This window comes from Arthrobacter sp. CAN_C5, assembly GCF_017875735.1.
In the GTDB taxonomy this organism is placed as follows: Bacteria; Actinomycetota; Actinomycetes; order Actinomycetales; family Micrococcaceae; genus Arthrobacter_D.
Genome location: NZ_JAGGMZ010000001.1, coordinates 2,288,929 through 2,404,271, shown reverse-complemented (window position 1 = coordinate 2,404,271; position 115,343 = coordinate 2,288,929). Strand labels below are relative to the sequence as shown.

General features: G+C 62.8%; 97 protein-coding genes, 1 tRNA gene, 11 pseudogenes and 2 riboswitches (2 of these 111 only partly in view). Of the genes and pseudogenes, 62 read left to right on the top strand and 47 right to left on the bottom strand.

The window, feature by feature from the left end; all coding sequences use genetic code 11:
- Nucleotides 1–1,197: the 5' portion of a DUF349 domain-containing protein gene (locus H4V95_RS11335; RefSeq protein WP_209730602.1), read on the bottom strand. It extends 399 nt beyond the left edge of the window; 1,197 of the gene's 1,596 nt are visible here — the first part of the coding sequence; the start codon lies at nt 1,195–1,197; its stop codon lies beyond the left edge, outside the window.
- Nucleotides 1,198–1,507: 310 nt separating this feature from the next.
- Here H4V95_RS11335 and hisS point away from each other — a divergent pair, with 310 nt between their 5' ends.
- A complete protein-coding gene (gene hisS / locus H4V95_RS11330) occupies nt 1,508–2,854 on the top strand; it encodes a histidine--tRNA ligase (protein ID WP_209730600.1) in 1,347 nt (448 codons plus the stop codon).
- A 30-nt stretch (nt 2,855–2,884) separates the two neighbouring features.
- Here the strand turns inward: hisS and H4V95_RS11325 are convergent, their stop codons facing one another.
- On the bottom strand, nt 2,885–4,129 hold the full coding sequence (locus H4V95_RS11325) for an APC family permease (RefSeq protein WP_395939838.1): 1,245 nt from the start codon (nt 4,127–4,129) through the stop codon (nt 2,885–2,887).
- A 121-nt stretch (nt 4,130–4,250) separates the two neighbouring features.
- Between H4V95_RS11325 and aspS the strand changes: the two genes are divergently transcribed.
- The 10 genes from aspS to hisF all read left to right on the top strand — a co-directional run bounded on the left by aspS (nt 4,251) and on the right by hisF (nt 12,839).
- The gene (gene aspS, locus H4V95_RS11320) at nt 4,251–6,017 is read left to right on the top strand and encodes an aspartate--tRNA ligase (RefSeq protein ID WP_209730596.1); all 1,767 of its coding nucleotides are present in this window, start codon (nt 4,251–4,253) and stop codon (nt 6,015–6,017) included.
- 139 nt (nt 6,018–6,156) lie between these two features.
- A riboswitch (FMN riboswitch) is annotated at nt 6,157–6,302 on the top strand.
- 101 nt (nt 6,303–6,403) lie between these two features.
- Nucleotides 6,404–7,084 carry a nicotinamide riboside transporter PnuC gene (pnuC, locus tag H4V95_RS11315; protein WP_196867425.1) on the top strand — a complete coding sequence of 227 codons (681 nt, stop codon included), beginning with the start codon at nt 6,404–6,406 and terminating at the stop codon, nt 7,082–7,084.
- Nucleotides 7,085–7,089: 5 nt separating this feature from the next.
- Complete coding sequence (gene ribD, locus H4V95_RS11310; protein ID WP_312884013.1) at nt 7,090–8,229, top strand: bifunctional diaminohydroxyphosphoribosylaminopyrimidine deaminase/5-amino-6-(5-phosphoribosylamino)uracil reductase RibD; 1,140 nt, start codon at nt 7,090–7,092, stop codon at nt 8,227–8,229.
- Nucleotides 8,214–8,924 (top strand): riboflavin synthase, encoded by a 711-nt coding sequence (locus H4V95_RS11305; RefSeq protein ID WP_209730594.1) that lies wholly within the window; start codon nt 8,214–8,216, stop codon nt 8,922–8,924. Before ribD ends, H4V95_RS11305 begins: the two co-directional genes overlap by 16 nt.
- A complete protein-coding gene (gene ribB / locus H4V95_RS11300; RefSeq protein ID WP_196867423.1) occupies nt 8,921–9,589 on the top strand; it encodes a 3,4-dihydroxy-2-butanone-4-phosphate synthase in 669 nt (222 codons plus the stop codon). The genes H4V95_RS11305 and ribB overlap by 4 nt, the downstream gene beginning before the upstream one ends.
- Complete coding sequence (locus H4V95_RS11295; protein ID WP_209730592.1) at nt 9,586–10,266, top strand: GTP cyclohydrolase II; 681 nt, start codon at nt 9,586–9,588, stop codon at nt 10,264–10,266. Before ribB ends, H4V95_RS11295 begins: the two co-directional genes overlap by 4 nt.
- Nucleotides 10,267–10,338: 72 nt before the next feature.
- Nucleotides 10,339–10,818 carry a 6,7-dimethyl-8-ribityllumazine synthase gene (ribH, locus tag H4V95_RS11290; RefSeq protein ID WP_209730590.1) on the top strand — a complete coding sequence of 160 codons (480 nt, stop codon included), beginning with the start codon at nt 10,339–10,341 and terminating at the stop codon, nt 10,816–10,818.
- Between the two features lie 63 nt (nt 10,819–10,881).
- The gene (locus H4V95_RS11285) at nt 10,882–11,145 is read left to right on the top strand and encodes a phosphoribosyl-ATP diphosphatase (protein ID WP_196867420.1); all 264 of its coding nucleotides are present in this window, start codon (nt 10,882–10,884) and stop codon (nt 11,143–11,145) included.
- Nucleotides 11,146–11,215: 70 nt separating this feature from the next.
- A complete protein-coding gene (gene hisG / locus H4V95_RS11280) occupies nt 11,216–12,058 on the top strand; it encodes an ATP phosphoribosyltransferase (RefSeq protein WP_196867419.1) in 843 nt (280 codons plus the stop codon).
- Nucleotides 12,059–12,068: 10 nt separating this feature from the next.
- On the top strand, nt 12,069–12,839 hold the full coding sequence (gene hisF / locus H4V95_RS11275) for an imidazole glycerol phosphate synthase subunit HisF (RefSeq protein ID WP_209730588.1): 771 nt from the start codon (nt 12,069–12,071) through the stop codon (nt 12,837–12,839).
- A 126-nt stretch (nt 12,840–12,965) separates the two neighbouring features.
- On the opposite strand, the gene H4V95_RS11270 is transcribed toward hisF, so the two are convergent.
- Nucleotides 12,966–13,613, bottom strand: a complete 648-nt coding sequence (locus tag H4V95_RS11270; protein ID WP_209730585.1) for a TIGR03085 family metal-binding protein — start codon at nt 13,611–13,613, stop codon at nt 12,966–12,968.
- Between the two features lie 108 nt (nt 13,614–13,721).
- Between H4V95_RS11270 and hisI the strand changes: the two genes are divergently transcribed.
- The 11 genes from hisI to pyk all read left to right on the top strand — a co-directional run bounded on the left by hisI (nt 13,722) and on the right by pyk (nt 28,909).
- Nucleotides 13,722–14,132, top strand: coding sequence for a phosphoribosyl-AMP cyclohydrolase (gene hisI, locus H4V95_RS11265; RefSeq protein WP_209730583.1), 411 nt, complete (start codon nt 13,722–13,724; stop codon nt 14,130–14,132).
- Between the two features lie 61 nt (nt 14,133–14,193).
- Nucleotides 14,194–15,768: an anthranilate synthase component I gene (locus H4V95_RS11260; protein WP_209730581.1), complete on the top strand. Its 1,575-nt coding sequence runs from the start codon at nt 14,194–14,196 to the stop codon at nt 15,766–15,768.
- Nucleotides 15,765–16,418 (top strand): Trp biosynthesis-associated membrane protein, encoded by a 654-nt coding sequence (locus H4V95_RS11255; protein ID WP_209730579.1) that lies wholly within the window; start codon nt 15,765–15,767, stop codon nt 16,416–16,418. The genes H4V95_RS11260 and H4V95_RS11255 overlap by 4 nt, the downstream gene beginning before the upstream one ends.
- A 158-nt stretch (nt 16,419–16,576) precedes the next feature.
- Nucleotides 16,577–16,825, top strand: coding sequence for an HGxxPAAW family protein (locus H4V95_RS11250; RefSeq protein ID WP_312884098.1), 249 nt, complete (start codon nt 16,577–16,579; stop codon nt 16,823–16,825).
- A complete protein-coding gene (trpC, locus tag H4V95_RS11245) occupies nt 16,826–17,656 on the top strand; it encodes an indole-3-glycerol phosphate synthase TrpC (protein WP_209730576.1) in 831 nt (276 codons plus the stop codon).
- A gap of 43 nt (nt 17,657–17,699) precedes the next feature.
- On the top strand, nt 17,700–19,034 hold the full coding sequence (gene trpB / locus H4V95_RS11240) for a tryptophan synthase subunit beta (protein WP_209730572.1): 1,335 nt from the start codon (nt 17,700–17,702) through the stop codon (nt 19,032–19,034).
- A complete protein-coding gene (trpA, locus tag H4V95_RS11235) occupies nt 19,031–19,831 on the top strand; it encodes a tryptophan synthase subunit alpha (RefSeq protein ID WP_209730569.1) in 801 nt (266 codons plus the stop codon). The genes trpB and trpA overlap by 4 nt, the downstream gene beginning before the upstream one ends.
- Nucleotides 19,832–19,834: 3 nt before the next feature.
- The gene (lgt, locus tag H4V95_RS11230; protein WP_209730566.1) at nt 19,835–20,887 is read left to right on the top strand and encodes a prolipoprotein diacylglyceryl transferase; all 1,053 of its coding nucleotides are present in this window, start codon (nt 19,835–19,837) and stop codon (nt 20,885–20,887) included.
- 274 nt (nt 20,888–21,161) lie between these two features.
- Complete coding sequence (gene gltB, locus H4V95_RS11225) at nt 21,162–25,895, top strand: glutamate synthase large subunit (protein WP_245345671.1); 4,734 nt, start codon at nt 21,162–21,164, stop codon at nt 25,893–25,895.
- Nucleotides 25,888–27,345 carry a glutamate synthase subunit beta gene (locus H4V95_RS11220; RefSeq protein ID WP_196867409.1) on the top strand — a complete coding sequence of 486 codons (1,458 nt, stop codon included), beginning with the start codon at nt 25,888–25,890 and terminating at the stop codon, nt 27,343–27,345. Before gltB ends, H4V95_RS11220 begins: the two co-directional genes overlap by 8 nt.
- Before the next feature lie 70 nt (nt 27,346–27,415).
- A complete protein-coding gene (gene pyk, locus H4V95_RS11215; RefSeq protein ID WP_209730564.1) occupies nt 27,416–28,909 on the top strand; it encodes a pyruvate kinase in 1,494 nt (497 codons plus the stop codon).
- Nucleotides 28,910–28,995: 86 nt separating this feature from the next.
- Here the strand turns inward: pyk and H4V95_RS11210 are convergent, their stop codons facing one another.
- Entirely contained in the window at nt 28,996–29,622 is a 627-nt protein-coding gene (locus H4V95_RS11210) for an ANTAR domain-containing response regulator (protein ID WP_209731351.1), read from the bottom strand.
- Nucleotides 29,623–29,779: 157 nt separating this feature from the next.
- Between H4V95_RS11210 and H4V95_RS11205 the strand changes: the two genes are divergently transcribed.
- Nucleotides 29,780–29,861, top strand: a tRNA-Leu gene (locus H4V95_RS11205).
- A 597-nt stretch (nt 29,862–30,458) separates the two neighbouring features.
- Here H4V95_RS11205 and H4V95_RS11200 read toward each other — a convergent pair.
- Complete coding sequence (locus H4V95_RS11200) at nt 30,459–31,766, bottom strand: ISL3 family transposase (protein ID WP_209730561.1); 1,308 nt, start codon at nt 31,764–31,766, stop codon at nt 30,459–30,461.
- A 929-nt stretch (nt 31,767–32,695) separates the two neighbouring features.
- Between H4V95_RS11200 and H4V95_RS11195 the strand changes: the two genes are divergently transcribed.
- The 4 genes from H4V95_RS11195 (at nt 32,696) to H4V95_RS11180 (ending at nt 36,187) form a co-directional block, all read left to right on the top strand.
- Nucleotides 32,696–33,694 (top strand): ABC transporter substrate-binding protein, encoded by a 999-nt coding sequence (locus H4V95_RS11195; RefSeq protein ID WP_209730559.1) that lies wholly within the window; start codon nt 32,696–32,698, stop codon nt 33,692–33,694.
- 83 nt (nt 33,695–33,777) lie between these two features.
- Complete coding sequence (locus H4V95_RS11190) at nt 33,778–34,560, top strand: ABC transporter ATP-binding protein (protein WP_209730556.1); 783 nt, start codon at nt 33,778–33,780, stop codon at nt 34,558–34,560.
- A complete protein-coding gene (locus tag H4V95_RS11185) occupies nt 34,557–35,393 on the top strand; it encodes an ABC transporter permease (protein WP_209730554.1) in 837 nt (278 codons plus the stop codon). Before H4V95_RS11190 ends, H4V95_RS11185 begins: the two co-directional genes overlap by 4 nt.
- Nucleotides 35,390–36,187, top strand: a complete 798-nt coding sequence (locus tag H4V95_RS11180) for an ABC transporter permease (RefSeq protein WP_209730551.1) — start codon at nt 35,390–35,392, stop codon at nt 36,185–36,187. The genes H4V95_RS11185 and H4V95_RS11180 overlap by 4 nt, the downstream gene beginning before the upstream one ends.
- Here H4V95_RS11180 and H4V95_RS11175 read toward each other — a convergent pair.
- The 4 genes from H4V95_RS11175 to H4V95_RS11160 are packed head-to-tail and all read right to left on the bottom strand — an operon-like array spanning nt 36,175 to nt 39,865.
- Nucleotides 36,175–37,044, bottom strand: a complete 870-nt coding sequence (locus H4V95_RS11175; protein WP_209730548.1) for a hypothetical protein — start codon at nt 37,042–37,044, stop codon at nt 36,175–36,177. The two genes, H4V95_RS11180 and H4V95_RS11175, sit on opposite strands and share 13 nt — an antisense overlap.
- Nucleotides 37,001–37,666: a GntR family transcriptional regulator gene (locus H4V95_RS11170; RefSeq protein ID WP_209730546.1), complete on the bottom strand. Its 666-nt coding sequence runs from the start codon at nt 37,664–37,666 to the stop codon at nt 37,001–37,003. Before H4V95_RS11170 ends, H4V95_RS11175 begins: the two co-directional genes overlap by 44 nt.
- Before the next feature lie 34 nt (nt 37,667–37,700).
- Complete coding sequence (locus tag H4V95_RS11165) at nt 37,701–38,651, bottom strand: hydroxymethylglutaryl-CoA lyase (RefSeq protein ID WP_209730543.1); 951 nt, start codon at nt 38,649–38,651, stop codon at nt 37,701–37,703.
- Nucleotides 38,648–39,865: a CaiB/BaiF CoA-transferase family protein gene (locus tag H4V95_RS11160; RefSeq protein WP_312884012.1), complete on the bottom strand. Its 1,218-nt coding sequence runs from the start codon at nt 39,863–39,865 to the stop codon at nt 38,648–38,650. Before H4V95_RS11160 ends, H4V95_RS11165 begins: the two co-directional genes overlap by 4 nt.
- Before the next feature lie 398 nt (nt 39,866–40,263).
- On the opposite strand from H4V95_RS11160, the gene H4V95_RS18985 reads away from it, so the two are divergent.
- Nucleotides 40,264–41,040, top strand: a complete 777-nt coding sequence (locus tag H4V95_RS18985) for a tyrosine-type recombinase/integrase (RefSeq protein ID WP_209730537.1) — start codon at nt 40,264–40,266, stop codon at nt 41,038–41,040.
- A gap of 213 nt (nt 41,041–41,253) precedes the next feature.
- On the opposite strand, the gene H4V95_RS11150 is transcribed toward H4V95_RS18985, so the two are convergent.
- On the bottom strand, nt 41,254–41,517 hold the full coding sequence (locus H4V95_RS11150) for a DUF4192 family protein (RefSeq protein WP_209730534.1): 264 nt from the start codon (nt 41,515–41,517) through the stop codon (nt 41,254–41,256).
- A gap of 408 nt (nt 41,518–41,925) precedes the next feature.
- Nucleotides 41,926–42,221, bottom strand: a pseudogene (locus H4V95_RS11145) (metal-sensitive transcriptional regulator).
- A gap of 382 nt (nt 42,222–42,603) precedes the next feature.
- Nucleotides 42,604–42,851: riboswitch (cyclic di-AMP (ydaO/yuaA leader) on the top strand.
- A gap of 2 nt (nt 42,852–42,853) precedes the next feature.
- On the opposite strand from H4V95_RS11145, the gene H4V95_RS11140 reads away from it, so the two are divergent.
- The 4 genes from H4V95_RS11140 (at nt 42,854) to H4V95_RS11125 (ending at nt 45,486) form a co-directional block, all read left to right on the top strand.
- Entirely contained in the window at nt 42,854–43,762 is a 909-nt protein-coding gene (locus tag H4V95_RS11140) for a LysM peptidoglycan-binding domain-containing protein (protein WP_209730531.1), read from the top strand.
- Between the two features lie 328 nt (nt 43,763–44,090).
- Nucleotides 44,091–44,456, top strand: coding sequence for a hypothetical protein (locus H4V95_RS11135; protein ID WP_209730529.1), 366 nt, complete (start codon nt 44,091–44,093; stop codon nt 44,454–44,456).
- A 174-nt stretch (nt 44,457–44,630) separates the two neighbouring features.
- Entirely contained in the window at nt 44,631–45,134 is a 504-nt protein-coding gene (locus tag H4V95_RS11130) for a hypothetical protein (protein ID WP_209730526.1), read from the top strand.
- A gap of 73 nt (nt 45,135–45,207) precedes the next feature.
- The gene (locus tag H4V95_RS11125; protein ID WP_209730523.1) at nt 45,208–45,486 is read left to right on the top strand and encodes a hypothetical protein; all 279 of its coding nucleotides are present in this window, start codon (nt 45,208–45,210) and stop codon (nt 45,484–45,486) included.
- Between the two features lie 95 nt (nt 45,487–45,581).
- On the opposite strand, the gene istB is transcribed toward H4V95_RS11125, so the two are convergent.
- The 3 genes from istB to H4V95_RS11110 form a co-directional block, all read right to left on the bottom strand.
- Nucleotides 45,582–46,400 carry an IS21-like element helper ATPase IstB gene (gene istB / locus H4V95_RS11120; RefSeq protein ID WP_209730520.1) on the bottom strand — a complete coding sequence of 273 codons (819 nt, stop codon included), beginning with the start codon at nt 46,398–46,400 and terminating at the stop codon, nt 45,582–45,584.
- The gene (gene istA, locus H4V95_RS11115; RefSeq protein WP_209730518.1) at nt 46,397–48,133 is read right to left on the bottom strand and encodes an IS21 family transposase; all 1,737 of its coding nucleotides are present in this window, start codon (nt 48,131–48,133) and stop codon (nt 46,397–46,399) included. Before istA ends, istB begins: the two co-directional genes overlap by 4 nt.
- 350 nt (nt 48,134–48,483) lie before the next feature.
- Nucleotides 48,484–49,443, bottom strand: a complete 960-nt coding sequence (locus H4V95_RS11110) for a DMT family transporter (RefSeq protein WP_209730514.1) — start codon at nt 49,441–49,443, stop codon at nt 48,484–48,486.
- On the opposite strand from H4V95_RS11110, the gene H4V95_RS11105 reads away from it, so the two are divergent.
- A complete protein-coding gene (locus tag H4V95_RS11105; RefSeq protein WP_209730512.1) occupies nt 49,442–50,863 on the top strand; it encodes a PLP-dependent aminotransferase family protein in 1,422 nt (473 codons plus the stop codon). The two genes, H4V95_RS11110 and H4V95_RS11105, sit on opposite strands and share 2 nt — an antisense overlap.
- A 1,164-nt stretch (nt 50,864–52,027) precedes the next feature.
- On the opposite strand, the gene H4V95_RS11100 is transcribed toward H4V95_RS11105, so the two are convergent.
- The 3 genes from H4V95_RS11100 to H4V95_RS11090 all read right to left on the bottom strand — a co-directional run bounded on the left by H4V95_RS11100 (nt 52,028) and on the right by H4V95_RS11090 (nt 53,808).
- The gene (locus H4V95_RS11100) at nt 52,028–52,660 is read right to left on the bottom strand and encodes a small multidrug efflux protein (RefSeq protein WP_209730509.1); all 633 of its coding nucleotides are present in this window, start codon (nt 52,658–52,660) and stop codon (nt 52,028–52,030) included.
- Nucleotides 52,661–52,769: 109 nt separating this feature from the next.
- On the bottom strand, nt 52,770–53,468 hold the full coding sequence (locus H4V95_RS11095) for a DUF2306 domain-containing protein (protein ID WP_209730506.1): 699 nt from the start codon (nt 53,466–53,468) through the stop codon (nt 52,770–52,772).
- A 22-nt stretch (nt 53,469–53,490) separates the two neighbouring features.
- Nucleotides 53,491–53,808: a hypothetical protein gene (locus tag H4V95_RS11090; RefSeq protein ID WP_209730504.1), complete on the bottom strand. Its 318-nt coding sequence runs from the start codon at nt 53,806–53,808 to the stop codon at nt 53,491–53,493.
- A 193-nt stretch (nt 53,809–54,001) separates the two neighbouring features.
- On the opposite strand from H4V95_RS11090, the gene H4V95_RS11085 reads away from it, so the two are divergent.
- Nucleotides 54,002–54,298: a transposase gene (locus H4V95_RS11085; protein ID WP_209730502.1), complete on the top strand. Its 297-nt coding sequence runs from the start codon at nt 54,002–54,004 to the stop codon at nt 54,296–54,298.
- Nucleotides 54,298–54,624, top strand: a complete 327-nt coding sequence (locus H4V95_RS11080; RefSeq protein WP_209730499.1) for an IS3 family transposase — start codon at nt 54,298–54,300, stop codon at nt 54,622–54,624. The genes H4V95_RS11085 and H4V95_RS11080 overlap by 1 nt, the downstream gene beginning before the upstream one ends.
- Nucleotides 54,625–54,639: 15 nt before the next feature.
- On the opposite strand, the gene H4V95_RS11075 is transcribed toward H4V95_RS11080, so the two are convergent.
- Together H4V95_RS11075 and H4V95_RS11070 are read right to left on the bottom strand one after the other, a co-directional pair.
- Nucleotides 54,640–55,647, bottom strand: a complete 1,008-nt coding sequence (locus H4V95_RS11075; protein WP_209730496.1) for a DDE-type integrase/transposase/recombinase — start codon at nt 55,645–55,647, stop codon at nt 54,640–54,642.
- Nucleotides 55,644–56,072 (bottom strand): hypothetical protein, encoded by a 429-nt coding sequence (locus tag H4V95_RS11070; RefSeq protein WP_209730493.1) that lies wholly within the window; start codon nt 56,070–56,072, stop codon nt 55,644–55,646. Before H4V95_RS11070 ends, H4V95_RS11075 begins: the two co-directional genes overlap by 4 nt.
- A gap of 81 nt (nt 56,073–56,153) precedes the next feature.
- Here H4V95_RS11070 and H4V95_RS11065 point away from each other — a divergent pair.
- The 6 genes and pseudogenes from H4V95_RS11065 to H4V95_RS11040 form a co-directional block, all read left to right on the top strand.
- Nucleotides 56,154–56,744: pseudogene (locus H4V95_RS11065) on the top strand (IS3 family transposase); the annotation flags it as partial.
- A 773-nt stretch (nt 56,745–57,517) separates the two neighbouring features.
- A pseudogene (locus tag H4V95_RS11060) lies at nt 57,518–58,204 on the top strand (ISAzo13 family transposase); the annotation flags it as partial.
- A 187-nt stretch (nt 58,205–58,391) separates the two neighbouring features.
- On the top strand, nt 58,392–60,959 hold the full coding sequence (locus tag H4V95_RS18400; RefSeq protein ID WP_245345670.1) for a LuxR C-terminal-related transcriptional regulator: 2,568 nt from the start codon (nt 58,392–58,394) through the stop codon (nt 60,957–60,959).
- 128 nt (nt 60,960–61,087) lie between these two features.
- Entirely contained in the window at nt 61,088–61,780 is a 693-nt protein-coding gene (locus H4V95_RS11050) for a hypothetical protein (RefSeq protein WP_209730491.1), read from the top strand.
- Between the two features lie 67 nt (nt 61,781–61,847).
- The gene (locus tag H4V95_RS11045) at nt 61,848–62,108 is read left to right on the top strand and encodes a hypothetical protein (RefSeq protein WP_209730488.1); all 261 of its coding nucleotides are present in this window, start codon (nt 61,848–61,850) and stop codon (nt 62,106–62,108) included.
- Nucleotides 62,109–62,196: 88 nt separating this feature from the next.
- Complete coding sequence (locus tag H4V95_RS11040; RefSeq protein ID WP_209730485.1) at nt 62,197–62,703, top strand: DoxX family membrane protein; 507 nt, start codon at nt 62,197–62,199, stop codon at nt 62,701–62,703.
- Nucleotides 62,704–62,788: 85 nt separating this feature from the next.
- Here H4V95_RS11040 and H4V95_RS11035 read toward each other — a convergent pair whose 3' ends face one another.
- From H4V95_RS11035 to H4V95_RS11020, 4 genes are all read right to left on the bottom strand, one after another.
- On the bottom strand, nt 62,789–63,025 hold the full coding sequence (locus H4V95_RS11035) for a dihydroxyacetone kinase subunit DhaK (RefSeq protein WP_209730482.1): 237 nt from the start codon (nt 63,023–63,025) through the stop codon (nt 62,789–62,791).
- Between the two features lie 354 nt (nt 63,026–63,379).
- Complete coding sequence (locus tag H4V95_RS11030) at nt 63,380–64,825, bottom strand: MFS transporter (protein ID WP_209730480.1); 1,446 nt, start codon at nt 64,823–64,825, stop codon at nt 63,380–63,382.
- A gap of 410 nt (nt 64,826–65,235) precedes the next feature.
- Nucleotides 65,236–65,880, bottom strand: coding sequence for a TraM recognition domain-containing protein (locus H4V95_RS11025; protein WP_312884011.1), 645 nt, complete (start codon nt 65,878–65,880; stop codon nt 65,236–65,238).
- A 154-nt stretch (nt 65,881–66,034) separates the two neighbouring features.
- Nucleotides 66,035–66,757 (bottom strand): TetR/AcrR family transcriptional regulator C-terminal domain-containing protein, encoded by a 723-nt coding sequence (locus H4V95_RS11020; protein ID WP_209730478.1) that lies wholly within the window; start codon nt 66,755–66,757, stop codon nt 66,035–66,037.
- Nucleotides 66,758–66,842: 85 nt separating this feature from the next.
- Here H4V95_RS11020 and H4V95_RS11015 point away from each other — a divergent pair, with 85 nt between their 5' ends.
- The 3 genes from H4V95_RS11015 to H4V95_RS11005 all read left to right on the top strand — a co-directional run bounded on the left by H4V95_RS11015 (nt 66,843) and on the right by H4V95_RS11005 (nt 69,658).
- Nucleotides 66,843–67,544: a DUF4386 domain-containing protein gene (locus tag H4V95_RS11015; protein WP_209730476.1), complete on the top strand. Its 702-nt coding sequence runs from the start codon at nt 66,843–66,845 to the stop codon at nt 67,542–67,544.
- A 388-nt stretch (nt 67,545–67,932) separates the two neighbouring features.
- Nucleotides 67,933–68,343, top strand: a complete 411-nt coding sequence (locus H4V95_RS11010) for a hypothetical protein (protein ID WP_209730473.1) — start codon at nt 67,933–67,935, stop codon at nt 68,341–68,343.
- A 601-nt stretch (nt 68,344–68,944) separates the two neighbouring features.
- Nucleotides 68,945–69,658 carry a TetR/AcrR family transcriptional regulator C-terminal domain-containing protein gene (locus H4V95_RS11005; protein WP_209730470.1) on the top strand — a complete coding sequence of 238 codons (714 nt, stop codon included), beginning with the start codon at nt 68,945–68,947 and terminating at the stop codon, nt 69,656–69,658.
- Nucleotides 69,659–71,019: 1,361 nt separating this feature from the next.
- Here H4V95_RS11005 and H4V95_RS11000 read toward each other — a convergent pair.
- From H4V95_RS11000 to H4V95_RS10975, 6 genes are all read right to left on the bottom strand, one after another.
- On the bottom strand, nt 71,020–71,691 hold the full coding sequence (locus H4V95_RS11000) for a DAK2 domain-containing protein (protein WP_209730468.1): 672 nt from the start codon (nt 71,689–71,691) through the stop codon (nt 71,020–71,022).
- Nucleotides 71,692–71,698: 7 nt separating this feature from the next.
- Entirely contained in the window at nt 71,699–72,700 is a 1,002-nt protein-coding gene (locus H4V95_RS10995) for a dihydroxyacetone kinase subunit DhaK (protein WP_209730465.1), read from the bottom strand.
- A 261-nt stretch (nt 72,701–72,961) separates the two neighbouring features.
- On the bottom strand, nt 72,962–73,465 hold the full coding sequence (locus H4V95_RS10990; protein ID WP_209730462.1) for a universal stress protein: 504 nt from the start codon (nt 73,463–73,465) through the stop codon (nt 72,962–72,964).
- A gap of 46 nt (nt 73,466–73,511) precedes the next feature.
- Nucleotides 73,512–74,957, bottom strand: a complete 1,446-nt coding sequence (locus tag H4V95_RS10985; RefSeq protein WP_209730460.1) for an MFS transporter — start codon at nt 74,955–74,957, stop codon at nt 73,512–73,514.
- Nucleotides 74,958–75,215: 258 nt separating this feature from the next.
- The gene (locus tag H4V95_RS10980; RefSeq protein WP_209730458.1) at nt 75,216–76,481 is read right to left on the bottom strand and encodes an MFS transporter; all 1,266 of its coding nucleotides are present in this window, start codon (nt 76,479–76,481) and stop codon (nt 75,216–75,218) included.
- 972 nt (nt 76,482–77,453) lie between these two features.
- Nucleotides 77,454–77,786: a metal-sensitive transcriptional regulator gene (locus tag H4V95_RS10975; protein ID WP_209731347.1), complete on the bottom strand. Its 333-nt coding sequence runs from the start codon at nt 77,784–77,786 to the stop codon at nt 77,454–77,456.
- A 360-nt stretch (nt 77,787–78,146) separates the two neighbouring features.
- Here H4V95_RS10975 and H4V95_RS10970 point away from each other — a divergent pair, with 360 nt between their 5' ends.
- Nucleotides 78,147–78,368 (top strand): hypothetical protein, encoded by a 222-nt coding sequence (locus H4V95_RS10970; protein ID WP_209730456.1) that lies wholly within the window; start codon nt 78,147–78,149, stop codon nt 78,366–78,368.
- Nucleotides 78,369–78,406: 38 nt separating this feature from the next.
- Here H4V95_RS10970 and H4V95_RS10965 read toward each other — a convergent pair whose 3' ends face one another.
- Nucleotides 78,407–79,288, bottom strand: a complete 882-nt coding sequence (locus tag H4V95_RS10965; protein WP_209730454.1) for an SGNH/GDSL hydrolase family protein — start codon at nt 79,286–79,288, stop codon at nt 78,407–78,409.
- Between the two features lie 93 nt (nt 79,289–79,381).
- Nucleotides 79,382–80,719: a cyclopropane-fatty-acyl-phospholipid synthase family protein gene (locus H4V95_RS10960; protein WP_209730452.1), complete on the bottom strand. Its 1,338-nt coding sequence runs from the start codon at nt 80,717–80,719 to the stop codon at nt 79,382–79,384.
- Nucleotides 80,720–81,345: 626 nt separating this feature from the next.
- Between H4V95_RS10960 and H4V95_RS10955 the strand changes: the two genes are divergently transcribed.
- Nucleotides 81,346–82,266 (top strand): DMT family transporter, encoded by a 921-nt coding sequence (locus H4V95_RS10955; RefSeq protein WP_209730450.1) that lies wholly within the window; start codon nt 81,346–81,348, stop codon nt 82,264–82,266.
- A gap of 982 nt (nt 82,267–83,248) precedes the next feature.
- Here the strand turns inward: H4V95_RS10955 and H4V95_RS10950 are convergent.
- Nucleotides 83,249–84,412 (bottom strand): FAD-dependent oxidoreductase, encoded by a 1,164-nt coding sequence (locus H4V95_RS10950; RefSeq protein WP_209730448.1) that lies wholly within the window; start codon nt 84,410–84,412, stop codon nt 83,249–83,251.
- Nucleotides 84,413–84,513: 101 nt separating this feature from the next.
- Here H4V95_RS10950 and H4V95_RS10945 point away from each other — a divergent pair, with 101 nt between their 5' ends.
- The 4 genes from H4V95_RS10945 to H4V95_RS10930 all read left to right on the top strand — a co-directional run bounded on the left by H4V95_RS10945 (nt 84,514) and on the right by H4V95_RS10930 (nt 88,451).
- A complete protein-coding gene (locus H4V95_RS10945) occupies nt 84,514–84,726 on the top strand; it encodes a heavy-metal-associated domain-containing protein (protein WP_209730446.1) in 213 nt (70 codons plus the stop codon).
- Nucleotides 84,723–85,748: a heavy-metal-associated domain-containing protein gene (locus H4V95_RS10940; RefSeq protein ID WP_209730445.1), complete on the top strand. Its 1,026-nt coding sequence runs from the start codon at nt 84,723–84,725 to the stop codon at nt 85,746–85,748. The genes H4V95_RS10945 and H4V95_RS10940 overlap by 4 nt, the downstream gene beginning before the upstream one ends.
- Before the next feature lie 49 nt (nt 85,749–85,797).
- Nucleotides 85,798–88,110 carry a cation-translocating P-type ATPase gene (locus tag H4V95_RS10935; RefSeq protein ID WP_209730444.1) on the top strand — a complete coding sequence of 771 codons (2,313 nt, stop codon included), beginning with the start codon at nt 85,798–85,800 and terminating at the stop codon, nt 88,108–88,110.
- A gap of 65 nt (nt 88,111–88,175) precedes the next feature.
- Nucleotides 88,176–88,451: a YHS domain-containing protein gene (locus H4V95_RS10930; RefSeq protein ID WP_209730443.1), complete on the top strand. Its 276-nt coding sequence runs from the start codon at nt 88,176–88,178 to the stop codon at nt 88,449–88,451.
- 540 nt (nt 88,452–88,991) lie between these two features.
- Here the strand turns inward: H4V95_RS10930 and H4V95_RS18785 are convergent.
- From H4V95_RS18785 to H4V95_RS10910, 4 genes and pseudogenes are all read right to left on the bottom strand, one after another.
- Nucleotides 88,992–90,224, bottom strand: a pseudogene (locus H4V95_RS18785) (IS256 family transposase); the annotation flags it as partial.
- Nucleotides 90,225–90,336: 112 nt separating this feature from the next.
- Nucleotides 90,337–91,653 (bottom strand): MFS transporter, encoded by a 1,317-nt coding sequence (locus tag H4V95_RS10920; RefSeq protein WP_209730442.1) that lies wholly within the window; start codon nt 91,651–91,653, stop codon nt 90,337–90,339.
- 54 nt (nt 91,654–91,707) lie between these two features.
- On the bottom strand, nt 91,708–92,139 hold the full coding sequence (locus H4V95_RS10915; protein WP_245345667.1) for a carboxymuconolactone decarboxylase family protein: 432 nt from the start codon (nt 92,137–92,139) through the stop codon (nt 91,708–91,710).
- A gap of 171 nt (nt 92,140–92,310) precedes the next feature.
- On the bottom strand, nt 92,311–93,141 hold the full coding sequence (locus H4V95_RS10910) for a hypothetical protein (protein ID WP_209730431.1): 831 nt from the start codon (nt 93,139–93,141) through the stop codon (nt 92,311–92,313).
- A 527-nt stretch (nt 93,142–93,668) separates the two neighbouring features.
- On the opposite strand from H4V95_RS10910, the gene H4V95_RS10905 reads away from it, so the two are divergent.
- Nucleotides 93,669–94,004: a metal-sensitive transcriptional regulator gene (locus tag H4V95_RS10905; RefSeq protein WP_209730440.1), complete on the top strand. Its 336-nt coding sequence runs from the start codon at nt 93,669–93,671 to the stop codon at nt 94,002–94,004.
- A 252-nt stretch (nt 94,005–94,256) separates the two neighbouring features.
- On the opposite strand, the gene H4V95_RS10900 is transcribed toward H4V95_RS10905, so the two are convergent.
- From H4V95_RS10900 to H4V95_RS10890, 3 genes are all read right to left on the bottom strand, one after another.
- Nucleotides 94,257–96,077 carry a glycoside hydrolase family 15 protein gene (locus H4V95_RS10900; protein ID WP_209730439.1) on the bottom strand — a complete coding sequence of 607 codons (1,821 nt, stop codon included), beginning with the start codon at nt 96,075–96,077 and terminating at the stop codon, nt 94,257–94,259.
- An 841-nt stretch (nt 96,078–96,918) separates the two neighbouring features.
- Nucleotides 96,919–97,926, bottom strand: coding sequence for a DDE-type integrase/transposase/recombinase (locus tag H4V95_RS10895; RefSeq protein ID WP_209730438.1), 1,008 nt, complete (start codon nt 97,924–97,926; stop codon nt 96,919–96,921).
- Nucleotides 97,923–98,351, bottom strand: a complete 429-nt coding sequence (locus H4V95_RS10890; RefSeq protein WP_196840410.1) for a hypothetical protein — start codon at nt 98,349–98,351, stop codon at nt 97,923–97,925. The genes H4V95_RS10895 and H4V95_RS10890 overlap by 4 nt, the downstream gene beginning before the upstream one ends.
- Before the next feature lie 132 nt (nt 98,352–98,483).
- Between H4V95_RS10890 and H4V95_RS10885 the strand changes: the two genes are divergently transcribed.
- On the top strand, nt 98,484–98,786 hold the full coding sequence (locus H4V95_RS10885) for a DUF4193 domain-containing protein (RefSeq protein WP_209730437.1): 303 nt from the start codon (nt 98,484–98,486) through the stop codon (nt 98,784–98,786).
- Between the two features lie 63 nt (nt 98,787–98,849).
- Here H4V95_RS10885 and H4V95_RS10880 read toward each other — a convergent pair.
- Both H4V95_RS10880 and H4V95_RS10875 read right to left on the bottom strand, forming a co-directional pair.
- A pseudogene (locus H4V95_RS10880) lies at nt 98,850–100,032 on the bottom strand (IS3 family transposase); the annotation flags it as partial.
- 38 nt (nt 100,033–100,070) lie between these two features.
- Nucleotides 100,071–100,862 carry an MBL fold metallo-hydrolase gene (locus H4V95_RS10875; RefSeq protein ID WP_209730436.1) on the bottom strand — a complete coding sequence of 264 codons (792 nt, stop codon included), beginning with the start codon at nt 100,860–100,862 and terminating at the stop codon, nt 100,071–100,073.
- A 144-nt stretch (nt 100,863–101,006) separates the two neighbouring features.
- On the opposite strand from H4V95_RS10875, the gene H4V95_RS10870 reads away from it, so the two are divergent.
- The gene (locus H4V95_RS10870) at nt 101,007–101,273 is read left to right on the top strand and encodes a metal-sensitive transcriptional regulator (protein WP_209730435.1); all 267 of its coding nucleotides are present in this window, start codon (nt 101,007–101,009) and stop codon (nt 101,271–101,273) included.
- 154 nt (nt 101,274–101,427) lie between these two features.
- Here H4V95_RS10870 and H4V95_RS10865 read toward each other — a convergent pair whose 3' ends face one another.
- Nucleotides 101,428–101,760 carry a hypothetical protein gene (locus H4V95_RS10865; RefSeq protein ID WP_209730434.1) on the bottom strand — a complete coding sequence of 111 codons (333 nt, stop codon included), beginning with the start codon at nt 101,758–101,760 and terminating at the stop codon, nt 101,428–101,430.
- 198 nt (nt 101,761–101,958) lie between these two features.
- On the opposite strand from H4V95_RS10865, the gene H4V95_RS10860 reads away from it, so the two are divergent.
- The 3 genes and pseudogenes from H4V95_RS10860 to H4V95_RS18975 form a co-directional block, all read left to right on the top strand.
- Nucleotides 101,959–102,129 (top strand): hypothetical protein, encoded by a 171-nt coding sequence (locus H4V95_RS10860; protein WP_209730433.1) that lies wholly within the window; start codon nt 101,959–101,961, stop codon nt 102,127–102,129.
- A 597-nt stretch (nt 102,130–102,726) separates the two neighbouring features.
- Nucleotides 102,727–103,017 (top strand): annotated as a pseudogene (locus tag H4V95_RS18980) (transposase); the annotation flags it as partial.
- Nucleotides 103,004–103,213, top strand: a pseudogene (locus tag H4V95_RS18975) (IS110 family transposase); the annotation flags it as partial. The pseudogenes H4V95_RS18980 and H4V95_RS18975, both read left to right, overlap by 14 nt.
- Before the next feature lie 1,110 nt (nt 103,214–104,323).
- On the opposite strand, the gene H4V95_RS10850 reads toward H4V95_RS18975, so the two are convergent.
- Both H4V95_RS10850 and H4V95_RS10845 read right to left on the bottom strand, forming a co-directional pair.
- A complete protein-coding gene (locus tag H4V95_RS10850; protein WP_209730432.1) occupies nt 104,324–105,043 on the bottom strand; it encodes a DUF2306 domain-containing protein in 720 nt (239 codons plus the stop codon).
- A 63-nt stretch (nt 105,044–105,106) separates the two neighbouring features.
- The gene (locus tag H4V95_RS10845) at nt 105,107–105,937 is read right to left on the bottom strand and encodes a hypothetical protein (RefSeq protein WP_209730431.1); all 831 of its coding nucleotides are present in this window, start codon (nt 105,935–105,937) and stop codon (nt 105,107–105,109) included.
- Between the two features lie 160 nt (nt 105,938–106,097).
- Between H4V95_RS10845 and H4V95_RS10840 the strand changes: the two are divergent.
- Nucleotides 106,098–106,367, top strand: a pseudogene (locus H4V95_RS10840) (metal-sensitive transcriptional regulator).
- 581 nt (nt 106,368–106,948) lie between these two features.
- The gene (locus tag H4V95_RS10835; protein WP_209730430.1) at nt 106,949–108,430 is read left to right on the top strand and encodes an MFS transporter; all 1,482 of its coding nucleotides are present in this window, start codon (nt 106,949–106,951) and stop codon (nt 108,428–108,430) included.
- 350 nt (nt 108,431–108,780) lie between these two features.
- Here H4V95_RS10835 and H4V95_RS18970 read toward each other — a convergent pair whose 3' ends face one another.
- The gene (locus H4V95_RS18970; protein WP_209730429.1) at nt 108,781–109,134 is read right to left on the bottom strand and encodes a GNAT family N-acetyltransferase; all 354 of its coding nucleotides are present in this window, start codon (nt 109,132–109,134) and stop codon (nt 108,781–108,783) included.
- Nucleotides 109,135–109,722: 588 nt separating this feature from the next.
- On the opposite strand from H4V95_RS18970, the gene H4V95_RS18965 reads away from it, so the two are divergent.
- Nucleotides 109,723–109,932, top strand: coding sequence for a GNAT family N-acetyltransferase (locus H4V95_RS18965; protein WP_395939872.1), 210 nt, complete (start codon nt 109,723–109,725; stop codon nt 109,930–109,932).
- Between the two features lie 187 nt (nt 109,933–110,119).
- On the opposite strand, the pseudogene H4V95_RS10820 reads toward H4V95_RS18965, so the two are convergent.
- Nucleotides 110,120–111,419: pseudogene (locus tag H4V95_RS10820) on the bottom strand (PLP-dependent aminotransferase family protein).
- Between H4V95_RS10820 and H4V95_RS10815 the strand changes: the two are divergent.
- The 3 genes and pseudogenes from H4V95_RS10815 to H4V95_RS10805 all read left to right on the top strand — a co-directional run.
- Nucleotides 111,418–112,324: pseudogene (locus H4V95_RS10815) on the top strand (DMT family transporter). The pseudogenes H4V95_RS10820 and H4V95_RS10815 overlap by 2 nt on opposite strands.
- A gap of 702 nt (nt 112,325–113,026) precedes the next feature.
- On the top strand, nt 113,027–113,905 hold the full coding sequence (locus tag H4V95_RS10810) for an alpha/beta fold hydrolase (RefSeq protein ID WP_209730427.1): 879 nt from the start codon (nt 113,027–113,029) through the stop codon (nt 113,903–113,905).
- Between the two features lie 337 nt (nt 113,906–114,242).
- A pseudogene (locus tag H4V95_RS10805) lies at nt 114,243–114,793 on the top strand (aldo/keto reductase); the annotation flags it as partial.
- 114 nt (nt 114,794–114,907) lie between these two features.
- On the opposite strand, the gene H4V95_RS10800 reads toward H4V95_RS10805, so the two are convergent.
- On the bottom strand, nt 114,908–115,343 hold the final stretch of the coding sequence (locus H4V95_RS10800; protein ID WP_209730426.1) for an amino acid permease. Its footprint extends 815 nt past the window's final position; the window shows 436 of its 1,251 coding nt (coding positions 816–1,251); its start codon lies off the right edge, out of view; it ends in the stop codon at nt 114,908–114,910.

Here is a 115,343-nt window from a genome sequence, read left to right as displayed (position 1 = left end):
AAGGTTCGCGCCGTATTCTTCGTCAATCGCCTCGTTGGTTGCCTTCCGGGCGGTAAAAAATTTGTCCTGGGCGGCACGGAACCGTGCCCAGAGGGCGTCATCGTCCTTGCGGCTGGCCCGCTTGGAGGCCTTCCACTCGTCCATGAGCCTGCGGTACTCGCCGGCTGTGTGTCCCCAGTCGGTGGAGGTGGACAGCGCCTCCGCCTGCTGGATGAGTGACTCCTTGGCCTGCTTGGCCGAGGCGTTGTCGGTGTCCAGCTGGGAGAAGTAGGCGCGGCGGTGGCGGTCGAAGATGGTGCGCGCCGCGCGGAACCGCTTCCAGAGGCCGTCCTCGGTGCCGCGGCCCAACCGGATACCGTTCTTCTGCGCGGCCTTCCAGGTTTCGAACAGCTCGTTCATCCGGGTGCTGCTGGCTTTCCACTGCACGGTGGACGGATCGCGGCCGGCGATTTCCTCAGCCTCCGCGACGATCGCCTCGCGAGCGGCCAGTTCGGCGGCCTTCACCGCGTCCTGCTCGGCCTTCTCGGCGGCTTCCAGCCCGGTAATCAGGCCGGTCAGCGCATCCAGACGCGCTTCGAGGGCCAGCACGTCGCCGACAATTTTCTTCTCGGCTACCTGCTCCCGCAGGTGACCGGCGGTCTTCTGCATGTCGGACGACGGGGCCTTGGCATGGACCCGCTGCTCGAGCAATGCGATCTGGCTGGCGACGTCGTCGTACTTGCGGACGAAGTAGGCGAGAGCCTCGTCCTTCGAAGCATCAGGGTACTGGCCGACGGCGTGCTCCTCGCCGTTGACGATCAGGAACACGTGGCCGTCGTCCTCGACGCGGGCAAACTTGGCGGCCTCGCTCAGTGGAGTGCTGTGCGACGGGGGAGCGGTGACTGCTGCACCTGGTTTCCCGCCGGGCTTCGCCCCCGAGCGCTGTGCCATCGCAGCGGGGCTTGGTGTGGCACTGGGGTGGGGAACCGGCCGGGGAGCCGCGGTGGGGGCCGGCGCTGCTGTGGGCGCTGCCTCGGGTGAGGGTGCTTCCGCGGTTGGGGTCTCGGCAGCCGCTGCCTCGGGCGCTGCTTCCTCAGCCGCTACTTCCTCGGGCGCAGCAGCCTCGGGGGCCGCCTGCTCAGGAGCTGTAGTTGTTTCCTCGTCGCCTGACGTTTCGTCGGTACGGGGTGTTTCGTCGGATTGCTGACTGTGTGTCACCGCTAGAAGTCTTTCGCTCGTTGGTTTGCCTGCTACCTGGTGGCAATTAGTTCAGGGCTACTGAGTCTATCGTCACAGCACCTGCCGGCGGACCGTTCCCTGTCTTTCCTCCGGCGAGCTCATCTCCTGCGGAGCGGTGCAGCCCCAGAGGTTACTTTACGCATAAGGGTCTGACAGCGGAATCTGACGGTTGCCGGGCCGGATATCCGCTCCGATGGGACTGCGGCGTTTCGCGTGGCCTCGCCGCAACCCCTAAAGTGAGTGCCGCACCAGTCACCCGAAAGCGATGTACCGCAAGGAGCTCAGCCGCATGGCACGTAAGGCCTCACTGTCCGGTTTTCCCGAATGGCTGCCGGAGGAGCGCCTGGTCGAACTCCATGTGCTGGACACGCTGCGGAAGGCCTTTGAGCTGCACGGTTTCTCCAACATTGAAACCCGCGCCGTTGAGACCGTGTCCCATCTGCTCCGCAAGGGGGAGATCGACAAGGAGGTGTACGCCGTCTCCCGGCTCCAGGCCGACGACGACGGCGGCCGCGCCTCGAACGCCGATGACGGCCTCGCCCTGCACTACGACCTGACCGTGCCCTTCGCGCGCTACGTGGTGGAGAACTCGGGCCACCTGGCGTTCCCGTTCCGCCGCTACCAGATCCAGAAGTGCTGGCGGGGCGAGCGGCCCCAGGACGGGCGGTTCCGTGAATTCACCCAGGCCGACATCGACGTCGTCGGCGACGGCGTCCTCCCGTTCCGGTACGACGTCGAGCTCGCCCTGGTGGTGGTTGACGCCCTTTCGGCGCTGCCGATTCCCGACTTCACCGTGCGCGTGAACAACCGGAAGCTGGCCGAAGGTTTCTACCGGGGCATCGGCCTCGACGACACCGCCGGTGTGCTGCGCAGCATCGACAAGCTGGAGAAGATCGGCGCGGAGAAGGTCACCGCACTGCTGCAGACCGAACTCGGCGCCACCGCCGACCAGGCGGTTCTCGCGCTTCGTCTCGCCTCGATCAGGACCGCCGATGTCTCCTTCGTCGAACAGGTGCGCGCGCTGGGCGTTACGCACCCGCTGCTCGAGGAGGGCCTGAGCGAGCTGGAGCAGGTCATCGCCGAGGCGTCCCGGCGGGCACCGGGCCGGGTGGTCGCCGACCTCAGCATCGCCCGCGGTCTGGACTACTACACCGGAACCGTCTATGAAACCGTCCTTAACGGGCACGAATCCTTGGGATCCATCTGCTCAGGCGGCCGCTACGACAGCCTGGCCAGCAAGGGCAACAGGACGTTTCCCGGCGTCGGCCTCTCGATCGGCGTCACGCGGCTGGTGTCCCGGATTCTCAGCCAGGACTTCACCTCTGTCTCCCGGCAGGTCCCCACCGCCGTGCTGATTTCGTTGACGGACGACAGCTCGTGGTCCGCCGCGCAGGACATCGCCGCCTCCCTGCGGGGACGCGGCATCTCGGCCGAGGTGGCGGCCTCCGCCGAAAAATTCGGCAAGCAGATCAAGTTCGCTGACCGGCGGGGGATCCCGTTCGTCTGGTTCACTGCCGCGGACGGCACCCACGAGGTCAAGGACATCCGCACCGGCGCGCAGGAACCAGCCGACCCGGACACCTGGTCCCCGCCAGCGGACGACCTGCTGCCGACCGTGGTCCGCGCCGACGGCTAGGCGGGCGCGTCCGAGGGCCACCCCGGCACGCTAGGCTCGCCGTCGTCGCACCCCGACGACGACAGCGCGGCCCAGCACCCCCGCCGCCAGCACGGTCACCATCGTGACGACCGACGTCACGGGCAGGGTGAGCGCCAACAGCACGCACCCGCAAAAGCCCACCACGTTCAGCGCCCGTGGGGAATGCCACGGCCGCTCAGTGAGGGTGAACGCCGAGAGGTTCGCGATCGCGTAATAGATCAGTACCCCGAAGCTCGAGAAGCCGACCACCGTCAGCACATCGGTGGTCAGGAGCAGGACGATGACGACGACGGCGGTCGCCACGTCGGCGGCATACGGGACGCCGAAGCGCTCCCAGATCCCGGCCAGCGCGCGGGGGAGGTCGCCTTCCCGAGCCATGGCCAGGGTGGTCCTGCCGACACCGGCGATCAGGGCCAGCAGGGCGCCCAGGCTGGCGAGGGCAGCTGCCACCGTGACCGCCGTCGCCGGGATGCCCGAGGTGGAGGCAGCGAACACCTCCCGGAGGGGTGCAGGGGAGGTAGCGAGCGTCGTCGGGCCCAGCGCCCCCAGCAGTGCGACGGACAACAGCAGGTACAACACCAGGGTGAACCCGAGGGACCCGAAGATCGCCGCCGGGATGTTGCGGCGCGGGTCGCGGACCTCCTCACCCATGGTGGCGATCCGTGCGTACCCGGCGAAGGCGAAGAACAGCAGCCCGGCGGCCTGGAGGACGCCGAGCCAGGTGGTGGGCAGCGCCACGGCGTCGGAGGGCGCTGGTGCGGCGAAAGCTGCGACCACCACGAACGCCAGCACCGGGACCACCAGGGACACGATGATCCGCGTCATCAGGGCCGTGCGGGTGACCCCCAGCAGGTTCACCACGGTCAGGCCCACCACCGCCGCGACGGCCGCAGCCGTTTCGAACCCGGGCGCCGCGTAGAGCCCAAACGTCAGGGCCATCGCCGCGCAGGAAGCGATCTTGCCGGTCACGAAGCTCCAGCCCGCCACAAATCCGGGCCACGGGCCGAGCTGGCGGCGCCCATAGACGTAGGTGCCGCCGCTGTGTGGGTGGACCGCGGCCAGCTGTGCCGACGCGGCCGCATTGCAGTAGGCGACGAGACCGGCGATCGCGACAGCCACGGGCAGCCAGTTGCCCGCCGACGCGGCCGCGGGCGCGAACACCACAAACACGCCGGCACCGATCATCGACCCGATCCCCACGGTGGTGGCGTCGAAGCCGCCCAACTGCCGCCGAAGCCCTGGCGGATTACTCATGGCCATGTGGTTCCCCTGCCGTGGCGGGTGGGTCCCGGTATCACCGGTAAACTCGGACGAGACGATCTTTTCATATGCGGGTAGCGAATGATGCCCCATGCCCCCACCCGGAAGGAATGCTGTGCTGCGCACACATGACCTCGGTTCACTGCGGACCGAGCACATTGGACACACCGTCACCCTGGCAGGCTGGGTAGCCCGCCGCCGAGATCACGGCGGGGTCGCATTCCTTGACCTGCGCGACGCCTCGGGGTTCGCCCAGGTGGTGGTCCGGGAAGAGGAAGTGTTCCACGGACTGCGCAACGAGTACGTCCTGCAGATCACCGGCACCGTCGAGAAGCGCCCCGAGGGTAACGAGAACCCGGCCCTGGCGACCGGCGGCATCGAAGTGATCGCCGAGACGGTCACGATCCTGAACACCTCCGACCCGCTGCCCTTCCAGATCGACGAGCACGTGGAGGTAGGCGAGGAAGCCCGCCTGAAGCACCGCTACCTCGACCTGCGCCGGCCCGCGCCGAACGCCAACCTCCGCCTGCGCTCCGAGGCGAACCGGGTGGCCCGCGAACTGCTGCACCAGGACGGGTACGTCGAAATCGAGACCCCCACCCTCACCCGTTCCACGCCTGAGGGCGCCCGCGACTTCGTCGTCCCCGCCCGCCTGTCACCCGGGTCCTGGTACGCACTGCCGCAGTCCCCGCAGTTGTTCAAGCAGCTGCTCCAGGTGGGCGGCTTCGAAAAGTATTACCAGATTGCCCGCTGCTACCGCGATGAGGACTTCCGCGCGGACCGCCAGCCAGAGTTCACCCAGCTCGACATTGAAGCCAGCTTCGTGGAGCAGGACGACGTCCTGGCCCTGGGCGAGAACCTGGTCAAGGCACTCTGGCAGCTGATCGACGTCGAAATCCCCACCCCGATCCAGCGGATGACCTACGCCGACGCGATGGCCCGGTTCGGCTCCGACAAGCCCGACCTGCGTTTCGGGCTTGAGCTGACCGAGCTGACCGAGTTCTTCAAGGACACCGAGTTCGGTGTCTTCAAGGCACCCTACGTCGGCGCCGTCGTCATGCCCGGTGGGGCTTCCCAGCCCCGCCGTCAGCTTGACGCCTGGCAGGAATGGGCCAAGCAGCGCGGTGCCAAGGGCCTCGCGTACGTCCTGGTCGACGACGACGGCAGCCTTCGCGGTCCCGTCGCGAAAAACCTCACCGACGTCGAGCGCGAGGGCCTGCCCTCCGCGGTCGGCGCTAACCCAGGCGACTGCATCTTCTTCGCGGCCGGGGAAAAGACCCCGTCCCGCGCTCTGCTCGGCGCGGCACGCGTTGAGATCGGCCACCGCACCGGCCTGATCGACCCGAACGCCTGGGCCTTCGTCTGGGTGGTCGACGCACCCATGTTCGAACCGGCATCGGCAGCTGTCGCAGCGGGCGACGTCGCCGTCGGTGGGGGAGCCTGGACAGCAGTGCACCACGCCTTCACCTCGCCAAAACCCGAATACCTGGACACCTTCGACAAGGATCCCGAGACCGCTCTGGCCTACGCGTACGACATTGTCTGCAACGGCAACGAAATCGGTGGCGGCTCGATCCGTATCCACCAGCGTGACGTGCAGGAACGGGTCTTTTCGGTGATGGGTATCAGCCAGGAAGACGCACAGGAGAAGTTTGGCTTCCTGCTCGAAGGCTTCAAGTACGGCGCGCCCCCTCACGGCGGCATCGCGTTCGGCTGGGACCGGGTCGTCGCACTGATGGCCGGTACCGAGTCCATCCGAGACGTCATCGCCTTCCCGAAGTCCGGTGGCGGGTTCGATCCGCTGACCGCCGCCCCTGCCCCGATCACCGCGCAGCAGCGCAAGGAAGCCGGAGTGGACTTCAAACCGGAGAAGAAGAACTAGCCCTTCCCCGTTCACCTAAGGGGCTGCTCCCCTCAGAACCTCGGGCGTGTCTATCGACGTATCGGCGTGAGGCGTTACGGGGTGGATTGTGACGGGAATGGACACACGTCCAATCCGGTTATGAAATACTGATACACACAAACGTGCTCCGGGGTCGGTGTAATTCCGAACCGGCGGTGATAGTCCGCGACCCGTCCGCTGCCAGTGCTACCGCGCTGGCGTGGCCGGTTGAGCCGGTGAAATTCCGGCACCGACAGTTAAAGTCTGGATGGGAGAAGCATGTGCAGCCTTGGCTGTGCTGGTTTGCTGGCGCCTTCGCGCGCCGTCACCGGCACCGGCCGTTCCTGTCGTACCCCGGAGCGCACCGCTCGAGACAAGGGGACGACATGGATTTTCTGAGGTGGCTATTCGACGCTCAGATCCCTGTTGCCGGCAGCGCGCTATTGCTTCGCGAGGTGATCGGCAACGTCTTCGGGCTGCTCAGCGCACTCGGCGGGATGCGACGGAAACTGTGGGCCTGGCCGGTCGGCATCGTCGGAAACCTGCTGCTCCTCACCGTCTTCCTCGGCTCCTTCTTCGGCGGGGCCGACGCCGCCAACCTCCTGGGGCAGGCCGGCCGCCAGATCATGTTCATTGCCGTCGCCGTGTACGGGTGGCGTCAGTGGCGGGCCAGCACCCAGCCCGACGGCCACGCGATCACACCGCGGTGGGCTCCCACCCGGGCACGGATCGGTCTGGTCGCCGGCATGATTCTCGGCACCGTTGCGATCACACCCCTCTTCCGGCTGCTTGGCTCCTACGAACCGGTGTGGGCCGATGCCTGGACCTTCGTAGGATCACTGCTCGCCACCATCGGCATGGCCAAGGGGTGGGTCGAGTTCTGGCTTATCTGGGTCGCCGTCGACGTCGTCGGGGTGCCCCTGCTCTTCAGCGCCGGCTACTACGCCACCGCCTTCATGTACCTGTTCTACGGAATCTTCACCCTGATCGGCTTTTTCGTCTGGATGCGCGCCCGGGAGAGCAAACCCCGTGTCGATATCCTGCTACCTGATCCCACGCTGAGGTGACCGCCGTGACGCACACCGATCCGGCAGCGGTGCCAGACGCTGAGACGACCGCCATGTTGCGCGCCCTCGACCTCGCGGGCCGCGGGGTACGCGGCGCCAACCCCCTGGTGGGGGCCGTCATCCTCGACGAACAACAGCGGGTCATCGGAGCGGGCTACCACCAGGGTGCCGGCACGCCCCACGCCGAAATTGCCGCCCTTGCCGACGCCCGGACGCAGCGTGCGGACCTCTCTGGATGCACCCTCGTCTGCACCCTCGAGCCCTGCAGCCACGCGGGCCGTACCGGACCCTGCACCGAGGCCATCGTGGCCGCTGGAATTACCCGTGTGGTCTTCTCCGCCCACGACGACCACGGCCCGGCAGCAGGCGGCGCGGGCTGGCTTCGCACCCACGGCGTCGACACCGTGGGCGGGCTGCTCGCAGCTGAGGCACAGCTCCTGAACCACCGGTGGCGGGCTGCCACCAGTTCACGCCGGCCCTTCATCACGCTCAAGACCGCCCAGACCCTCGACGGCCGTGTCGCAGCCGCTGACGGCGCGAGCCAGTGGATTACCGGTCCCGAGTCGCGCAGCGACGGGCACTCGATCCGGCGCCGTGCCGATGCTGTGCTCGTTGGTACCGGCACTGTGCTTGCCGATGACCCCCGGCTGTCTGCCCGGCACGCCGACGGCTCCACTGCCGTCCGGCAGCCCCTGCGCGTGGCGATGGGTCTGCGTGCCGTCCCCGACGACGCCGCCATCCGCACCGGAAACTTTGTCCACCTCGCCACCCGCGATCCGTTGGAAGCGGTGAAACACCTCTACGACGACGGCGTCGGCCACCTCATGATCGAGGGCGGTCCCACCATCGCCTCCGCCTTCCTCGCCGCCGGGTTGGTGGACGAACTGTTCATCTACCAGGCACCACTGCTTCTCGGCGCCGGCACCCCGGCCATCCACTCGCTCGGGATCGGCTCCCTGCAGGACGCCAGCAGATGGGTGCTGGACCCGCGCGGTGGTGCGGCACTCAGCCAGTGCGGCAGCGACGTCCGCCTCCACCTCAGCCCGGTCGTGGCCGCTGACGGGCGCACCGACCCGGCTTCCACCCAGTCTTCTCACCGAACGATCACCAGCAGCAAAGGACCCAGCACATGTTCACAGGAATAGTCGCTGAAAAGGGCAGTGTTGTCTCACTCGAGGTCGCGGCAGACCAGACCAGCGCCGTCCTCGTCTTCGACGCGCCCACCACCGGACAGGACCTGGGCTTCGGCGGGTCGATCGCCGTCAACGGCGTCTGTCTCACGGCGACCAGCGTCGACGAGGGCAGGATCATGGTGGACGTGATGGGGGAGACCCTGCTCCGGACCACCACCGGGTTACTCGCTCCCGGCAGCGCCGTGAACCTGGAACGGTGCGTCCCGGCAACCGGGCGACTGGACGGACACGTGGTCCAGGGCCATGTCGACGGCATCGGTACCCTGCTGGAGCGCGAAAACCAAGGCGCCTGGCACCGGCTGCGGTTCGGCCTGCCGACCCGGCTGGCCCGGTACGCCGCCGAGAAGGGATCCATCACCGTCGACGGCGTCTCCCTCACCGTCAGCGCCGTCAGCGCTGCCGCCGCCCCGGACCCCTGGTTCGAGGTGGGCCTGATCCCCACCACCCTGCAGGAAACCAACCTCGGTGTGAAGCGGGCAGGTGACTCGGTGAACCTGGAAATGGACGTGCTGGCCAAATACGCGGAGCGGCTCATGAGTTTCATGCTGCCCGCCTGGCAGTCACCGAACACCCAGTCATTGCCCATCCAGAAGCCGGCGGTCAGCAAGCCCACGGTTCCACCAGCGATTGTCGAGCCCCAGTCATGACCACCCACCACACCGAACCGGCAACCCAGCCCGTCCGGCTCGACGCTGTCCCCGCAGCGGTGGCGGCGATGGCCGCTGGCCGGGCCGTCGTCGTCGTCGATGACGAGCGCCGCGAAAACGAAGGTGACATCATCTTCGCTGCCCAATGGGCCACCGAACAGTTGGTCGGGTGGACCGTCCGCTACACCTCGGGAGTACTGTGCGTCCCCATCTCCGGGGAGGTCGCTGACCGGTTGCTGCTGCCGCCGATGACCGCCGTCAACGAGGACGCCAAGGGAACGGCGTACACGGTGTCCTGCGACGCGGCGGTGGGCGTCTCCACCGGCATCAGCGCCGCCGACCGGGCCCGCACTGCGCGCCTGCTCGCCGATCCGACGACGACGGCGGCCGACCTCACCCGGCCGGGGCACCTGTTCCCGTTGCGCGGGGCCCCCGGCGGGGTGAGTGAACGCCCCGGGCACACCGAGGCGGGCCTGCAGCTGTGCGCCCTTGCCGGTCTGGAACCCGCGGCGGTCATCGCCGAAGTGGTCCACGATGAGGGTCACATGATGCGGTTGCCCGCGCTCCGCGACTTCGCCGACGCGCACGGTCTGCCGCTGATCTCCATCAAGGACCTGCTCGGCTACACGGCGTCCGCACCCGCTGCAGAGAAGGACTCGCGATGACTACTTCCGACGTGACCGCTTCCACCGTGAGCGCTTCGAACGTGACCGGAGGGCCGGTGGTGACCCTCCCGACCGCTTTCGGACGGTTCACCACCCAGGCCTGGACGGACGAGGTGACAGGGGTGGAACATCTGAGCCTCTCCGCGGCCGGGAGGGGGCAAGAGAACGGGAACGGGCACTCGGGCGGTCCCGCGCCCCTGGTCCGGCTGCACTCCGAGTGCCTGACCGGCGACGTCTTTTCCTCCTTCCGCTGCGACTGCGGCGAGCAGCTGGAACAGGCACTGCAGCTTGTCGCCGACCAGGGCGGCACCGTGCTGTACCTGCGCGGACAGGAGGGCAGGGGGATCGGCCTCGCCAACAAGATCCGCGCCTACGCGTTACAGGACACCGGCGCGGATACCGTCGAAGCCAACGAGCAGCTCGGCCTACCCGTGGACTCGCGGGACTACCAGGCGGCCGCAGCGATCCTGCACCAGCTGGGGTTGCAGTCCATCCGGCTCCTCAGCAACAACCCGGAGAAGCGGGACAATCTCCGGGTTCACGGCATCGAGGTGACCGCAATGGTGCCCTCCGAGGTGCCGGCGCGGGCCGAGAACCAGCGGTACCTCCAGACGAAACGCGACCGGTTGAACCACCGTCTGCCCCTCCTCGAGGACCACAGGCTCCAGCAAAGCTGATCTGCCACTGGAAACAGATCTTTAATCACCGATCACGCACTACCGACACTCCCTGCAGGAAAGAGACACACCATGAGCGGCCACGGCGCACCCACCCTGAACCTCAGCCACCTTGCCGGAGTGAGCCATCTGCGGCTCGCCGTCATCGCAGCCAGCTGGCACACCAAGATCATGGACGGACTGCTCGACGGCGCTCTCCGCGCCGCGAAGGACGCCGGGGTTGAGCCCACCGTGGTCCGGGTTCCGGGCAGCTTCGAACTGCCCGTGGCTGCTGCCCGGTTGGCACCGCACTTCGACGCGGTGGTTGCCCTCGGGGTCGTCATCCGCGGCGGCACACCGCACTTTGACTACGTGTGCCAGGCGGCCACCTCTGGCCTGACCGACGTCAGTGTGCGGACCGGCACCCCGGTAGGGTTCGGCGTCCTGACCTGCGACACGGAACAGCAGGGCCTGGACCGCGCGGGCCTGCCCGGGTCCAGCGAGGACAAAGGCTACGAGTCGGTGGCCGCCGCGTTGACCACCGCCGCCGTCCTGGTCGGTTGGCAGGGGTAGAGCTTTGTCACACCGAACTCACCGAATGAGGCTCAGTGCCGCCAACCCAGTAACGTTGGCAGTGTGAAAAGCTTCGAATCCCTCTTCGCTGAACTCAGCGCCAAAGCCATCGACCGCCCGGACGGGTCGCGGACCATCGCCGAACTCGACTCGGGCGTCCACGGCATCGGCAAGAAAGTGGTCGAGGAAGCCGCCGAGGTGTGGATGGCCGCCGAGTACGAATCCGACGAGGCTGCGGCCGAGGAAATCTCCCAGCTGCTCTACCACCTGCAGGTCCTGATGATCGCCAAAGGTCTGACGCTGGACGACGTGTACAAGCATCTCTAGGCACCATTCCGCCAGGATCCAGGTGCCCCAGCAGCAGACCTCCCTTCGAACCTTCAGCGAAAGAACCCCTATGCTTCGTGTAGCAGTCCCCAACAAGGGCGCCCTGTCCGAATCGGCCTCCGCCATGCTCGCCGAGGCTGGCTACCGCCAGCGCCGCGACACCCGCGAGCTGGTCCTCGAAGACCCCGACAACGGGGTCGAATTCTTCTTCCTCCGCCCCCGCGACATCGCCGTGTACGTGGGCGCAGGAACACTTGACGTCGGGATCACCGGCCGTGACCTGTTCCTGGACGCCGACGTCGACGCCGAGGAGCGGCTGACCCTCGGGTTCGGCGCCTCGACCTTCCGGTTCGCCGGCCCAGTAGGGCACTTCAGCACCGTCGCCCAGCTAGAAGGTAAGCGGCTGGCCACCAGCTATGACGGGCTGCTGCGCCGCTTCCTCGCCGACCACGGGGTGGACGCCACGGTGGTGCGCCTCGATGGTGCGGTGGAGTCCTCGGTGCGCCTCGGCGTCGCCGATGCGATTGCAGACGTCGTCGAGACCGGCAACACGCTCAAGGCCGCCGGGATGGAAATCTTCGGCGACCCGATCCTGCGCAGCGAGGCGGTCCTGATCGGCCGCAGCGGCGACACCCCGGCCGGACTCGATGTGCTGATCCGTCGACTGCAGGGTGTCCTCGTCGCACGCCAGTACGTGCTGATGGATTACGACATCCGTAAGGACCTCGTTGACGACGCAGCCGCTCTGACTCCCGGCCTGGAATCCCCGACGGTCTCACCGCTCCGCGACTCCGACTGGGTCGCCGTCCGCTCGATGGTGCTGCGCAGCCAGACCAACCGGATCATGGACGAGCTGTACGAGCTCGGCGCCCGAGCCATCCTCGTCAGCACCATCCACGCCTGCAGGGTCTAGGGAGTCAGCCATGGGACTAGCCATTCGCGTCATCCCGTGCCTCGACGTCGATGCCGGTCGCGTCGTCAAGGGCATCAACTTCGCCGATCTGCGGGACGCCGGTGACCCGGTTGAACTCGCGCACCGGTACGACCGGGCGGGCGCCGACGAACTGACCTTCCTTGATGTGACCGCGTCCTCGGGTAACCGGGACACCACGTTCGACGTCGTCGCGCGCACCGCTGAGGAGGTCTTCATCCCACTGACCGTCGGCGGGGGAGTCCGCGGGATCGCCGACGTCGACAAGCTGCTGCGCTTCGGCGCGGACAAGGCATCAATCAACACGGCGGCCGTCAGCCGGCCCGACGTGATCGATGAGATCACCAGCCACTTCGGGTCGCAGGTGCTGGTGCTGTCCCTGGATGCGCGCCGGGTGCCGGGCGGCGGTACACCGTCGGGCTACGAGGTGACCACGCACGGCGGCCGGCAGGGCACGGGGATCGACGCCGTGCAGTGGGCCCGCGAGGCGGCCGACCGTGGGGTGGGAGAAATCCTGCTCAACTCGATCGACGCCGACGGTACCAAGGCCGGGTTCGACCTGGAAATGATCCGTGCGGTGCGCGCCGCCGTCACCGTGCCGCTGATCGCCTCCGGTGGGGCTGGTTTGCCAGAGCACTTCCCGCCCGCGGTGCAGGCCGGTGCCGACGCGGTGCTGGCAGCGTCGGTGTTCCACTTCGGGCCGCTGGACGCCATTGCCCAGGTCAAGAAGGCCATCAGCGACGCGGGATTCCCCGTCCGCTGACGGGGACTGGGCTGGGCTGGGCGCGACCGGCGAGGACTCACGAGCCTTCGGACTCGCCGCACCTGCACAAAACTTCCGGTGACGGCGGGTTCCGTTCGGGTGAAGCGCGCCTCGTGAAGCGGCTGGCTACAGGCCGATTTCGGCGCTGTCCAGCAGCGCCACCGCGTCGGGCTGGCCCTCGAACGTGACGAGGGCGTGGCGGGTACGGCCATGGGCGTGCATGAGAAGCTCACCGGGATCGCCCTTGATGGCTACCGAGACGGGCGCACGCTTCGCGACGTGGCGCAGCCCATCGGAGCGCACCAGTACAATTCCCAGGTCCACCCCGCGGTAGAGGATCGCCGCGCGTTTGATCAGTTCGTCCCACAGCGCGTTCGAGTAATCCTCGTCCAGTGCCCGGGGGGCCCACCGGCTACGCGCCCGCCGCACATCCTCGGTGTGCACAAAGTATTCGATCAGGTTGGCGCTGGCATCAAGCGCTTTGGAGCGCTTCATCGGGGAGTAGAAGGGATGCCCGGCGAGGAAATAGCCGACCAGCTTCTTGAAACCCTCGACAGTTTCGGCCTGGGCGGCGAGTTTGCGGACCGACTTGTCGGACACGGCGGCCAGGGGCTTGATGACCATGGCAAGGGCAACGGCCGGCCGGTGTTCCCGCAGGTACAGGTGGGCGGCCAACTCTTTGGCCTGCCAGCCATGGCACAGCGTCGGCGAGTGGGGCCCTGCTGCGAGAAGCGTCTCGGCCAGGACTTCACGGGAAGGTTCTACATATTGCATCACTGCTGAAACTAGCAGATTCGGTGGTTCTTGGCACGGGAACCGCCGCGCCGCACCGCCGAAGAAGCCGTGAATGGTCCGTTCGGTGGCGCGATAGAATCGAAGGTGATGCCATCACAGACCGATACCCCGCCAGCGCCCGATTCGTCCGCCGGGCCAACCCTCGATCCGCAGATCGCTGGGGCCCTCAAACGCGATCCCGCCGGACTCGTCGCAGCGGTGATCCAGCAGCACGATTCGGGGGAAGTCCTGATGCTCGGCTGGATGGATGACGAAGCTGTCCGCCGCACCCTCACCACCGGTCGGGTCACCTTCTTCTCCCGTTCTAGGAACGCCTATTGGCGAAAGGGAGACACCTCGGGCCACGTGCAATGGGTCAAGTCGGCGGCCATCGACTGCGACGGCGACGCCCTCCTCATCCGGGTCGACCAGGTGGGGGCTGCCTGCCACACCGGAACCCGGACCTGCTTCGACGGCAGGGACCTTGACGTGGTCACCGGTCCGGATAGTTCCCACTAGCGGCCTCCGATACCGCGCCCAGTGACTTTTCCCACAGCCAGCTGAAAGAGCACACATCGTTATGCAGGAACTTGGAGTCATCAGCCCCAGCCTTGAAGAGTTCCGCGAACTCGCCAGGGACCGTCGGGTGGTGCCTGTGCACCTGAAAGTGCTTGCGGATGCCCACACCCCGATCGCCATCTACCGAAAGCTCGCCGACGGACAGCCCGGCACCTTCCTGATGGAATCGGCGGCGGTCGGCGGCGTGTGGTCCAGGTACTCGTTCATCGGTGCCAACTCACGCGCCACCCTGACCAGTCTCGACGGCGAAGCGCACTGGCTGGGGGAGCCGCCCGCCGGTGTCCCGACCACCGGCAGCCCGGTCGAGGCACTCCGCCAGACCATCGAGGCGCTGCGCACCCCCCGGTTTGATGACCTGCCCCCGTTTACCTCGGGACTGGTGGGCTTCATCGGCTGGGAATCGGTCCGCCACTGGGAACGGCTCACGAGCCCGCCTGAGGACGATCTGCTGCTGCCCGAACTGGCCATGTGTCTGGTCACCGACATGGCGGTGCACGACAACTCCGAGGGGACCCTCACCCTCGTCGCCAACGCCATCAACTTTGACGGCTCCAGCGACCGGGTGGACGAGGCCTGGCACGACGCCGTCCAGCGGATCCGCGTCATGCTGACCAAGTTGGGGGAGGCTGCCGAACAGCCCGTCTCCGTGCTCCGGGACGGCTCGGTGGACACCGCCGAACTGCTCTCCCGCGTCGACGAACGCTGGGACAAGCCCAAATACCTGGCCGCCATTGAACGTGGAAAGCGTGCCATCGTGGACGGCGACGTGTTCCAGGTGGTCATCTCCCGGCGGTTCGAACTTGACTGCGCCGCGTCCCCCCTGGACGTCTACCGGGTCCTCCGGAACACCAACCCCAGCCCCTACATGTACCTGTTCAGCCTGGCCGACGCCGACGGGCGGGAGTACTCGATTGTCGGTTCTTCCCCGGAGGCGCTCGTCACGGTCACCGGCAAGGACGTCATCACTCATCCCATTGCCGGCTCCCGCCCCCGCGGGCACACCCTGGACCAGGATCGGGCCCTCGCCGACGAACTGCTGGCGGATGAGAAGGAGCGCGCCGAACACCTGATGCTGGTGGACCTGGCACGCAACGACATTTCCAAGGTCTGCGTCCCCGGATCGGTGGATGTCACCCAGTTCATGGAAGTGGAACGGTTCAGCCACATCATGCACCTCGTGTCGACCGTGGTCGGCTCACTGGCCCCCACCAAGACGGCGTATGACGTGCTCGCCGCTACCTTCCCCGCAGGGACCCTATCCGGGGCTCCCAAGCCCCGCGCGCTGCGCCTCATCGACGAGGTGGAACCCCACCGCCGCGGAATCTACGGCGGGGTGGTCGGCTACCTCGATTTCGCCGGCGACATGGATCTGGCGATCGCCATCCGCTCAGCGCTGCTCCGCGACGGCCGGGCCTATGTGCAGGCCGGTGGCGGGATCGTCGCTGACTCAGTCCTCGAGGACGAGGCACAGGAAACCGTCAACAAGGCGGCCGCGCCGCTGCGCGCGGCACTGATCGCGTCCAGCCTCAGAACCATCACCGCGTCCGACGCGCTGCAGGAAGTAGAGGTCCCATGAGCACCGACCCGGGAACCACCGACGGTCCAGGGCGCTCCTCCGAGCCCTCCACGACCCCTGGGGCGCCGAGCGCCTGGCAGCGGAAAGGGACTGTGATTCTGGCCACGGTACTGTTCTCCCTGCTGGCGTTCGCGAGCACCACCCAGACCTGGCTGACGGTGACCCTGCCGCAGGACGCCGTCCAGACGCCCAACCTGGAAATCCCCGGCAGCGATGCTGCCACCGCCGTCACTGCGTTCGCGCTGGTGTCCCTGGCCGCCGCCCTGGCCGTCTCCATCGCCGGGCGGATTGCACGGATCCTGGTGGTAGCCATCCTCCTCATCGCCGGTGTGGGCATTGTCTGGAACAGCCTGCTGGTGGTGGCCGACCCCACCGGGGCTGCCGCCCCGGCGATCGGCGAGGCGATTGGCGTCAGCACCGGTAGCGGCGCCACCCTGGCGCTCACGGTGTTTCCCTGGCTGGCCGCCGCCGCGGGGGTCCTGCTGACCGTAACGGCGGTCTGGATGCTCCTCGCCAGTCGCGGGTGGAACCGGTCCAAACGGTACGAGAAGGTCGCCGACGAGAACCCGTCCGCGCGCAAATCCACCGCCCACTCGGACGAGATCGACAGCTGGGACCAGCTCACCAAGGGGAAAGATCCGACCACCTGAGCCAGCCCGGCAGACCACGGCCGCCCCTAACTAATGGCAGAATGTTCATCAGACGAGTTTCAAGGAGAGTCACCATGGCCAAAGACGCCACAGCTAACGCAACGACCCGGACCGCCTCCGTAGAGCACCCGGAAAATTCACGGGAAAACCACGCATCGATGCACGATGAGACCATCGGCCACGGCAACAGCCCCGCCGCGTGGACCTGCGTCCTGATCATGCTGTTCGGCGGAGCGGTGTCTTCCTTCGCCTTCGTCTTCGCCAGCACTGAGGGCAACCTCGGCGCCGGGACCGTCCTGTTCTGGATCGGCATTGCCGTCATGGTGGTGGGTCTTGGAGCGGGCTTCGTCATGAAGCGCGCCGGTTACGGCGTCGGCGGTTCAAAGCTGAAGGGCAAAGACGACTAGGTGAGCGTTCTCGACGACATCATCGCTGGAGTCCGTGAGGACCTGGCACCCCGGGTTGCGGCGCTCCCGCTGGAGCAACTGCGCGACGACGCCATGTCGGCTGTGGCGCCCCGCGACGCCTACGCCGCCCTGCTCGGCGACGGCACCGGCACCGGCATCACCCTGATCGCCGAAGTGAAACGCCGCAGTCCCTCCAAGGGGGCGCTGGCCGACATCGACGACCCCGCGGCACTGGCGGAGCGGTATGAGACGGGAGGCGCCGCCGTCGTCAGCGTCCTCACCGAGCAGCGACGCTTCGGCGGGTCACTGGCCGACCTCGATGCGGTTCGCGCCGCCGTTGACCTGCCGCTGCTGCGCAAGGACTTCACCGTCGACGAATACCAGATCTGGGAGGCGCGCGCCCACGGTGCCGACCTGATCCTCCTGATCGTTGCAGCCCTCACCGACGACGAACTCCGCGGCTTCCTCGCACTGACCCACCAGTTGGGCATGAACGCACTGGTGGAAACCCACACCGCCGACGAGGTGGAACGGGCCGTCTCCGCTGGTGCCAAAATCATCGGCATCAACGTGCGGAATCTCAAGACCCTCGACATTGACCGGTCGGTGTTCGCACCACTCGCCGCCGGTATCCCGACGGGAACGCTCATCATCGCCGAGTCAGGCGTGCGGGACGTTGCCGACGTCGGGCGGTTCGCCTCCGATGGAGCCGACGCCATTCTGGTCGGCGAGGCGCTGGTCAGGCACGACAACCCGCAGGACACGATCGCCGCGTTCCTCGACGCCGGCCGCAGCGCGCGACTGGCACTCCAGGACCAGCCAACCGCCTAGCTACCGGTACGCAGCACACCACCACGACAGGATAGGCAAGCTCATGACCGATTCGACCCAGGCAGCCAACGGACCCACCGAGGTCACCGAAGGTACCGCAGAAGCCTTCCTCAATCCCACGGGGAGCCTCCGCCACGCGCCCGGCCCCTACTTCGGTGAGTATGGCGGCCGCTGGATGCCCGAATCGCTGATCGCTGCCCTCGACGAGCTCACCGACACCTTCGAGAAGGCCAAGGCGGACCCCGAGTTCACCGCGCAGGTGGCCGAGCTGAACCGCACCTACGCCGGGCGCCCGTCGCTGCTGACCGAGGCCAAGCGGTTCTCGGAGTACGCCGGCGGCGTGCGGATCTTCCTGAAACGGGAGGACCTCAACCACACCGGGTCCCACAAGATCAACAACGTGCTGGGCCAGGCGCTCCTCGCCAAGCGGATGGGTAAGACCCGGGTCATCGCCGAGACCGGCGCCGGGCAGCACGGGGTGGCCAGCGCCACTGCGGCGGCCCTGATGGGCCTGGAGTGCGTCGTCTACATGGGTGCCGAAGACACCCGCCGTCAGGCCCTGAACGTGGCCCGGATGGAACTGCTCGGCGCCACCGTTGTCCCGGTCACCAACGGGTCGCAGACCCTCAAGGACGCCATCAACGACGCCCTGCGCGACTGGGTGGCCAACGTGGACACCACCCACTACCTCCTCGGCACGGCTGCCGGTGCGCACCCGTTCCCCTCAATGGTCAGGTACTTCCATGAGGTCATCGGCGAGGAGGCCCGCGAGCAGGTGCTCGCGGAGACTGGCCGCCTGCCTGATGCCGTCTGCGCCTGCATCGGAGGCGGGTCCAACGCGATCGGTATGTTCCACGGGTTCCTTGACGACCCCGAGGTGGCCCTCTACGGCTTCGAGGCAGGCGGTGAAGGCGTTGAAACCGGACGCCACGCCGCGACCATCAGCCTGGGTCGGCCCGGTGTGCTCCACGGCGCCCGCTCGTACCTGATGCAGGACGACGACGGCCAGACGATCGAATCCCACTCCATTTCCGCCGGACTCGACTACCCCGGCGTCGGGCCGGAGCACGCCTATCTGGCCGACATCGGCCGGGTCAGCTACGAGCCGATCACCGATGCTGAAGCAATGGATGCGTTCAAGCTCCTGTGCCGCAGCGAGGGAATCATCCCCGCCATCGAAACCGCCCATGCACTGGCAGGCGCCATCAAGGTGGGGCAACGCCTCGCAGCCGAGGGTGGCGACCCGTCGGAGAAGGTCATCCTGATCAACCTCTCAGGCCGTGGCGACAAGGACGTGGCGACCGCCGCGGAGTTCTTCGATCTGCTGCCCGATAACAGTGCCGAGTCCGAAATCGGAAAAGACGGGGAACAACTGTGAGCATCCAGACCACCAGCAAGTCGGCCGTCGCGATCGACCGGGCACGCGACGCCGGCCGTGCCGCGCTGATCGGGTACCTGCCTGCCGGGTTCCCCGACGTCCAGACGACCATCGACGCGGGGGTTGCCCTGGCCGAAAATGGGATGGACCTGATCGAGATCGGTATCCCGTACTCGGATCCGGTGATGGACGGGACAGTGATCCAGGAAGCGACGGTGCAGGCCCTGCGGAACGGCTTCACCGTCGAGAAGGTCTTCGACATCGTCAAGGGCATCACTGAGCGCACCGACGCGGCCGTGCTGGTAATGACCTACTGGAACCCGGTCATGCAGCTTGGTGTCCGCGAGTTCGCCCGCCGGCTGCACGAGGCCGGGGGAGCGGGACTCATCACCCCCGACCTCATTCCCGACGAAGCCGGTGAATGGATGGCCGCCTCCGAGGAGTTCGGTCTGGACCGGGTATTCCTCGTCGCCCCGTCCACGAGCGGCGAACGGATGGAACGGACCGTCGCGGCGAGCCGCGGGTTTGTCTACGCCGTCTCCATCATGGGCGTCACCGGGGCCCGGACGGCGGTCAGTTCGGCCGCCCGTGACGTCGTCGACGCCGCCCACGGTGCCGGCGCTGACCGCGCCTGTGTGGGCCTCGGCGTCTCCACCGCGGACCAGGTCCGGGAAATCGCCGCGTACGCGGACGGTGTGATCGTGGGCACCGCGCTGGTGTCGGCCCTGCGCGACGGTGGTGTCACGGCCGTCGCCGAACTGACGAAGGATCTGAGCAGCGGAACGGGAAAGAGCTAACCCATGCGAATCGTGAGCACCATCGGGACGCTTCCCGCCAGTATCCCGAGCCCACCGGCGGAGTGGGCGTCTTTTAGCCTCGGACCGCTCACTCTCTACACGTACGCCCTGTGCATCCTCGCCGGGATCATCCTGGCGCTCCTGCTGACCGTGTCCCGGTGGAAGCGCTACGGCGGCAACCCGGACGTCATCTGGGACGTCGCCATCTGGGCCATCCCGTTCGGCATCCTCGGCGGGCGGCTTTACCACGTGTTCTCCTCACCCGACGCCTACTTCGGTCCGGACGGTGACCTGTCGCGGATCCCGCGGATCTGGGAGGGCGGCCTGGGCATCTGGGGCGCCATTGCCGTGGGCGCCGTTGGCGCCTGGATCGGCTGCCGCAGGTCGGGTGTGCGATTAAGCGCCTTCGCCGACGCCGCCGCCCCGGGCATCCTCCTCGCGCAGGCGGTGGGCCGGCTCGGCAACTGGTTCAACCAGGAGCTTTTCGGCGCTCCCACCACCCTGCCCTGGGGCCTGGAAATCGACCCGGAGAACGCGAACTTCCCCGACGGCGTCCCCGTGGACACCCTGTTCCACCCGACCTTCCTGTACGAAATGCTGTGGAACCTCGCCGGCGTCGCGCTGCTGCTCCTCCTCGACAAGCGGTTCGGGCTGCGCGGCGGAATGATGTTCTGGGCTTACGCCGCCTACTACACGGCCGGCCGCGTCTGGATCGAGGCACTCCGCATTGACGACGCCGAACTGATCACCCTCTTCGGTGTCACCCAGCGACTCAACGTGTGGACCAGCATCCTGGTCCTGATCGGCGCCATCGCCGTCCTCATCTACCTTGGTAAGAAACGCAAGGGCGCCGACACGCCGGCGTTGTACCTGCCCGGTCGTGAACCGGCGGCTGTGGACTCGCCAGATGACGCCACCGACACCCACAAAGCCGACACAGACGAAACTAAATCCACCACCCGTGGTAATCTCGTCGAAACAAACGGTAGTGATGAACCTCTCCCCGAGCGGGACACCACCGATCCGAAGAAGCGGGAGAACGATTCCCGATCCTAGCGTCCAGGGCCACCGCCCACACTGGACACACCGCCACAGTGACGTGGCCCCCGGCGCCCCGGCGGAACACCCCTCTCCCGGCGCACCGGACATGGCGGGCACCTCCGGCGCCCAGTTGTTCTGCAATCGTTGTCCCAGGGACCTCCCGGGAAACAACAGACACGCCATAGAATTCTGCTAACTAGTTCGTTTAGTGAGCAGCCCACGCGGGCTGCAAACCTGGGGCCAAGGCCGTCCCCTCCCGACGCTCCATTCTGGGGGAAGGACACTACCTATGAATGCTTTCACTTCCGGCAACCCCAACGCCGGTGCTTCCGCAAACACCCCGGACAGCGGGCTATCGACCCGGGACGAGCAGGATCCCTCGATCGTTGAGGATGTCGCCCCCGAGGTAACTCCCGCCTCCGACAAGCCCGCCGTCGTCTCACCCTTCGACCGGTTCTCCACTATCCCCGAAGCCACCGGGCTGTATAACCCGGAGAACGAGAAGGATGCGTGCGGCCTGGCTGTCATCGCTACCCTCCGCGGCGAACCGGGCCACGACATTGTCGACCATGCGCTGACCGCTCTGCGCAATCTTGAACACCGCGGTGCAGTGGGTGCGGATGAGGGCACCGGCGACGGCGCCGGTCTGCTCACCCAGGTGCCCGATGAATTCTTCCGCGCAGTCGTCGACTTCGACCTTCCCCCCGCCGGCCAGTACGCCGTCGGCACGGCGTTCCTCCCGGCTGAGGGCCGCGAGGAGCAGACGTCCCGCGCCGGCCTGGAAGCGATCGCCGAATCCGAGGGGCTCACTGTGCTCGGCTGGCGCGAGGTGCCCATTCAGGCCGACCTCGTCGGCGCGATGGCCCGCGCCTGCATGCCGCATTTCGTGCAGCTCTTCCTGGCACCCACCGATGGTGCGTCCGCCAACGGTGCGGCCTCGGACAGCATGGCTGCCCCGGTTGACCTGGACGCGCTGGCCTTCAGGGTGCGGAAGCGCGCACAGAACAAGCTCGGCGTCTATTTCCCCTCCCTGTCCTCGAAGACCATGGTCTACAAGGGCATGCTGACCACGGCGCAGCTGGAGCCGTTCTACCCGGACCTGTCCGACCCCCGGTTCAAGACCAAGCTGGGCATCGTACACTCACGGTTCTCCACCAACACCTTCCCGTCCTGGCCGCTGGCCCAGCCCTTCAGGACCATCGCCCACAACGGCGAGATCAATACGGTCAAAGGCAACCGGAACTGGATGCGCGCCCGCCAATCGCAGCTGTCCAACAGCCTCCTCGGCGACGACCCCGAGGAACTGTTCCCCATCTGCACCCCCGGTGCTTCCGACTCGGCGTCGTTCGACGAGGTTGCCGAGCTGCTGATGCTCTCCGGCCGGCCCATCACCCACGCGATCATGATGATGATCCCTGAGGCGTGGGAAAACCACGCCACCATGGATCCCGCACGCCGTGCGTTCTACCAGTACCACTCAATGCTCATGGAGCCGTGGGACGGCCCGGCTGCGGTGTCTTTTACTGACGGCACCCTGGTGGGGGCGGTCCTGGACCGTAACGGCCTCCGCCCCGCCCGCTACTGGGTGATGGAGGACGGTCTGGTGGTCCTCGCCTCCGAGGTGGGGGTCATCGACATCGAACCCTCCAAGGTAGTGCACAAGGGCCGCGTTTCCCCCGGCAAGATGTTCCTCGTGGACACCGAGGCCGGTCGCGTGATCGAGGACCAGGAGATCAAGGCCCAGGTCGCCTCGGCCAATCCGTGGGGCGAATGGGTAAAGGACAACCTGCTGCTCCTGAAGGACCTCCCCGAACGCGAGCACGTCCTGCACACCAAGGCGTCTATCAACCGCCGCCAGCGCACCTTCGGCTACACGCAGGAAGAACTGAGGATCCTCCTCGGACCGATGGCCAAGGCCGGAGCCGAACCGCTTGGGGCGATGGGCTCCGACACCCCGGTCGCTGTGCTGTCCAAGCGCCCGCGGCTGCTGTTCGACTACTTTGTGCAGTCCTTCGCGCAGGTCACCAACCCGCCGCTGGATTCCATCCGCGAGGAACTGGTCACCTCGCTGCGGGCCTCGCTGGGCCCCAACGGGAACCTCCTGACCACCAAGCAGGTGCACGCCAAGCAGGTGGGCCTGAGTTTCCCGGTGATCAACAATGACGAACTCGCGAAGATCGCCAACATGTCCAACGGCGACGGCGAACGCATCAGTATGAAGGTCCGCGGACTATACCGGCCCGACGGCGGTGAGGCGTCCCTGCGGGCACGCCTCACTGAGATCTGCGAACAGGTCTCCAGCGCCATCAACCGCGGCATTCAGTACATCGTCCTCTCCGACCGTGACTCCAACGCGCAGTGGGCGCCCATCCCGTCCCTGCTGCTCACCAGCGCCGTTCACCACCACCTGCTCAAGAGCGCCAACCGGACCAAGACCTCACTGGTGGTCGAAGCCGGCGACGTCCGCGAGGTCCACCACGTGGCAGCGCTCATCGGTTATGGTTCCTCGGCGATCAACCCGTACCTGGCGATGGAAAGCTGCGAGGAACTGGTCCGCAACGGGGACATCACCGGAGTAAGCGCTGAGCAGGCGGTCGCCAACCTTATCAAGGGGCTCGGCAAGGGTGTCCTGAAGATCATGTCCAAGATGGGCATCTCAACGGTCGGCTCCTACTGTGGCGCGCAGACCTTCGAAGCGCTGGGCCTGGGCCAGGAACTGGTCGACGAGTACTTCCACGGTACGCAGACCCAGCTTGGCGGCGTCGGGCTGGATGTCCTCGCGGCCGAGACGGCGGCACGCCACGCCAGCGCCTACCCGCAGGACGGGATCGACGATCCGCACCGGGACCTGGACAACGGTGGCGAATACCAGTGGCGCCGCGAGGGGCCACCGCACCTGTTCAACCCGGAGACCGTCTTCCGGTTGCAGCACGCCACCCGCGAGCGGCGCTACGACATCTTCAAGAAGTACACCAACGGTGTCGACGACCAGGCCAAGGAACTGATGACCCTGCGCGGGTTGCTCCAGTTCAAGGACGGGGTGCGCGAGCCGGTGCCGATCGAAGAGGTTGAGCCGGTCTCCAGCATCGTGAAGCGGTTTTCCACCGGTGCGATGAGCTACGGCTCCATCTCCCAGGAAGCCCACGAGACACTGGCGATCGCCATGAACCGTCTTGGCGGCAAGTCCAATACCGGCGAAGGCGGGGAAGACGTCGACCGGCTGCTCGATCCCGAGCGCCGGTCAGCGATCAAGCAGGTGGCCTCGGGCCGGTTCGGCGTGACCAGCCTGTACCTGACCAACGCGACTGACATCCAGATCAAGATGGCGCAGGGGGCCAAGCCCGGCGAGGGTGGCCAGCTGATGAGCCAGAAGGTCTACCCCTGGGTGGCCCGGACCCGTCACTCCACTCCCGGGGTGGCATTGATCTCGCCGCCACCGCACCACGATATCTACTCGATCGAAGACCTTGCCCAACTCATCTACGACCTGAAGCGGTCCAACCCGTCGGCACGCGTCCACGTCAAGCTGGTCTCCGAAGTGGGGATCGGCACGGTGGCTGCGGGCGTGACCAAGGCCAAGGCCGACGTCGTCCTCATTTCCGGGCACGACGGCGGCACCGGTGCCAGCCCCCTGAACTCCCTCAAGCACGCGGGCGTTCCGTGGGAGCTGGGGTTGGCGGAAACCCAGCAGACCCTGATGCTCAACGGGCTCCGCGACCGGGTAGTGGTGCAGGTGGACGGGCAGCTCAAGACCGGGCGCGACGTCGTCATCGCCGCCCTGCTCGGTGGCGAGGAGTTCGGCTTCGCGACGGCGCCGCTGGTGGTCTCGGGTTGCGTCATGATGCGCGTCTGTCACCTGGACACCTGTCCGGTGGGCGTCGCCACGCAGAACCCCGAGCTCCGCAGTCGGTTCACCGGCAAACCCGAGTTCGTGGTCAATTTCTTCGAGTTCCTCGCAGAGGAAGTCAGGGAAATCCTGGCCAGCCTGGGGTTCCGGTCCATCGAGGAGGCCATCGGCCACAGCGAGTCGCTCGACGCCCGCAAGGCGATCGATCACTGGAAGGCCGACGGTCTGGACCTCGACCCGATCCTCCGCGGCAACGAGTTCGGCGATGACGCGCCGATGCGCAACATGATCCCGCAGAACCACGAGCTGGACCAGCACTTCGACAAGAAGCTCATCGAGATGAGCGCCGACGCGCTGGAGAACCGCGCCCCGGTGCGGATCTCGGTCGACGTCGTGAACACCGACAGGTCGGTGGGCACCATGCTGGGCCACGAGGTGACCCGGCGGTTCGGCATCGATACCCTCGCCACCGACACCATCGACGTCACCCTGACGGGTCAGGCGGGTCAGTCCCTCGGCGCGTTCCTGCCGGCGGGAATCACCCTGCGCCTGTTCGGAGACTCGAACGACTATGTTGGCAAGGGACTTTCCGGTGGGCGAATCATTGTCCGGCCGGACCGGTCCAACGTCTTCGCTGCCGACCGCAACGTCATTGCCGGCAACGTGATCGGCTATGGCGCCACCAGCGGGGAGATTTTCCTCCGCGGGCAGGTGGGGGAGCGGTTCCTGGTGCGCAACTCCGGCGCGACGGCGGTGGTCGAGGGAATCGGCGACCACGGGTGCGAGTACATGACCGGCGGCCAGACCCTGATCCTGGGGCGGACCGGCAGGAATTTCGGCGCCGGCATGTCCGGCGGCACCGCCTACGTCCTGGATCTCAACCGTCGCCGGATGAACACCCAGAGCATCGAGAACGGTGAGCTGAAGCTCGTCGAACTGGACGCTGAGGACATCGAGATTGTGCGGCAGCTGATGATCAAGCACGTTGAAGAGACCGAATCGAACCTCGCAGCGCATCTGCTGGAGAACTTCGAGGACACCATCGCGCGGCTCACGAAGGTGCTGCCCCGCGACTACGCGGCTGTCCTGGACGCCCGAGCCGCTGCGGTTGAGGAAGGCCTCGACCCCGACGGCGAAGAAGCTTGGACCCGAATCTTGGAGGTAACCGGTGGGTGACCCACGCGGATTCATGAAGGTACGCGAACGCCAGACCCAGCCCCGCCGGCCCGTGCCGGTGCGGATCATGGACTGGAAGGAAGTCTACGAGGCGCAGGAGAAGGGCGTTCTCAAGGCCCAGGCTGGACGCTGCATGGACTGCGGCATCCCGTTCTGCCATCAGGGTTGCCCGCTGGGCAACCTGATCCCGGAGTGGAACGACCTCACCTACCGGGACAAGGGCCGGGAAGCGATCGAGCGGCTGCACGCCACCAACAACTTCCCCGAGTTCACCGGCCGGCTCTGCCCGGCACCCTGCGAGGCGTCCTGCGTGTTGGGGATCAACCAGCCGCCGGTGACCATCAAGCAGGTGGAAGTCTCGATCATCGACCAGGCGTTCGCCGAGGGCTGGGTTGAGGCACACCCGCCCGAGCGCCTGACCGACAAGACCATTGCCGTCGTCGGCTCCGGGCCCGCAGGCCTGGCCGCGGCGCAGCAGCTGACGCGCACCGGCCACACGGTGGCGGTGTATGAGCGTGACGACAATATTGGTGGGCTCCTGCGCTACGGCATCCCCGACTTCAAGATGGAGAAGAGCCACCTGGAGCGGCGCCTCGAGCAGATGCGCGCCGAGGGCACCCGGTTCAGGACCGGTGTCGAGGTGGGACGCGACATCAGCTGGGACCAGCTTCGGCGCCGCTACGACGCCGTCGTGGTGGCTACCGGTGCCACTATTCCCCGTGACCTGCCGATCCCGGGGCGGGAACTGGAGGGTGTCCATTTCGCGATGGATTACCTGGTCCAGGCCAACCGGGTAAGTGCGGGCGGCGTCGTCGAGGACCAGATTCACGCGGACGGCAAGCACGTGGTGATCCTCGGGGGCGGCGACACGGGTGCTGACTGCCTGGGTACCGCCCACCGTCAGCATGCGGCATCCGTGACGACGCTCGCCATCGGGCAGCAGCCGCCGACGGACCGCGCGGCGCACCAGCCCTGGCCCACCTTCCCCACCCTGTTCGAGGTTGCCAGCGCCCACGAGGAAGGTGGCGAGCGGACCTACCTCGCCTCGACCGTCGAATTTGTGGGCGAGAATGGCAAGCTCACTGCGATCCGGGTGGCGGAGACCGAATTCGTCAACGGCCGCCGGGTGCCCAAGGCCGGCACCGAGAAGGACATCCCGGCCGACCTGGTGTTCCTGTCGCTCGGGTTCACTGGACCGGAGCCTGCAGGCCTCACCGAACAGGTGCAGGCCGACTTCGACGAGCACGGCAACATTGGCCGGGACGGTTACTACATGACCAACACGCCCGGGATTTTTGCGGCTGGCGACGCCGGCCGCGGACAGTCACTCATTGTCTGGGCCATCGCCGAGGGGCGCGCCTGCGCCGCGGCAGTGGACAAGTGGCTGATGGGGGAGACCAAACTACCGGCACCGGTGGCGCCCACCGACCGCGCTATGGCAGTGCTCTGAGTGCATCACGTCGCGGAAAGGTCACCGCGCACCCAACAACACCTACAACAACACGACTAGGCTAGGTTTCATGAGACGCGCAAAAATTGTTGCAACATTCGGCCCCGCGATTGCAAGCTATGAGAACACCGTGGCGGTGTTGAAGGCCGGTGTGGACGTTGCCCGGATGAACATGAGCCACGGCGATCACACGGTGCACAACCAGACCTACGAGTATGTACGGCAGGCTTCGGAAGAACTGGGCCGCCCGGTGGCAATCTTTGCCGACCTGCAAGGACCCAAGATCCGCCTCGGTCGTTTTGTGAACGGCCCGCATGTACTGGCGCCCGGTGACACCTTCACCATCACCACCGAGGACGTCGAAGGCACCCAGGAGATCTGCTCCACCACCCACCTGGGACTCCCCAAGGACGTGAACGTGGGCGATTCCCTGCTGATCGACGACGGTAAGGTAGCCCTCCGGGCCACGGCCGTTGACGACACGAAGGTTGTCGCAGTGGTCACCGTGGGGGGAGCGGTGTCGAACAACAAGGGCATCAACCTGCCCGGCGTCGCCGTGAGTGTGCCGGCGATGAGCGATAAGGACGAGGCCGATCTGCGGTGGGCCATCCAGCGCGGCGTCGACATGGTGGCGCTGTCCTTCGTGCGGAACGCGTCCGACGTCGTCCGCGTCCACGGGATCATGGACGAAGAGGGACGCCGGGTACCGGTGATCGCCAAGATCGAGAAGCCCCAGGCTGTTGACGCCATCGAGGAAATCATCGACGCGTTCGACGCCATCATGGTGGCACGTGGCGACCTGGGCGTGGAGTTGCCGCTCGAAGAGGTTCCCATTGTCCAGAAGCGTGCCATCGAGTTGGCCCGCCGCTGGGCCAAGCCGGTCATCGTCGCCACCCAGGTGCTGGAGTCGATGATCGACAACCCCCGCCCCACCCGCGCCGAAGCCTCCGACTGTGCCAACGCAGTGCTGGACGGTGCCGACGCCGTCATGCTTTCGGGCGAAACCAGCGTGGGCAAGTACCCCATGGAAACTGTGCAGACGATGGCGAACATCATCGAGTCGACCGAAAAGCACGGCCTGGATCGGGTGCCGCCGCTGGGCAGCAAGCCCAAGACCCGCGGCGGGGCGATCACCCGTGCGGCGGTGGAGATCGCCGATCAGCTTGATGCGAAGTACATCTGTACCTTCACCCAGTCCGGCGATTCGGCGCGGCGCCTGTCACGGCTCCGGCCGACCAAGCCGGTGTTCGCTTTCACTCCGGTGCAGTCGACCCTGAATTCGATGGCGATGATCTGGGGTGTCCAGCCCATGCTGGTTCCCTTCGTCGAGCACACCGATCAGATGACCGCCCAGGTTGACCGGGTACTCCTGGAACAGGGTCTGGTGGAGCCGAATGACCTGGTGGTCATCGCTGCCGGGTCGCCTCCCGGGCAGGCCGGGTCCACGAACTCGATCAAGGTGCATAAGGTCGGGGACATTGCCGACGCCGGTCAGCTGCCGGACGGCTACACTCCGAACAAGGAAAAGGTCGGCCCGTGGCCGGTCAAGAACAAGCACAAGTAGCTCTGTAACATAGCAGAAGGGCCCCGCTGGTTTTCACCGGCGGGGCCCTTCTGCTGTGTTGGTATGTTCTGTGGCAGTGCTGTGGGTTAGTTGACCTGGTTGATGATGGTCTCGGCGACTTCGCGCATGCTGAGGCGGCGGTCCATCGAGGTCTTCTGGATCCAGCGGAAGGCCTCGGGCTCGGTGAGTCCCATCTTGGTGGTCAGCAGGCTCTTGGCACGCTCCACGAGCTTGCGGGTGGCGAACTGTTCCTGCAGATCGGAGACTTCGTGTTCCAGTGCCTTGATCTCCTCATGGCGGGAGAGGGCAATCTCGATGGCGGGCATCAGGTCAGCGGGGGTGAACGGTTTGACGACGTACGCCATAGCGCCGGCGTCGCGGGCTCGTTCCACCAGCTCTTTCTGGCTGAAAGCGGTCAGCAGGACCACGGGGGCGATGCGTGCCTTGACGATCTGTTCTGCGGCGGTGATGCCGTCCATGACAGGCATTTTCACGTCCATCAGGACCAGATCGGGCTTGTGCTCTTTGGCGAGCTGGACGGCCTTCTCGCCGTTGTCAGCTTCGGCGACGACGTCGTACCCTTCGCCGCGGAGAATCTCCACAATGTCCAGGCGGATGAGGGTCTCATCCTCGGCAACAATCACGCGCCGCGCAACACCCGAGACGTTCGACTCGTTGGATTCAGACACAGCAGGCTCCTTGTTAAATTCCATCATTTGCCCGGCAGGGCAGCGCCCGTTGCCGGTTCACTGAAACAGCCTATCGGCATGTAGAGTAGTTTCGCGCACTGACGATGACTTGAGTACTTCATCTGGCTTTGATCGGGTCTCTCACGGGTCCTGTCTCGGGTCTTTGTCGGAGCGCACGTTGGCCCGAATGGCGGAATTGGCAGACGCGCTGCACTCAAAATGCAGTATCGAAAGATGTGTGGGTTCAAGTCCCACTTCGGGCACAGTGTTTCCCCTTGTCAGGGGCTGTTTTGCTCTCTGACTGTGCACAAACCGGCGCAATGTGTGCGCGGGGTGTGCCTGTTTTGGTTGGTGGGTTGCAATCTTCCTGTGGCAGGTTATCCCCTTTCTCTCCTGAAGCCCTTGGTGGGCTTTCTTACTACTTCATGGGGGAGTTGCGGTGGTGGTACATGACTTCTGTGAGAGTTTTTTCGAAGCCAATTCCTCGGGGCGAGCCTCTCAGGCGAAGCGGCAATCCAATGGTCCCGGTCCCACCGTCCATCGTGCGTGTAGGCGGCGAAGGGCACCCCTTCAGCGCTGGTGTCGTGGCTGAGGTAGCCTGCCACGATCTTTGCGTAGCTGATCTCGGTGCTTGGTTTCGGCAGGTCGACGCGGAGGGTTGGCCCTACGTGGTTATCGGCGAGGGTGATGCAGACCAGGCTTTCTTAGGGCCAAAACCCCAAGGTGTGGCCGATGAAGCTGAGGACGTCGGCGGGGGTTTTGATGGTTAGCGGTTCCATGTTCCTTCTCCTTCAGCGACTGGCCGGTACCGGGAGTGTCTGTCAGGTTTGTGCGTCGTTCTGATAGAGGAATCAGGATCTTCAGAATTGAGAGTGTAGTTTCGGTCTGAATCCGCCGGATTCGAGTAGTGATCTGGCGACATAGTTGGTGATGTTTGTGAAGCCGAGGGCGGATCCGCGGAGGTGTTCGAGGCGTCCATTGATGGCTTCGGTGGGGCCGTTGGATGTCCCTGGGCGGTCGAAGTAGGCAAGGACATCTTGGGCCCGGCGATTGAGGGTTCGCCCGAGTGTTTTAAGCTCAATGAGCGCGGCGGGAACGCCTGTGCCCAGGGATGTGATCACTGCTTGCATCAACTTTCGTCCCTTGGCCCGGTCCGCCTCCCGGTAGGCGGCAACCATGCGCTGGTAAATCCCCCAACTCGCTTCTACCTCGACGTGGGTGTCCGTTTCGAACAGGGCTTCAAGACGTGCACGTTGCTTATCGGTGAGCAGATCCGCCCCGGTATGAAGGGTTAGCCTTGCCGAATACAGAGGGTCGCCGGCACGCCCACGATGCCCGCAGGACTGTTGCTGGACTCGTCGTCGGCAACTATCCAGACCCTCTCCGGCCAGGCGGATGACATGGAAGGGATCCATCACCGGAACAGCTCCGGGAAGTTCTTCGGCCGCGGCGCTCTTGAACCCGGAGAACCCGTCCATGGCCACGACCTCGATCCTGTCCCGCCATTGTTGCGGGCGTGCTTTTAGCCAGGAGGCGAAGACTTGTTTTGAGCGGCCTTCGACCATATCCAGCAGGCGGGACGGGCCCGTGCCGCCCCTGATCGGGGTCAGGTCGATGATCACGGTGACGTACTTGTCCCCGCGGCGGGTGTGCCGCCAAACATGCTCATCAACACCGATGACTTTGACCCCGTCGAACCGGTGCGGATCATCAATGAGCACACGCTTACCTTCGGCCAGGACAGCTTTGTTGGCAGTATTCCAGCTCACGCCCAGCCCTTCGGCGACGCGGGCGACCGTGAGGTGTTGACGTACGATCCCCTCCAACGCCCACCGCAGCCCCCGTCGGGAGAGTTTCGCCCGCGGTTCGGCGGCTTTGGACGTGTCCTGCCGCCACACCTGTCCGCACCCGGAGCATTTGTATCTGCGTACCCTGACCAGCAGCGTGGTCGGGCGCCAGCCGAAGGGTTCGTGAGCGAGCTGGCGGGTCACCGTGTCCCGAGGGACGCCTTGGCACCCACAGCTACGGCACCAGTCATCCGGGTCAACAACACGGCAAGCAAGAACGGCGTGATCGCGGCTCAGATGCTGCCCCGTGGCCTCGAGTCCGAGTTCGTCGAGCCGACAGAATGTGGTCAGGTCAGGACTATGAAAGGTAGCGTGGAACACGAGGGCCTTGCGGTAGAGGAATCAAGATCTAGACAATCCGATTCTCTCCCAAGGCCCTCCCATCAGCCGAAACAACCTCCCGCCCCAGACTCCTCACGGCGCCGCCAACTACACTCTCAATTCTGAAGAGCCAGGAATCACCGCTGGGTACGAGGGGCCGGAGTGCAACTTGGGGAACCGGGAGCGGGCCAAAATTTCGCGAGGAAATAAGCGACGGAGGAGGGCCGAACGAAATTTTGGTTTGTGACCGGCGCGCAGCGCCCTGGTTGTGCAGAGGATCCGCCCAGCGATGATGGGAATCAGAATGACAAACAGCGGTGATGCTTCTTGTCATTCATGGGTATGTTTCGGCGGCACGGCATAACGCCGGTCGTCCTAAAGATCCGGGCGAATCCTATGGTGTCCGTTGGGCGTCGGAGCGAGCTTGAGTACGGTTAGTCCAACTCCGCCAAGGTCCTTGCACAGGAATTGACGCTTGCGACCTGGGTTCAGGGGCATCATCGAGATTGTCCACGCGCTGGCCTGTGAAGTTCAGCGCTGGTGGCAGCGTTCTGTGATCACCCAGTGGGGGTCAACCGGGCCTTGAGTTGTCTTGCATCGTCTTTCTTTTTAAGAGGGGTTCGGTTGTGGCTCAGGGTGTCAAAGACCGTGTTACGTTGCGGCTGAGTAGATCAGCGCTGGCCGCCGCCCCACGGTGTCTACGGTGCGCACCGCTGCCGGGGTGCGTATGGCCGAGACCAATCCGCCGCGGGGAGATCACCGACAAAGACGGGCACTAGCTTGGGTGTATCGCAGCCATCGCACATCAAGTTGTATGCGATTTTGTAAACTCCCCTCCGTGAATGAGCGAAAATGCTTGACGCAGGGCGGTAATTCTGTCACGTTGTATACATCACTAGACACTGACACTGACGTCACTTGGAGGACCAATGCGATCGCGATCCATCTACCGGACAGGGCTGGCAGCGTTGGTGGTCCTTCCACTTGCCGCATGTGGCGGAGGAGAAGAAACCGCCGAAGGAGAGATTCCCAGTGTCACTGTATCGGTGACGCATCCTGAAGACCTCTACGGGCTTCCGTGGGAAGTAGCACGGGAGCAGGGTTTCTTTGAGGACGCCGGCGTTCAGGTCGAGGAGATCATTCCCTCGGAAGGCGGCGGAACCACGCTACAGAACGTCGTCTCGGGCCAGCTACCCTTCGGCGAAGTGGCTACGGGTGCCATTGTCTCCGGGTTCAACGAGGGAGCGCCGGTCCGGGTGATCGGTGGTGGGATCCAGTCGGTTGCCGATGTCTCCTGGGTGACGCTGCCTGATTCCGATATCGAGAGTCTGGAAGACACGGCCGATGCCACCTGGGGCTTTACCAATCCGGGATCAGTCACCGAGGCCATGAGCTTCCTGACACCCGAAGGCGCAGGACTCGATCCCACGGCGATCGACCGCACGGCAACCGGCGGCACCGGGGCGGGTATCGCCTTGCTGGAGGCCGGGGAAGTCGACCTGACGTACGCCTCACCGAGAGTAGCGATCGAGAACGCCGATACTCTAAAGGTGGTCGGCAGTAGCTCCGATGTAGTCCCGTTATATCAGCAGACGATGATCATCAGCAGCCGCGACTACGCTGAAGAGAATCCCGAAGCCGCCAAGGCCGTCCTTCAGGGGTACTCGGATGCTGTCCAGTGGATCACCGACAATCCAGAGGAGGCCGCGGAGTTTTGGGCAGGGCTCGCCGATCTCGAGGTCGACGCCGCTCAGGGCATCCTCGACGATGCCCTCGCCGCGGATCACTGGGGCGTTGCTTACAATCCCGAGGCTCTCGAGGCAGCCGAGAAGGCTCTCGCCTATACGGACGATCTCGACGAGGTCAACTGGGGCGAACTGCTCACCGACGAGTTCCTTCCCGAGGGTGAGAAGGGCACGATTCCGTAGCCTCGGTATGACGCGATGACCCTCGATGAGGGTCATCGCTTATCACCGGTTCCGACAGCAGAACTCAATTCCAAGGGGAATGTATGGGTGCGAAAGTAGAGCTTCAGGACGTCGACCGCGTGTATGGGGATGTCCAGGCGCTGAGTCCCACGAATCAGGTACTCGAGCCGGGTACCTTCACCACACTTGTGGGTCCCAGCGGATGTGGTAAATCCACGCTGCTGGACATCATCGCGGGCCTGAACAAAGGGAACGGTGGGCAGGTACTCATCGACGGAAGCCCCAGCACGGGGCCGCGCCGGGAAACCGGCGTGATCTTCCAAGAAGCGGCAGTATTGCCGTGGCGCACTGTCCTGGACAACGCGGCCTTCGCGCTCGAAACCCAGAAAGTCCCAGCAAGAGAACGCCGCGAGATCGCCCGCGAGGTACTCCAGCGCGTTGGCCTCTCACACTTCGTCAACCACTACCCACACCAGCTTTCCGGCGGGATGCGGCAGCGCGTCGCAATCGCGCGCGTGCTCAGTACCAATCCCGACCTGATCCTCGCGGACGAACCCTTCGGTGCCCTCGACGAACAGACCCGTGTGGTGCTTGGACTGGAACTGCTCAATGTGGTTCGACAGGGCGGTGCCACAGTCCTCTTCGTCACCCACAGCATCCAGGAAGCAGCCCTCCTCTCTGACCGCGTCCTAGTCATGGGAGCCCGGCCTGGAAAGATCCTCCTTGACCTCAACGTGGACCTGCCGCCAGACCGGGATCCCACCATGGTTGGGTCTCCAGTGGCGACTGCGCTGGTAGAGCAGATCTGGACGGTCCTCAAGAGTGAGGCCCAGCGAGCCATGGCTGAGCAGGGCCCGCGGCCGTGAGTACTGAACCGGTGACGACCGAGCCGACCAGCACTGTGGAGAGCACCGACAAACCGAAAACCGTTCGTGAACGTCGGCTCGGACTCACGGTGCGCGGCTGGACCATCATCGGCGCCCTCCTGACCGTCCTTTTTCTGGAACTGGCACCAAGGCTCGGCCTGGTTGACTCGTTTTCCCTCGTTCCGCTCAGCGCGATGGTGGTGCGGGCTTCAGGGTTGCTGATCGATCCTGAATTTCTCAGCCAGGACCTGGCGCCATCCCTGCTGTCAATCCTTGTGGCGTTCATCTTCGCCGTCGTCTCGGGTGTCCTGATCGGACTCCTCGTCTGGCGGTTCGACTGGGCGCGGAAAACACTCGATCCCTGGCTGGCCACCTACTACGCCATTCCCACGTTTGCCCTGTATCCCTTGCTTGTGGCACTCCTCGGCATCGGGTTCGTTCCGATCGTACTGCTGGCCACACTGTTCGCCGTCGTCGCCATGATCAGCTCCACAGTCGACGGTCTCGACGGCATCCCCCGGTCCGTCCTCCGGCTTGCGGCGGTGCTGCAACTGGACCCGATCCAGCGCATCTTCAAGGTGTTGCTGCCGGCAGCCCTACCGCAGATCAGCGTGGGTCTGCGGCTCGCTCTGTCCTACAGCCTCATCATGGTGCTGGCAAGTGAATTCGTCCTCTCGACCAGCGGGCTTGGACACTTCATTTCCAATGCCTACAACGATTTCGCGATCACCGACATGTACGCCGGGGTGCTCCTGGTCTTTGTCCTCGCTCTCGGGTTGAACTTCGCATTCGCGGCAGCCCTCCGGCCACAATCGAAGCGAGTCCTCTCATGAGCCTCCCGACCGCCGCGGCCCCGCGCGCCCCCATCAGCAGATCGCGCGGACTCCTCGTGTCGCTCGGCTGGATACTCATCCTGCCCGCGATCATCCTCATCGGTTGGGCCAGTCTTGCGGCGATCGTCGACAGCGTGGTGTTCCCCGGTCCATTGCAGTCGCTCGCCCGGCTTGGTGAGGACCTGTCCGAACCTGGATTCCGGCAGAGCATCGTGTCCACCGTGACGCTGCTCCTCGCGGGGTGGTCGCTCGCCGTCGTCGTGGGGACACTCGTGGGCTTCGCCCTCGGCCTGTCCTCATTCTGGTCCGCGGTCTTCGAAACCCCCCTCTTCGCGCTGTACAGCATTCCCAAGGTCACCCTGTATCCGGTGTTCCTGCTGTTCCTCGGCATCGGAGACGCCAGCCGCCTGACCTTCGCCTTCTTCCACGGGGTGTTTCCCATTGCACTGCTCGTCATGGCCGCGACCCGCTCAATGGACAAGAATTTCCTCAAGCTCGCCGATGTCCTCGTGCTGCCCTGGTACACCCGGCTGCGGCTGATACTGATCCCCGCGCTACTGCCGTCGATCGTCACCGCCGTCCGCATTGCCTTCGGACTCACCCTGTTGGGCCTCATCCTTGCCGAGATGTTCTCTGCACAAAGCGGCCTGGGACGGGAGCTGGTGTCCAACGTGGCGAACGTCAGAGTGGATCACATCGCCGGACAGGTGGTCTTCATCGCCATCCTCGCGGTCATCCCTGGATTCGCGCTGCGATGGGGCGAGAAACGGATCACGCGGCGTTACGGTAGCTGACTTCGCAGCGCCACACGCAGCACCGCGGAGGTGGCGAGCATTCGCGGGATCATGATCCTGAACGGTTCGAGGAGCTTGCGATCGCGGTCATCCTCGAGCGGTTGCACCGGCTCGGGCCAGTGCGAGGCAGACCAGGCGGCGGTGGCTCTCACTGAGTGCTCGCACCGGTCCAAAGCGCCGGATGCCGCTGCCTCGGTCACGGCCTTCTCGATCCACCCGAGCAGGCCCTGGTCATAGCCGACATGGCGGAAGAGGCTCGGTACGGCCCGTCCTCCCGGTTCGATCAACCGGGCCAGCCGGAGCACGGAGTCCCTCGCCATGGTGTCCATGTCCTTTACCTCGAGCATCAGCGGAAGTTGAGCCGTATCTATTCCCGTCGGTGAGCCACCCTCCGGGAGCTCCGCCGTGGACAGCAGCGGGGAGGACGAGTCGCCGGACGCGCCCTCCAGGAGCAGAGCGACCACGACGGCATTGCAGGAGTTCCCGGAATCGTAAACATTGAGGAGCCGCCGGAGCGTAGCGGCCTGCTCGGCATCGATGGGCGAGCCTCCGGGCACAGGAGGCGCGATGAATCCGCCGACGTCCGACCTCGAGTCGGCGGACGTTCCTGTGCCGGCGAGATTGCTGTCATCGAACATCAGGCGTCGTAGCGCTCGGGGCCCGATTCGGGCCAGCCCGGGCCGAACACGCTCCCAGCAGTCTTGGAGGCGGCGCGGGTCCTCGCCGAGCCGCCTGTACAGCAGGTTCGGAAACGGCATGCCGGTGAGTTCACTGATGTCGACGAATATCGCGTCACGGCCGACATGGACGGGATCAATGCCGGTCAGGACGCGCTCCCGCAGCGTTGCGTGCCGCAAGAATGTGGGTGCGCATGATCGCTTCGGCCCACTCGCCGTCCCTTGCACGGGCGGCGGCAACAAGTTCGGCGTGGTGGAGCATGCTCCGGTTCAGTGCTTCGGGGCTGTACTTCCGAAAGGTATGGGCAACGACGGCCGGTCGCATGAGGGTCTGGAGCGCTGTCGCGAAGTGCCGGTTGCCACATCGATCGACAAAAAGGCCATGGAACGCGCTGTTGAGTGCGCTCAGGGAGTCCAGTTGGCCGGATCGGACCGCTTCCTCCATGGCAGCAGCCAATTCGGCGAGGCGGTCCACGTCCTGATCCGTCAATCGAGGTACCGCCAGCAAGGCCGCATGCGGTTCGAAGCCTGCACGGACGTCGTAGAGCCCCGCGACGTCGTCGGGCGTGAACGACACCACCTGTGCGCCCTTGTTGCGGCTGATCTCCACCATGCCTTCGGCGGAGAGCCGGTTGAGCGCCTCCCGGATCGGGGTGCGGCTGACGCCGATCCGTTCAGCCAATGTCTTTTCTCGAAGCCAGGACCCCGCGGCGAGTTCGCCGGAAGTGATGAGGGCCCGCACCTGGGCGTATGTACCTTCGTCCAGCTCGCGGTCGCGGGGAAGCGGGGGGTGAGTCTCCATGGCGTATACCGTATCCCTCTTTCCGAAGTCGCGGTCAGGCGGTCGTGGGCCAACGGGCGGCGGCGAGGTCGTTCCGTGTTCCGCCGCGGGAAACGAACGACGCCGACGGTCGTCCGGTGAGTTCGACGATGCGTTCCGACACCGCCATGTACTTCTTGAGGTCGATGCCAGTGTCGATGCCGAGTCCATCGCATAGGTGGATGATGTCCTCGAGGGCGGCATTGCCGAGTACTGAGGGGTCACCCGGAAACCAGAGGTCGCCGCCCAGACCCGCGAATGATCCCTCAAGCCACGTAACGCTGGCCATCATGCATGCCAGTGCGTTCGCCGGGGCGAATCCGTTGCGGTTGTGCAGGTGCGCCCCGACATCGAGGTGCGGGTGGAGATGACGTACCTCGGAGACGCCGTCGTACATCTCTCCGGGATGCTCCTCTCCGGAGGTTGCCGCCAGGTAGATGCCGGCGGCGCCCGCGTCCACGGCTGCGTCGACGACCCGGAGACGTTCCGCCCCGGTCACCGTTCCACGCGCCGGAGCGAAGAACGCGCAGGCAACAGCGACGACAAGCCGTAGATTCGAAGCCTGGGTGAGCGTACCGATTCGGGCAAGATCCGCGAGGATCTCGTCGACCGTGAGCCCCTGGTTGCGGAGGCTCACTTCCTCATCAGCTGAAACGACGATGACGAGCTCGTCGAGGCCGCAGTCCACCGCACGCTCGGCCCCGCGGAAATTCGGTGCCAGTCCGCGGTACCGGACTCCGGGGACGCGCGGCACAGCTGCCATGACGTCGGCCGCGTCGGCCAGTTGGGGGAGGACTTTCGGGTGGGCGAAGGAGACCGCTTCAATCTCTCGCACCCCCGCATCGATGAGCATGTGGATGAGCTCAACCTTCTTCCCGGTGGACAGCGGTTCCGGCACTGACTGCAGTCCGTCGCGCAGGCCTACCTCCACGAGCCGGATGGCGGATGGAAGCTGGGGGATGCTCATGCGACATTCCGTCCACGCAAGGCCGCCAGAGCGGCGGGGTCGACGCCGATCTCCGCGAGGACCTCCTCCGTATGCTGTCCCAGCTCCGGGCCCGGCCATCGCACGGTCCCGGTGGTGCGGCTCAATCTTGGAAAGACATTCTGCATGGCGACCGGGCCGAGTACGGGGTGGTCGACACTGGTGATCGACTCCCGGGCCTGGTACTGCGGATCGGCGAGCATATCGACTGGTCGGAAGATCTTCCCGGAGGGCACCCCCGACTCTTCAAGGGCGGACTCGAGGTCCTCGGCGTCGTAGGCCGAGGTGTAGTCCGCAATGATTCCGTCGAGCTCAGCCTGCCGCTCGCCGCGAGCGCCGTGCGTGGCGTACCGCGGGTCCTCGGCAAGGCCAGGCCGGCCGATGGCTTTCGCGAGCCGAGAGAAGACGGTGTCCTGGTTGGCCGCGATAAGGATCCACTTGCCGTCCTTGGTGGGATACACGTTACTGGGGGCGACGTTGGGCAGAATGGCTCCCGTGCGCTCACGCTGATAACCAGAAATCTGCCATTCGGGGACGAGGGATTCCATCACCCCGAGCACCGCCTCATAGATTGCGGAGTCCACGATCTGCCCGCGGCCGCTGACATCCCGTTCACGGATTGCGGCCAGGGCGCCGATGGCGGCAAAGAGTGCGGCCAGGGTGTCACCGATCGAAATCCCGACGCGCGACGGCGGCGTGGAGGGATCCCCCACCACATAGCGGAGCCCGCCCATCGCCTCACCGATCGCGCCGTAGCCGGCGCGCTGCGAGTAGGGCCCATCCTGCCCGAACCCGGAGACCCGGACCATGATCAACCCGGGGTTGAGCTCCTGCAAGACGTCGTATCCGAGGCCCCACCGTTCCATGGTGCCGGGCCGAAAGTTCTCAATGACGATGTCAGCGGTGGCGATGATCTGACGCGCCAGGTCCTGGGCTTCGGGCTCCCGCAGGTTGAGGGTAACCGAGCGCTTGTTTCGGCCCACGATCGTCCACCACAGCGACTGCCCCTGTGGAAGTTGACGGCCCCACTGTCGCAGCGGATCGCCCTTCTTCGGGTCCTCGATCTTCACGACGTCGGCGCCCAGATCTCCGAGCATCTGCCCACAGAACGGGCCGGCCAAGAGTTGCCCCATCTCGACCACGCGGAGCCCGGCGAGAGGACCGTCGGCGGGAGGTGCAGCATGGGGAACTGTCACGGCGTAGCCTCCAGAATGGTGGGGAATAAAAGTGCCACTCATCAAACAAAGTAACGTATACAACTTCTCAGAAGCAGGCCGGTGCGTCAAGGGCATCGTGGCCATTGTGGTGCATTTTGTATGCAACCTGCGATCCTGCCTGCCAGCAGCCACACCATCGCCTCTTACCGCGATACGCGGCGAATGTTGCTCGTCTTCGCCGCTAACCATCACAGGATCCCGGCATCGTCGTTGCAATGGGACCACCTCGATGGCCCCAACATCACGGATTTCTTCGAACACCCGCACACGGACCGCGGTAACAGCGCCCGGATCCAAATGCCCGACTTAGCGCGATCCACAGTCTGTTCCGATACGCGGTCCTTCGCCATTCCGAACATGCCACCAGCCTTACCCGAGTGTTGGCAATACCGCCGCAACGCATCGATCGCCGCCTTGTCGATTATCTCGACGACAAGGAATGCGAGGCCCTGCTCGCAGCGCCGGATCGCAGCACCTGGACCGGGCGGCGCGACTACACCTTCTTGCTCGTCGCCATCCAAACCGGATCGCGCATCTCGGAACTACTCAGCCTCACAGTGAGCGACATCCACCTGGGCACTGGCGCCCACATTTCCTGCCGCGGCAAGGGACGAAAAGACCGCATCACTCCGCTGACCGCCAAACGGTCACGTCGTTGCGATCTTGGGATAAGGAACAACGCCCCGCCCACACCGGTAGTCTTCCCCGGGCGCACCGGCCAGCGGCTTAGCCGAGACGCTATCGAACACCGCAGCACCATCCATACTCGCACCGCCACCACGCGCTGTCGAAGACCGGCCGATAAACGCGTCACCGCCCATGTCTTGCGGCACACGACCGCGATGCGACTGCTCCACGCCGGTATCGATACCAGTGTCATCGGGCTCTGGCGCGGGCATGAACACGTCGGGGTATGGAGTTGCTTGCTCGACAGGCGCACAGGCAGCCATCAAATGCCGGCCAGGGAGAGGGCAAAAAGGGGGGTGTGCACAATGTGCACACCTTGGGGGTCGGACTGGGCCGTATCGGTGTCGGTCTGGGCCGGTTTGGGGAGGTTTTCGGGGGGAGGCCAGTGTTTGCAAGGGGGTAAAGCCGGTTCAAGTCCCACTTCGGGCACAGTGTTTCCCCTTGTCAGAGGCTGTTTCGCTCTCTGACTGTGCACAAACCGGCGCAAAGTGTGCGCAGGGTGTGCCTGTTTCGGTGGGTGGGTTGCAGTCTTCCTGTGACGGTCCGCCTCCTTTCTATCTTGGAGCCCTTTGGTGGGCTTTCTTACTACTTCATGGGGGAGTGGTGGTGAAGATACATGACTTTTGTGAAACTTTTCCAAAGCCAGTTCCTTGGGGAAGCCTCCTAGGCGAAGCGGCAACTCAAGGGTCCCGGTCCCGCCGTCCTTCGTGGGCGCCAATGGTGAGGAGCGCACTTTCAGCGTGGGTGTCGTGGCCGAGGTAGCTTGCCACCAACTTTGCGTAGCTGGTCTCGGTGTTTGGCTTCGGCAGGTCGACGCGCAGGGTTGTCCCTACATGGTGATCGGCGAGGGTGATGCAGACCAGGCTTTCCTGGGGCCAAAACCCCAAGGTGTTGCCGATGAAACTGAGGGCATCGGCGGGGGTTTTGATGGTCAGCGGTTCCATGTTCCTTCTCCTTCGGCGACTGGCTGGCACCGTATGTGTCTGTCATATTTGTGCGTCGTTCTGATAGAGGAATCACCGCTAGGTACGAGGGGCCGGAGTGCAACTTGGGGAACCGGGAGCGGGCCAAAATTTCGCGAGGAAATAAGCGACGGAGGAGCGCCGAACGGAAATTTGGTCTGCTCCCGGCGCTTCGCGCCCTGGTTGTGGGGAGGACCCGCCCAGCGATGATGGGGATCAGAATGACAAACAGCGATGATGCTTCGGGTCATACATGGGTATGTTTCCGTGTGGCACGGCATGACATCAGAACCAACCACTAGTAAATGCTGATGCGCGGACCCACCGTTTGAGGCATTATCACGACTATCTGATGAAGCCTGGGAGCGCACAGGGGCCTCCGGGGAACGGTTAGCGCAGTAGTCTGATGATCGCCTGTGTTGCTTCCTCAACCTTCGCGTCGACCGCTTCGTAGGCCCCGGTGGTTTCGGCTTCCTGGGCGGCGGCGACGACGCAATGTTGCAAGTGGTTTTCTAGAAGGCCGCCCAGACTCACGGCGTGCATGGCAGTGTTGACAGCCGCGGGCTGGGTGAGGATGTCGATGCAGTTCTGATCTTCGTCGACCATCCGCGCTATCCAACGGACTTGTCCTTCAATGCCTTCAATCGCCGCAGATAGGCCGCCTTGCCCGGGGAATAATGGTGCACCGCACCGGTGGTAACCGGCTAGTCCGCGACGGTGGGCTCCGTCGTGGGAACTTCCGTTGCCGCCGCCTCCAGGGTGTCATCGGTACTGTTCCGAGGTCCGGCTCCGGCGTTCACGGTCCTATCTTTTCAAAGGTCCGACCTTTCCTGGTCAGACCCAGATGAGGCCGTTGGCACGTCCTCGACCATGCGCTCCGCGGCCACGATAAGTATCATCGACGATCCGCTCCGGTCGGAATGCTCAATAGGTGAAATGGGTTCCCTTGAACGCCAGAGGCCCGCGGGTGCGGTAATCCTTGAAAAGCCCGTTACCTTAACGTGACTTTGGTACCACAGTGGGGTACTCTCATTCGAGTGATCTTGGCACCCCGCCGAGATCATAATCCCGCGCAGAATGCCGAGCCCTGCCGCTGCACCGGGACCCGTTCGCACAATCCAGATGGCAGGGACGGGGGAACCACGTTTCCACCGGGCCACCGCACGCGGTGACCCTCGGGGTTAAGTCGATCTGACTATCCAGTGCAAAATCTGCCGCATCGTTTGCGATTGGCAGGAAGCTCAAGGATGGTGGACGGCCGGGTGACTCCCATCCGAACCCGACAGCTCACCCCGCAGGCATGGGAGAGGCAACCACCATGTCACGTAAGTCCATTTCGGCACGCCACCGCGCGGCCACCACCCACTCCATCGCTCTTGAAGGTCTGACCCAGTCCGCCAAGACCAATGCCGTAGCACTGGGCAAGCCAGCCATCATCGCCGTCGCGACCGGCAGCCTCGTCTTCTCCGTCGGAGCGACCGCCCACGCAGGAACCTACACGCAGGGCGAAGCAACGACCGCCTCCGCAGTCTCAGCACCCGCCGCTTCCGGAGTCCACACTGTTGCTGCCGGGGACACCCTGGGCGCCATCGCGGCACTGCATGGTGTCAGCCTCGACACCCTCCTGGCCCAGAACGGACTGTCCTACGCCTCAGTCATCTACCCCGGACAGCAGATCCAGCTCACCGGTGGGGCAGCCGTCAGCGCGGCAGCCGTCCCAGCAGCTACTGCAAGCCAGGCCTTCTACTCGGCACCTGCACCAGTCGCTCCGGCAGCGGCACCAGCCGTTCAGGCAGCAGCACCCGCTCCAGCAGCAGCACCCGTTTCCGCAGCACCGGCAATGATGACCTTGGCTTCCAGCCCCATCACCCCGATTGCGTCTGCAGCTAAGGCAGCTTCGTCAGTTCCAGCCAGCGGAGTCGGCGCAGCATTGGTCGCTTCGGCCTATGGGCAGATCGGGTCGATTCAGGACTGCACCGTCCTCGTCGAACGCGCTCTGCGCTCCATCGGCCTGAACGTCGGCGACCTCGGCCCCCTGCAGTTCGATCAGTACGGAACCCGGGTCTCAAGCCCTGCACCCGGTGACCTCGTAGTCCGCCCGGGCCACATTGCCATCTACGTCGGGAACGGCAAGGTCATCAGCAGTGGCATGAACGGGTCAAACCTCACCATCGAGCACCCACTGTCCGACCTTGGCGGTTCATACTTCGTACGAGTCAACGGCTAGTACCCTGACTCACGGAGCTTCTCCGTAAATTGAACAAAGTGGCGGGTGCCCTGGACGGAGGGCACCTGCCACTTTTATGTCTGGGTTCGCACACTGTCTAACTCACTAGGCGACCAGAACGCGACCATTCTTGATTGTGTCAAGCCGTCTTGGCCCCGGCCGGACGGCTAGAAGTGGCCCCGGCTGATGACCGTCGAACGTAGCCAAGCCGTCAATGCCTTATGGTTATGACCCCGGTGCAGGATCCTCAAGCGAGTCATTCGGTAGCAGTTGTCTGATTCTCTTGGTGGAGCGTGTCGATACGGCATCGGTCTGCGAAGCTGTCTCCATGACTATCGATATGAGAGCCATGCTCGGACGCGTGGTCCCGGAAGTCTTCAATGAGCATCTTGTGACGGCAGATGTGAACACCGATGACAAAGACTGGCCCTACGGCTCACTCGTCATTAGCGGCACGCGCGAAGGGCGCTCAGTCATAATCGGAGCTGACGGCGGTCCATTCATGATCGCCTACGTTCCGGAGCTGAACGTGCAGATCATGGCCTTCGATGAAGAAGATGATGAGGAGGACGCCGAGGAGTACCGGGAGGAAGCATTGCGAAAGCTCTGTCTCGCGATGCTGGTGTACCTCGAGGGAGGAGGGCGGATCAGTGAGCGGCGCAGCCTGCTGGGCCGCGGCGTTGTCCGCAAATGATTATCGAGTCAGACTGCTTCGAGTGGCGCTTAGGGCGAAGGTTTTCGAGCGGCCCGAAGCCGCTCCGACCCGCCAAGAGATCCCGTGCAGTGTAATTGCAGTACCAGTAACTAGAGAGCTTTCCCCGGAGCTCCTAGACGTGCGAAGGAGACAAGTGAAGGGATCGGTGCTGGCATGAATCAGTTCGGTCTGTGTCCCGACGCGAGTGGTGGTTTTGACTTCCTCGTGGATGGTCGGCTCCTTCGGGAGTTGGTGTTCGACACGGTGGACCTGGAGCAGTATGAGATTACTCTGTTGCGACGACGCAAGTTGCCCTTCGGTGCCGCCCTAGATCAGATTCGTCGCCTAAAGGGCGAGCTTTCAGGCGAGTTCTTTCCACACCGTGTCTGGCTCTACTTCTGCGGTGCATGCTTTGATCAGGGCTGCGGTGGGATCAGCGTAAGAATCCAAGTTGAAACCGATCGAGTGGTTTGGAGCGACTTCTGTCATGACGGTCCGCCCAGTACTGAGAACGAACTGGATGAGTTTCAGGAGGAAGACAGGGTCACTCATGTTGGGCCGCTCGTATTCGATCGCGGCGAGTATGAGGCAGCCCTCGACGACGTGGCTGACCAACTGGGACGAAGCTACCTGCGGCACTGGCTCAACACGGCGCCTTTAACCTGTGCTCCAACCTGATCTATCCGTCCCAAGAGCAATCCCTCAGCGGGACCCTGGGTCTATGAGTCGCTGCAGCTGAGATACTGCCTTCATGGATGTATACATGGTGTGGCACATTCATCACGCAAAGTGGCTCGACGGTTCTCCAACTGAGCATTTCGGTGACGATGGCCAGATCCTGCTCGACGAACAGTCTGGGGACGACGCGAAGATGCTTGGTGTCTACGGATCACAGGATGCGGCTCAAGCGCGTATTGATCGAGCGCGGTCCCAGCCAGGGTTCGAAGACGAACCCAAGTGCTTTCTCATCGACGCCGCAACTCTCGGTGATGATTTGTGGACCGAGGGGTACGTGTCCATCGCGGACTAGACCAGGTCGGACGCCCGCTTGGGGATCCGTTTCAGGCAGCCGTCGGTGGTCCCCGCCTGACGTTGATCGCTCGGAGTCGATAGTGATGACGCGGGTCAGCTCGCGCTTTGCTGGGCGAGGGTATGGGCGAGGCGATAGGAGTCGGTGCCTGTTTCGATGATGGCTCCGTTGAAGGTGAGGCGGTCTACGATCGCTGCGCAGAGTCGTGGATCGGTGAAGGTTTTTGTCCAGCCGGAGAAGGACTCGTTGGACGCGATCGCGATGGAGTTTTTCTCCTCGCGTTCGGTGAGGACCTGGAAGAGGAGCTCAGCGCCTCGCCGGTCGAGTTCCATATAGCCGAGCTCGTCGATGCAGAGCAGGTCGACCCGCCCGTACCGGGCGATGGTCTTGGCGAGCATCTTCTCGTCCGCGGCTTCGACGAGTTCGTTCACCAGCCTCGTAGCGAGGGTGTATTTCACCCGGTACCCTTTCTCCGCGGCCGCGGTGCCCAGGCCGATGATGAGGTGGGATTTCCCGGTCCCTGAGTCTCCGATGAGGCAGAGGGGTCGTCCTTTGCGGATCCAGTCCCCGGTCGCCAACGTGTGGATCGTCGCAGGGTTGATGTTGGGGTTCGCGTCGAAGTCGAAGTCCCCGAGCCACTTATCCCGCGGGAAGTTCGCGGCTTTCACCCGCCGGGTTGAGGAGCGACGGTCCCGGTCGTCGCACTCTGCCAGCAGCAGCTCGGCCAGGAAACCCTGGTAGGACAACTGTTCCTTCCCGGCGACGGTCAGCGCTTCGTCGAGGACCGCCCGGATGGTGGGGAGACGTAGCCGGCGGCAGGCCTGGTCGACGGCCGCCACGGCCGCCTGCTCAGTCAAGCCACGTCGCCGGCGCAACGTCGGGGTCACGGGGGTGGTCGAGATTGTGGGGCTCATGAGATGTTCTCCTTCGACATGCTGACGGGCGCGCTGACAGAGGTATTTGCTGGGTTCGATGGAGTGCGTTTGGCGAGCAGCTCGTCATACGAGCTGACAGACGGGATCGGCCGGCTGTCGGGTGGGAGACCCGCGATGACAGCGGCCGGGTCCATGAGGCGGCGTTGGGTAAGACTGACAACCCGTTGCACTTTGTCCTCGGCGTGAGCACCACGATGGGCGCCGCGGTGACGGTCTGAAGTGGACCCACCCACGCCTGCCAGGTCCCGGTTGCCGTTCAGGTTTTCGGTTGCGTGCCGGCGTGCTTCGACCGCGACGACGTCGGCGCTGACCGCGCCTATCTGCAAGGCTGCGCTGATACCGGCTTGGATGTCGACGGGGCGCATGAACCGGTGAAGGAGCAGGACGTCGATGAGTTCACGGGTGCCGTCCGCGTCACCGTTGACCCGCCGGGACGCCGCCCAAAACGCTTCATGAGCGTTCGTGAACGAACCGGCCTCCCTCGCTCTCGCCAGGGCGGTGGAACCGGGCAGGGCACCGGGTTTGGTTTTGAGGACCTCTAGGTAATGATCCAACTGCACGGACTGCCCATGCTTGACGGTGATCCTCTGATGCCTGGCTACGATCGTGCGTCCGTCGAACACCACGATCTCAGAGGCCCGTAGTGAGACACGGACCTTCCTGCCGATGAATCGTGCCGGCACCGAGTACTTCACCATCCTGACCGTGATCATCGAGGACCGGTCCACCCTCGGCGTCAGCACCAGCCCCGGATCGAGCGTCTCCGACGGCAGAGGTGCCAAATGCGGTTGTTCCGTCTCAAAGTCCTGACCGACGGTACGGATCCTGTCGTTGATCCGCCGACCGTCGTCCTCTGCCTCCCACACCCGGATGCGGTCGTTGAGCTCGCTCAGGGACCCGACGACGGGCATCGGAGAGAGCCTGTTGCGGCGGAACCGGCCCACCTCGCCTTCGACCCCGCCTTTCTCATGGGCACCGTTGATGCCCGGCTGGCAATAGAACGCGTCGAAACCGTAGTGGGAACGGAAAAGCACCCACCGGTCGTTCTCGACCCGCTGCCGCCCCTGCCCGAACACCACCGACGTGACCGCGCTCGTGAGATTGTCGTACCGGATGTGCCTGGTCGGGACGCCGCTCAGAGCAATGAAGGCGTCGATGTGTCCCTCAAGGAACGCTTCCTGCGCCTGCGTCGGGTAGATCCGGTGAACTGCTTTCCCTGAGTGGGAGAGCCGGTAAACGAACATGTGGCACTTCGTTTTCACGCCGTCGAGGACGACCCAGACCTCCCCGAAGTCCACCTCGGCCTCCGCGCCCGGCGCGTGCTCCTGCGGGACGAATACCTCCACCCTGCGGCCGGCCTCAACATCTATCTCCGCACGACGAACCCGGACATAGTCACGCACCGTGGAATACGACAGCTCCTTGGCATCATGCTCCGCGATCAGCCGGGCAAGGACCCTACGCGCGGTGTGACGTTGTTTCCGCGGCGCCGTCGTGTCCTCAACGAGCATCGCGTCGATCGCAGGCTTGAACGCCTCCAACTTCGTAGACACTCGGCCTGGCGTTTTCCGCTCCGGCGGTTTTGCCGACTCCAAAGCTGCTCGTACCGTGCGGCGGTGGACTCCATGGCGAACCGCCAGCGCACGAACAGAGAGACCCTCCACTCGGGCGTCCCTACGGATCGCTGCGAATACCTCCACGCGTGCTCTCATCCCTGACCTCCACCACTGGAAACGAATTGATGATTCCAACGCTGGGGTGGGGCCACCTCAAACCGTCACAAGAAGCCCCGCGAGTCGCTAGGTGGGTCCGGTTCAAACCGTCACAGTGGGGCCACTTCAACCTGCCACAGTCAATTCTGGAACGATGCTTTGTCCTATACAGAGCGTTGCATGGATTTGCACTCTCAACTACACCCAGATCGAGGATTTGCAGGCCGGATCCGTCCGAACCTTTTTGTAAAGTTCGATTGATCACCAGAGTCCCGTGACGGGTTCCTGAACGGACGCGTTCCCCAAATATGGCCGGTAAGTGAATTGTCTTAGTACGGCGTTGCTCTGTGTTACGAATCGATAGACAGACTGACGACTACGGGTTGTGGTTTCGGTTGGTTTAGTCGGGTGCGGACTGCGATGCCTGCACAGAGGATTACAGCGACGCCGCCGAGGATAGTCGCCCAGGTTATTTGCTCCTTAAGCAGGAGCGCTGCCCATAGAATGCTGAGCACTGGTTGGATGAGCTGGACCTGGCTGACCAGGGACATGGGCCCGATGGCGAGGCCACGGTACCAGGCAAAGAACCCGAGGAACATGCTGATCACGGCGAGGTAGCCGAAGGCAGCCCATTCGATGGGAGTCCCGGTCGGGGGTTGCTGAACCGCCGCGAAGACGGTAAGCACAATCATTAGCGGGGAAGCGATCACCAATGCCCACGACACTGTTTGCCAGGCGCCGACCTCGCGGGCGAGCAACCCGCCTTCTGCGTACCCGATTGCTGCTGCGAATACGGCGCTGAACAGCAACAGGTCCGACGTGGTGAGATGTGTGAACCTGCCCCCTTGAGCGGCGGCGAAGCCGATCGCTACGATTGCACCGATGATCGCCATGACCCAGAAGGATCGAGGTGGTCGTTCCTTCCCTCTGACTACAGCCATGACTGCTGTGGCTGCGGGGAGGAGGGCGATGACGACGGCCCCGTGGCTTGCGGGTGCGGTGGTGAGAGCGAAGGAGGTCAGTAGGGGAAAACCGATCACGATCCCACTAGCGACGACGGCGAGCCTTATCCATTGGCCGGCGTTAGGGATCCGCTGTCGGGTGAGCGAAAGGGCCGCAATAGCGAGGGCAGCAGCAATGACGGCGCGGCCCGAACCGATGAATAAAGGGGAGAAACCGCCGACAGCAATGCGGGTGAAAGGGACGGTGAAGGAAAACGCTGCAACACCGAGTAAACCCCATGCAATACCAGATCCTGACGACGATAGCAGAGGAATCTTTTGGGGGGTAGCGCTACTATTGGGGTTCATGATCAACGATAGCAGTATGCGGATTGTTCGGGCGCTTCGTGACTGGATTGCGGGTGCCCCTGCGGGTGCCAGGCTGCCGTCGACTCGGTCGCTGGTGACGAGTTATGAGGCTAGCCCTGTCACGGTTCAGAAGGCGCTGCGTACGCTGACCGCTCAGGGTCTAATCGAGAGCCGTCCAGGGGTGGGCACCTTCGTGCGGGCCGTCCGCACGGCCCGCCCATCGGATTTCGGGTGGCAAACCGCAGCCCTCGGAACCTCACACAGCCGGCTAACCTCAGCCGCGGCAACGATGCGCCCGACCCCTGGCGGCGGTATAGCGCTTCATGGCGGGTACCCGGATAAGGAGCTCTTACCGGACCGCTTGGTGCGGGCAGCGCTTCTTAGGGCAGCACGCAGCGAATCCGCTCTGACGCGGTCCCCGGTGTCTGGCAATCCTGATTTGCAGTCGTGGTTTGCTTCGGAACTAGCCGCTGACACACCTTTGGGGGTGAATTCTGTGCTGGCCAGTGATGTGATTGTTCTTCCGGGCAGTCAGAGTGGCCTCAGTTCTATTTTCCGTGCGCTAGTTTCCGTTGGGCAGCCGCTGCTGATCGAATCACCGACTTATTGGGGTGCGATTCTTGCCGCCGAGCAGGCCGGCGTCCGTCTTATCCCTGTTCCTTCTGGCCCCTACGGCCCGGAACCTGAGGACGTCGCCCGCGCCTTCGAAGAGACCGGCGCGCGCGCCTTTTACGCTCAGCCCAACTACGCCAACCCGACCGGTGCTCAATGGTCCCAAGACACCGCAACCCAGATCCTCGACGTGGTCAAAACCTATGGGGCCTTCCTGATCGAAGATGACTGGGCCCACGACTTCGGCATCACGACCAACTCCACACCGGTAGCAGCCCAGGATGACGGCGGTCATGTGGTGTATGTTCGCTCACTTACCAAAAGCATTTCCCCCGCGCTGAGAGTTGCTGCGATCATCGCCCGCGGACCAGCACGAGAGCGAATCACGGCTGATCGTGCCGCCGCTTCGATGTATGTAAGTGGTGTCCTGCAAGCCGCCTCGCTCGACGTCGTCACCCAACCCGGTTGGCAGACCCACCTTCGAGGGCTTCGCCAGCAACTCCAGTCCCGTCGGAACCTTCTGGTTGATAGCATTAGCCAGTACGCGTCAGCTGCGGAGGTCACCACAATCCCAACGGGCGGACTCAACCTATGGATCAGACTTCCAGACGCGACTCACCTCCCGGAGCTGATCACCGAATGCGAATCCAACAACGTCTTCATCGCGCCGGGCAACGGATGGTTCCCCGCCGAACCCACTGGACCGCACATCCGACTGAATTACTCCGGACCAAACCCAGGGGCATACCCCGAGGCAGCCCAAGTCATAGGCAGGGCTCTTAACCAAGGAACGAATTCAGTTCGCTGAACAGTCCGACCTCCCCTGTACAGTGTTGACCAATGTATGTGCTGAGGGATCCCCTTATCGGACGGATCGGAGAAAACGGGGGACTAGCTGAAAGCAGTTTGGGGGCCGCGAACGATGCGCGGCAACTTTCTTTCACGTATGGATGGGGCCCTCCTAGGAAGTGCGGCATAGGTGGCACGCTATTGGATACGATCAACACGCTTCATTCGAAACGCGCCGCATCGGCTGTTGGAGGTTTAGACAGTCGCTTGAGAAGGAAGGAAACGCCAGAACGACCAACCACCCCTTGCGAGCTTCCGCGTCCTCGGTCTAGTGCTGTGCCGGGGTCGGTTCCGCTGTCTTACATGCGGCAGAACTGCGGCGAGGGGTTGCGTCGTTCTTCAGGCTGAATGACTTGAGCTGGACGGTTGTCCAACCGTCTTTAGTGGCGCGGACGGGGGCGCGCTTATCGTCCTTCTAAGCCTATACGAGCTGTTCTTTAAGGTCCTATATGCGGAAGATTTGAGGGTCTTCGGAGCAAAGCGTCTCGCCGAGCGTCTAGATTGTAGGACCGAGGCGGCGCACGTCGTTAGGTCCCACTGTCCCGGTCTCCGCGAATGTTCGGCTTCGTCAACTTGAGGCATCAGCGGAGCGGATTTGACTGCCCCGTTGACCTCAGCCCGTACTATTGCGCCGCTAGTTAGGCTTTGACTCGGGGACCCTTCATATTCATTTGCGCGAACTGCTCCCTCACTTGAAGGCCCGGGATCACCCGATCCAGCCTGTACCGGCGGCTCCCGCCAAGACGGCCGGAATCCGTAATGGCCGATGGATCGTCAACGTCAATTCGTGCATAAGCCTCCTGGCAGAATGCATGACTGTGCCGGCGAGCTCTGACACTCCAATGTCAACAGTCGTCTGCACAACTGCCGTAACTGCGCAGGCAATCACCACATCTTGGCCGTAGTGGCTTACGGCTCGATTGATCGAAATCTGTGGGTGCTCCCTTATGAAACCGGCATGGCCAGCAAGCGTCCCGCTGGAGGATCGGCGGCATTACCGACGCTTCCGACCAAGATCTTCATGCCTGTACTCCTCTCCCATGTCTCGACATCGTGTATTTCGTCGTCTCTACGATCCCCGCGGGTGTCGGGACGCTCGGGGATCCGGGATGCCGGTCGACCCTCACCATCCGAGGAGTGCGAGCACGCCGGTCCCAGTGAGCGCGACCGCGCTCGTCCACAGGACAATCGCGACGACCTGCCAGAGGATGACCCACCACTTCGCGACACCCGACCCGACGAAGAACGCGGCGGTCAGCATCGTCGGGAGGGCGAGAGGAGCAAGGATGCTCGCACCGGGGACCCCGAACCGAACCATCCAGCGACGGAGCCGCACACGGCCCTTTGCGCGCCTCGTCGGGTTCGCATTCGGATCGTCCGCGGGCTGCTCGAGCACGCTGACCGCAGCGGTCTCGGGCGTCGCCACGTCGCCCATGGTGCCGTCGCTTGACTGGCCGGAGGGATCCACGACTACGGGACCCTCGGCCCTCGTCTCTTCGGTTGTCGCCGTGCGCCGCGCGACGACGCGTTCGCGGATGCGCGACCCCAGGATCACCACGACTAGGACGCACAGGATGTTTCCCGTGGCGCCGGCGATCGCTGCGACGATGGGGTCTATTCCCCCAATGATTCCGAAGGCCGCCGCACCCTCCCCCTCGATGTAGGGGACCGCGCCGGCGACGGCGACGATCAGCGGTTGGAGGATGTTGGGCACCTGCTCGATGAAGCTCTGCAACCACTCGTACGGATTGGTCATGTCAGTTCTTTCTCGGGGTGTTGATTCACGTCGGCCGAGCGACCGTCCGCGTGGGTACTATTGCAGTCAAAACTGTGTTCTCGCTCTGTCTCTACTCGTACCGAAGTGCCTAGATCGGTTTCTGGCGGGACGCCCTGCGCGCCCCTCGGGCCGATCGCACAGTGCCGCGGTGGATGATGTACTCGGCCACCGCGAGATTGATCACCCAGGCAAGACCTATGAGCAGCGCCCTGCTCGTTTCGTCGGTCGGGGCGACGAATATGATCCAGAGTGCGAGCACGAACGCTTGGGTGCCCGCTGCGACGCCAAGTGCGTAGGCCCGGGTCATCCAACCGCTGTGTGAGACGAAGTCTCGTCGACGGATTGCGCGAATCCCAAAGAAGATGCTCGCAGCCATCACTGATCCGAACACGAGGCGAAACACGAGCAATAGTTTGCCGTCACTCTCGGGAAGCGCGTATAACAGCGACATCCACAGGCCGGAGAGCGCGGCGAGAAGGCCGGCCGGTATCAAGACCCGTCCTGCTATTCGGTGCCACGCCCGCCTGCCGCGAAGTGAGGGAACGAATTGGAAAGCCCCGAGGAGGGCAAACACGGTGCCGCTGACAATGTGCGTGACCACGGGAATGGGCGACCCGAAGAACCTCGCATTCTGCAACGTAATCTCGGTGCCACCGGTCAACTCAGTAAGCCTAAAGGCACCCTGAATGATGGGGATGAGGCTAAGGAGAATCAGCCCGGCCGGGGCGGGCCACTGGGCTCTGCGGCGTTTCTCCCCAGTGCGCTCTGTGGTGGTTGGCGTGGTCATTGGTGAGCACCCGTCGCCAGCGTTACGCGATCGCGTGAGTTGGCGAGTCCAGAGGATTCGCCGTTGCTCGCCCGCTGCGGATGAGCCAGAAGCTGAGCATCGCAACTCCGACAGCCAAGCCGACGAGACCCAACTGCAGCACCACCTCAGGGAACGCCGTGCGCAACGCAATGGGCACTGAACTGGCGACGCTGATGATGGTCGCCAGCTTCGGCGAGTGGGCTACGCGCCACAACGCGGCGTAAAAGACCAACGTGCCAGTGAGGAACGCGATAGATACGACCGTGAGCGCTATTCCCAATGGTCCGGTCCGCAATTCCCCAATGATCTCGGGTGTCACGTAGGGAAACACGAGGTTGATGACAAACTCGACCCCGACCAGCCCAACGAGCGAGGCGCCGTAAAGAAGGACCCCGATAGAGCCGAGTCGACCCCGAATGGCGGGCGTCGCGACGAAAATGTGGACTGCTGTGGAGATTTAGGACAGTGAGCCCTCTTAAAATGGGGGTTCTACTGAAAGTGAGACCAGCAGCATGTCTGCATCAAGATCACGCCGTTCGTATACCCAGGACTTCAAGGATGATCTCTGCCGTGAAGTTATCAGCACGTCCAAGCCGGTGGTGGATGTGGCCAAGTCCTATGGCATTGGCGCCGAGACCCTGCGCCGTTGGTTGATCAAGTACCGGGAGACCCACAACAGTCCTGATGCCGCGGCGACCGGCGCCGAGCTGGCCAGGCTGAAGGTGCTTGAGAAGGAAAATCGGGAGCTGCTGGCGGAGAATCTTTTCTTGAAAAAAGCCAGCGCTTACTTCGCGAGGGAGCAGCGGTAGTGAGCAAGTTTGAATACATCGACTCCCAACGAAACGACCCGGCCGAGACCAATCCAGTGACGAAGATGTGCCTTTGGTTAGCCGTCTCAACCTCCGGGTTCTACAACTGGCTCAAGCGCCCTCAATCGGCCACAGCAGCCCGCAGGGACGTCCTTGCAGCCCTCATCAAGGGCTTCTTCGACGATTCCGACGGCACGTACGGGTACCGGCGTGTTCACGCCGACCTGGCCGCCGCTGGCATTGAGTGTTCGCCGGAGTTGGCGCGAAGAATTATGCGTGATGAAAATCTTATTGCCTGCCAGCCCGGAATCTGTCAAGGCGTTTGAGACACAGCTAAGTGGTTAGGCGTGTGTGGGGACCTCGCTTTGTTGGGGCTGGTTGATCCACGCCGCCGTGGGGCCCGCCGGCGGCGCCGGCGGTTGACCGAACCGGTGCGGGTTCGCCGTGTAGGCGTCCTGGAGCACCGCGGCCCGGCGGCCCTGGATGGCCGCGTAGGTGCCGTCGAAGACCGTCGCGGGGGTATGCAGCCCGATCCCGGAATGGCGGTGTTCGAAATTATAGTAAAGGAAGAATTCGTTGGCCCAGGCGACCGCGTCCTGGCGGGAGCCAAACCGCCCCGGGTAGGAGTGGTGATACTTCGTGGTCTTGAACGCCGCCTCGGAATACGGGTTGTCGTTGGAAACGCGGGGCCGTGAATGGCTGCGGTCGATGCCCAGATCGATCATCAGCTCGGCGACCGGTTTGGACGTCATGGACGTCCCCCGGTCGGCGTGGATCACGCCCGGGGTGCCGTGGATCATGACCGCGTCGGCGATGAAGTCCTTGGAGCCGAGCCCGGACTCGCGGGTGGTGATGTGCCAGTGCACGACGTAGCGGGAGAACAGGTCAATGATGACCATCAGGTCGTAGTAGACGCCCCGGATGGGGCTGGGGAGTTTGGTGATGTCCCAGGACCAGACGTCGTTGGGTTTCACCGCGACGAGTTCGGGTTTCTTCTTCGCCGGGTGGGTGGCCTGGCGTCGGCGTTCACGCACCTGGCCGTGGCCGCGCAGGATGCGGTACATGCTTGATTCCGAGCACAGGTAGGTGCCCTGGTCCAGCAGGATCGCCCCGACCTGGGCCGGCGCCTTGTCGGCGAACTCCTCGCTGTTCAACCGGTCCAACACCTGCGCGACCTCTTCATCCGTGAGCTTGTTTACCGGTGCCGGGCGCCGGGGTGTGGGCCCGTGGACCTTCGGGGTCAGGGACCGGTAGTGCGTGGCGGGAGACCGTCCCGTGAGGGCGCAGATTCTCCGCACGGGCAGCAGCCCGGTCAGGGCTGTGAAGGCCTCGTCCACGGCGGCGCTCACGGCTTCTCGTTGTCCGCCCTCGTGGAGATGTCCTCCAAGAGAGCGTGTAATTTTCCCAGCACCGATATTGCCTCCTCGGTCCGTCCGAGTTTCGCTTCGGCCCGTTCGGCGCGGTCCTTCATGGCCTCAAGCTGGGCTTCGGGGCTGTTCTTCTTCGCCGGTCTGGCGGCGGTGGCGAGGCCGGTGAGGGCGCCGGCGTCGCGTGCCCGGCGCCAGGTGGTGATTTGGGAGGAGAACAGGCCTTCGCGGCGGAGGAATGCGCCCTTGGCTCCGGGGCCGTCGAGGGACTCGTAGGTTTCCAGGATCGAGAGTTTCTCCCCTGGGGTGAAGGAGCGGCGGAGGGGCCTTTCTGCCCTGGGTTTTTCGGGATCGGACATGGCTCCACCATCGGTGTTGGTGGTGGGGGAAGCAAGTGCGGTGCTCACAGGGAATCGGTTTCCAAATCTCGCCCTTAAGGAGTCAGTGGGAAAAGTGGCGGTGTCTCACCCAATGCTGACAGACAGGGGCCGCGCCCGTTCCGGAACACCACCGAAGCCGATGTCGAGGCTGCCGCGTTGATCCCGGATCTGGTCAAGCGAGACTTCACCGCCACCGAGCCCGGGGTGAAGTTCGTCGGGGACATCACCTACATCCACACGTGGCAGGGGTTCATTTATCTGGCGACCGTGATCGACTGTTATTCCAAACGTGTGGTCGGGTGGGCCATCGCCGACCACATGCGTGCCGAGCTCGTCGAAACCGCGTTGCGCAACGCCGCCGCCACGACCATGATCCGGCCCGGCGCTACCTGGCACTCAGATCGGGGCAGCGTCTATACCTCCGGCTCGTTCCGAACCCTTGTCAAGGACTTGGGCATGCGTTCTTCCATGGGCCGCACCGGGGTGTGCTGGGACAATGCCGCCGCGGAATCGTTTTTCTCAGCACTGAAAAACGAGCGAGTCCACCGCACGGTCTACGCCACAAAAGAGCAGGCCCGCAAGGACGTTATCCGCTACATTGAAGGGTTCTATAACAGCCGGCGGCGGCATTCCGCCCTCGATTACCAGTACCCCAACGATGTCCATTACAGTTACCAGCAGCCGCACCAGGCAGCGTAAGAGAAAACACTAACTCCGCTGTCCGAAATTCACGCAGCAGCCCAATGCCCACGACGAGCCCCATGGCCATGAGTTGGGCAAGGGGTGCGACGAGTTGGGTGGCAGGGCTGAGCGCAAGTATCTCGGCACGCTTTGCCGCGTTGACGAGGAGCACGATCGCAGATATAAATCCTGAGATGACGAATACAAGCCTCAGTGAGGTCGCTCGCGTTAGTGACTTATGCATGGCACAACTTCTCTGGGTCAGATGACGGGTGGGGTGGTGAGCCCGCTCGAAAAAACGCCGACCGGGCACGATTGAATTTACGGATGGTTGTGGTGACGGGGCATCACCACATCTGGTGATTAACGGCCCCTGAGTTGTATGCGCGAGGGCGTGGGCTGGACGCGGGCGCTCAGTCCCACCCATAAATAAGTGTGTGTATGCCCGTTGCCGCTGAAGTTTTCGACTCGCTGCGGGCGAAGTTCGCCACGATCCTGCCCCACCTCGATGAGCAGGCCACGCGTCTGATGCTGGCGGCCGAGGCCCGTTCCCTGGGCAAGGGTGGGATCGCGGCGGCGGGGCCCGGGCCGTCAACGAACTGGAAGCCGGTACCGCCCCGCTTACTGGCATCGGCAGGCCCGGGGTGGGCCGCAAGTCCCGTGACCGAGAATCACCCCCGGGCTGGTCCCGGCGTTGCTGGTGCTGGAACCCACCCGCTGAGGGGACTCCGAATCCCCGTTGTCAGGGATGACCCCCTCTCGACGGCGAAGTCGGCGATGAGCTCGAACGAGAACGCCGGGACGGAGCGGAGAGCGCGGCGAAACTGTTTGAGGACAACGGCTTCAGCTTGCGGGGAAACGCCAAGACACTCAGGGGCGGGCGGCACCCGGACAGGGATGAGCAATTCGCCTACCTCAACGCCCAAGCCTCCGGCCACCTCCAGGACCATCAGTCGGTCATTTCCGTGGACACCAATAAGAAGGAACTGGTTGGCGAATTCAAGAACAAGGGCACCCAATGGCGCCCGGCCGAAGACGCCGAACAGTCAAGGTTAACGATTTCATCGACAGGAAAAGGGCTAGGCCAAACCTACGGCGTCTATGACGTGGGCACCAACACCGGGTGGGTAGCGGTGGGCTCCGACCACGACACCGCAGCGTTCGACGTGAACACCATCCGCTCCTGGTGGAACACCACCGGCCACACCGAACCACCCAGGTGCTCGCCGTTTGCTGATCACCGTCGACGGAGGCGGCGCCAACGGCTACCGCACCCGGCTCTGGAAACCGAATTTGCCGCCCTGATCGCCGAAACGGGCCTGAAAATCACCGTCTGCCACCTGCTGCGGGGCACCAGTAAATTGAACAAGATCGAGCACAAGCTCTTCTTCCACATCTCCATGAACTGGCGTGGCCAGCCGCTGACCAGCCACGAAATTATCGTCAATTCCATCGCCGCTTCCACTACCAAAACCTGACTAACCGTCCAGGCTGGACTGGACACCAGTATCTGGCCCACCGGCGAGAAAGAACTCGACCAGCAAATGGTTCCACTGCAGCACACCGGGGCCCTCACTAAACATGAATGGGCACCCCGAATGGAACTACACCCTTAAAAACTGCGACATGCCAACTAAATAATCAATTAGCCCCTAAAATAGCACTATGGCCACACCGGTCCTCGCGACCAAGCTCTTCATCCCACTCCCGCGCACACCGGCCGTTGCGCGTCCGCGCTTGATCGAACGACTGCAGCTTTCGGTGGAGTCCCACTGCAAGTTGACGCTCATCTGCGCCCCTGCAGGTTTCGGCAAGACGACGCTTCTTAGCGCCTGGATTGACCACCTCCGGCAACGCGACCCAGAGGCGGGCGTCGGATGGTTGTCGCTCGACGAAGACGACAGTGACCTATCCCGTTTCATGACCTATCTCGTTGCGGCTTTGCAACGTGCCCATCCTGGTGTCGGGAGGGATCTCGCCACCGTCGTGCCGGTCGAAGCAATACTCACCACGCTGCTCAATGAGCTTGCCGAATCACCCAATTCGATCATCCTCGTGCTCGACGATTTCCAGTCAATCGAAATTACCAACATTCGGGACGCACTGATTTTTCTGCTCAACCACCTGCCAGCCAATATGCGCGTCGTTGTCGCCAGCCGCTCGGATCCGGCGCTCCCGCTAGCGCGGCTGCGCAGCCGGGACGAACTCATGGAGTTGCGCGCCGCAGACCTCCGGTTCGCTGGGGATGAAGTCGCTAGCTTCCTCACCGAAGTGATGGGGCTTGCGCTTTCGGCGGGAGACATCGAGGCATTGGAAACCCGCACCGAGGGCTGGATCGCGGGGTTGCAGTTGGCCGCCCTCTCGATGCGGGAGCGCTCGGACATCGCTGGGTTCATCGAAGCCTTTGCAGGAAGTCACCGATTCGTCATCGACTACCTAGGCGAAGAGGTGCTGCAGCGCCAGCCTGAGCACGTGCGCGATTTCCTTCTTCACACGGCCTTTCTGGACCGATTAAGCGGCCCGCTCTGCCAGGCAGTGAGCGGCCGCGAAGACAGCAGCGAACTGCTAGAAGCCCTCGAGCGCGACAACCTGTTCGTGGTGCCCCTTGATGATAAGCGCGAGTGGTATCGCTATCACCACCTTTTCGCGGACGTGCTGCGCGCGCGATCACTGCGCGAGGATCAGGATCGTGTGTTCACCCTGCACCGCCTAGCCAGCGACTGGCATGATCGCAATGCCCTGCCTGAAGATGCTGTCAGGCACTCGCTGGCAGCCGGCGACTTTGAGGTAGCCGCAAATCTCATCAGGAGCGTACTGCCCGATATGCGCCGCCGACGCCAGGACATGACCTTGCTCGGCTGGTTGAAACAACTGCCGGATGAGATAACAAGCCGAATGCCCGTCCTGAGCGTTTTCACCGCGCATTCCCTGCTAGTTTCCGGCGACTTGGAAGGCGTCGACCGTTGGCTTTCCTATGCGGAGCGAGCGCTGAGCGCACTGGCAGAGGCGGAAGCCCAGGATCATGCTTCGTTGGGTAATGAGGATCTTCGGAACTTGCCCGTTACGGTCGCCGTCTACCGGGCATCGCTGGCCCAGGCGCGCGGCGACGTCAACGAGACGGAGATGCAGTCCCGACGTGCTCTTAAGTTAGCGCTGCCCGGCGACCACATTGGGCGAGGTTCGGCCGCAGGCCTGTTAGGGCTCGCACTGTGGGCCAAGGGGGACCTCAGGACAGCCGTGACAACATTCGCCGACGCGAGGGCAAGCCTACAGCTGGCGGGCCACACGGCCGACTATCTCGGCAGCACCGTTGTGATGGCAGACATGCTCATCGTGCAGGGCCGCCGGGACGACGCACGCCGCGCATATGAGCACGCGCTCCAACTCGCAATCGCGGAGCGTGAGCCCGCGGCGGGCGACCTCCATGTTGGCCTCGGAGAGCTCTGCCTCGATGACGGCGAGTTAGCCGCTGCCAACCAGCACCTAGATGCGAGCAAAGCGATGGGTGCGACCGCCGCGCTACCAGAAAGCCGTCACCGGTGGTTCACTGCCATGGCCCGCATCAGGGAGGCTGAGGGAGATCCGGACGCGGCACTCGAGTTGCTGACCGAGGCGGAACGATGCTACCTGCCAGGGTTTCTACCTGAGGTACGTCCGATAGGAGCAATGCGCGCTCGGATCGCGATCGCGCAGGGGCGGCTGGCGGACGCATGGGAGTGGGCAGAAGCGCACGATGTGTCTGCGACCGACGACGTCACATACCTGCGCGAGTACGAGCACGCCACACTCGTTAGACTGCTCATTGCGCAACACGCAACCAACGCGACGGCAAGTGCGCATGGCGAGGCGGCAGCCCTACTGCAACGGCTTCTCACCGCGGCGGAGGAAGCGGGTCGATGGGGAAGCGTCCACGAAATCCTGCGACTGCGGGACCTCTTCCCGGCCTCAGCGCAACAGGGCGATGCCAGTGGCCGCTTCGATCGGTATCGCGACGCGTCGGTGCCAAGCCTAATCCCACCACCCGATGCGTCCGCCAAAACGGAAGCACTGAGCGAGCGCGAGCTCCACGTGCTCCGGCTTCTGGCGACACAGTTGAGCGGCCCGGAGATCGCCCGCGAACTCTTCGTTTCGCTCAACACCCTCCGAACCCACACGAAACACATCTTCAGCAAACTTACTGTCAACAGCCGCTTAGCTGCGGTGCACCGGGCGCAGGAACAGGGGCTGCTCTAAGGCTGCGCTGCGGGTGAGATCACCACACCAATCACCATGTGTGGTGATGTCACATCACCACTGGCATCCGTACATTTCGAATCGAGCCCCCCGGCAATCGCTCGGGTTGATACGAAACGAGGAGCGCAATGACCATGAGAGTTACGCCGTCCGCCCTGACCTGCGGGGCCGCTGCAGCCGCAATGCTGGCCGGGCTGATCTACGTTCTGATCCAACCCCTCCATCCAAGCGATGATCTCGACTCGGTCACCGGCACCACTTGGTTCGTAGTGCACACACTCAGCCTGACGATGGCTGTGCTCGGACTTGCTGGCTTGACCGGGATTTACCTTCGCCAGGTGCGCGAGTCCGGTCTCCTTGGCTTGATCGGGTATGGCCTGTTCAGCCTCTTCTTCGTCCTGCAAGCTGCGTTCACCTTCGCTGAAGCGTTCATCGCGCCTCTCACCGCGGCAAACTCGCCAGAGCTCACTGAGGACCTCGTGGGGCTCTTCGCCGGTCACACCGCCCACACCGATCTCGGTGCACTGGCCGTAGTCCCCTTTGTTGGAGTCGTGTTCTACGTCGCGGGCGGCGTGGTCTTCGGAGTCGCGCTGCTCCGTGCCCGCATCCTCTCGCGGTGGGCAGCGATCCTATTGATCGCTGCGTCGGCCGTTACACCGCTGGCCGGCGTGCTCCCCGACGAAACCCAACGATTCCTCGCCATTCCTGTCGGGGTAGCGCTGGTTTGGCTCGGATACTCGCTTTGGTCAGAGCAGAGGAGGACTACGCAGCTGCCAGCCCCCCTCGAGCAGCTGCACCCAACGCGGCGTTCAACGGCCTGATTGCGGAAAGGGAACCTTCACACTGCCAATCGACCAGTGCCCCACCACTGACTGCAATAGGAACACAATGAACGGGAAACACTCTTGGCCAACCGGACTGGACGAACCAGCCCGGTACGAAATCCGAATTGATGGCCATATCGATGCCGAGTGGGCCGACTGGTTCGAAGGCCTGACCGTCACTATCGACACTGACGGAACGACACTCCTCTCCGGCCTACTAGCCGATCAAGCAGCGCTGCATGGCCTGCTCAGGAAAGTTGGGAGCCTGGGGATGACGCTGCTGTCGATCAACGTCGTCAGCACTCTCGACCCCAACCGCGACTAGCGATTCCGGGGAACGAAATCAACGCACCGGCCCGGAAACGACAAAAGCCGAACCCACAAAATCGAGATGATTCTAGAAGGAGCGCACAATGGCACCACTCATTACACTCTTGACCGTTACCGTCCTGCTGCGTACCGCTGGTGCTATAGGGATCAAACCGCTCCAGTCGTTGCACACCAGCCTGCGAGGCGGCTTGGTGGCCATGTTCACCCTCACCGGGTTGGCCCACTTCAATGGCATGCGCGGGGAACTCGTGGCATTGGTGCCGCCCGCCTTGCCCAATCCCGCACTGTTGGTCACAGTGACGGGTGTGCTGGAACTGCTTGGAGCCGCCGGCCTCCTCCACCGTCGGACGGCACCGTGGGCCGCCGGTGGACTGGCCTTGCTTCTTGTGGCCATCTTCCCGGCGAACGTCTACGCCGCACTGGCCGAACTTATGGTCAACGGGGCTCCCGCCACGGCGCTCCTGCCGCGGACGCTCATACAGCTGGTATTCATCGCCGCCACGATTGCCGTGGTGCTCCCCTACGCCAGGACGCTAATCCACCGTCGATCGGCGCCCACCCGGGCAGGTCTGCCCACCAGGAACCTATGAAGCTCCACGAGGTAAGGCCGCCTGCCGCTGTTCTTTGCCCAAAGACTAGGTATGAAACGTGTGGAAGCCAGCAAGCCGTTCTATATCAGGAGCCGACGAGCGATCGGGCGACGGTGATGCCGCGGCCATGGAGAACCTCGTGCATGCGGCGGGCGATAATGGACAGCCCTAATGGGTAAGTCCCGCCAAGACCGTTGACGATGGCAATGACCGGTTGCCCGCTTTTCAGGCCGAGCGAGTCGACAAGCGGAATGATGAGCTGTTCGGTGAGCTCGTCAGCAGCGGCGAACGGGAGCAGCCGATCACCACAACAGGCGACCACCCGAACCTGATGATCCGGCCCACGGAGCAGATTGGCAGGAACCGACTCAGACCCGGAATGCGTTCGTTCGCCCAAGGCTATGCGGGCGGGCCATGACCGGACAACCGCGGTTCCCAAGGCCGTGCTGAGGTTGTGATGCTGAGGGACCACTACCTTTTATGCAGCTTCTTGCAGGAAAGGTGGGGCTGGAAACTCCGTAGTGCGTTTCGGGCCCCACCTTCATGACCACACAGATTCATCCTGCTCAGATCCGCGCGTCCCGTGCGGCTCCGTCATAGGCGATCAAAAGCTGTGGGGTGGACATTATTTCTCCTTGTTGGTGTGTGGTTGGGTTGATGGGGTTGGTTGTTACGGCTATTTTTGGGCGGATGCAGCGGGGGATTCGGATTCGCTGATTCTGTGGTGTCCCGGGGTGCGCAGTGTCAGCGCGGCGAGGATGGCGCCGGCCAGGGCGATGACGGCTGCACCGATGAACGCCGAGGAGAATCCATTGGTTAGGGCTGCGGGGTCACCGAGCTGGTCAGCGCCGAAACCGGCTGCGACCGCGGTCATGGCCGCTAGTCCAAGTGCCGAGCCCACCTGATAACTGGTGTTCACGATGCCTGCAGCGAGTCCGCCTTCCTCAGGCCGCGCGCTGGAGATTGCCGTTCCCAGCGATGGTATGAATGCCAGAGACATGCCGAGGGCTGCAACTAGCGAGGCTGGCAGCACGTCAACCCAGAAGGATCCGTCCGGGCGGATCAGGGAGAGCCATCCCATTCCCACGGCCAGGACGGCGAGGCCGGTTACAATCATGTTCTTTGGTCCAAAGCGGTTCATCATCCGTGGTGCGAGGACAATCATTCCGATCATGATCACGATTGTCATCGGCAGTAGTGCTGCGCCGCTGGGGAAAGCGCTATAGCCAAGGACCTGCTGTAGGTACAGGTTGAGGAAGAACCACATGGGGATCCACGCCGCGCCGAGGAGCACCTGAGCTATATTTGCTGCGCCGAGATTGGAGGTGCGGAAAATTCCGAGCCGCATCAGGGGGTCTTTCAGCCGTGCTTGGAGACCCAGGAAGATACCGAGCAGTACGACGGCGCCGGCCAGGATGAGCCAGGTTTCGGCTGATCCCCAACCCACCTCGGGTGCGCGAACGATGGCGAAGACCGCGGCTCCGATTCCGGCGGTAACGGTGATTGCTCCCAGGAAGTCCACGGATCCTTTACCGGCCTTGCCCGCAGGCATCAGAGCTGGAGTCAGCGCCACGGCCAGGACCGCGATGGGGATATTGATGTAGAAGACCCACGGCCAGGAGGCGTATTCAGTGATGAGTCCACCAAGAAATACTCCTGCAGTTCCGCCCGCCGGTGCCGCCGCGCCGTAGATGGCCAATGCTTTCGTAAGCTGTTTCGGCTCTCCGCCGAAGAGCATCATTAGCAAAGTGAGCGCGGAAGGTGCGATTAAGGCCGATCCGAGGCCCTGAATGGCACGGCCTGCGAGTTCAACGGATACAGTGCCCGCGGCGCCGGCGACCACGGAACCGATGAGCAGAATTATCCACCCTGTGGCGAAGATTCGTCGTGCACCGAATAGATCTGAAAGTCGGCCGCCAAGTAACAGCAGCCCACCGAGGGCGACGACGTAGGCGTTGAAGACCCAGGACAGGTTTTCCTGGGAGAAACCGAGGTCCTCCTGCATCTTGGGCAAGGCCACGCCGATGATTGAGGTGTCCATGATGACCATGAACTGTGCGGTGGCTATCAGTGCGAGGGCGAACCATCTGCGTGTAGCCGACGGCTGCTGCAGAATAGACATTTTTACTCCTAGGGGGTTGGGGTATTTACGGCATCTGACTTCACCTTTCGGGAGCCGGGAACCGCGGAATGAAGTTGTTAGGTTCAGATTGGAATTGAGGCATGGTGTGAAGAGAACTGCCTCAATGGTTTCTGTGCAACCAGGGGTTGCACAGAGACCGTGCAGCAAAACAACACTATACCCCACGGGGGTATGGTAAGCGAGGTGTTGAGAGAATAATATTTCCCGGAGTGTGATTGTCCCGGACGTGTTCCGGCGTCAGGTGAGGTGGGCACTGACTTCGGGTTCGTTTCGGAGAGTGCTGCAGGCGCACCCTCCGCAGGGGCATATGCTGAGTCTGCCGGATTAGCATCAGCCGGTGCTTGGCCCGGCGCGGAGAGGTCAGCAAACGTATCTATCTCAGTCATGGGCTACTTATCTCCATTCGCGGCATAGATCCGGGAATTCTCTGGTGGATCATCTTTACGGGCCGGCGCGTTCAGGGCTATCGAGGCTTCTACGGCCTCTTTGTGTTTGCCATTGAGCAAGGGCCGGGTTTTGAGCAGTGTCGCGGGAGCGCCGGAAGCCAGCACCACTGCGCGGCCACGGTCGCGTGCTGCAAGGTTCGACACATCAAAAATTCGCTCCTTCCATTCTTGCCGTGAGCGGCTCGCACCGTTCTTACCGTTGGAGCGCGAAACAGTGGTGTAGCTGTAATCGCCAATCAGGTCAGAGAGAGCACGCAAAAAACCATCTTTGGTTACACCGCCGCCGCACACCCTTGACGTTGGCCGCTGACAGATTTTGCGCATGTTGTCCTCGTTCCAGAGTTGCACACCCTGTGACCAGGACTGCAAGACCACCATGACGATGATCCTGCGAGAGCCGCAGTGGCTGAACTGATCGAGGAGGCCAGCCCGCCGGGCCACGTTCGCTAGCTCGTCCAACGCCATCAACGCGAAAACGTCCATCCGACCGCCGAGCCGTTCGGCGCGTTGTTCCATAGCTTCTGCCAGGGCCACGGTGAGAGCCGTCGTCTGCGGCGCAGCGCTTCCGGCACCTTCCTGGGACGGCACGTAGGCCGTTCCTTACCGACAGCGAACTTACGCAGGTCGAACTGCACCCAGTGATCCTTGGCGGCTGTCGCCCCCGCCGCTGGGAGTAATCCATTGCAGCATGAGCTCGCCGAAACGCGCCCCAAGCGTCACACCCAGAAATACGCCGTGTCCGTCATCGGCCGCTCTTGATCAACACTCCTGATGGCTGCCGATCCCGGGGGCGTCGTTCGGGCCATCCTTCGAGGCCGTCGAGGAGGAGCTCGAGGCCGAGCGGGAACTCGTCGCCATAGGAATAGCCCGGCTGAAGTACATGCTCCGCCGTCAGCTCGGCGAGATACGGGTGCTCGTTGACGGGAAGTTGGGCGAGCATGACGTGCGCCATCGCAGCCGTCTCTTCCTCAGTGTGAAACGGCAGGTTCTTCTCCTGCATCGCGAATCCGTAGATGTAACTATCTAATGCCGAGACCGCATGGGCTGCCATAGTCAAAGAAAACCCGCCGTTCCGGAGCGTGCCGATGACACGGTCATGATGCCGGAGGGTGGCTGGCCCCGGGCTGGTCCCGGAGTCCTTCAATGCGGTGGCCCAAGGGTGGCGTGACAGCGTGTCGCGGAACGAGACCGATCGCTTGCGTATCGCCGTCTTCCAATCGTCACTGTGCAAGGGCAGTTCGATCTCGTCGAACACGGCATCGACCATGGCGTTGAACAGGTCTTCCTTATTAGCGACGTGGTTGTAAAGCGACATCGCCTCCACCCCGAGTTCTTCCCCGAGCCTGCGCATCGTCAATGATTCGATACCCGAGTCATCGGCAAGCGCGATTGCTGCGCTCAGCACTAGCTCCCGGTTCAGGCGGCCGCGTGAAGCTGGGCCAGTATTGCTCGATCGCCTCGTCATAATCTCTCCGTCTGGAATTATTGACAACCTTACCACGTAGACGTATGGTACTTACATCATCAGCTTACAACGTAAGGATACGAAAGTGAACCGCACTTCGCTCTACTCGAGCAAGACCAACGTCCTGCAACGCCCGATGAACTTCACCACCTGGTCGCCACGAACTGCGGCGATTGTGGCAGGACTCGGACTCGCGATCATGGCGGTGCTTGCTGGTTTCGCGAACTTTGGCGCGATTGTCCCCTTGATCGCACGCGGTGACCCCGACCAGACCGCGCTTAACATCTCCGGCGCCCCACTGCTGTTCTTCGTGGGTGTCGGCGGCTTTTTCATCGTGGCCCTGCTCGACATCATCGTGGCGGGGGCAATGTACACACTGTTCAAACCGGTGAACCGTCGGGTCTCGGCGGCGGCCGCCTGGATGAGATCCGTTTACGCGGTCTTGTTAGTGGTTGCCCTCAGTCAACTCTTGATCGGGTTCTCGCTCCTCGGCGATCCCGAAGCCGCCCTCCCGGTGCTGGAGTCGTTCAACACCATCTGGGTCATCAGCCAGGGCCTGTTCGGCATCTCCCTCCTGCTCGTCGGCTATCTGGCCTTCCGATCGGGTTTCGTGCCAAAGGTCTTCGGTATTCTGCTCGCCATCGCAGGCATCGGATACCTGGCCGATGCCGTCGGTATGGCCTTCATTCCGGACTTCTCCGCCGTTTTCGCCCAGTTCATGTTTGTGGGTGAGGTTGTGATCATCTTCTGGCTGCTCATCGCAGGCCGCCGACTCCCAGCCAACTGAACGGTCGACCGCGAAGGAGTGGACCATGGACAATCCCGTTCTCACAAGCCCCGGCATCCAGGACACCAAGCGGGCCAGGATGTCCCGCCGCTGCGGCGGCCCTCGCACTGATCGACGGAAAACTCCCCGGGCCCTACACTTCCCCTGACTTAGGACAACAGTATGCAGGCACTCACCAGCCGCACCGACGGCACCTCAGAAGTCGGCAACGGTGAAGAGGCCGATACATCGGTCCCCAGGAACGGGGAGGTATCGATCCGCAACTACAACCCTTGTCTTTGCACAGGTGGAAGTGCTGGCAGGATGAGAGCATCCGCCGGTGTCGCTCCAGGAGATCTCATGCTGTCACCGATGCAATCCACCCTCGAGACTTCCACGGGTTGCTGCCGTGCTCTCCCATAAAGTCTCCGGCTTCCGGGTCGCCGCCGGCATCATTTCCATGCTTACATCCCTATGGGTCGGACTGATAGCGCTACTCCTGAGCGTTTCGGTTGGAGTCGAATTCTCCGTCACCTACCTCGGCGCGATAATGGCAAGCGCTGCTTTGGGAATGCTCATCTTCGGCATAATGGTCCTTGCATCCGCCAGGACTCGCAAGCCCCTCGTGCCGCGCCTGCTACTAGCCACTGCCGGGGTGACAGCTGCTGCCTCGGTGATCGCACCGCTTGTCGGGGCGAGCAACCTCCAGCTCACCATCGCCGCCACTATCTCTGTACTGCCTCTGGCGATCCTGGCGATCCTGGCGATGCGGGAGCGGCCGGGCAGCGCCAAGACATCCCATGCTGAGGACAGGACGTAGTCACCAGCTACGCATTCTCCGATCAGGCCCACCGGGGGTCAGCCGTCGGTGCTGTTTTCCTTTCCAACAGTGACAAAACGCCGTTTCCGGGTTTTCAAGATAATGCGCTCAGCCACCAGAGTCCCGTTACGACCCAGCGCACGTTGATCCGTTGATGGTTCCGCGGTGAACCGGCCCGGGATGCTCCTATAGTTGCATCCCTGGGCTTGACAGCGGAGTCCTGGCGTCGTGATCCAGGGAGCGTCAGCTCGTCCCTTACGGCCTTCGGCAGAGCCAAGTTTTGTTGACGTGCGGAAGCAGTAGATAGAGCGCCATTGCTATGAACAGCAGCAGCGTCGGTTGGTTCAAGCCAAGCGTTTTTGAGATTGCACGATGTCATCCTGGATAGGTGCGAGAAGCGGTTGTCACGAGACTGGTCGTCCTGCACGCAGTCGGTGCGGGTGGCTGAGGTGACGACGGGGTGGTCGTTACATCACAGTTCGAGCTCGTGCTTGATTCCCGGACCTCACCAAACGATTACTTACACTGTAAATGTACGCTGTAGGGATCTATTTGGACGTTGTAAGCTTGTCAGTTCAGGTAACGGGAAGAGGAGAACACGATGTCCCAGAAGGTGCCCGATGTGGACCGCCGGATCAGGCTGAGCCGGGACCGGGTGCTCGAGGCGGCCATTGCATTGGCTGACGAGGGTGGTATCGAACGGCTCACGATGCGCCGGCTCGGGGAAGAGCTGGGTGTGGAGGCCATGTCCCTCTACAACCACGTCGCCAATAAAGAGGACTTGCTCAACGGTATGATTGACGCGCTTTTCGCGGAAATTGTGCTTCCCCCGCATGACGAGCCGTGGAAGGCCGCCCTACGGAAGCGGTCTGTTTCGGTTCGTGAGGTGCTTCTCAGCCACCCATGGGCGAACGGGCTGATGGATTCGGGATCTAGTCCCGGTCCGGCGACTCTGCGGCACCACGACCGGGTCTTGGGTACTTTCCGGAACGGCGGGTTTTCTTTGACCATGACGGCCCATGCGGTCTCCGCGCTGGATAGTTATGTCTACGGATTCGCCAAGCAGGAAAAAGCTTTGCCGTTCGATACCGGGGAACAGGCCGCGGCGATGGCGCAGATGCTGCTCGCCCAACTATCCGCCGCCGATTACCCGTACCTTTTCGAACTGATGTCCAAGCACGTGCTTCAGCCCGGTTACAGCTACTCGAAGGAGTTCGTTTTTGGCCTCGACCTGGTCCTGAACGCACTGGAGAAAGCACGCAACGAGGATGCGGCCCCCCTCGGGGATCCGGACAGGCTCCCCGGAGGAGACTGAACTAAGCCGTTCCGGCAGGAGACCCCATCGGGTTAGGGGAGTGCCACGCTTAGGCCGATCGGTGATCTTATACGATTCGCTTCGTTCTATGGACTGTTCCTAAGGAGCGCTGGCTACTGGCGGTAGTGCGGGACCAGCGCGGTCTGGGCGACGTTCGTTGGCCAGTCTCAGCCCTTGGATAGTGGCGGAGAAGTCGTTGAACGACCTGCACATCCAATTGAGTGCGTCGAGGTCGTCCCTGTCCAACGCCGGGTCCTGGCAAACCCGTTCGAACGCCGCTGCGGCATCATTGAGGCAGTCAGTCACTGATTGAAGAACTCCAAGGTACCGGCCATTATCGTTGTCCTGCGTCACGTGGGTGCCTTTCCTAATTCGAATGAGTCGGTCTCTTGCAGGTGTCGTGAAGGCACTGCAAGTATTGGGGTGGAACTTCTGCGGTTACTTTTCGGGTGACAAGCTACGGGGCGTGCGGTGGTTCGGTTCCTGGGTGCTGGCGTCGTCGGAGTTGCGCTGTCCGAGATCTTCGCCAGTTCGCGGTGTCTCTCGCCCCAATCGGCGTAGCCTGGTCCCGGTCCACCTGCGTACATCCATTGGTTGCGGACAGGCTGGAGGACTGTTTAAGACGGGGGCGTCGCGGCACGCCTGTAGGTAGCCATGGGAGAGACTGTCATTATCGGGCCAGGGTGATCTTTTCTGGATTCTTTGGAGAAGCGGGATCTGCTTGAATCCTTTTCAAGGTCCGGTCGATGGCGGCGGCCCGGTGAGTTGTGATGACTGGTTGTAAGGCACGGAGTGCACGCCGAAGGAGATGGGCAAAAGTGGATTGTTTGCGCATTGGGTCGGGGGTGCCAGCCCGTCGGCGCTCGGCGTTGCGTCGGTGCTCGACCGCAGCCAGAAGTCGTGCCTGCTCCGAATTATGGAGGAGCAAGAAGTATTCGGGAGGGTGGTTCAGCATGCCTTGTCCTTCTGATCAATCACGAGATGGTGGAAAGCGCTCAGGCGGGGGTGTCCTGCCGGGTTGAGGGGCTGCCGGACAGGCGGGTGCTCACCGGCGCAGGAGATCGGGGGACTGTTTTTCTCCCCTCCACCGATCCTGATGGGGCCGTCGAAGTCCACGCGGCTAGACGAAGGCTGCAGGGCGTCCCTGCGTCCCCGCCGACGTGATTTTGGCCGGCCGTCCCTGCCCAATGCCAACTCGAAAGCCGCTGCCGCTTCTGCTGCGCGGACGAACCCGGCCAGGAGGGCGTGGTCAGGTCCCGTGTCGGTGCGGCCTCGGTACTTGGTTGCGTGTGGTCCTGATCTGCATTCAGCTGGTGCGAGAGTGGCAGGCCCCGAAGGGGCCCGCCACTCTGGGCGGGGGATCAACGCTTAACGGTGTTCACGCCGAGATCCTGCCACTGCTGGGGAGATCCAGCCGCAGTTGCTCCTGCCTCAAAAAAAAGCGCAATGGTGACGGCGCCCGGATCGAGCACTCCCCGGGCGAGTTCGCCGACGTAACTTGCTCGTCCGCGGCGGGCAATCAGATCCCCAGTGCTGAGCGCACCTGTACGGCTGGCGCGGGCCGCGTTCTCAAGTGCTGCGGGGACAGACAGGTTCAGGGCAGCCGCCTCACTAAGGGCTTCCGATGCTGGCGCAAGGGCATCGATCATGGTGTTGTCGCCGACTTTGGCTCCACCGAGGCTCTGGATTGCGCCGAGCCCACCGGCCACACCCCCAGCAAGCTCAGGCAAGACCGCGGAGTTGTGGCCGGCACGCGCGATGCTACGGAACCACATCCCGAACAGGGGGCCGCTAGTTCCGCCGGTTCGCAGAAATCCCTCAGATGCGGCGCTGAACACGGTGCGGTAGGTAGCATCAGCGGTGGACGGGAGGACGTCGCTGACACGGCGGAGCGCGGAGGCGATATTGGTGCCGAAGTCACCGTCTCCAGCAAGGCGGTCCAGCTCGGTGAGCCGCTGCTGGGCGTTTGCGAATATGCGGGTGAACTCGTTGATCCAGTCCCGGGCAGTGGTTCCGTCAATGGTGGTGGTCATGATTTCCTTACCAAGTCAAAGTGGGGGTGCGGACGGGTGCATCCCAGCCCGCGATGATGTTGTCATCGACCGCGGTGAGGGTGATGGAGACTCCATGCATGTCCAGGCTGGTCACGTAGGACCCGACGAGTGATCGGGCGACGGTGATGCCGCGGCCACGGAGAACTTCGTGCATGTGGCGGGCGATAATGGACAGCTCTAATGGGTAAGTCCCGCCAAGACCGTTGACGATGGCAATGACTGGTTGCCCGCTTTTCAGGCCGAGCGAGTCGACAAGCGGAATGATGAGCTGTTCGGTGAGCTCGTCAGCAGCGGCGAACGGAACCCGCCCGGTTCCGCGTTCACCGTGGATGCCAACCCCGAATTCTACTTCGTGCGCGTTCAAGGTGAAGGCGGGACTGGTGTTACCGGGATGGGTGCAGCCGTCAAGGGTGAGCGCGAGCGTGCGGGAGCGTGTAACAATGTCGCGGCCAGCGGCGGTGACGGTGGATAGGTCAGCGCCCTGCTCGGCGAGGGCCCCGCAGATCTTCTCGACGGTGATCACGGCTGCGGTACCGCGGCGTCCAGGGCCGCCATTATCACTGTCGGAGGCGAGATCGTCATCGACGATGACGCTCTCGACGACGGTTCCGTTATCGGAGGCCAGCTCGGCTGCGATTTGAAAGTTGAGGACATCGCCCGTGTAGTTCTTCACAATTTGCAGGACGCCAACCCCCTTATCGGCCAGGGTGGTTCCTGCTTGGACTTGAAGGGCGGTGGGGCTGGCGAAGACGGCACCGGCGACGGCGACGTCGAGCATCCCTTTGCCCACGAATCCGGCGTGCAGCGGTTCGTGGCCCGATCCACCCCCCGAGACCAGTCCGACCTTGCCGAAAGTGGGTTGTGCTCGACTGATCAGTGACGTCGCTGCGTCGTGGGTGATGAGGTCGGGGTAGGTGGCTGCGAGACCTTCAAGGGCTTCGCTGATGACGTTGTCGCGCTGATTGATGAACTGTCGGTTCGTGGGCATCGTCGTTCTCCTGTCGGTTGTAGGTGAGTGAGTGAAGGGTGTGGTTAGGAATTGTTTGCGGCCGATGCGACTTGGGTGCTCACGGCCGTGCCGATGTTGTGATGCTGAGGGATCACTACGTTCAATGTGCAATGCAGCGTCTTGAAGGAAAGGTGGGGCCGGAAACTCCGTAGTGCGTTTCGGGCCCCACCTTCATGACCACACACAGACTTATCCTGCTCAGACCCGCGCGTCCCCTGCGGCTGCTTGCCCTTATGTGGATTAGACCGAGTGGCGGGCCGTTTCCGTAAGCCCGGCTCGGCGGGCTGATGCGACCGAGTCGGAGGGAATCACCAGGGTCGGCCGCGTCGCGTGGTGCAGGACGCTAGCTGAGGTGCTTCCGAGAAGTGTGGCCTTGAATCCGCGGCGTCCTCTGGAGCCGACAATGATCAGATCGGCATCAACTTCCTCGGCTGTGTCGACAATGGCTTCCGAGGCTGTCGACATCGTCGATGAAACTCTTGGTTCTGAGTTAAAACCGAGCTCGCGGGCTAGCTGCGCGCCTTCGTCTGCTATCCGTTCTGATACGTCCAACGTGGCGGCGTCTAATCCGGCAAGTTCCTCCAGAGCGGGGTGTCCTTCAAGATGGGCTGCGAAGCCTTCTAGCGGCTGGCGTGCATAGAGCACAACCGCGGAAGCTCCGGGGAACATGGTGGCGGCGGTCCGCAGGGCACTCTGGGCGTCGATTGAGCCGTCATAGGCGATCAAAAGCTGTAGGGTGGACATTTTTTCTCCTTGTTGGTGTGTGGTTGGGTTGATGGGGTTGTTATGGCTATTTTTGGGTGGATGCGGCGGGGGATTCGGATTCGCTGAGTGTGCGGTGGCCAGGGGTGCGCAGTGTCAGCGCGGCGAGGATGGCGCCGGCCAGGGCGATGACGGCTGCACCGATGAACGCCGAGGAGAATCCATTGGTTAGGGCTGCGGGGTCACCGAGCTGGTCAGCGCCGAAACCGGCTGCGACCGCGGTCATGGCCGCTAGTCCAAGTGCCGAGCCCACCTGATAACTGGTGTTCACGATGCCTGCAGCGAGTCCGCCTTCCTCAGGCCGCGCGCTGGAGATTGCCGTTCCCAGCGATGGTATGAATGCCAGAGACATGCCGAGGGCTGCAACTAGCGAGGCTGGCAGCACGTCAACCCAGAAGGATCCGTCCGGGCGGATCAGGGAGAGCCATCCCATTCCCACGGCCAGGACGGCGAGGCCGGTTACAATCATGTTCTTTGGTCCAAAGCGGTTCATCATCCGTGGTGCGAGGACAATCATTCCGATCATGATCACGATTGTCATCGGCAGTAGTGCTGCGCCGCTGGGGAAAGCGCTATAGCCAAGGACCTGCTGTAGGTACAGGTTGAGGAAGAACCACATGGGGATCCACGCCGCGCCGAGGAGCACCTGAGCTATATTTGCTGCGCCGAGATTGGAGGTGCGGAAAATTCCGAGCCGCATCAGGGGGTCTTTCAGCCGTGCTTGGAGACCCAGGAAGATACCGAGCAGTACGACGGCGCCGGCCAGGATGAGCCAGGTTTCGGCTGATCCCCAACCCACCTCGGGTGCGCGAACGATGGCGAAGACCGCGGCTCCGATTCCGGCGGTAACGGTGATTGCTCCCAGGAAGTCCACGGATCCTTTACCGGCCTTGCCCGCAGGCATCAGAGCTGGAGTCAGCGCCACGGCCAGGACCGCGATGGGGATATTGATGTAGAAGACCCACGGCCAGGAGGCGTATTCAGTGATGAGTCCACCAAGAAATACTCCTGCAGTTCCGCCCGCCGGTGCCGCCGCGCCGTAGATGGCCAATGCTTTCGTAAGCTGTTTCGGCTCTCCGCCGAAGAGCATCATTAGCAAAGTGAGCGCGGAAGGTGCGATTAAGGCCGATCCGAGGCCCTGAATGGCACGGCCTGCGAGTTCAACGGATACAGTGCCCGCGGCGCCGGCGACCACGGAACCGATGAGCAGAATTATCCACCCTGTGGCGAAGATTCGTCGTGCACCGAATAGATCTGAAAGTCGGCCGCCAAGTAACAGCAGCCCACCGAGGGCGACGACGTAGGCGTTGAAGACCCAGGACAGGTTTTCCTGGGAGAAACCGAGGTCCTCCTGCATCTTGGGCAAGGCCACGCCGATGATTGAGGTGTCCATGATGACCATGAACTGTGCGGTGGCTATCAGTGCGAGGGCGAACCATCTGCGTGTAGCCGACGGCTGCTGCAGAATAGACATTTTTACTCCTAGGGGGTTGGGGTATTTACGGCATCTGACTTCACCTTTCGGGAGCCGGGAACCGCGGAATGAAGTTGTTAGGTTCAGATTGGAATTGAGGCATGGTGTGAAGAGAACTGCCTCAATGGTTTCTGTGCAACCAGGGGTTGCACAGAGACCGTGCAGCAAAACAACACTATACCCCACGGGGGTATGGTAAGCGAGGTGTTGAGAGAATAATATTTCCCGGAGTGTGATTGTGTCGGACGTGTTCCGGCGTCAGGTGAGGTGGGCACTGACTTCTGGTTCGTTTCGGAGGGTGCTGCAGGCGCACCCTCCGCAGGGGCATATGCTTAGGGCCGTTTGAATGGTGGCCGTTGATGCCGATCCTTTAAGGCGCGTGAGGATGATGAAAGCCACGCCACCGGCCACTGCCGTAGTCACGGTCAACACCATCCCGTAGCCCAGCATGCTGTGCAGCAACCCCACCCCGGCATATCCGGCGCTACCCAGGCCGGAGGCCAGTCCAAGGATCCGGGCCACGGCTGGGCCGGCTGACGTTTCATCGTTTCTGCGCGCGGTTGTTACCAAAAGAGGAAGGCTGCCTGAGAGGCCCACCCCGGCTACGGCCATTGCAGCCGGCACGAAGTCGGGGGGTAAGTGTGGAACGACCAGCGAAGCCAATATTCCTGCGGTGGAAGCGGACAGCATTACTAGGCGCAGTGCGGTGTGTCGAACCCACAGGGCGAGAAGGACTCCTCCCACCGCCGCGGCCGTGCCGTAGGCGGCGAGAGAGTAGCCGAGTAGCGGGTTCGTTGACCCTACTTTGTCTGCCAGCAGCAGCGGTGCACTGGCCATGACTGTGACTCCGATCAGGGCGAGCAGCGCCGCGGCAAGCACCGGCACTACAACCGGTGCTTGACCTCGACGCTCAATTGTCCTGCTGGCAGGGCGGTTGCGTGATGGCCTCGCGCGCATTAGCTGTGATAGCAAAAGCGCGACCGTGACTGCCACCAAGGGTACGGCGAACGGAACCGCAGCAGCCCCGCCAAAGGTACTAACTCCACTGAGTACAGCGACAGGCACGAGAGCCGAACCGGCCATTCCTACGGCTGAGAACACAGCGAGTGGCAGGGACTCCTGACCCTCCGGCGCCGACCGCACAGCCAGCGCACCGGCCGCCGGGTGGAACAGCGCGGACCCGATGCCACCCACAGCTACTGCTGCGATGGCATGGCCGGGCTGGGTCACAGCGGGGAGTAGACCATAACCGGCTGCTGCAAGAGCCGATCCAATGATGGCCACCCGGCCGTCGCCGAACCTGGAGGCAGAGCGGGCACCCAAAGGCTGGAGTAGCGAAGACGAGGAAAAGGCCACCGCAACGAGCAGGCTCAACAGCGCGGGTTCAGCACCGGTCTGATCACGGATCACGGCTTGAAGTGAGATGACGCTGCTACCAAGTCCGTCAACGAATAAGTGAATGGCACCCAAGGCGAGGGATAGCACTCCCACTGATGTCAGCGCGCTGCGACTGATGCGTCTCATGACCGATCCTTTTCCCGCCATGTCCTGCTGCAGGCACGGGAAAGCTCCGTGACGGAAACTAGGACGATGAATTTTCTTATGAATACCCCCATAGACTATAACGTTAAACCCTACGGGGGTATCCTACCTTCGGTGTTGCGAAAGCCATGACAGAAGTCCATCTCGCCCTAAATCCCGGCAATATTCGTTGAGGAAACAGGACACTCCATTTCTGAACGCGCTTCGGTGGCCGTTGAAATTGAGGGCTGCATGGCAGTGGCTGCCGGTTGGGACGGTGCCATCATCCCGCCTTTATCTTGCAAGAGAGTGCCCCACTGCTTTTTGGCACAGCTGAAACATGCGTAGCACAGTTGGCCCCGACGGAGAATCCAACGTTCTTAAACTCAGCTCCACAGGCAGGTATCGGGGCGTCATCCTGGTACGGGTCACCTGCTTAGGTTCAGCGGCAGCACAATCCGGTGTTGTGTCTGCCCTATTTCACCTACTACTTCGCGGCGATTCGAAGCCACCGCCTGAGCTGGTGTGGACAACGAAGGCCAGGGGAATCCTTGCGGCACCGGCAGGCGCAGGATTCAGGGGGCCGAAAGCTGCCACAGCAGCGCGGCGACATTGGAAGATGAAGTTCCTGACGGGTTTTCCTTAGGGGCGCCGGGGTTTGCCTGGACATGCGCAGGGCATTGGCTGCGGCGTGAAAGTCCCTACGGACCAGCGCTGCGGAGCGCTAAACCCGCGGCCGACCCTTTCCTTTCTTCCCCTTGGTTCTGAGAACGCCACCTGATGCCGGCCTGGGCAGAGGACGCGCCGCAACGTTGACCTGATCTCCATGAACCGCGAAAGCGACCGATCGCTCGGCGGAGCCAGGTGCCCCGGAGCAGCGCCGAAATGAGACTTAGGTACTACAACTCGGCGAGGGGCCCTGCGCAGGTCTCCTCCGATTGTGTCCGGGATGAGAACTCTGCAGGTGATTGGATGTCAGGATCTCACGAGGCGCGCGATTGCGTCGGAGGCTTCCTGGAGTTTGGCTTTTGCCTCGTCGCCGCCGGTGGCCGCCGCGTCGACTACACAGTGGCTTATGTGTTCGTTTAGCAGCCCTAGAGCCACTGATTCCAATGCGCTGGTCATGGCTGCAACCTGGGTCAGGATATCGATGCAGTACTTTTCTTCCTGAACCATTCCTTGGAGTCCACGGGCCTGGCCTTCGATACGCCTGAGCCGCCGCTGATAGTCCTCCTTGTTGGAAATGTACCCATGGGATCCGCTGTGCTCATCCACGCCGGATGCAATTGTCTTAGTCGCTGTTGTCATGGGGGATTCCTCTGTCGCAGGGTTGATGATGGCGCCGCCCACCTTCACGGCGGGCATACCATAAAGGGTACCCCCCCATGGTATCAATTGCATAGGATGTGCATGTTTTTGCTCCCGGAGCTATAGGACTCAAAGCGCCGAACAACACGCCGACAAGCGGGCATCACGTGGGTCATCTACGCCTCCTATCGGCGATAGATGCCGATCACTGCAAAAAGCTCATCCGAGCGAATGTGAACTGACAGGATGGTGATGTGACGACACACGCTACCCGGAGAGGTCACGGTTTCGTCCTGCTGCAGGTGCTCGATCCTGCTCTAGGGGAAAACCTCGATGCCGATGGCGGCGCATGCCTCCCCAATGACAGCCGACCATTGTCACTGGAGAAATGGCCCGTCGAAGCCCGGCGTCGACGGGTACGTGCAGACCGACGGCGTGGGACAGATTGGCGGAGGTGATTACGACGGCGGCCTTGACGACGTTCCCTTGGAGCCCCTAGCGCTTGAGAAGCATCCGCTGGGCGTAGTACTCGCCGATGCCGAGTACAACTTGCTCTGGATCATCGAAACCGCTGAACTCTAATTCGCCGAGATCGGTCGCCGGCGATACGGTTCCTCTCCTTATGGGTGGCCGCTTTCGCTGGTTACAACCGGAGCATCGCAGAAAGTGTCGACAGCGCCTCGCCCCGGGGGTGGGTTGTATTCGGGAGTTGAGTAAGGATCAGGGTCCTCCCGTGCCACAGCGGCCAAAGCAGGGCGTTTTGCCTCACGCCCTGCACCGGAGGATTTGCCCTGTAGCCGACGGAGTACCCAGGGGAGAAGGTGTTGACGTGCCCACTTCGCATCATTGGCAAAGCGCGGAGGAGCCAAGTCGATTATTGTGTTGCTGGCGTATGGCGCAGAGATGTATTCGATACGCATTACGTTCAGAACAATAGCCGCAATGAACTCGTGACCTGTCGATGAAAGGTGGAGGCGGTCAGGAGACCACATGTGGGCGCGACTTAGCTCATGCGACGCCCACAAGTCGATCAAGACCGCACCATGGTTCTCTGCCACGGTCCTCAAGTTTTCGTTGTAGATTGCCACCTTGCCGCGGAGTCCCCAGGGGCTAAGTCGTGCGCCTATGTCGGGGCCAGTGAACATGAGCACGGTCGCCCCGGAAGACCGAAGCGCTGATATCGCGTCATTCACGCCGACGGCCAACGCATCGGGATCGGAACCGGGGCGGATGATGTCGTTACCACCAGCACAAAAGCTCACTAGATCAGGCTTCATCGTTAGTGCAGGCCCAAGCTGCTCACTTACGATCTCGCGCAGAAGTTTGCCTCTAACTGCGAGATTCGCATAGGTGAAATCATGACACGCTTGGGCAAGAACTTCCGCAACCCGATCCGCCCATCCCCGAAAGGAACCCTGACGTAAGGGATGGGGGTCGCCGATGCCCTCGGTGAACGAATCCCCCAAGGCCACGAATCGCTGCGGACACAATTCTGTTTCCATAGACGTTGTTGCAACGAGGACCTCGACGCTGAGCCTAGGCGGCTTCCGCTGCGCCAGGTTGCCTTCACCGCGCCTCATGATGGCTCCGTATACTCAAGGTCTTCCTTCTTCCCTCGGACGGCGGGAGGGGAGGCTGGGCATCGCTTGTTCAGAGGCCCATGCGGTTCGGCGCATTGGCGGTGGAGAGCCGCCGGGGCGTTGCACGAGGACTTGATTGACTCCCATTTTCCCGGATTCAAAGGCGAGGGCGCTGGCGGCCATGTAGAGCCGCCAAACCCGCGCCTGTCCTTTGCTGGTGGTCTGCACGGCCTCGTCCCAGTGTTCCTCCAGTCGTTGCACCCATGCTCGTAGGGTCAGCCCGTAATGCTGGCGCAACGACTCAACGTCGAGCACTTCCAACCCGTCAGATTCGAGCGCCCCGACTATCTCGGTGAGGGTCAGTAGCTCACCGTCGGGAAAGATGTAGCGGGCGATGAAGCTGTCCGGGTCGGGTCGGGTTGGTCCGGCGTTCCACGAGATGGCGTGGTTGAGCAGCCGCCCCCCGGGGTGCAGCAATTCCTTCAGATGAGTGACGTAGTCAGCAATCTGGGCTCGGCCAACGTGTTCGGACATTCCGATGGAGCTGATAGCGTCGAAGGGGCCGTCCATAACCTCGCGGTAGTCCTGGACTCGGATGTCCACGTGGTCGGCCAATCCGGCCTCGGTCATCCGCTGGCGAGCCAGAGTGGACTGTTCAACGGAAAGAGTCACACCGACCACATCGACCCCGTAACGCTGGGCAGCGTGCAAAGCCATACTGCCCCAACCACACCCCACATCCAGGAGTCGCATGCCGGGCTTCAAGCCCAATTTGCGGCAGACGAGATCAAGTTTGGCCTCCTGGGCGGACTCCAGACTGGTGCGCTCATCGTTCCAGACCGCGCATGAGTACACCATCGACGGCCCAAGGATGAGTGAGTAGAAGTCGTTGCCTACGTCGTAATGATGCGAGATGGCTGCGGCATCACGTTTGTGGGAATGCCGTCGGCCGTGACCAAGATCGGCCTCCTCCGCTGGCGGAGCTGGCTCTGGACCAATGGCACCGAGCCGGGCGGCGGTCCGTAGTAGCCGCCATCGACTGCGCGCATCCAGTGTGCTTGAGGAATCGGCGTTGGCCAACTTTCCGACGGAGCTCAGCGCCCTGAAGCCGGCGAAGAGGTCCCCGGGGACCTCGATCTCCCCCGCCGCATAGGCTCGGCTCAAACCAAGCTGCCCGGGTGACCAGAGCAGCCTGCGCAGGGCCTGATTCGATCGGACTTCGAGGATCGGGGCCCCGGCAGGACCGGCTTCCGAGCCGTCCCAGCCACGCACCCGGATCGGAAGCTCCTCGGCCCCCAGCACGATACTCAGCCCCTTGGCCAACAATGGAGCCACCCCCGAAGCTTTGGTCATTCTCGTCATCTCCATCGCCATCCTTCTTGTCCCGCGAGACGCGCAGGGCGTTACCTTTGTCGTTGTTGTCATGGGAGATTTCTCGGCCCGCAGGGCTGATGATGGCCCTGTCGTCGATCAGAGCAAGCCTCCCTTAGGGTACCCCCCTATGGTACCAACAGTAGCGGATTGAATGTAGGAAACCTGGTTCATATACCGTGCGGGGGTAGAGTAATCTCTATCAAATAGTGCCTAGCGGGGTGTTTGCTCCCGGAGTATCGGCTATTCGACATGCTGGCGCCGACGCAGCAACGGATCATGCCCTGTGATGTCTCGGGAATCTGCAAGAAGGAGGAGCAATGAATATGAGCACACCAGACACCCGTACCACCGTTTCCGCGGTGGACCGGATCGGCCGATTTGGGGTGCGTCTGCGTCTGCGCGGCAGGGGTGTGGGTCCGGCGGCCACAAGGAGGCAATCAGAGTATTCCTACGCTGGTGAGGACGGTGGGTACCCACTTCATTGCACCCACCACAACTGGGTTCCCGATCTCCTAATACGTAAGGCAGAGCCTTAGCATGAGTATTCACCTCAATCGGGTTGGCCCGGGTCCGATAGTGGCGAGCGGGAAAATTAGGTGCGGACGATGGTGACTAGTCGCCTCGCGGTGCCTGGAGCTTTGCTGCTGGTCGGTTTACTGTGGGGAAGCTCATTTCCCCTCATCGCTGTGGCGGCGCCCACCTTTGGAGCTGTTGGTACGACGCATGGACGACTCATCGTCGCCGCGTTGGCGCTGGCGCTCATCGCGGCTTCCACCAGAGCAACCTGGCAGGCAGTTGGGCGCCAATTTCCTTCATTCTTAATACTAGCGGCCCTGAACGTCGCCGGCCCTCTCACTCTCGTCGCCACCGCAATCATAGGACTCAACTCCTCCATGGCATCGATACTCAACGCCACGACCCCAATGTTTTCCGTACTTATCGCTGGACTTTGGCTTCGACAGAGGATCACCTGGCGCAAACTGCTGGGCGTTGTAATAGGCATTACCGGTGTCTGGGTGCTCGTCGGAGGGGCCCCCTTGCAAATGGACAGCCGTGCCATGATGGCCGTTGGCGCATCCTTGATCGCGGCGATGCTATATGCGCTCGGAGGGGTGTATACACGAAAGGCGTTCCGCGCCACGTCCCCCATGGCGTTGGCCCTCGGTCAACAGCTTGCTGCCGCAGCTCTGCTACTGCCGGTGACAGCGATCGCGCCCCCACCTGAGCCAATCAGTTCCGGTCCGCTGATCGCAGTGGTTGTCCTCGGGCTGGGGGCTACGGCGGGCGGTTATCTGATCTATTTTTGGATCATAAGCCAGGCCGGGCCAGTAGCGGCTTCAGCGGTTACTCTACTGGTTCCGATATCAGCCTCAACCATTGGGGTGCTGTGGTTAGGTGAGCCGGTAACTTCGGGACTCGTAGTCGGCCTTGTCATCATTCTTGCCGGCGTCGGACTGCTCATGGATTTCACGCGTCCACAACTTGATCAAAAGGTAGCCGTCACTGAACCCGCGGACGGTGATTGAAGTCAGTCAACGTCGGACCACGACGAGGGAAAGTGGCGAGCACCGGACATAACATGAGGTATACGGCAACACCCCGCCTGACTGTCACCCTGAATATCGGGGCTCACTTTGCCTAAAGCTGCTGACGGTGTCCCCATTATGCAGTCGATGACCGTGAAGTATAACCCGAACTGCTTTTAGGTTCTCAGCCCACGGGTGGCCCACCACCCTGTCGATTAACTCCATAGTTTTTGCGAGGATCGGGTCTCGCTCAGGGGGCAGCCGGGGATCCTCTACCCTCATGTGCTTTCACCCCCATCTCTTTGGCGTCGGCCCCGACCCTGCGGTTCCGGCCAGTAGGGTCGGCAGGGCCATGGGCGGCCTCGGCCTGTGCCAGCGCGGTCCCATGCAGGACTCCACCAACCTGGTGGAGCGGGAACTGCGCTCCATTGGCAGAAACGTCGGTGGGTCCCACAGCTCTACCAGCGCGGCTCCACGGTGGGTTCGCCAGCCCGGGTAGTCCGGTGATCCGTCACGAACGCACCGCCATCTACATTGTCAACGACGAGGTCATCAGCAACGGCACGAACGGCAAACCACACCATCAAGCACCGCCCTGTCGGATCCGGCCGCCTCTTCTCACGCCCGGGCCAACGGCTGACCACTCCCACGGGCGGCAGGTGCCTGAACGGTGGAACCGGTGGCCTTAGTTTCGTGGACCGATGTAAGTTGTCCCATGGCCGAGCAAAGCCCTGCCTGGACCAGGCCTGACCCACGCAGAGCTTTGCTTGTTCGCCTGGTCCAAACAAGGAAGCGGTCGTCAGCGCTTTCAGGCAGCATCTGGTTCTCGGTTGGAGTGTGGCATCACCATCAAATGGCCGTTCGATCGGACCGGCCCAACTGCGTGGAGAGTATTAATGGAATATCCATTGATACCCACCTAAGCTGGGTGGGGTTAGAGTGTGGGTCACGCACCCTTCCTGGCTAGGCGTAGTTCGCGGGATTACGGGGCGGTGAGTTTTCCGCGGGCGGCAATCAACTGAGAGAAGGCATCCAGGCCAGCCACAGCGGTCATGGCACCGTCGGCTTTGTGGAAGCTCGTCAGTAAGGCTTCGGGGGAGCCGGAGTCGTGTTGGTGCTCAGCTGAACCGGGCAGCACAAGGCCGTAGGCTGCTGCTGAGTGCTGGTAGAGGGTGATGGTGAACCCGGTGGCTGGGACATAGGGTCCCGGATCCCGCGCCCCGGTGAGTTCACGCAGCGCTACTTGGGCTGCGTGGGTGCCCTGAGCGACGGCGGCGTCCCAGTGATCGACGCGGTATAGCTGTCCGTTGCTGGCCGTGTGCAACGCGAGGCTGCCTGCCCCGTAAACCCTCTGATAGTCGCGAGCCCGCAGGTGTGAGTCCACCGCTAGCCCGTCGTCGCCCCCTGTTAGCCAGGCGGAAGTGGGCCTGGTGCCGTGGGCGATGAGGACAATATCGGATTCCAAAGTATTACCGTCGCTGAGGGTGACGGTGGCCGAGTCGGAACTAGTGGAAATACCAGTGAAGGATCGTCCGAAGTACGGCTTCACATGGATGTGGTGCAGATCGGTGATGCGTTCTGCGATGTGTTCGCCGAGCGCTGAGGCGAGGGGTATGGATGAGCGGGAAATTAGATGGACCTGTGCGCCAGCCTCCGCCAGGTAGCTGGCGGCCTCCGAGCCGATGAAGCCGGCACCCAGGATGGTGACTGTAAGGTTGCCGGGGTTCTTGCCAAATCGGGCACGAAGCCGGGCGGCATCGTCCACGGTGTGCAGATGGTAGACGCGTTCCCGACCGTCGGTCGCACGACCGGATGACTGGGGTGCGCTGCCGGTGGCTGCGATGAGTGCGTCGTACCGCAACTGTCGTCCGTCCTCTAATGTGAGGAGCGAAAGGTGGGTGTCCACCGACACTACCTTGCCCTGAACCAGGTCGGCCCCCAGCGCGGTCACGTCTGGCAGGACTATTTGTTCGGCTGTGAGCAGCCCGGATAGCAAGGCCTTGTTGACGAGGGTCCGATTGTAGGGGCGATGCGCCTCCCCATTGATCACCGTCAGCGATCCTTCAAATCCCTCAGCGCGCACGGTGGCCGCGGCACTAAGGCCTGCTGCGCCTGCTCCGACGATGACTATTTCCTGCGGTTCCATTGATTTTCCTGTCTTTGATGGGGTTTGACACTGGTACCCCCGGAGGGTATATAGTAATTGTACAGCTACCCCCTAGGGGTATACAACGAAAGGAAGACATCATGACGACCACCGAATTCCAGGTCACCGGCATGACGTGCGGGCACTGCGAGATGTCCATCCGCGAGGAAGTTGCCGAGGTCTCTGGCGTTGATTCGATTGAGGTCAGTCACCAGACCGGCAAGCTCGTGGTGAGCGGCAATGAGTCCGTCGAGGAGAGTGCGGTCATCAAGGCTGTCGAGGAAGCCGGATACAAGGCGGTCCGGTCCGCATGAATGCTGCAGGGCGCCTCGGAGCGTATACAGCCGGCTTGGTAGTAGCGTTTGGTGGCGCCTTCGCTGCTGCGGGAGCGTTCGTTCCTGAAGGAACGGTTTCAGCGTGGGCGCAGAGCGCCGAGGGCCACACAATGGATCAGCCGTCCGACACAGCGGGCCACAGCGATGGAGGGCACGGCAAGTCCGCCGCAACAGAAGCCTCCACTGTGCAGCAGACAGGGCCATCCGTCCGCGGTGTAACTGTCGCGCAAGACGGATACCAACTTGAAGGGCTCTCCGTTCCTGAGGGGATCGGACAGGACGACGAGCTGTCCTTCACCATCGCCGGTCCTGACGGTAATCCGGTCACCGGTTATGAAGTCGAGCACGAGCAGGATCTGCACCTGATTGTGGTGCGATCCGACGGAACCCACTACCGGCACGTACACCCGGTCATGGATAAGGCAGGACGCTGGTCCTTGCCCTGGTCCTGGGAAGCTGCCGGTACTTACCGTGTCTTCGCCGACATCGTTCCCACAGAGTCAGGCGAAAAGCTCACGCTCACCAGCACCGTGGACGTGGCCGGCGACTTTGAGCCGGCCGCACTCGAGGTGTCCACGACGACGACCGTCGATGGTTTTGATGTCTCACTGAACGGCGACGTATCCGTCGGCGACGAGTCGACACTGACCGTCAGTGTGAGCCGTGACGGGCAGCCGGAGAGCGGGCTGGAGCCCTACCTCGGCGCATATGGGCACCTCGTGGCCCTACGCCAAGGAGATCTGGCCTACCTGCATGTGCACCCTGAGGGTGCAGCCCCGGTGGGGGAGGAAACATCCGGGCCGGAGGTCGAATTCGCCACCACGGCGCCCACGACCGGTCGGTACTACCTCTACTTCGATTTCCAGGTCGATGGCACCGTGCACACCGCGCAGTTCACCGTCGATACGACTGGATCCAATGCAACGACACCTGATCACGGTACGACCGGCGGCAGCACGACCGACGACGGTGCGTCCGAGGATAGCCACAGCGACCACTGATTGACCCCTATCACCCCGAAGGCCCCGCCTTCGGGAGAAAGAAGTTCCCATGTCTGCATCCGCGGCCCGGCCGCTGACGCCGGGTATCGACATCGATCTCAAAATTGGTGGAATGACCTGCGCATCGTGCGCCAACCGGATCGAGCGCAAGCTCAACAAGCTTGACGGCGTGGTGGCTACGGTCAACTACGCCACCGAGAAAGCCCGTGTAAGTGTTCCTGCCGGTTACGACCCGCAGGCCCTGGTCGCCGAAGTGGAGAAGACCGGGTACACCGCTGCGCTCCCGACACCCAAGGGCGGCCAGGCAACCAGCGACGACGACCGCCCCGACACTGAACTGGTGGCCCTCAAGCACCGGCTGATCGGCAGCGCCGTCCTCGCTATCCCCGTCATCGCGATGGCAATGATCCCGGCGCTACAGTTTCAATACTGGCAGTGGCTGTCGCTCGCCATGGCTGCGCCGGTCATCCTGTGGGCCGGCTGGCCCTTCCACAAGGCGGCGTTCACCAACCTGCGCCATGGTGCAGCCACCATGGACACCCTGATCTCGATTGGTACCAGCGCAGCCTTCCTGTGGTCCCTGTACGCTCTATTTCTCGGCACGGCCGGTACCCCCGGAATGACGCACCCGTTCGAACTGACCGTTGCCCCCACCGACGGCGCCAACAATATATACCTCGAAGTCGGCGCCGCCGTCATCATGTTCATCCTGGGAGGGCGCTACTTCGAAAAGCGTTCCAAGCGCCAGGCAGGAGCAGCACTGCGTGCCCTGCTGGAGCTTGGAGCGAAAGAAGTTGCAGTCCTCCGAGACGGAGTCGAGACCCGCATCCCGACCGAGCAGCTGGCCGTGGACGACGAGTTTGTGGTCCGTCCCGGTGAGAAGATTGCCACCGACGGAATCGTCGTCAATGGCCGCAGCGCAGTCGATGAATCGATGCTGACCGGTGAGTCCGTGCCGGTAGAAGTCGGCGAGGGAGACCCCGTCACCGGGGCGACCGTCAACTCCGGTGGACGGCTCGTCATCCGCGCCACGCGGATCGGAACCGACACGCAGCTGGCGCAGATGGCCAAGCTGGTGGAGAACGCCCAGTCGGGCAAGGCCGAGGTCCAGCGTCTGGCCGACCGGATCTCCGGTGTGTTCGTGCCGGTCGTCATCGTCATCGCCGTGGCGACGCTGGCCGCGTGGCTCGGTGCCGGATTCCCGATCACGGCCGCTTTCACAGCCGCCGTTGCCGTGCTGATCATCGCCTGCCCGTGCGCCCTCGGTCTGGCCACACCCACGGCACTGCTGGTCGGTACCGGACGCGGAGCCCAGCTGGGCATCCTCATTAAGGGACCAGAAGTGCTCGAATCGACCCGCAAGGTCGACACCATCGTCCTGGACAAGACCGGTACCGTCACCACGGGAAAGATGACTCTGCAGGGCGTCCACACCGCATCGGGCACGAACGGTGAGGAGCTGCTCCGCATCGCTGGCGCCCTCGAGGACGCATCCGAGCACCCCATCGCCCAGGCGATCGCCAAGGGCGCCACCCAACGGGTCGGCGCACTCCCTACTCCGGAATCCTTCAAGAACATCGAAGGGTTGGGCGTGCAGGGAGTCGTCGACGGGCACCTAGTGATCGTGGGACGAGACTCGATGCTGGCGGAATGGTCTCTGACCATGCCCCAGGACCTCGCCGATGCCAAGTCAGCGGCGGAATCAGCCGGACAGACCGCTGTGGTCGTCGCTTGGGATGGCGCCGTTCACGGTGTGCTGACCGTCGCTGACGCTATCAAGGAAACCAGCGCGCAGGCCATCGAACAGTTTCGGGCCCTCGGTTTGACCCCGATCCTGCTCACTGGTGACAACAAAGTGGTCGCCAAGCAGGTCGCAGCCGAAGTTGGTATCACCGAGGTAATCGCCGAAGTGCTGCCTCAGGACAAGGTCAGGGTCATCACCGACCTGCAGGCTCAAGGCAAAGTCGTCGCGATGGTTGGTGACGGCGTGAACGATGCCGCAGCACTGGCACAGGCCGACCTTGGGCTCGCCATGGGCACCGGCACCGACGTGGCGATCGAGGCCGCGGACCTCACCTTGGTCCGTGGCGACCTCAGAAGCGCCGCAGATGCCATCCGGCTCGCACGCAGGACACTCGGAACAATCAAGACCAACCTGTTTTGGGCGTTCGCCTACAACGTGGCCGCGATCCCGCTGGCTGCTCTGGGCCTGCTCAACCCGATGCTCGCCGGTGCCGCGATGGCGTTCTCCAGCGTCTTCGTCGTCGGCAACAGTCTCCGCCTCCGCTCGTTTACTAGCAAGGCGGTAACCCCGTCACCAGCCGCGAAGCGCCCCGGCGTGACGCAGCCGGTCGACGCTTAACCCGCAGGACCGAAGCTCCACCCCTACACCCCTACACAGCATCATTACGAGAGGACACCTTAACCATGGAACAGAGCACCGGAAGCTGCTGCAGCCCCAAATCCAGTACCACTCCCAGCACGGAAACCCAGACCCAGGACGTACACCTGGGCACCCGCCCCGAGCAGGGCGAGAACGCCATCGCCTACTGCCCCGTCATGGCCGGAACGCCCGTGGTGAAGGCCGAAGCTGAGGCCAAGGGTCTCTTCCGCGACTACGACGGAGGGCGGTACTGGTTCTGCTGCGCAGGCTGCGGCCCGGCCTTCGACGCCGAACCTGCCAAGTACGCCCACGCCAGCTAACCTGCGCACCAGCAACACGACAAGGGATGCGGCGACCACCATGGTCACCGCATCCCTTGTCTTTCAATGACGAAAAGGAATTATCCGTAAGACTGCACTTTGCGCGAGAAAACAGGTGCCGTGTAGACATTGTCACCACTGTCGCTGTTCCCAGCATCCAGTCCGACCTCGAGATCAGCCCAGCCCAGTGGCCAGGGCGGTGAAGGCCTCCATCCTCCTGTTTCGGGACCTCCCCTATCCGGCGGACGCCTCGGGTGACCTCTACGGCCGGGAACGCATCCTCCAAATTGGCGCCATGGGCTCCACCCTCGGTGCCCGGTTGCGAGGTTCGCGGCCAGGGAGCCAGCGCAGCACTCATGGCTCCGGGCGCGCTAACCTCCATCATCACGATATCCAGCGCGACAACGCCTCTAAAACCTCAATGCCGGGGACCGCCCTGTCCCTGGCATTGGGGTTTGTTCTCATGCGGGGAGCTAAAGGGGAGCGTCCAATAAACGGTGTGTAGGGTCCGGCGGTTTTCATCGGTGAGTGGTTCTTTTCGAACCGTCCAGCGAAGGTGATCGCGAACGCGTTGAGGGCGGGCTTCCACTTGATCACCCAGCGTGCTCTGCCACCGCCGGTGGGGTCAAGGGACCGGGTGACGAGGTAGAGGCACTTCAGCGCCGCGGCCTTGTTCGGGAAGTGTCCGCGCGTTCCGAGGGCTCGCCGGTAGCGGGCGTTGATCGACTCGATCGCATTCGTCGTTCAGATCACCCGGCGGATCTCAGGGTCATATTCGAGGAACGGCACAAACCCCGCCCACGCGGACTCGCAAAGCTTGACGATTGCCGGATACCGTTCACCCCACTCCGCGGCAAACTCCTGGAACCGGTCCTTCGCCGCTGCCTCACTCGGAGGCGTGTAGATCGGCTTGAGGGCCTTGACGATCCCGTCGCGGTGCGGTCGGTCGGCTCAACGGAAGGAATTGCGGATCAGGTGCACGATGCACTGCTGCACGACCGTCTGCTCACAGGTCGTGTTGATCGCGTCGGGCAGGCTCTTGAGCCCGTCGCGGACGGCGATGAACACGTCCTCGACACCCCGGTTCTTCAGCTTGGAGAAGACCTACAACCAGAACCTCGCGCCCTCGGCACCATCACTGCCCCAGATCCCGAGAATGTCGCGTTCCCCGTTCGTCGTGAAGCCCATGACGACGTAGAACGGGGTGTTGCGCGCCTGCCCGTCGCGGACCAACACCCACCATCGCGTCAACGAAGAGCACCGGGTAGAGCGGGTCCAGCGGCCGAAAGGACCACTCGGCCAGCTCGCCTGCGACCTTCTCTGTGATCCTCGAAATGGTGTCCTTCAAGACCTTGGCCCCGTAGACCTCCTCGACGTGCGCAGCGATCTCCCCGGTTGTCAGTCCGTGGGCAGACAGCGAGAGCACGACCTGGTCGATACCGTCCAGGCGCCCCTTCCGCTTGGGCACGATCACCGGCTCGAACGACCCCTCCCGATCCCGGGGCTCCTCGATCTCTACCGGGCCGATCTCCGTCAGCACCCGCTTCGACCTCGTCCCTTTGCGCATATTCGCCGCGATCGGCGTCCGCCCGTGCTCATGACCGAGTGCTCGGTAAACTCCTCCTCAAGCGCAGTCTCAAGGACGTTCTTCGTGAGCTGGTTCAACAACCCGCCCGGCCCGACAAGGCTCACGTCCTTCTCCCTTGCCTGGTCGAGCAGCCGTTCGGCAAGGTCCTTCTGATCGATGATCTCTCCCGTCACAGGATCGATCATCTCCTCTGTTGCTTCGGTCGTGAAGTCAGTCACGGCCGTCTCCTTTCGGATCAGGCCGGACCCAAACACACCGTTCTTCTTACAGTCCCAGCTAAAGTTGCCGCACGAAGTGTTACGCCGTGCGTGTCGAGGAGCACTGGCAAGCGGCAAGAGTTCCTTGTGCTGCCTCTGTCTCCGAAAGGTCCAGTGGTTCGGGACTCAGGTGGCCGCGGCGTGCCGGAGCCTCGCTTCCGACGGTGTCGGTGCGTGGCCAGAGTGCGACTGCAGAGACTGCACCGAGGACGGCGAGCCCTGCCAGGATGGACCAGGTTGTTGTGAAGCCCAGGCTCGTACCGATCCAGCCGGCGATGGGATATGTCAGAAGCCACGCGAGGTGGGAAAGCGAAAACTGGGCGGCGAAGACTTCTGGTATGCGGTTCGGCTCGACCGACGCGCGTAGGACCCTGCCCGTAGGCGTTACGATCAGGGCCATGCCGCCGCCGATCACGGCCCAGACCAATGCTGTGCCGATATACGTCGCAGCGCCCGTTGCCGTGAGAACCACGGCTCCCGCCGTGCCAGCAACGAGCACTGTTGCGCCGGTAAGCATGACGGTACGTTCGGCGACGCGATCCAGGATGCGAGGAAGGATGAGTGCCGTCAACAGCGTCCCGCCGCCCGAGGCAGCGAGCATCCAACTGACGTCCGTCTGTGAGCCGCCGAGTTCGTCGCGCACATAGTTGACGGTGTTCACAATCACGATGGATCCTGCAGCGGCCACGACCAAATTCAGCGCCATGATGCCGCGTAGCCTTGGCGTCCGGACGAAGGTCCTGATCCCTGCGGCAGCCCGGTCCCACGCTCTAGTGTGAGCGCTGGAATGTGCGTTTGGGATGCGGGTGGAGAGCACCAGCACAGCCGAGACGATGAACCCGACTGAGGTCCCGGCGAACAGCCAGTTAAAGCTCATAAAGCTCAAGGCGACGGCTGCCAGCACCGGGCTCAGAAGACTCTCCATGGTGTATGCCACCTGAGAGGCCGAGAGGGCGCGCGTGTACGCGTTCTTATCGGTCACAATGTCGGGAATCACGGCTTGGAAAGTCGGGGTGAAAGCGGCGGATGCCGCCTGCAGCAATGCAATGAGGACGTATATCTGCCAGATCTCGGTGACGAACGGCAGTCCCAGGACCACACCTGCTCGTACAACGTCCAGGGTTACCAGGAATGCGCGACGGGGGATTCTGTCCACGTAGGCCGCTGCGAGCGGGGCGATGACTACGTAGAGGACCATCTTGATGGTCAGGGCGGTGCCGAGAACGGCGCCAGCGTTGGGGCCAGCGAGGTCGTACGCGAGCAATGCGAGGGCGACGGTCGCCAGACCGGTCCCGAAGAGAGCGATGACTTGGGCGCTGAAGAGATGGCGATAATCGCGGATGGCGAACAAGCGCATAGTCCTGTTCCTTTCCATTCATGGTTCAGCCGGCATTTGCAGCCAAACCGGGATTTATGGCCTGCGGCCGGTGGAGGGGCGGTGCGGGGTCAGGCCCGCAACGAGGTTGAACGCTCCCGTGAGAATGTTCAATGACACGACGCCGACGACGTCGGTGATCTCGCGGTCGCTGTAACCGTGTTCGTACAGCGCGAGGATTTGGTCATCCGTGATGGACGTCGGCTCCCGATAGACCTGGAGTCCCAGGGCGATCATTGCCGCGATACCAGGGTCCGCCGACGTCCCAGCCTGGGCGCGATCGATTTCCTCGGTGTCGATCCCGAGCGCGAACGCGGCACTGATGTGCGATTCCAGGCATAGGCCGCACCCTTGCTGGGCTTGGACCGCGATCGAGATCAGTTCGCTGACCTTCCGGTTGAGCTTGGCCCGTTTCATGGCACGGCTGAGTTGGAGGTAGCCGGTCAGGACGGCGGGGGAGTGTGCCATGGTTGCGACCATCGCACCGATCTGGCCGTGTCGGGATACCAAGTCGGTTAGAAGGTCGCGGGAGGCTCCTGTTGCTGTCTGGGGAGTCAGTTGAGAGAGGCGAGGCATGATGATCTGGTCCTTTGGCGGGGGGTGTAGTGATGAAGTTGTTATGAGGCGGTCGTGGTCACGTCAGGCTGTGGTGGCCGCAGTCGCGTACACGGTGAACTGTGCTGTCCGGACAGTTCCCTCGTGCTGGAAGTCCAGGTGGAGGCGGTAGGCACCGGCTGATGGGGCGACTGCGAAGAACGAGACCTTCGGCCCAGGCTTCGTCTGTCCGTCGCCCGGGCCGCCTTCCGGGTGTACATGGAGGTAGGCGAGATCCCCGCCCCGCAGTGCCACCAGATGACCGAAAGCTCCCAAATAGGGTTGGAGGTCTGTTACGGGTTGGCCGTTCCTGCTGACTGTGAACGTCAGCTCGGTGGCCTCGTTCGCCACAAGTCCGCCCTCGAGCGTCACGGTGTAGGCGCCCAGCTGCACCGTCCGGTCCGCCGCGGGCAGCTGCTGCGGCTCATACGTGCCGCCGACGGAGGCATCGCTACCCAGGGTCATCGGCTGACCGTGCCCGGCGGGGTGGAAGTCGGCGAAGATCCGCCAGACACCGGGGTTCAGGCTCAGATCGATGACCCAGGTTCCGGAATCATCCCTCACCGGATGTACGTGCTGGAAGTGGGCCATGTCGCGCCGGACGGCGATCAGGTGCAGTTCCTTCTCATGCACTTCTTGGTACTTGGTGACCGGCTGCCCATCGGGCCCGATGATCCTGAAGCTCACGCTCTGCACTCCGATGCCTAGGATCGAGGCATCCAGCTCGAGAGTGTAGCCATGCTCGGACACGAGCACTCCGCCAGGGTGGGTACTGCCATGACCGGTATGGGGGCCGGCACCGGGCTCGGCGCTGTGTCCCTGTGAGCTGTTGCCCCCGTGGTTTTCGTGGTTTGTGTGATCGAGTTCGTTCGTCATGTCGTTTCCAACTTTCGTTGTCAGCTCTGATTCGAAGGGGCAGTCCACGATGATGTAGGCGGGAAGGTTCTGTTCGTTCCTTGAATCGGAGCCCTTGGAGGTCTGTCTAGTACGAGAACTATATACCCCCCTAGGGTATTTGGCTACCGTCGCAGGGCTCTCCCTTAAATTGAGCAATGCCAGGTGAACAGTTGATTTCGATTCCCGGGTACCATACCCTTAGGGGGTAAATGTAAAGACGGTCTGTCAGGGGTAAATAGGTGCTTACCGCAGTATCGGGCGCTCCGAATAGGATCACGATGTGAGTAAGACAACTGCCAATTCCAATCGTTGGACAACTCCCCTTACGACTCCTCTCCTGCATGGCGACAGACTTCCACATCACGAAGCTTTAGCAACGTCAACCGCCCAGTGGGTGATCCGGTGCCTTCTTCGTTGTGCGGTCCGCGCCGCACTCCACTCTGTGCAGAACGACGTTTCCCTTTCACAGGGGAAGTGCAAACCCTGATGACGACAGAAAGACGCACATGACCAATTCAGTAACGCGGCCGCTGGACACCTCGGGCGCGGATTACCAGAAAACCCACGGCTATATAACGGACAAGGATCGCTATCTGGCGCGCATGAAGCGAATTGAGGGCCAGGCTCGTGGCATTGCCCGCATGGTCGATGAGGAGCAGTACTGCATCGACATCCTCACCCAGGTTTCCGCCCTCACTGCCGCCCTCCGCGGCGTAGCGCTCGGACTGCTCGATGACCACATGAAGCACTGTGTGCTGGACGCCGCCCGACTCAACCCCAAGGCCGCCGACGCCAAGATGCAGGAAGCATCCGAAGCGGTTGCGCGTTTTATGCGCTCCTGACTAGCCTTGGCGTTCGATCAGTCTTCGCTGCCGTGCTGCGGAAGCACGGGTCAACCGGGTGTCCGTTAATACAGCGGGACACGCCACGGGCATTCCCGCGACTGGATCGATGGCACTGTACTGGCGTCGGCTTACAAAATAGATCGGTGGCTGCAATAGAGGGGGAGCCCTCAGATTATGTTCCGGCTTCAGAGCGTACTGGCCTCATAACCATCAACCGGGCGTAGCCGGGTTGATGGTTCATCAGTTTCATCAAAGTGCAACATCGACAGCCAGGCTGAGTCGGTCGACACCATGCATGGCGTCGGCCGCCCTGACCAAGGTCAGGTGTGAGAATGCTTGGGGAAAGTTCCCCACCATCCGTCTTTCGTTCGATGCATACTCTTCGCTAAGCAACCCGAGCTCGTTAGTAAGCCCTACGAGCTTGTCCATGAGTTTTTTTGCCTCGCCTCGTCGACCTGTGCGTGCATAGTGCTCCACGAGCCAGAAAGAACATGCAAGGAAAGGGTGTTCACCAGGTGCCAGTCCATCAACGCCAGTGTCTGTTCGATAGCGCAGCAGGAGGCCGTCCTCGGTTAGAAGTTCTTCTTCCAGCCGTGTGACTGTACTGAGCATATACGCGTGGTCGTAGGGGAGGAAACCAACCTGTGGGATGACTAGTAGCGCCGCGTCTGTTTGTTGCCCGCCATAGGTCTGCGTAAAGGACCCCATTTTCTGGTCGAATCCCTCGCGCATGATCTCTTTACGCAACCGCTCACGGAGACGCTCCCATTTCATATCATCTCCAAGTAATCCATGGATCCGTACCGCCCGGATTCCGCTGTCGAACGCGGCCCACATCATCACTCGGGAGTGGGTGAAGTATTGGGCGTCTCCGCGCATCTCCCAAAGACCGAAGTCCTTGTCGTCGAAGTGTTTTTCGACGAATCCTAATAGCGCGCACTGAAGTGCCCAGGAAAAATGATCCTCTTTGCCTCCAGCCATGCGCAATTTTTCCAACGCCACCATCACTTCACCGACAACATCCGCCTGGAACTGCGATACTGCCGCATTTCCAATCCGCACCGGCTTAGAATCCGCATAGCCTGGTAGGTGGTCAAGCTCGCGCTCAGGAAGCTCCCGTTCTCCTCCCACCCCATACATAATTTGCATCTGCTCGGGATCCCCGGCAAGGGCCCGAAGCAACCAGTTGCGCCACTGAAGAGCCTCCGATTCATAACCGTGCGTCAGCATAGATTCCAATGTCAGGGCCGCATCGCGCAACCAGCAGTATCGGTAGTCCCAGTTCCGTGATCCACCAAATTCCTCGGGGAGGGACGTCGTGGGCGCTGCAACAATGCCGCCCGTTTCATAGTGCGTAAGGGCTCGCAGAACTAACAACGAACGCTTGACAGCACCCCCATAGACCCCGTCCTGGCGGCAGTGACTTCCCCAGCGGCTCCAATACTCAGTGGCTTCTTCAAGAGCGACATCAAGGTCAATCGCCGTTGGCAAGGGACGGTGCGATGGGAACCACGTAAGTTCGAAATCCACCTTCTCGCCCTTTGAGATGAGGAATTCTCCCTCATGCCCGTGGGCATGCGCTTGTGGAAGATGGGGCCCACGTAGTGCTAGGGCATCCGGACCGGCCATCGCCAACAGAATCGGCGGCGCCGCCGGCGTATTGTCACGGACGCGACTCACCCAAGGCAAGAGGGTTGCATATCCTGGGCGGATCCGAAGCTCCTGACGCATTAGAACGCTACCCTCCAACCCGGAAACACGGCGAACGAGGGAAGACCTGTTATCCCCCAGCGGCATGAAATCGGTAACCAACGCGCTTCCCCCGCTGGTCTTCCAGATGGTCTGGAGCACGAATGTCGAGTCGATGTAGCGTCGGTCGACAATGACGGCGTCTGATTCGCTGGGGGCCAACAGCCAATAGCCGTGCTCATCGGTGCCTAGTAGTCGGCTAAACACGGATGGTGAGTCGAATCGCGGGAAACAGAGCCAGTCCACGCTCCCATTCCGGGATATTAGGGGTCCCGTTTGAAGATCAGATAACAACGCATGATCCTCTATCAGTGCAGCCATGCTCCACTCAACCACAACTTCTTCATGCAGGTCATGCTTCTTTGCTGATTAATCCGCCTAGCACGGAACAGCCAAACCGGTAGATCCTTACGCGGCAGGCATTAGGTCACCCGATCGCTTCAGAGATGAGGCTGTCATTACAGTTGCATCCGCGAAGAGCAGGACAACCTCGCATGCAGCTTCGCCTCCGGGCCAAGGGCATATTTACGATACGAAGCAATTGAACACGGAAGTATCCCTAAATTTGTTGCATACCCCTAGGGGGTAGGTGTACTCTTCGTTATTAGAAGCCGTTCATGATTTTAGCGAAAAGGAAAAAGATCGACATGACACGAGAAGAAGCCTACGCAGGGTGCCCCTCGGATTCGTACGTGGAGTTCTACGGCGGCCAATGGCTCGTAGTCCCATTCGCGCCCGTCCAGCAGCCTACCTTTTTTCACGTGTCTGCCCGTCGGTCGACAGCCGGGACACCCGCCATTAATTACTGAGTCAACCTACTGAGACGCTCGACAATAGACCTGACTGAGTGCCAAGGTCGAGGCAAATCCCCATGGCGCATCTTCATCGGTGACTCGGATGCGTACTCGAACTTGGAGTTGTTCCTTCAAAGATCCGATTGGACCACCACGCAGAGGATGGCCGGACATAGGCTATCGATGCTTGGTGAGATGCCCATCACAGGGTTCGGAAGCAACAGATTCGTCAGGGTGCAATTAGCGCTTGGCGCATCTCATTACTGAAAGATTTCGGCGTAGCCTTGGCTTTCCTTTGAACACTCGGGAACAAAGTACGCACTTGCGTGTTCGGAATCTGTCAAGGCGTTTGAGACACAGCTAAGTGGTTAGGCGTGTGTGGGGACCTCGCTTTGTTGGGGCTGGTTGATCCACGCCGCCGTGGGGCCCGCCGGCGGCGCCGGCGGTTGACCGAACCGGTGCGGGGTCGCCGCGTAGGCGTCCTGGAGCACCGCGGCCCGGCGGCCCTGGATGGCCGCGTAGGTGCCGTCGAAGACCGTCGCGGGGGTATGCAGCCCGATCCCGGAATGGCGGTGTTCGAAATTATAGTAAAGGAAGAATTCGTTGGCCCAGGCGACCGCGTCCTGGCGGGAGCCAAACCGCCCCGGGTAGGAGTGGTGATACTTCGTGGTCTTGAACGCCGCCTCGGAATACGGGTTGTCGTTGGAAACGCGGGGCCGTGAATGGCTGCGGTCGATGCCCAGATCGATCATCAGCTCGGCGACCGGTTTGGACGTCATGGACGTCCCCCGGTCGGCGTGGATCACGCCCGGGGTGCCGTGGATCATGACCGCGTCGGCGATGAAGTCCTTGGAGCCCAGCCCGGACTCGCGGGTGGTGATGTGCCAGTGCACGACGTAGCGGGAGAACAGGTCAATGATGACCATCAGGTCGTAGTAGACGCCCCGGATGGGGCTGGGGAGTTTGGTGATGTCCCAGGACCAGACGTCGTTGGGTTTCACCGCGACGAGTTCGGGTTTCTTCTTCGCCGGGTGGGTGGCCTGGCGTCGGCGTTCACGCACCTGGCCGTGGCCGCGCAGGATGCGGTACATGCTTGATTCCGAGCACAGGTAGGTGCCCTGGTCCAGCAGGATCGCCCCGACCTGGGCCGGCGCCTTGTCGGCGAACTCCTCGCTGTTCAACCGGTCCAACACCTGCGCGACCTCTTCATCCGTGAGCTTGTTTACCGGTGCCGGGCGCCGGGGTGTGGGCCCGTGGACCTTCGGGGTCAGGGACCGGTAGTGCGTGGCGGGAGACCGTCCCGTGAGGGCGCAGATTCTCCGCACGGGCAGCAGCCCGGTCAGGGCTGTGAAGGCCTCGTCCACGGCGGCGCTCACGGCTTCTCGTTGTCCGCCCTCGTGGAGATGTCCTCCAAGAGAGCGTGTAATTTTCCCAGCACCGATAATGCCTCCTCGGTCCGTCCGAGTTTCGCTTCGGCCCGTTCGGCGCGGTCCTTCATGGCCTCAAGCTGGGCTTCGGGGCTGTTCTTCTTCGCCGGTCTGGCGGCGGTGGCGAGGCCGGTGAGGGCGCCGGCGTCGCGTGCCCGGCGCCAGGTGGTGATTTGGGAGGAGAACAGGCCTTCGCGGCGGAGGAATGCGCCCTTGGCTCCGGGGCCGTCGAGGGACTCGTAGGTTTCCAGGATCGAGAGTTTCTCCCCTGGGGTGAAGGAGCGGCGGAGGGGCCTTTCTGCCCTGGGTTTTTCGGGATCGGACATGGCTCCACCATCGGTGTTGGTGGTGGGGGAAGCAAGTGCGGTGCTCACAGGGAATCGGTTTCCAAATCTCGCCCTTAAGGAGTCAGTGGGAAAAGTGGCGGTGTCTCACCCAATGCTGACAGACAGGGGTTGCAGAGTTGCTTTAATAACCGCTAGCACCCAGAAAGAAGAACATCTAAAGTGGCAACTGATTACGACGAAGTCCGTTCCGACGTCAAGGAATCTCAGGACCGATCTCTGGAGGCATTGCAAGCCGCCAACGCCCCGGATGCGCGCAGCGTATTGGCTGAGTTGGACGAAGCTGATGTCTTTGATGAGGGACTTACGCCCGGAGGAGAAATTGTCTCTGAGGAGTTGATCGTCCAGGTGGTCCCTCAGGGCGAGGACGAATTCACGTGCAATTCCTGTTTCCTGGTTCGGCATCGGTCCCAGAAGGCGCGAGAAAGCAGTGGGCACACGTACTGCGTCGAGTGCGAAGGCTAGCAGGCGAAACGACGCACGAGGCGGGAGCTGATTGAACCGCTCTGGGTTTGATGGAGACTCGCGCTATTTGATTTCTACCAGTTGAGTGTTGGTGGTTTTGCCAGCATAGAACGCTGGCTCGAATTCTGCGGGCGGAATGTCGCCGAGGTAGCCATGCAGGCGTTCGGTGTTGTGCCAGTGAACCCAGCCGAGGGTCGCTAGCTCGAGGTCCTCAACCGTCTTCCAGGGACCTGGTCGGGCGGGGCCGCGGACGAGTTCGGTCTTGTAATAGCCATTCACGGTCTCGGCCAGCGCGTTATCGTAGCTGTCGCCGACGGTCCCGATCGACGGCGTTGCACCAATCTCAGCGAGACGTTCACCGTAGCGAATGGACGTGAACTGACTGCCCGCATCGCTGTGACAGCGCAGGTCACCATGGTGGGTGCCGCGTCCCCATCGCGCCATTTCGATCGCGTCGAGGACCATCTCGGTGCGCATGTGTGACGCGCACCGCCACCCGACGATCATCCGACTGAACACATCGATGATGAAGCAGACATAAGCGACACCAGCCCACGTCGGAACGAAGGTCAAGTCAGTCACCCAAAGCCGGTTCGGGGCCACCGCGGTGAACTCACGGTTCACCAAGTCCGGGTGCCTCCTCCCGGCTGGATCCGGTCTCGTCGTCTTCACACGCTTTGAACGCCTCGCACCTTCGATGCCGGCAGCGCGCATCAGCCTGCCGGTCTGGTCGCGGCCGATGTCGATCCCGGGACGACGGGCGGCTTTCCAGAGTTTGCGGACACCGTAGACACGATAATTGTCTTCCCAGAGTGGGATCAGATCAGGGGTGAGGACCGCGTCGCTGACAGCTCGCGCCGACGGTGCGCGGTCCTTCGCGGCGTAATAGGTGCTCGGAGCCACCTGCAGCAGCGTACAGATGGGCTCGACTCTTCAGCCGGCGTCCTTCGACGACTTCGTCTTTGTTCACGTCGATGAACGAGACTATTTCCGATGTTGGCGGTCGAGCTCCGCCCCGAAGAAACTCGCGGCGCGTTTGAGGATTTCATTCGCCCTCCGCAGCTCACGGTTCTCCTGCTCGAGCTCACGCACCCGCCTGGCCTCCGAAGTACTTACCCCGGGGCTTTGGCCATCATCAACATCCGCTTGCCGCACCCACGCCCGTACCGACTCAGTACCGTATCCCAGCTGCGAGGCTACCCGCTGCACCCGTTCCGTGCTCGGTACCCAGCTCCGCCCGCATGGACCCGCCGGGAACCGCGGGTTAGTAGTTCCTAACGGGGCTTAACGGGCGGGCACCTCGATGGTGACGGTCTCACCAGGGCAAGCCACGTGCAGCCGGCCCTCCAGGTCTGCGGCGGCGAACGCGGTCCGCACGGCCCCGACATCTTCGCTCAAGTGGGCCCAGCCCTCGACGTGGACGGGCACTACCTGCGCGCCGGCCAGGACCATGGCCGACTGCGCGGCGGTCTCGCCGGTGAAGGTGATCTCGGCGTTGTTGAAGACTCTCGGGCCCAGGCGTCCACCACCGGCGAAGAGAATCGCGACGTCGATGTTCGGGAACCGTTCCGCGATTTCCTTTACGAGATCCACCGAGGAATTGTCGCCGCTGACGTAGACGGTGGGCAGGCTCTCTCCGTGAAGGACGAACCCAGTGACTGTGCCGGTAAACGGCTCACATCCCTCCGGCCCGTGGCGGGCCGGCACTCCGGTGATGTGGACGACCTGGCCTTCGGCGCCGGTGACGTCAACGGTCTGCCAGGCCTGCAGCCCTGCAACCCACGGGATGCGTCCGGCGGCCTCGGGGGTGGACAGCACCGTAGCGACCCGAGCGGCCAGTTCCCGTCCGGCCTCGTCGAAGTTATCGACGTGCTCGTCGTGGGAGAGCAACACCACATCTGGGTGTGGTAAGTCGGGGGCCCGCATCGCCGGTGCCGTGGTCTTGACCAAGGTTGGCCTGCCCGGGCTCGGATAGTTGCGGGGGAGGTCGAAGGTGGGGTCGGTCATGAAGGTGATACCGGTAAGGCTGAACACTGCGGTGGGGCCGCCGACTATCGTGACGTCAAGTGTGGACATGCGCATGGTTCCTTTACTGGAGGATTGGTCTAGGTGTCCCGAGCATGTCATATACCTACGGGGTATGCAAGATACCCCGTAGGTATATCATGAAGGTTGGATGTAATTACATACATCCATAGAGACTCACGCCAGGAGGACTTAATGAAGATGGACCCAGGGCAGATAACGCCGGTGTTGAACCGCCTCAAGCGAGCCAGAGGGCAACTGGATGCCGTAATCCGCTCTGTCGAAGACGGGGAGGACTGTCAAGTGGCCGTGCACAACCTTGCCACGGTGTCGCGAGCTCTGGATAAGGCCGGGTTCGCGATTATCTCTGGCACCCTCCAGCGAATACTGCGCGAACCAGAAAAGGCCGCCACCGAGGAGGATATGAAGGTCCTCGAAAAACTGTTCCTTTCCCTGGCTTGAGAGGTGCCGACATCTCGCGCTCTGGCGAACTGAAACAACCTGCCGGTTAGCTGCAATCCCGAAAACTGTAGGTTCACGACGCCGCTTCGGGCGTCCCGGTACCCCAGCCGGGACACGGGGAGGTGCTGGTGAAAGTCACCGCCCTCTCCGTGAACTATCGCGACCTCATGGTGATCAATGGAATGGGGGCTGGAAGCCTGCAGGTGCCGTAGCGCCGGTTTCCGATGCCGTCGACTTCGTAGTTGGCGTCGGATCCGGTCTTGACAGGTTCGAGCTCGGGGACCGCGTATCGGCCGTGTTTCTGCCGAAGTGGCGCTCCGGTGCGCTTACGCGCGAGACGTACGTCTATCCGGTCGGCGGGCCCGTCAACCGCGGCATGCTGGCTGAATACGTGGTTCTGGATCAGGATGCTGCCTTGGGAGCGCCCCGAAGCCTCGATGACGAGCACGCCGCGGCCCTCCCCGTCTCCGCCGTGATGCCGTGGCACGGCGCAGCCGTGTCCAGCCGGGCGAACGGTGCTAATCCATGGTATCGGCGGTGTGTCCATGTTCGCGATGCAGTTCGTCCTCACACGCGGCATTCCTATCATCACCTCCAGCACCGACGGGAAACTTGACAAGGCGCGCCACCTCGGTGCCGCCCGCACATCAATCACAGCACAACCCGGCTCTTCGCCGCGGAAGTCATGAGAATCGATGCCGGGGACGGGGTCAATCATGTGGTTGAAACGATCGGCGGGGAAAACCTCAACCAGTCACTCAACGCATTAAGAATCGGTGAAACAATCAGCTTCATCGGACTCATCGCTGGCCTGGCCGCGCAATCAACACCTACGAGTTCGTCACCAAAAATGTGACACTACACGGCATCGAAACCGGATCCCGGGACATCTTTGAAGATATGGTTCGGTTTATTGATTAACACCGGATCGTTCCAGTCCTCGTCTCGATCTATACCGTGCATCAGATTGGTGAAGCTTTGCAGCACCGCGCACAGCGTAGGCATTTTTGGAAAAATCGTTATCATGACATCCTCGTTGGATCCACACCAGCTCGCCCGGTGAGCACGGTCCAGTGTGCGTCTCCAGTCGGCAGAATCCGCGCAATTGGCAATCAAAAGGCGGGCCGTAGACCGCTACCGTACACAGCAGGTTCGCACCTAAACGCCCAAGCGCGGGTGATTGGGACACGCCCCCCCCCCCCCCCCCCGTTACCTTTTTCGTAGCCTGTTCCTGTTGCAGGATATGGGTGTGCTGGCCTGCTGGCCCCGGCATGATTGCCGCCCCCAGTCATCCATGATCCGGGGGGGCGTTGTCACCGGGGTTGGTAGGTGCTATAGAGACCGCTGATAGAGGCAGGACAGTTCGAAGGTCGTGCGTAACGTGGATGCCGGGCTCTGACACCATGGGGCAGTCCAGCACTGAACTATTAGGTGCTGCGACTAGGAGGAACAGGTGATTGGCAACCATGAAAGCATTGTTGTGTTCATCGGTCTGGACGTCGGCAAGAGCGAACATCACGCAGTAGCCTTGGACCGGTCAGGGAAGAAGCTCTTCGATAAGGCTTTACCCAATGACGAGGCCCGGCTACGTGAAATCCTTCTCACGCTGAAACGACACGGCAACCTGTTGTTAGTTGTTGACCAGCCGGCCACGATCGGGGCGCTCCCCGTCGCGGTGGTCCAGGTAGCCGACGTAACTGTCGGCTACCTACCCGGGTTGGCGATGCGCCGGATCCCTGACCTGCAAACGTGCCCTGTTCCTCTCCGCCTTCGCGGCGCTAAAGGACCCGCCATCCAGGGCCTACTACGACCGAAAACGGTCCGAGGAAAAACGCCACAATCAAGCCCTTATTGCACTCGCCCGCCGCCGCTGCGACACCCTCTACGCCATGCTCAGAGACGGAACCTTTTACGAACCACGACCGGCCACAGCCGCTTGACGAAAACCATAGAGGCACCCCCCGGTTTGCGCACGATGTGGATGCGACCCCACCGGCGGGACAGAGCAGCCCCCGCCAGAATTCGCCACCTTCAATGGTCGACAGCAGGCAGGCCAGTTCGCCCGCGTCAAGCAGGAGGAGCCGGGCAGGTCTCGAGAGGATTCAGGGTCACTATGGTTTTCGTCAAGCGGCTGATGGCAGGTTCCGCGGTTAGTGACCTGGCAGAGGGCTCGGGCGCGGACCATGTCGAAGAGTGCATCGGATCACCTGCGTGGGAGGGCGATGAGGGCTTGATTATGGCGTTGGCCGTCGGCGCGTTTGCCGCTCCGCCGGTCCCCGGTGATGACACCCCCGGATCATCTAAGACTGGGGGAATAAGCCACGCCGGGACCGACCGTCCAACATACCCTCATCCTGCAACAGGACCGGCTACGAAAAAGGTAACAGGGATACCAGCGGTAGATTGGTCCCCCACGTTATTGGGGCACGCACACGGACTATGTGACGACACAGCATCATTTCCCCGCTTCTACTGCTCCTCGCATATCCTCCTTATCTGCCTTTCAGGCGACGGGGGTCAAGGGGTGATCGCTCCAGCTTTGGTGCTGCGCGATGTGGGGCTGCCGGTATGCGGTGCAGAATCGGGACTTGCCGATATAAAGGGGCGGACGCGAAACCGGGGTGTTTCTAATTAGGCAGGGGCCCGCGCTTGTGAAGCGTAAAAAAATGGCCATTTTGTTCGTCTATTTTGTGTGGCGGATTGGTGCTGGCGCTACTCCTTATTCCTGCGGGTTTTCTGGGACGGGTGCCTTCTTGCCAAGGTGAAGTGCCGCAGTCGTGGAGACCCTGTGTAGTTTCAGCGAGGCCCAGTCTGTGCGGAAGGACAACCAATGATCTGCAGGGAAGGAGGACCACTCCGGTATCGCGGATCTTGGCCAGGAGGCTGTGCAGAGTGGCCGGGTCGCCCACCGGCCCGCGAAGGGCCGTCGTCCCGACGCCCTCGTGTGTAAGCTGAACGTCCCCCGAACCATCCAGCCCAGTGATCATCGAGGTGTCCGGTGTCCCGGAACTCATAGTGCTGAAGGTCATCCCTGCTGGGAATTGTCGTCGTCACAGCTCAGGCCCCATGGTCCCTGCGGGGCTACCCCGGTCCCTCTTCCGCCTGCGTATCGCCAATTCCGCCACGGTGAGATTGACCGCCCAGCCGGCGCCGTTGAGCAACGCCGTCCCCACTTCACTTTTCCCGAACAGTGCCTCTCCGAAACCGAGGGTAAACACCTGTGTGCCGGCTCCTAGTCCGATGGCGTAGGCCCTGATCATCCACTTCCGGTGGCCGGGAATGTTCCGGCGCCGGATAGCGGAGAAACCAAGAACGATACTGACGGCCATTCCGGTACCAGCCAGCAAGCGGAAGACATACAGCAGGTCACCCGAACCGGCCGGAAAGGAAACGAAGTGGTTCAGCCACAGCCCCGACAGGGCCACGAATAATCCTGCTGCTAGCAGGACGCGTCCAGCGAAGCGGTGCCAGGCGGGCCGGCGCCGGCGGAAACCCCTGGAGAACTGCAAAGCGCCCAGAATGACATAGACAGAGGCACCTAGGATGTGGATGAGCGCCGGGAGAGGAATGGCCTCGGTTCCTCCGTTCGCGGAGGCATCGGCCGCGCCGAGGGACAGCGCGATACGCCGAAGGGTGCCCGCAAGGAGGGGGATGAGGCCAAGGGCCATAAGCAGGGTAGGAAGAAGCCATGCAAGCGGGCCAATCCGCTTCCGCTCAGCGCTGACCACCGGGACGGTTGTCACAGCCCTGGGGGCCTCCTTGTCGGTCATGATGATCTGGTCCTTTGGCGGGGGGTGTAGTGATGAAGTTGTTATGAGGCGGTCGTGGTCACGTCAGGCTGTGGTGGCCGCAGTCGCGTACACGGTGAACTGTGCTGTCCGGACAGTTCCCTCGTGCTGGAAGTCCAGGTGGAGGCGGTAGGCACCGGCTGATGGGGCGACAGCGAAGAACGAGACCTTCGGCCCAGGCTTCGTCTGTCCGTCGCCCGGGCCGCCTTCCGGGTGTACATGGAGGTAGGCGAGATCCCCGCCCCGCAGTGCCACCAGATGACCGAAAGCTCCCAAATAGGGTTGGAGGTCTGTTACGGGTTGGCCGTTCCTGCTGACTGTGAACGTCAGCTCGGTGGCCTCGTTCGCCACAAGTCCGCCCTCGAGCGTCACGGTGTAGGCGCCCAGCTGCACCGTCCGGTCCGCCGCGGGCAGCTGCTGCGGCTCATACGTGCCGCCGACGGAGGCATCGCTACCCAGGGTCATCGGCTGACCGTGCCCGGCGGGGTGGAAGTCGGCGAAGATCCGCCAGACACCGGGGTTCAGGCTCAGATCGATGACCCAGGTTCCGGAATCATCCCTCACCGGATGTACGTGCTGGAAGTGGGCCATGTCGCGCCGGACGGCGATCAGGTGCAGTTCCTTCTCATGCACTTCTTGGTACTTGGTGACCGGCTGCCCATCGGGCCCGATGATCCTGAAGCTCACGCTCTGCACTCCGATGCCTAGGATCGAGGCATCCAGCTCGAGAGTGTAGCCATGCTCGGACACGAGCACTCCGCCAGGGTGGGTACTGCCATGACCGGTATGGGGGCCGGCACCGGGCTCGGCGCTGTGTCCCTGTGAGCTGTTGCCCCCGTGGTTTTCGTGGTTTGTGTGATCGAGTTCGTTCGTCATGTCGTTTCCAACTTTCGTTGTCAGCTCTGATTCGAAGGGGCAGTCCACGATGATGTAGGCGGGAAGGTTCTGTTCGTTCCTTGAATCGGAGCCCTTGGAGGTCTGTCTAGTACGAGAACTATATACCCCCCTAGGGTATTCCGCTACCGTTGCAGGCTATATGACGAACAAGGATCGCTACCTGGCGCGCATGAAGCGGATTGAGGGTCAGGCTCGTGGCATTGCCCGCATGGTCGATGAGGAGTAGTACTGCATCGACATCTTCACCCAGATTTTTGCCCTCACTGCCGCCCTCCGCGGCGTAGCGCTCGGACTGCTCGATGACCACATGAAGCACTGTGTGCTGGACGCCGCCCGGCTCAACCCCAAGGCCGCCGACGCCAAGATGCAGGAAGCTTCCGAAGCGGTTGCGCGTTTTGTGCGCTCCTGACTGGCCCGGAGGTTAACTCCGTCTTGGCTGAACGGAGAGGCATCTGTGGTTTTCGTGGCGAGCTCGCTTCTACGAGAACGCGCCAACAAGGTTCGCTCGTTGGAGGTGAACAGCGAACTCCAGTCCACTAAAACGGAAATCAGAATGGCCGTCACGACGTCAGCGCAGGGTTGACCATCCGTACGGCACCCCTCATCACGGTCATCCCAGTATTCGGGGGCGGCTCCCCGCAACGGGAATGTAGCACCAACCTGGCCGGTGTCAGCGTCGGTGGCCCCGTTCAGGCGAAAACCGCTAAGCGGATTTACGGTCGATTCTCCCGTGCCGGAGATCGTCGTTGCTTGCCTACCTGAGTGCGAGGGGCGACAGGGTTACCAGGGGCGGATCAACTCTAGGATAAACGCGCCGGCGCTGCCTCTTTCGCAGCCGGCCGCGCTCCGGTGGCCCCAAACTACCTGCTCATAACATTCCGTCGAACAAGAATACCCCTAGGGGGTAAAAGAGTTTTGAAGTGTATGGCGCGACGAGCCGATACAGGTCGACCCGGGCACCACGGACTGCAAAGGAAAGGAGCTGCAGAAATGAAAACGTTGCCACTCGCGATCTGGGCGATGGTCATCGGCGCATTCGCAATGGGAGCCGATGAGTTCATCGTCGCCGGAGTCGTCAGAGAGATCGCCGAAGACCTGAACGTCACTTACGGGCAGGTAGGCGCACTCGAAAGCGTTTACGCGCTGGGCGTCGCAATCGGCGCCCCAGTGTTTACTGCGATCGGTACCAAGTTCGGGCGCCGGTCCATGCTGCTACTGACAACCGCAGTATTTCTCTTTGGCAACGTGGTGTCGGCGCTGGGGCCCAGCTATGAGCTGATCATGACAGGACGCGTGATCTCCGCCACCGCACACGGCGCCTTCCTCGGTATCGCAGCCGTCTTTGCCGCGGAACTTGTCGACGCGAAGAGGAAGGGGCGGGCGGTAGCGATCGTATTCTCCGGGCTCACGGCGTCCACGGTGCTGGGCGCCCCGCTCGGAGCCGCGGTTGGTCAAGCTTTTGGGTGGCGGTTCACCTTCTGGACGCTGGTCATCTTCGGGGGAATCGCGCTGCTAGGACTGCTCCACTCGCTGCCACGAACCGCCCAGCAGGGCGTGCACGCGTCCGATGCGCACCACTCCCACGACTTCGCAGGTATGCACGCACATACCCATGAAGCGACAGTAGGGCAGAGCCTCGTTGTGCCCGCCGACACCTCGGCTGCGTCGCACGGGCACGGCGATGTCGCGTCAGCACCTGGCAGCGAATTTGAGGGTCTCGATGCCCACGCTCTTGCCCATCTCGGCGGCGCCGGAAACGGGCCCACTCTGCGAGAGCAGCTCAGGGCACTCACCCGGCCAGCTGTCTGGGGAGCCTTGCTCACCACACTCTTCGGTTACGGCGGTGTATTCACCAGTTTCGTCTACCTCGCGCCGCAGTACACCGAGGTCACCGGGTTCGACTCGGCCTGGATCACCCCACTCCTGCTGCTGTTCGGCGCCGGTCTCTTTGTCGGGAATGCGCTCGGAGGAAAGCTCGCTGATAAGGCACTCATGCCCACCGTGCTCGGCGCACTCGCAACCCTGGCAGTGGTGCTCTTCGCGATGACCTTCGCCATCCAAAATCCGATCTCAGCAGTGATCATGACCTTCGTGTTCGGTGTGACCGCCTTCGCGGTCGTCGCACCCCTGCAACTACGCGTCATGAACGCTGCCGGCCACGCTCCCGATGTGGCGTCCGCGGCGAACATCTCCGCGTTCACCCTGGGCAGCGCCATCGGCATCACCCTCGGCGGTGCAGCCATCGACGGCGGACTCGGGCTGGCGTCGGTGAACTGGATCGGCGGCCTCATCACTGCAACCGGGCTCATCATCGCGGTGGTGACCTGGGTGATTCTCGACAGGCGCGCAAGCGTTACAACGCATGCCCACGAGCAGGGCTCAGCCGGCGAAGGGCATGGCCATCACAACGACACGATGGCACCAGCCGAGCCGGTCACCAACGGACACGATAACGCAGCACACCACCACTGAGCAGCCCCCGCTGCACCATTGAGGGGCCGTCCCGCCTAACGCAAGCGAGACGGCCCCTCAATCTGACAAGAAGACCTATGATCCATACGCGCAACTCTGAATCCCGGAACGCCGTTCACAAACCCAGATGGTGCCCGAGAACAGAGCCCTCAGCGCGAGGTGTACCTGGGCGATGGTGCCTGACTCAGGTGAAGGCACACGGGGCCTGTCAGGGCTGAGCCAGTCCAACAATTAGTCCCCTCCCTGCGATTCTCCCAAGGCGTTGTCTCTAGGAACCCAGCGCCGCGCCGCAGCATGGTGCGGACGGGGTACTTCGCCGGTGCACTTATCGGCATAGCAGTTCACCGTGGTCACTTCGCTGCGGCATACTTCCATTTCGAGGGCTTCACCGGAGACGCTGTCGACGTCGGTGCGGAAGCTGAAGCCGTTTTCCTAACCCCAGACTGGCATAGAGCCGCCGGGCCACAGTGTTGTGCGTAGACGTGCAGCTTCATCGAAGGCAGGCCGGTGAGTCCGAAGCCGGTCTGGATGGATTGCTGCACCAGTTCCCGTCCCAGACTTTGGCCCCTGCGCTGTGGATCCACAATGATGTAGCCCAACCGCGTCATCCGGGCCGGCTGATCCACCAGCAGTGACGCGTGACCGGTCAACTCACCGGTCTCAGGCTCCACCGCATACCAGTACCGCCGCTGTGGATTGGCCATATAGCTGCGAAGTTGCTGCTCCGTAAGAGGCCAGACAAAGGCCGGACCCGATCACAACCTCATTTCCTCTCTCTTCTTCACCCACGTGAGAAGTTGTTTAGGATCATCTATGGAAGTCAGGCGCGATGTCATCGTCTGGACGTACGAGGAATCCGCTCCGTCCCACGCCTTCTATCAATGAGCTCCGACGCAGATTTTTGGGTGTGTCCCATTTACGGATTCGTCACCTGCCACTTTCTCGGTCGGGTGGTCCGCGGGTCAGGCGTGGGACAGCACCGTGGAGGGGACCCCGGGGCGAAATGATTCCTCACCCGTACGCTGTGGTCAATCGATTTCAACGGGGGCTCAGATGGCGGAACGCGCATTATCGGTGCGGGTGTGCGCGCCCCCTGACGTGGAAACCCTGAGTCGGTATGAACCTCCGGGGGCGGGCATTGCGCGGAGTCTGGTTGAGTAGGAGGAATCCGGAACTATCCTCTATGCGGCGGCCTGGTTCGGTGATATCCCGCTGGGCAGCGTGGTCCTGGACCTGAGCGCAGAGCACAACCCCGAGCTCAAGCACCTCTATGTTGAGGCGTCAGCCGGGGACTGGGTGCCGGCACCGCACTGTGCGCTTGGGCCGAGGAACAGGCGGCCGCGGCCGGATTCAGTACGATCTACCTCGGCGTGGGTGTCGATAATGACCAGGTCCGGATACTCTATGAGCGGTCGGGCTACCGGCCGCTGGGGGAGTCGGTCACTCCGACCTACAACTATGTTGATGATGCAGGGGTAACCCAGACGGGCGACCGAAACTGATGACCTTTACGTGTTGGATCTGCGCGTCCGGGAAAACCGGTGACACCAAGGCCCGCACCTGGGACAACCTGCTGCACCTATGCCGAACCGCCGTTCGATAGGGCAATGACGAGCGATCGGGCTGTCCCGGTGTGGGGTTCCCTTGCGGAGGCCGTATCGGTATGTCGGGGTTCCAGCCGCACCGTTTCTAGCTGCCGTACTGCTCCAGAATCTGGCCGATGATGCGTGAGGCGTGTGGGTAGGCGCCGGGGTTGGGTCCGGAGTAGTTGAGGCGGATGAAGGGACCGGTGGGTTCGGCGGGGAACCATTCGGTGCCGGGCGCAACGAGGACGTTATTCGTCTCGCATTCCCGGATGAAGGCCGGCAGGTCTGTGACTTCTGGGAGTCTGAGCCAGAGGTTCAACCCGCCGGGCGGAATTGCGGTGAGGTGAGCGGAGGGGGCGTGCCGGGTGAGGCTGTCGATAAGCAGGTCCCGCCGTGACCGGAGTTGCTGGCGAAGCCCTCGGAGGTGGCTTTGCCAATCGGGTTGCGTGACGATGTCCAGGGCAGCTGACTGCAGGACACCGCTGACATACATGGACGCTGCTGCCCTGTCTGCGAGGACCCGGTCTCGTGCTGGCCCGCGAGCGATGATCGCGGCAACCCTTAAGGCCGGCGACACGCTCTTGGTGAGAGAGCGGATGTAGACGACGTGTCCGTTATCGTCTCGGGCCGCTACCGGGGCGGGGTCGGTGGTGATGCCGAAGTCGTGGGCCCAGTCGTCCTCGATGAGGAAGGCGCCGTGGGTCCTGACGACATCGAGGATTTCAGATGTGGTCGCAGCCGACCATTGGGTTCCGGTCGGGTTCGCGTAGTTCGGTTGGGCGTAGAACGCCCGGGCTCCGGTTTCCTCGAACGCGCGGGCGACGTCCTCCGGGTCGGGACCCGCGGGTCCGGATACGACAGGGACGAGGCGGACGCCTGCTTGTGCTGCGGCGAGGATCGCTCCCCAGTAGGAGGGTGACTCGATGAGCAGCGGCCAGCTCAGCGGCGAACCACGACTGCAGCTCCGGCAGTCCGGCGATCGGAGAGCGTGTGAGCGCGGCGTCGCTGCGGCCCGCTCGCGCCAGGGCAGCGCGGATCAGGCGCTCAGGCAGGAGCTCCCGGTCCGGGTACCCGCTGTGAAGAGCGAACGCGTCGACGGGGGCTACCCGCATTGCGGCCGGTGCTGGCACCACACGGTTCCGCGGTGCCCCGAGGGCCCCTGTCTGCCACCCCAAATCGGAGGGCTTCACAGTGCGGACCGCTCGGACGAAAGTACCTACCCCTGGCCTGCTCTCGCTAAGTCCCTGCCCGGTCAGGATGCGCAGTGCCTTCTGCACTGTCACGGGACTGGCCTCATACCGGGTGACCAATGAACGAGTCGACGGCAGCTTGGACCCAGCAGGCGCCCCTGCAATCCATTCCCGCAGGGCTGTCACGATCCTCGAACTGCTATCGGTGGTCATGAAGCAACATGGTAGCGCTATTCCGATGAAATCCGCCGCGCTATCGTTACCCAGGGCAGGACTTGCATGGGGATTGCTTGGCGTCCTTGCGTTCTCCTCCACCGTCCCCTTCACGCGTGTAGCGGTTGGCGGGTTCTCACCCCTTTTTACCGGATCAGAGCGCAGTAATCGCCGCGGTCCTCGCGATCACTGCCTTGGCCCTCACCCGGCAACAGTTCCCTGCCGGCCGTCAATGGTTGCGGCTTGCTGCGGTCGCCGGGGCATCGCCGTCGGCTTCCCGCTCATTACCTCTTTCGCCCTGACCACCGCACCGGCAAGCCACGGAGCTGTCGTCATCGCCCTCCTGCCCGCGGCGACCGCGGTCATGGCAGTGATCCGTGGCAAAGAACAACCACCCGTGTCCTTCTCGGTGCTGGCAGTCATCGGCGCCGTCGCAGCGGTCGAGTTCGCGGTGCTGCAGGGCGGCGGCCTCACTCACCTCGCCACCTCAAATCTGCTGCTGTTCGCAGCTGTCCTGGCCGCTGCCATCGGGTACGCCGAAGGCGGTCTTTTGGTCCGTGAACTGGGTGCGTGGCAGACCGTCTCAGGGGCGCTCGTCATCGCGTCCCCACTGATGCTCGCCCTGGCTTTCACCGCCGTAATGCAGAAACCACCCAACGGGGCCCCGATCGAATGGGCTGCGTTCGCATACCTGGCCATTGTCAACATGTTCCTCGGCTTCTTCGGCTGGTACCGCGGACTCGCGTTCGGGCCTATGGCTCAGGTCAGTCAGTCAGGTACAACTCACCCAACCTGTCCCGAGCATCCTCTGGGCAGCACTCCTGCTTCACGAACACCCCACGCCGGTCACGGTTCTCGGAGGCATCGCCGTCATCGCCTGCGCCGGCATCGCCGTCCGAACATGACTCAACCACCCAACACCGGTGTCCCGCTGAATGCGGCCATAACGCGACGGCACATCCTGCAAGGGGCCTACCCGCGTCTACGGGCGGCAGTTCCGGGAGCAGAAGTGACCCGGAATACTCCTTCTGGGTACGCAGAGGCAAGTGCTGGTAGACAAGCCTCGAAAGTCGGGCGCATCGATCCCCCCTTTTTATTCGAGGCAAGCATCTTGAATTTACGCCTTATAGGAAATACCCTTTGGGGGTATGGGTAGCAGAAAGGAACAGTGAATGAACTCGCGCAATCGGGTGCCGGGCCGCGCCTCCCTGGTGTGTTCAAAGCCAATCCAGCTGCCAGGATTACTATGCCGGATAACCCCAATAGTGGGCTCACCTCGTCATGATCATCACTGCCGACGCGCCACGATGCAGTTTCACAATTTTTCCAGGCAAGGCAGCCGCCTTGCGTAACTCACCGGTTCCGCCGGGAACATGCAACTCTCCATGGCCCACCGCGCAGCGGTGCAGAACATGGGCGGGGTCGGCACCGCCCATTGCGTCAGCGCCCCTAGAGGCGTTCAAAAAGCTCGATCACGCAACCCCGTCGCCGAGACCGCGCGGCACGGGACCACTCACCTTGCGGGTGGTGGTCACGCATCGAAAGTCGTTGGCTTGCAATGGCTCCACACGATAGCGTGCACCCGAGGACTGAAAGGACTCACAGTGATGACCAGTAGACCCCTGACAGTTCGCTGCGAAGACGGCTACGAACTCCAAGGACACCTCTGGGCACCTCGCCCTCCCGACGGGCAACTGTCCGGCCGCGCGGTCGTCGTCGTTGGTGCCACTGGAGTTTTAGCCTCCTATTACCACCGCTACGCCTCTTTCCTCGCGGAGAATGGTTTCACCGCCATCACCTTCGACTACCGCGGTATCGGGCAGTCCAGGGAAGCGAACATCAAGAACCTGCAAGCCAGCTGGTACGACTGGGGATTGAAGGACATTGACGCGGTTCTTCATTGGGCCATAAACAACGTCAGTCCGGACCTTCACGTTGTCGGCCACAGCTTTGGCGGATTCGGCGTCGGTCTGGCGAAACACGGCCACCAGGTGAAACGACTTCTATCCGTCGGCGCTCAACACGCCCACTGGAGGGACTACCGCCCCGGCCACCGGCTGCGCTTCTGGTGGCGTTGGCACATCCTGATGCCCGCCATAACGCTTTGGCATGGCTACTTCCCCGGCAAGAGTCTCGGATGGCTCGAAGACCTGCCTAAAGGCGTCGCCCTGAACTGGGCGAGAAGCCCTAGGAACTTCTCCGCCGGGGCAGGCCCTATGCGGAAGGCGATAAAGGAGCATCAAAGTTCATTCACAGCCGCGACCCTTGCTGTTTCTGCAACGGACGATCCGTTCGCCTCCAAGAACGCCATCATGAGGGGACTGAATTACTACCCGAATAGCCCCTCCATCGTTGTGCAGCTAAAGCCCCACGACCTCAACAGCCCCGAAATCGGACATTTTGGCCTCTTCCATAGCCGCTTCCGTGACACGTTCTGGCCCGGGACCCTTCAATGGCTGCGCGACGGAACTAATCCCTGGGTCTGAGCACATCGCAAGCTACACAGTACCGACCAACGTCGATGACGGACTGAAGGAGAAACGGCGTGGGAGGGTCCGGTCTGATATAGGAGGAGACAGCGGGGGCCGACTATACGATTGGCTATTCAGAGGAGATGGTCGATCCGTGACTGGAGAGATCATAGATTAGAAGGGAATCGCCGAACGGTTGCTCGCCCAAGCTAAGGAGGAGGGCGTGATCGGCCAAACGTGCACTGGCTCGGATCTAGGGGCAATGGAGATCGACGCCGCGGGCCGTCCGGTTTCAGCCTCAGGACAGCCGATGGAAGGCCCCAAGGCAGGTAGACATCGAGATTGTTCTACGACCGCCGGGTGCCCATACGGCGGCAGCAACGAGGAGCTGATAGCGCGGCTGCTCAAGGAACGCCGCGGCGAAGTCGAGCTGGCCACCAAATTTGGCCTCGTCGACGGGCCGGCTGAAGACCGCCGTGAAATCAGGGGTGATGCCGCCTACGTGAAGCAGGCGGTGGACCGCAGCCTGCAGCGATTGGGCACCGACACCATTGACCTGTTCGACATGCACCGCCGTGACCTCCGCGTTCCGATCGTGGAAACCGTGGAGGTCATGGCGGGGTTAGTCTGGGCCGGCAAGGTACGCTATCTGGGCCTGTCAGAGCTGACAGCCGAGGAGCTGCGTGAGGCCAGCAGCATCCACCCGATTGCCGCGGTCCAGAACGAATGGTCCATCTGGAGCCGCGACGTGGAACGTAACTTGGTCCCCGCCGCCGCCGAACTCGGGGTGGGCTTTGTGCCTATTCGCCGTTGGGTCGCGGGTTCCTCGCCGGCACCGGGGACGCCTCGACGCTGGGAAGCTCCTACTTCCGCCGCACCATCCCCCGGTTTACCGAGGCAGCCCTGCATCGGACGGCCCGATGTCGCGATCGCACCATTCACAGGTGGGACGAATTTCAAGCATGAGGTTACGTCCCTTTCGACATGGTTCCTTGTAGCCAGGGGCGATGGTCTGCTTTAGCGCCTATGCAGGGCAAGAACGGCGACTGCAACCGCGGGCGGGAGTAGGAGGTGCCATCCAGCGAAAGGCACTGTGAGAAGCAGCAGGCCTAGCGCGGTGGACGCGAGAAGGCGCAGACCCCCGGTGAAAAGGCGCACGGCCGCGGCAGTGCCAAGGAGGTAGGTGGCGAGCACGAGAACGGAGGGGATGAAGACAATGTCATCAGTGCCCCAGCCGAATAGTGCGGCTCCGAGTAGTCCTGCGGCTCCGATCGATCCCACGGTCAGAATTGAGATTGCTGGTGTTCCGCTTCGGTCCTGCTGTCGTAGGAGTGCCGGCGCCCATCCGTCGCGGGCCAGGGCGTAGCCGAGTCGGGAGATTGACGCGATGAAGGCGTTCGTCGTGCCCAAGCAAATGATGGTTGCTGCGACAGCGACGACGCCCACCGTTGAT

Bases quoted from the DNA above. Each gene is read 5' to 3' on its own strand.
- H4V95_RS10905 (WP_209730440.1), top strand. From the start codon at position 93,669: ATGACCAATTCAGTAACGCGGCCGCTGGACACCTCGGGCGCGGATTAC.
- H4V95_RS10835 (WP_209730430.1), top strand. From the start codon at position 106,949: ATGAAAACGTTGCCACTCGCGATCTGGGCGATGGTCATCGGCGCATTC.
- H4V95_RS11305 (WP_209730594.1), top strand. From the start codon at position 8,214: ATGTTCACAGGAATAGTCGCTGAAAAGGGCAGTGTTGTCTCACTCGAG.
- H4V95_RS10970 (WP_209730456.1), top strand. From the start codon at position 78,147: ATGACAGCCGACCATTGTCACTGGAGAAATGGCCCGTCGAAGCCCGGC.
- H4V95_RS11165 (WP_209730543.1), bottom strand. From the start codon at position 38,651: ATGAGCATCCCCCAGCTTCCATCCGCCATCCGGCTCGTGGAGGTAGGC.
- H4V95_RS10935 (WP_209730444.1), top strand. From the start codon at position 85,798: ATGTCTGCATCCGCGGCCCGGCCGCTGACGCCGGGTATCGACATCGAT.
- lgt (WP_209730566.1), top strand. From the start codon at position 19,835: ATGCGAATCGTGAGCACCATCGGGACGCTTCCCGCCAGTATCCCGAGC.
- H4V95_RS18970 (WP_209730429.1), bottom strand. From the start codon at position 109,134: ATGGCCAATCCACAGCGGCGGTACTGGTATGCGGTGGAGCCTGAGACC.
- H4V95_RS11255 (WP_209730579.1), top strand. From the start codon at position 15,765: ATGAGCACCGACCCGGGAACCACCGACGGTCCAGGGCGCTCCTCCGAG.
- H4V95_RS18400 (WP_245345670.1), top strand. From the start codon at position 58,392: ATGGCCACACCGGTCCTCGCGACCAAGCTCTTCATCCCACTCCCGCGC.
- H4V95_RS11250 (WP_312884098.1), top strand. From the start codon at position 16,577: ATGCACGATGAGACCATCGGCCACGGCAACAGCCCCGCCGCGTGGACC.
- H4V95_RS11260 (WP_209730581.1), top strand. From the start codon at position 14,194: ATGCAGGAACTTGGAGTCATCAGCCCCAGCCTTGAAGAGTTCCGCGAA.
- H4V95_RS10960 (WP_209730452.1), bottom strand. From the start codon at position 80,719: ATGACCAAAGCTTCGGGGGTGGCTCCATTGTTGGCCAAGGGGCTGAGT.
- H4V95_RS10985 (WP_209730460.1), bottom strand. From the start codon at position 74,957: ATGTCTATTCTGCAGCAGCCGTCGGCTACACGCAGATGGTTCGCCCTC.
- H4V95_RS10920 (WP_209730442.1), bottom strand. From the start codon at position 91,653: ATGCGCTTGTTCGCCATCCGCGATTATCGCCATCTCTTCAGCGCCCAA.
- H4V95_RS11170 (WP_209730546.1), bottom strand. From the start codon at position 37,666: ATGGAGACTCACCCCCCGCTTCCCCGCGACCGCGAGCTGGACGAAGGT.
- H4V95_RS11095 (WP_209730506.1), bottom strand. From the start codon at position 53,468: ATGACCACGCCAACCACCACAGAGCGCACTGGGGAGAAACGCCGCAGA.
- H4V95_RS10945 (WP_209730446.1), top strand. From the start codon at position 84,514: ATGACGACCACCGAATTCCAGGTCACCGGCATGACGTGCGGGCACTGC.
- H4V95_RS11045 (WP_209730488.1), top strand. From the start codon at position 61,848: ATGAACGGGAAACACTCTTGGCCAACCGGACTGGACGAACCAGCCCGG.
- ribH (WP_209730590.1), top strand. From the start codon at position 10,339: ATGAGCGGCCACGGCGCACCCACCCTGAACCTCAGCCACCTTGCCGGA.
- H4V95_RS11050 (WP_209730491.1), top strand. From the start codon at position 61,088: ATGACCATGAGAGTTACGCCGTCCGCCCTGACCTGCGGGGCCGCTGCA.
- istA (WP_209730518.1), bottom strand. From the start codon at position 48,133: ATGAGAGCACGCGTGGAGGTATTCGCAGCGATCCGTAGGGACGCCCGA.
- H4V95_RS10950 (WP_209730448.1), bottom strand. From the start codon at position 84,412: ATGGAACCGCAGGAAATAGTCATCGTCGGAGCAGGCGCAGCAGGCCTT.
- H4V95_RS10955 (WP_209730450.1), top strand. From the start codon at position 81,346: ATGGTGACTAGTCGCCTCGCGGTGCCTGGAGCTTTGCTGCTGGTCGGT.
- pnuC (WP_196867425.1), top strand. From the start codon at position 6,404: ATGGATTTTCTGAGGTGGCTATTCGACGCTCAGATCCCTGTTGCCGGC.
- H4V95_RS10910 (WP_209730431.1), bottom strand. From the start codon at position 93,141: ATGACGAACGAACTCGATCACACAAACCACGAAAACCACGGGGGCAAC.
- H4V95_RS11110 (WP_209730514.1), bottom strand. From the start codon at position 49,443: ATGAACCCCAATAGTAGCGCTACCCCCCAAAAGATTCCTCTGCTATCG.
- H4V95_RS10940 (WP_209730445.1), top strand. From the start codon at position 84,723: ATGAATGCTGCAGGGCGCCTCGGAGCGTATACAGCCGGCTTGGTAGTA.
- H4V95_RS10975 (WP_209731347.1), bottom strand. From the start codon at position 77,786: ATGACAACAGCGACTAAGACAATTGCATCCGGCGTGGATGAGCACAGC.
- H4V95_RS10930 (WP_209730443.1), top strand. From the start codon at position 88,176: ATGGAACAGAGCACCGGAAGCTGCTGCAGCCCCAAATCCAGTACCACT.
- H4V95_RS11210 (WP_209731351.1), bottom strand. From the start codon at position 29,622: ATGGAATTTAACAAGGAGCCTGCTGTGTCTGAATCCAACGAGTCGAAC.
- H4V95_RS11030 (WP_209730480.1), bottom strand. From the start codon at position 64,825: ATGTCTATTCTGCAGCAGCCGTCGGCTACACGCAGATGGTTCGCCCTC.
- gltB (WP_245345671.1), top strand. From the start codon at position 21,162: ATGAATGCTTTCACTTCCGGCAACCCCAACGCCGGTGCTTCCGCAAAC.
- H4V95_RS10850 (WP_209730432.1), bottom strand. From the start codon at position 105,043: ATGACCGACAAGGAGGCCCCCAGGGCTGTGACAACCGTCCCGGTGGTC.
- H4V95_RS10965 (WP_209730454.1), bottom strand. From the start codon at position 79,288: ATGGAAACAGAATTGTGTCCGCAGCGATTCGTGGCCTTGGGGGATTCG.
- hisI (WP_209730583.1), top strand. From the start codon at position 13,722: ATGCCATCACAGACCGATACCCCGCCAGCGCCCGATTCGTCCGCCGGG.
- H4V95_RS10995 (WP_209730465.1), bottom strand. From the start codon at position 72,700: ATGCCCACGAACCGACAGTTCATCAATCAGCGCGACAACGTCATCAGC.
- H4V95_RS10810 (WP_209730427.1), top strand. From the start codon at position 113,027: ATGACCAGTAGACCCCTGACAGTTCGCTGCGAAGACGGCTACGAACTC.
- H4V95_RS11130 (WP_209730526.1), top strand. From the start codon at position 44,631: ATGAATCAGTTCGGTCTGTGTCCCGACGCGAGTGGTGGTTTTGACTTC.
- H4V95_RS11325 (WP_395939838.1), bottom strand. From the start codon at position 4,129: ATGAGTAATCCGCCAGGGCTTCGGCGGCAGTTGGGCGGCTTCGACGCC.
- H4V95_RS11150 (WP_209730534.1), bottom strand. From the start codon at position 41,517: ATGGAACCGCTGACCATCAAAACCCCCGCCGATGCCCTCAGTTTCATC.
- H4V95_RS10980 (WP_209730458.1), bottom strand. From the start codon at position 76,481: ATGAGACGCATCAGTCGCAGCGCGCTGACATCAGTGGGAGTGCTATCC.
- H4V95_RS11040 (WP_209730485.1), top strand. From the start codon at position 62,197: ATGGCACCACTCATTACACTCTTGACCGTTACCGTCCTGCTGCGTACC.
- H4V95_RS11295 (WP_209730592.1), top strand. From the start codon at position 9,586: ATGACTACTTCCGACGTGACCGCTTCCACCGTGAGCGCTTCGAACGTG.
- H4V95_RS11085 (WP_209730502.1), top strand. From the start codon at position 54,002: ATGTCTGCATCAAGATCACGCCGTTCGTATACCCAGGACTTCAAGGAT.
- H4V95_RS11000 (WP_209730468.1), bottom strand. From the start codon at position 71,691: ATGACCACCACCATTGACGGAACCACTGCCCGGGACTGGATCAACGAG.
- H4V95_RS11180 (WP_209730551.1), top strand. From the start codon at position 35,390: ATGAGCCTCCCGACCGCCGCGGCCCCGCGCGCCCCCATCAGCAGATCG.
- H4V95_RS10845 (WP_209730431.1), bottom strand. From the start codon at position 105,937: ATGACGAACGAACTCGATCACACAAACCACGAAAACCACGGGGGCAAC.
- H4V95_RS10990 (WP_209730462.1), bottom strand. From the start codon at position 73,465: ATGTCCACCCTACAGCTTTTGATCGCCTATGACGGCTCAATCGACGCC.
- H4V95_RS11140 (WP_209730531.1), top strand. From the start codon at position 42,854: ATGTCACGTAAGTCCATTTCGGCACGCCACCGCGCGGCCACCACCCAC.
- hisS (WP_209730600.1), top strand. From the start codon at position 1,508: ATGGCACGTAAGGCCTCACTGTCCGGTTTTCCCGAATGGCTGCCGGAG.
- H4V95_RS10870 (WP_209730435.1), top strand. From the start codon at position 101,007: ATGAAGATGGACCCAGGGCAGATAACGCCGGTGTTGAACCGCCTCAAG.
- H4V95_RS10875 (WP_209730436.1), bottom strand. From the start codon at position 100,862: ATGTCCACACTTGACGTCACGATAGTCGGCGGCCCCACCGCAGTGTTC.
- istB (WP_209730520.1), bottom strand. From the start codon at position 46,400: ATGAGCCCCACAATCTCGACCACCCCCGTGACCCCGACGTTGCGCCGG.
- H4V95_RS11020 (WP_209730478.1), bottom strand. From the start codon at position 66,757: ATGACGAGGCGATCGAGCAATACTGGCCCAGCTTCACGCGGCCGCCTG.
- H4V95_RS11270 (WP_209730585.1), bottom strand. From the start codon at position 13,613: ATGCAATATGTAGAACCTTCCCGTGAAGTCCTGGCCGAGACGCTTCTC.
- H4V95_RS10900 (WP_209730439.1), bottom strand. From the start codon at position 96,077: ATGGCTGCACTGATAGAGGATCATGCGTTGTTATCTGATCTTCAAACG.
- H4V95_RS10860 (WP_209730433.1), top strand. From the start codon at position 101,959: ATGAGAATCGATGCCGGGGACGGGGTCAATCATGTGGTTGAAACGATC.
- H4V95_RS11105 (WP_209730512.1), top strand. From the start codon at position 49,442: ATGATCAACGATAGCAGTATGCGGATTGTTCGGGCGCTTCGTGACTGG.
- hisG (WP_196867419.1), top strand. From the start codon at position 11,216: ATGCTTCGTGTAGCAGTCCCCAACAAGGGCGCCCTGTCCGAATCGGCC.
- H4V95_RS10915 (WP_245345667.1), bottom strand. From the start codon at position 92,139: ATGGCACACTCCCCCGCCGTCCTGACCGGCTACCTCCAACTCAGCCGT.
- trpB (WP_209730572.1), top strand. From the start codon at position 17,700: ATGACCGATTCGACCCAGGCAGCCAACGGACCCACCGAGGTCACCGAA.
- pyk (WP_209730564.1), top strand. From the start codon at position 27,416: ATGAGACGCGCAAAAATTGTTGCAACATTCGGCCCCGCGATTGCAAGC.
- H4V95_RS11135 (WP_209730529.1), top strand. From the start codon at position 44,091: ATGACTATCGATATGAGAGCCATGCTCGGACGCGTGGTCCCGGAAGTC.
- ribB (WP_196867423.1), top strand. From the start codon at position 8,921: ATGACCACCCACCACACCGAACCGGCAACCCAGCCCGTCCGGCTCGAC.
- H4V95_RS11190 (WP_209730556.1), top strand. From the start codon at position 33,778: ATGGGTGCGAAAGTAGAGCTTCAGGACGTCGACCGCGTGTATGGGGAT.
- H4V95_RS11100 (WP_209730509.1), bottom strand. From the start codon at position 52,660: ATGACCAATCCGTACGAGTGGTTGCAGAGCTTCATCGAGCAGGTGCCC.
- H4V95_RS11195 (WP_209730559.1), top strand. From the start codon at position 32,696: ATGCGATCGCGATCCATCTACCGGACAGGGCTGGCAGCGTTGGTGGTC.
- H4V95_RS11125 (WP_209730523.1), top strand. From the start codon at position 45,208: ATGGATGTATACATGGTGTGGCACATTCATCACGCAAAGTGGCTCGAC.
- H4V95_RS11005 (WP_209730470.1), top strand. From the start codon at position 68,945: ATGTCCCAGAAGGTGCCCGATGTGGACCGCCGGATCAGGCTGAGCCGG.
- hisF (WP_209730588.1), top strand. From the start codon at position 12,069: ATGGGACTAGCCATTCGCGTCATCCCGTGCCTCGACGTCGATGCCGGT.